This is a genomic window from Acidobacteriota bacterium (assembly GCA_012517875.1).
Taxonomy (GTDB): Bacteria; Acidobacteriota; JAAYUB01; order JAAYUB01; family JAAYUB01; genus JAAYUB01.
Map to the genome: position 1 here is coordinate 57672 of JAAYUB010000026.1, position 86104 is coordinate 143775.

Consider the following 86104-nt stretch of genomic DNA (forward strand, 5'->3'; position numbering starts at 1 on the left):
TCCTCCGGCGAGATGCCCAGCCGCTTCAGGTTGGATTTGTATTCCTCGGTGCCGATGAAATTGCCGTCGATGTTGAACCCCGGGCTGTTAACGATGGTGTTCATCACCTCTTCGTCCGACACGGTGAAGCCGTTCCGGGCCGCTTCCTGCGACAGCACCACCGTGCGGATCATCTGGCCCAGCACCATGTTGCCATACTGCCGGATCGCGTTTTCGTCGCGCCGGGCATCTGGTCCCATCATGTTGAGGACCGTCAGCAGGTTGGAGCGGTAGGCGTTGACGGAAATCTCGTGGTCGCCGACTTTGGCAATATAATTACCCATCTCCACCTCGCCGCCTCCGGACGGCGTGGTGACGAACATGAGCACCATGCCGGCGCCCAGTGCGATGATGACCAGCCAGAGGACCCATTTCAGTTTCGCTTTCTTGTCCCGGATGAAATTTAACATGCCTGCCTCCAACCAATGGCCAGAAATCCAAGTCCCGAAAAGACGGCATTATAACAAAACAGGCGCCGGATTCAACGAGGTTTTTTGCAGGGAAATACTGTCCGGGCTATGCTATATTCATCGGCATGATCAGGGAATTCCGTCGCTGGACCCCCTTACGTTCAGCCGCACCGATACCTGGCCGCCACAACGCCCGAAACCGCCCTGCTGCCGGGATGGCGACAGCATGCTGCGGCCTGTACTGGCTCCTGGTGGTCAGTGCGGCCGGGTCTGCCCCGGCACCGGTTGAACCCGGCCCGCCCCCGGACGCCGTCGTCATCAGCGCCCGGAAGCTGATGCCTCCGGCGCTGCGGGACATCATGGAACGCCGGCAGCATGTGCTGCTGGCCGCCTTCCGGAGCACCGCGCCGGCCGCCGACTTGCCCGGCGCCCGGGCCGAGCTTGTGAACGAGCTGACCGCGATGGACCGCCGCCTAGCCGGCACGCCCCTGTTCGACGAGGTGGTCGCGGGTTTCGGCGCCATCGCCCGGCGCGTCTGCGACCACAACACAATGGGGAAGTTTGCCGAATCCGCCGAGGAACACGCATATTTCACCGATTTCCATAATTTTGTTGATTGCAAGCATCATCGCTTCGTCGCGGTGTTCAACGATTACTCGCCCCTGCTGTTTGTGGACGACCGGTCGGATCTCTATCTGGAGGCGATGGCACAACGCAATCGGAACTATGCCCACCGGATCGCGGCACTGTACCGCGAAGGCGGCAGCTCCCGGACGTTCGATGACCGTTCTCCCGCGTTCGGACTGGCTTCCTTGCACTTTTCCCACACCATCACCGATATCGCCAACCTGTGGCTCTACTGCTGGCGCCGGGCCAACGGCGACTTGACCGGTACGCCGTTCTACTCATACTCAAAAAAAGTTCCGCAGGGCGAAAGGAGCTCGCCGTGATCCGTGTCCGGACCGCCTTCCTCAGCGTCCACGACAAGCGCGGCCTCCCGGAACTGGCCGCCGCTCTGGTGCGCCATGGGGCCGCCATCATCTCCACCGGCGGCACCGCCCGCCTGCTCCGAGGATGTGGCCTAAATGTGCGCGAGGTGTCTGATGTGACCGGGTTCCCCGAGCTGCTGGACGGACGGGTGAAAACCCTCCATCCGGCAGTGCACGCAGGAATTCTGGCCCGCCGCAATCGCCCGACCGACATGGACAGCCTCGACGAGCGCGGCATTGAGCCGATTGACCTGGTGGCCGTGAATTTGTACCCGTTTGCGGAGCGGATCGCCTGTGGCATCACCGTGCCAGAAGCGCTGGAAGAGATCGACATCGGCGGCGTCACCCTCATCCGGGCGGCTGCCAAGAATTATCCCGACGTGGCCGTGGTGGTGGACCCGGATGATTATCTCCGGGTGATCCGGGAGTTGGATGAGACGGGCGGCCTCGCCCTGGATTCCCGTCTGGCGCTGGCTCGGAAGGCGTTTGAGACCACGGCCGTGTACGACGCAGGCATCTGCCAATATCTGAATACCGCTGTCATCACGGACGGCACGGTACAACAGGCGGCACCTGCCGCCGGGCTGCCCGAGCTCATCTGCCACGTGCTGCGTCGGCAGCGCCCCCTGCGCTATGGTGAGAATCCCCACCAGAGCGCGGCTGTTTACGGAGTCAGCGGGCGACCGCTGGACGGCTGGCTGGCCGCGGAGCAGTTGCACGGCAAAGAACTCTCCTACAACAATTATCAGGACATGGACGCCGCCTGGCAGTTGGTGGTGGAATTCGAGACGTGCGCCTGCGCCATCATCAAGCATGCCAATCCGTGCGGCGTCGCGTTGGGCGATTCCGGCGCCCAGGCGTTCCGTCGGGCGTTTGAGACCGATCCCGACTCGGCCTATGGCTCCATCATCGCTTTCAACCGCCTCGTGGACGGGCCGACCGCCCGGGAGATCGGCAAGCTGTTCGTCGAGGTGATCATCGCACCCGATTTCGATCCTGAGGCGCTCGGCGTCTTCAGCCGCAAGAAGGACCTGCGGCTGATCCGCAAGCCGGCGCCCCGGCCCGGCCCGCCCGCTCTGCAATTCCGCAGCATTGAAGGTGCGGTCCTGGTCCAGGAGGCCGACACCGGTGCGCTCCGGCGTGAAGACCTCCGTGTCGTGACCGCCCGCGAGCCGGCCGAGGCGTTGTGGACGGATTTGCTCTTCGCCTGGTACTGCGTGAAGCACGTCAAATCCAACGGCATTGTTGTCGCCCGGGAGTGCCGACTGTTGGGCTCTGGCGCCGGCCAGACCAGCCGGGTGGATTCCACCCGGATCGCCATTTCCAAATCGCGTCAGCCTCTGGCCGGGGCGGTACTGGCATCGGACGCCTTCATCCCGTTCCGTGACACTCTGGATCTTGCCGCCGATGCGGGCATCGCCGCGGTGATTCAACCCGGCGGCTCCATCCGGGACGAAGAGGTCATCGCCGCGGCCGATGTCCGCGGGTTGGCCATGGTGTTCACCGGCCGGCGGCACTTCCGGCACTGACCCGGCGGCAACCCGCCGTACCCGTGGTCCGTATACCACCCGTTGCCGCCGTGATTCACTGTCGATTCAGCGGAGGAAACTATCATGATCAAGGCCGCGGTGATCGGTGTCGGATCCCTGGGGCAGCACCACGCCCGCATTCTGACCTCCACCGCCGATGTGCGCCTGGTGGGTGTCGCCGACATCAATCCCGACCAAGGTCGAGCCGTGGCGGAACGCTATGGGACCCGATTTTTTGAGGACTATCGGGAACTTGTCTCGCTGACTGACTGCGTCACCGTCGCCGCCCCCACCACCGACCACCACCGGATCTGCGTGCCGTTTCTCGACGCCGGCCGACACGTGCTGGTGGAAAAACCCATCGCCGCCGATCCCGCCGACGCACGGGACCTCATCCGGCGAGCCGCCCACGCCGGAGTGGTGCTGCAGGTCGGCCACCTGGAGCGGTTCAATCCGGCCTTCCTCGCCGTCCGCGGCTTGGCCCGGGATCCGCGGTTTTTCGAGGCCCATCGGCTGGGTGTGTTCGTCCCCCGCTGCCTCGATGTGGACGTTGTCTTGGACCTGATGATTCATGATCTGGACCTCGTGCTGCACCTGGTCCAGTCGGAAATCCGGGACATCCGGGCCTCCGGTGCGCCGGTCCTGACCGGCAAGATCGATATCGCCAGCGCCCGCATCGAGTTCGCCAACGGCGCGGTGGCCAATCTGACCGCCAGCCGGATCTCAGCGGAAAAACTCCGCAAGTTCCGCTGGTTCCAGGAGGGCCAATACTTCAGCGTTGACCTCGGCCGCCAGGCCGTCGTGTCGCGCCGGGTGCAGCCCGCCGACAATCCCGTGGGTCGGGAGATGGTGGCCCAGGAGATCTCTGTTCAGGCCGGTGAACCGCTTCGTCTCGAGCTGGTGTCTTTCATCCGAGCGGTTCGGGGAGAAGCCCCCAACGGCTGCCGCGGCGAGGAAGGGCTGGCCGCGCTAGATGCCGCGCACGCGGTCCTGGCTCGAATTGCCGCCGGTCGCTAGCCATCGACTGAGGAGAAACGTGCGGTGCGGTACGGGTTTTGGACAATCTGTCTGGCTGCTGCACTGACCGTGGCCGCCGCTGCCCAGGGAGTCGGAGATCCGCCGCCGGCACCCGAGGGAATCACCACCCACACGCTCGGCAACGGACTGCGACTCATCTACCAACCCCGCTACGAGCTGGAATTCACCTACGTCTCGGTCTATCTGCCCCTGCCAGCCGGTTGGCTGTCCCGCGGCCGGCAATGCGCGTCTTGGTTGGAAGCGCTGTATCTGGATACCGGTCGGCCCGATGAGGACACGCCACGCGAGGCCCTGGCCACGTTGGATGCCGTGCCGTCCGTCCGGTACGACGGCCGCCATGTGGTTTTCGATCTGGTCTGCCGGCCCGAGGGACTGCCTCGCGCCTTGTCAACGCTGATGGACACCCTGTTCACCGACCGGGTCCAAGACCCGTTTTGGGCCCAGGCAGCCGCCCGGATCCGCCTCCGGGCGGTCCGCGCCCGGACGTTGGGGTGGGAGGCCGTCCGGGATGATCTGACCACCGAAGTGCTGGCCGGCGGCCGGATGGAGCGCGTCCAATCCCTCCTGGACGCAACCGCGCCGGATCCGCTGGCCCTCGCCGCGCTGCGGGCGCACCTGGCGGATCCGGGTCAAATCCGCATTGTGGTCACCGGTCGGGGCGATGCCGCCGAAGCCGCCAACCTGCTGGCTCAACGCGCCAGCGGCTGGCCCAGCCCGCCGGCGGATCCGATCGCCGCGTCCACAGCCGCTGGCGCACCGCTCGCCTTTGCCCAATGGGACATCCCGGTGGATCCTCCGCGGGTGGTGGTGTGCTACCAAGGTCCCGGCTGGAACTCGGCCCGCCTGGGCGCGTTTCTGTTGTCCGCAAGCCTGCTGGCCGACGGATTCACCTCGGTGGCCGGCCGGCAATACCGTCAGGGATCAGCTTGGGTCCCGGTGCTGGTGTGGAGCGGATTCCGTGTGGGTCGGGACCGCTCGGTCTTCACGGTGGAACTGCAGTGCCCGACCGAATCGTTCGATGCCGTGGAAGGCGGATTCTTTGCTGCGGCTGAGCTGGTAGCCTCCGGCCGCTGGCTGGACGTAGACCAGGAGCGGGCACGACACCAGGCCTTCACCCACCTGGGTGCCGCCATCGCCGAGGTGCCTGTCTTTCACGAGGTCATCCTGGAGCGTGGCCAGCCGATTCGATCCGACTGGTACACCGATTGGCGACGTCGCTTGGCTGCGCCCAACCGCCGCGAAATCGCCGACGCCGCCAAGTCTCATCTGACTCTGAATCATGCGCTGGTGCTGGAACTGCCTGGCGGCGGCGGTCGTCAAATAATGACTCCGGCCGCCTTTCGCCAGGTTCTGTCAACCGTCTTGCCGAACAGGGTCGATGCCGCGGCGCGAGCGCTCAAAGACACCCCGGATATCCCGCTGGCTGTCCCGGAGTTCGATCCCGAACCGGAGTTTAACGCTGAAAAGATGGACCGGATCGTCACCTCCGGCATCCTGCGGGGACCATCGGCCTACCTTAAGGAGTTTCACCGTTTTCCGCTGGTCTGGGTGCGCGCCGGCTATCCCGGCGGCGTCCACACAGAACCGGCAGACAAGCCCGGTTTGAACCGGCTGGCCCTCTGGTCGCGCTTCCTGGCCTGCCGCGACAACCAAGATCGGCTCCTTTTGGAGCGGCTGGAGATGCTGGGCGCCCGCATCGGAATCGAAGCCGGACCCGAGCTGACCTTCGTCACCCTCGTCTGCCCGGCCTACTTCCGCCAACCTGCGCTCAGCGTGTTCTTCCGCATCCTGCATCGCCACAGCCCGTCGGACACCGATCTGACCCGTGCCGCCGCCTTGGCGCCGCTCTTCGTCGACCACCCCGACCGGATTCCTGCACAGGCGGTGCTGGCGGCTGCGCTCCGCGCGCTCTACGGCCCCGACAGCCCGTACGCCCGCTGGTCCGCCGGGACCGCTGCTGCAATAGACGGCCCCGCCCTGCGCGCGCATTATGACGCCTGCTTCTACCGCAATCCGCCTGTGATGGCGATGGTCGGTCGTTTTGCCGGTACCGAGCTGCTGTCGCCCATCACGGACCTGATCTCCACCTCGGAATTCGTCCCGTTCCGACCACCGGCCCAGGCCAGCGCGTTCGCGCTCGGTAAAATTCCGGACCAGCCATCGACCTCCTGCGCCGTGGTCAGCCTCCTGCTACCTGGCCCCTACGGGGGTGAGCGGGATATTCTTCGTTTGGAACTGCTGCGTCAACTGTACCTGAAGCGTTCCACCGGCGGTCCGCCGGTGGCCGTGGAGATGGAAAGCCAGCCTTTGTCCGGTCGTGGCTACATCCATCTCCAATTCGTCGCAGAATCGTCAGGCGGTTGGCAGCGGCAACTGGCCGCCTTGCGGGAGTGGTTGAACAGCCTGCCGGAACGTCCCCTCAATCTTTGGCAGCTGGCTTCCGCCATTAAACTGGCGGAGCTCGGCGAGAGCATCCGGCTGGCTTCGCCTGAGGCCTTGACCCGTTGGCTGGTGTTGAACGGGCTGTGGGAAACTCGCCTCTGGGACGGGGCAGAAATCGAGTCCGCCTTGCGGATCGGCCGCCGGGAGCAGGTCCGTGAGCTGGTCAGCCGCTTTTGGCTCAGTCCACATTACGCCGTCGCCGCCCGATCCCTCGATCCGCCGGCATCCGACCCTGTGATTGCGCCTGGCGTCCCGCCGCCTGGCGAGCGTTGACCGGCGCTTTGATACGGGTGTCAGCACCGTCTCGACACACGGCTTGCGTCCGCGGATTATCGCTGGCCTTGTGCTGGCGGCACGGGACTGCGGTCAGCCTGCGCGGCTGTCGCGGCTGACCGCGTGGTGTTTCTCAAACCTTGCCGGCCAGCGCGCGGACCACCGGAACACACCGTTCGCACACCGTCGGAAAATCGGCGAACGCGCCCACCTGCGTGGAGTAGTTCCAGCACCGCTCGCACTTGGCGCCAGCCGCCTTGTCCACTGTCACCTCGGGCTGGCCGTCCCCGACGCCGGGTTTTTCAACAAGATCTACGGCGGATACGATGAAGATGTAGCGCAGGTTATCGGCCATGCCATGGAGAAACGCAAAGTCTCCGGGACCGGAACAAACCGTGATGCGCGCCTCCAGGGAGTTGCCGATCCGGTTCTCCTGGCGCGCCGCCTCCAACGCTTTGCTGACCAGTTCGCGGATCGCCAGCAGCCGGTCCCATTTCGCCAGCAAGCCTTCATCCAGCCACATGGCCTGCGGAGTTGGAAAATCCGCCAGGTGCACAGACTCCGGCAGATCCGTTACGGGCCGCAGGTGTTGCCATACTTCTTCGGTAGTGAAAGGGATTAGCGGCGCCAGCAGACGGACGAGGTGATCGAGGATCGTCCAGAGTGCGCTCTGCGCCGAACGCCGTTCCGGGGAAGCGGCCGCAGACGTATAGAGCCTGTCCTTCAGTATGTCGAAATAGACCGCCGACAGGTCGATGGTGCAGAATTGATACACACTGTGGTAGATGATGTGAAAGTCGTAGCGGTCATACGCCTGACCGCAGCGTTCAAGCAACTGGTGGAGCCGCGCCAGCGCCCAACGGTCGATTTCATGGAGGGCCCCATAGTCGCACGTGTCCCGAGCGGGATCAAAGCCCGCCAGATTGCCCAAGAGAAAACGGAGCGTGTTGCGGATCTTGCGGTAAGCCTCGCGGAGCCGCGACAGGATTTCGTCGCTGATGCGCACGTCCTCGCGGTATTCCACCGAACCCACCCAGAGCCGGAGGATCTCGGCGCCCGACTGACTGATCACCGCTTCGGGCTCGATCACGTTGCCCCGGCTCTTGGACATCGCCAGTCCGTCCTTGTCCAGCACCCATCCATGGGTCAGCACTTCCCGGTATGGTGCGCTGTTGCGGCAGCCCAGCGACGCCAGCAGCGACGAGTGGAACCAACCACGGTATTGGTCGCCCCCTTCAAGGTACATATCGGACGGCCAGGGCATTTCCGGGCGGTTCCGGCTGATCACCTCATAGCTGACTCCGGAGTCGAACCAGACGTCGAGAATATCGAATTCCTTGTCGAACTCGGTGTGCCGACAGCTGGGGCAGGCCGTGCCCGGCGGCAGCAGTTCGGCGCTGCTGTACCGGTACCAGGCGTCGGCGCCTTCGCGTTCGAAAATCTCGGCCACATGCTCCACCACCGCGGTATCCATCAGCACATCACCGCATTGGCGGCAATAGAAGACGGTGATAGGAACGCCCCAGCTCCGCTGGCGTGAGATGCACCAGTCGGGCCGGTTGGCCACCATGTTTGTGATGCGGATCTCGCCCCACTCCGGATACCACTTCGCCCGCTTGATTTCCTCCAGCGCCCTGGCGCGCAGGCTGTTCTTGTCCAGCGCAATAAACCACTGCTTAGTGGAGCGAAAGACGATGGGTTTGTGGCAGCGCCAGCAATGGGGATAACTGTGTCTGATCGCCTTCGCCCGAATCAACGACCCGGTCCGCTGCATGTGTTCGACGATGGGTTCATTGGCCTCGAAGACCACCATCCCATTCCAATTGGGCACCTCGTCGGTAAACCGGCCCTCGTTGTCCACCGGGCACAGCACCGGCAGGCTATACCGCTGGCCCGTGACATAGTCTTCCTGCCCATGCCCTGGGGCGGTGTGGACGCAACCGGTTCCCTGTTCCAGGGTGACATAATCGGCCAGGACCAGCACGGAGTCTCGGTCGATGAAGGGGTGACGGCAGACCTGACCCTCGAGGACCGCACCCTTGACCCGGGCCAGCGCCGCACCCTGATCCAGGCCACAGTCCCGCAGGAAGTTGGGGAGGAGGCCTTCGGCCACCAGAAGCACCTCGCCGTTCACTTCCACAGCCACATAATCGTATTCCGGATGCAGCGCGATCGCCAGATTGGCCGGCAACGTCCACGGGGTTGTGGTCCAGATCACCACGCTCAGCGGCTTGCCGACAACCTCCGGGATCGCTCGACCGAAGTCCGACTTGGCGGGAAATTTAACATAAACCGATGGGCTTTCATGATCGCTGTATTCCACCTCGGCCTCGGCCAGGGCCGTCTGGCAGGAGATGCACCAAAACACCGGTTTGGCGCCCCGGTAGACGTTGCCCATGCCGACAAAGTTGCCAAAGACGCGGGCGATCGTTGACTCATATGAGTAACTCATTGTCAAGTAGGGGTTGGCCCAGTCGCCGAAAACTCCCAGCCGCTTGAACTGCTCCCGCTGAATGCCCACGTACTTCTCGGCATAGCGGCGGCAGTGCTGCCGAAACTCCAGGATATCCATCTGCTTGCTGCCGAATCCCAGCTCCGCCTCCATCCGTTTCTCGATGGGCAGGCCATGACAATCCCACCCGGGGATGTAGGGGCTGAAGAATCCCTTCATGGACTTGTACTTGACGACAAAATCCTTGAGGACTTTGTTCAGCGCGGTGCCCAGGTGAATGTTGCCGTTGGCGTACGGAGGTCCGTCGTGCAGGATGTAAGCGGGATGCCCCGCGTTTTTCCGCAGAATTTTCTCATACAATCCGATGGACTCCCAAAATTGGAGCATCTTCGGCTCGTTCTGCACCAGGTTGGCCTGCATCTTGAAATTTGTACGCGGCAGATTGACGGAATCCTTCACACTGAACGGCTTGTCCACGGGGACACTCTCCTGACGGTTTTCGTTAAGCGCGGCATTATAAGCACTTGATCCCGGAAAGTAAATGAGGATTTCCGTTCTGTGCTAGACTGGACGGCATGATTCATCCGCTCCTGGCAATCGCCGATGGCCTGACCACCCGGATTGATGGCCTGCGCTTCGGCCCTCCGGTGAGTTGTGCATACAATCCGCTGGTGTATGCCCGCCCGGCTTACGCCGCCTACGTCGGCCGCTACGGGGCCGCCCGCAAGGAATTTCTACTCCTGGGTATGAACCCGGGTCCGTGGGGCATGGTGCAGACCGGAATACCGTTCGGCGAAGTGTCCGCCGTTCGCAATTGGCTGGGTATCGAAGCTAGTGTGGGACGGCCGGCTATACAGCATCCGAGCCGGCCCGTGCTCGGTTTCGCCTGCCGGCGCAGCGAAGTGAGCGGCCGCCGTCTCTGGGGATGGATCCAGGGGCGCTGGGGAACCCCGGCGGCATTTTTCCAGCGCGGCTTTGTCGCCAATTATTGTCCCTTGGCGTTTTTCAGCGCCACGGGGGCCAACCTGACACCCGACAAGCTGCCGGTGCGCGATCGGGCCCCGCTGTTGTCCGCCTGCGACGAGGCTTTGCGCGCCACTGTCGCCTGGTTGCGCCCGCGATGGGTGATCGGCATCGGGCGATTCGCGGCGCAGCGCTCTGCGACAGCGCTGGTGGGTTTTTCTGTCCGCACGGGCTGCCTGCCGCACCCGAGTCCGGCGAGTCCCCTCGCCAACCGGGGGTGGGAAACGGTCGCCGACTCCGCCTGGTCGGCCCTCGGTATCTCCCGCACATCATGAGCCGACGGCGAACGCCGGCTCGTGCGCGTTGCACTGGCGACCATCCGGCGGGCTTCCAGGTAGTGCCGAAGGAAATTGCCCGGACGGCCCCTTTCTTTCCAGCAAACCCTGCGGGTATAATACTGTCCAAGCCACTTGTCGGAGAGAATACCATGCTGCAGATTCACAGAATCCTGGCGCCGGTAGAATTTGACGACTTGATCGACGACGTCGCCCGCACCGCCGTGCAGTTTGCCCACTTGTTCAAGGCGACGGTCTGCTTTCTGCACGTCGACGACCCACTGGCCGGTGCGCCGAGCCTGGTCGCCGGCTCCCTACACACACCTCGGCACACCAGCGATGAACTCCGCGAGCGGATTCTGGAATTCGTCCCGGCGGAATTTCTCTCATCGGTTTCGGCCTCATACCACACGGCCGCCGGAGATCCCGTCGAGGAAATCGTGCGCTTCACAAAAAAGCACGGCATTGATTTGATCATCCTGGGCAATTCAGCCAAGAGCGCGTTCGCCCGCCTGTTTTTCACATCCATCGAGGAAGCCGTGATTCACAAGGCCCCCTGTCACGTCCTGACCGTCGTGCAGAAGAAGCAGTAGACGCTTTTTATTTGATCCGAGCCGGCGATTGTGCTTAAATAGGGCACCTCGGCTGTTCACCGTATCGTCCAAAACAAACAATCCATGCCAGCCACGTGGAGTTGGACGAGGGGTTTTTCGGTCTGAAGGGACACCGTATGAATCAGTGGAAGCAGATTCTTCAGAAGGTCAAGGGCGAAGTTTCGTCCGAGTGCTACAAGACCTGGTTCGAATCCACGGAGGCCGCCCGGGTAACCGCCGACGAGATCCTCGTCCGCGTCCCGAACAAATACTACAAAGAATGGATCACGGAGAACTTTTCCGACCTGCTCCAGAGCATTCAGCAGTCGCTGGATCTCGACGGCTACCGTATCCGCTTCCTGGTGGACAACGACACGACCACCAACGGATATCTGCGTCCGGAAAAGACGTTGGCCACGGGCGAACAGGCACAGGCACTACTGGGCCAGGTGCGGTTGAATCCGAAGTACCGCTTCGATTCCTTTGTCGTTGGCTCCAGCAACCAGTTTGCCCATGCTGCCGCAATGGCTGTGGCGGAACAGCCGTCCACGGCTTACAACCCGTTGTACATCTATGGCGGGGTCGGGTTGGGCAAGACACACCTGATGCACGCGATCGGCCACTACATTCTGCTGAAACGACCCCAGGCCAAGCTGGTCTACATGTCTTCCGAACGGTTCATGAACGAGCTGATCAACTGTATCCGTTACGACAAGATGCTGTTGTTCCGCGAACGGTACCGAAACATCGACGTCTTGCTGGTGGACGATATTCAGTTCCTGTCTGGCAAGGATCGGACTCAGGAGGAGTTTTTCCACACCTTCAACGCCCTGTACGACTCCCAGAAGCAAATCGTCATCAGCAGTGATTGTCCGCCCAAAGAGATTCCCAACATCGAAGAACGTCTGCACTCACGGTTCGAGTGGGGCTTGATTGCCGACATCCAGCCGCCGGAGCTGGAGACCAAAATCGCCATTCTCCGCAAGAAGGCGGAGATCGAAGGCGTACCTATCCCCGACGATGTGATTTATTACATTGCCTCAAACATCAAATCGAATATCCGCGAGCTGGAAGGTTCGCTGATCCGACTCATCGCTTACTCGTCGTTGACCGGTGAGAAATTGGATCTCACCCTGGCCAAGCGGATTTTGACCAACATCAAGTCGCCGGAGCAGCGCATCGTCACCATCAACCGGGTCCAAAAGGTGGTGGCCGAGTTTTTCAAGATCAAGGTGTCTGACCTGATATCCAAAAACAACTCGCGCGCGATCGCCGAACCCCGTCAGATCGCCATGTACCTCTGCAAGCGTCACACAGATCACTCTCTTCCCCGAATCGGCAAGGAATTCGGGGGCAAACATCACACGACCGTCCTTTATGCCGTTGAGAAGATCGATCAGCGAAAAGAAAAAGATCCCGAACTCCGCGCGACCCTGAACCGGCTTCGTGCTCTACTTGACTAAACGATCCACATTTTCACAACCATTCTGTGGAAAAGTCTGTGATTTTTCTTTGGAAAATATTTCCGTCTGCTTCTGTTCACTGTTATTCACAGCTCGGCGATCGTTCCTAAACATTTTTTTCAACAAAACAACTGGTTCATGCTACAATCATTCCGTTGATTATCATCACTTTCCACAGGCACTATTACTACTACTGGTCCATCCGTTATAAATTTTACGATTGATCAGGAAATAGGACAGGAGTTGCCGATGAGATTCAAAGTCAAGCGACAGGACATCCTAACCGAACTGAGCTACATCACGCCCATCGTGGAAAAAAGCTCCAAGATGCCCATCCTCGCTCATGTCCTGGTGGAACCCCGCGCGGAGGCACAGAGTCTGACACTAGCCGGCAGTGACCTGACCGTGAGCATCAAGTCGACCTGTCCGGCCGCGGTCGAGGAGGAAGGCGCACTCGCGATGCCGGCTCGGGAACTGACCGACATCATCCGGTTCATGCCGGAGTCGGCTGAGATCGAAATTTATAGCGAGGATTCGGAACGGGTTATCATCAGCCACGGACGATCCAAGTCGCGGATGGTCTGCTTGCCGGTGGATACTTTTCCCATCATCTCCATGTTCCAAGGGGAGTTTCTCGACATACCGGGAGACATCCTGCGGCGGATGGTTCAGATGACCATTTTCTCGACAACCCAGGAGCAGTCGCGGTTTGCGCTGAACGGTTTGCTGCTGCTCATGAATAATAATTTTTTGAAAATGGTGTCCACCGACGGACACCGGATGGCTTATGTGGAAGCGCCGAAGGTTTTGGAAAACCTGGAAACCGATATCCGCATTCTGATTCCCAAGAAAACCGTGTTGGAATTGTCACGGATGTTGTCGAAAGAGCAACTGATTGTGCAGTTTGCTCACAACGAGAACAACCTCTTTTTCCGCATTGAGAACAGGCTTCTCGTCTCGCGGCTGCTGGCGGGGCAGTTTCCGAACTATGAAATGGTCATCCCACGCAGCCTGCACCACCGATTTGTCCTGAAAACCAACGAATTGCGGGCGGTCATCAACCGGCTCAACGTGCTCGCCGATGAAGTTTCGAAGCGGATCATCTTTCGGATGGAAAATGGACGAATTCTGCTGCGTTCAGAGGATGTCAACAAAGGCGAAGCCGAAGAGGTGCTCGAGGTGGAATATCAGGGGGATCCGGTGGAATTGGGGTTCAATTCTCAATATCTACTGGAATTTCTGAATGTAGTGGAGACGCCGCAGGTCAGTTTTGAATTCACCGATGAAAACATCGCTGGCATGTTCCGGCCGGCGGGAGACCTCGACTACACCTACAAGTACATTGTCATGCCGATGTCGATTTAACACCACACGCGAGATGACGTCCGACATCGGGCCGGGCCGGCCGAAGTTCGTTGTTCTGCAACGAGCGGTAAGCTACCCGCAGGGATCCGTCCAGCAATTCAAAAAAAAGGTCAGGCACTTGTGCCTGACCCTGTTTTTTTTCTGTTCTGGGATGAACTAGAAGCGATCTTTCAGCGCCTTGCCCGGCGTGAACTTCGGGACCTTGCGGGCCGCGATCTTCAGGGGCGCGCCGGTCTTGGGGTTGCGGCCGATGCGGGCTTTCCGGTGGCTGACAGAGAAGGTGCCGAAACCGACGATGGTCACCCGGCGGTTCTTGGACAGTTCCTTGGCAATGCCCTCAATGATCGCGTTGAAGGCCTTGGTTGCCTGGGTCTGGGTGATGTCTGCGTCGTTCGACATCTTCTTGATCAGATCTGCTTTGTTCATAGTACCTCCTAAAGGTTAGGTTTTGGGTTGATAATCCTCGTTAAACTTGTATCCAACACCCCACACGGTGACGACGATCTCCGGGTGTTCGGGATTGGATTCGACTTTAGCGCGCAGACGGTTGATGTGGGAGTCGATCGTCCGGTGATAACCGCGGTAGTTGTCGCCCCACACCTTCTCCAACAGATCCTCCCGACTGAACGCGCGGCCGGGATTGGACAAGAAGAGCCGCATCAGTTCAAACTCTTTCGGCGTGAGCTCGATTTTCTTCTTGCCAATCTTTAAAATCCGGTTCTTAAGGTCCATGGTGATATTGCCATGCTGCAGCAGATTGGCGGCAGCGGCGCTGTCCAGCGCCTTGGCTTGGAGGATCTGCCTGCGGAGGACGGCCTTGATCCTGGCTTCGAGCTCGCGCAGGCTGAACGGCTTGGGGACATAGTCGTCGGCACCGACCTCAAGGCCGACGATCTTGTCGACGACGTCACCCTTGGACGTCAGCATGATGATGGGGCAATACAGCGGCAGCCGGCGGACGGATCGGCATAATTCCACTCCGTCCACTTTTGGCATGATAATGTCCAGAATAATCAGATCCGGTTTGAACTCAAGGAAGGCATCCATGAACTGATCGGGGTCATTCAGGCCGCGTGGTTCGTAGCCGATCCGCTCGAGATAGGCGGCGATGGATCGAGTGACCTCGGGTTCGTCGTCAACGATCAAGATCTTCAATTGCTTTTCTGTCATGGTGCCCGTCTGATAAGGGTTTGCCCCCTTGACGGATTCATAAATAGATCAAAAACCCTTGCAGTTCAAGAAAAAAATGGCAGGGGGAAAAAGATTTTTTTTATTTTCGTTAACTTTTCTTCATAATGTCGGGATTCGGGAAATCGCCGAATTTCCGATTCCGTTCCCGCACAAGGAGCCTGCCGCGGCTTCTCCTGTGCGTTCCCTTGCGCACCGCTGCTCAGAAAGAAAGTGGTTGTCACCGTGATATGTTCAAGGAGTGGCGATGGCGAGGTTACTTTTTAAACAAGCCGCCGAAAAGGCCGCCTCGGGATTTGCGCACACCGGTGATCTCATCGATCTCCTGCAGCGCCACCTTGTTCTCCGGGTCCCAGCGCAGTGCTTCCTGGAAGGCGGCCACCGCCTTGTTGGCCAGATGCGCCTCTTTGTAAAGCCGGCCGAGATGGAGGTAGGTGTTGACGTTCATCGGGTTGATCTCGATCGAACGGAGGAAATGCTTTTCCGCTTCCTTGCGGAACTGGGGTACCTTCGACATGGCGTATCCCAAGTAGGCATTATACTCGGCGTTGTCTGGCTTGATCTGTACTGAGCGGCGCAGAAACGAGATGGCTTCCGCGTACTTCTGCAACTGGATCAGGTTCCGGCCCTGGTGAAAATTGTCGAGCGCGATCTGGTCCATCTCCTGCGGTCGGGGGCCGGCCTTGGCCATCGAAGCAACGGTCGGCTTCAATTCAGACGTGCTGCACTCGGTGTCGTAATTCTGCTTTCGCTGCGGATCCTTCAGGACATCGTAGGCGGTGTTGAATAGATTGAGTACGTCTTCCAGAATGCGATTAATGTCTTCAGACCCGTATTTCCGGTATTTATCCGGATGGTATTTTTTGGCGAGAGCGTAGTAGTTGGTTTTTAATCGTGACGCGGTGAAATCATCACGGGTCATGCTGAAGATTTCGTAGTAATCCTTGTTGTCCAGCTCCTCGCGGTACTCACGAATCTCCTTTAGGATGGCCGAAATATCGTTTTCGGTGATCATCACCTCGGCCGGCTGAGTGGGCAGCACGGGTGGCGGCGGCACCGCCGGCAAGCGGCTTTCCTCCTCGATGAAGCCCAGGGCGCGGAAGACAGCGACCAGTTCAAACACCTGCTCCGGCGGCAGCTGGCCCTCCCGCGCGATCGATTCGGGCGTGAGGCGACCCTTGATTCGGCTCAGAATATTGCCTTCTCGGGCATTGAGGGGCAGATGGCGAAGGACGGTCATCTTGCTGGAATCCAGCACAAACAGACGATCTTTTTTTTCCCGGATTTCACGGATCTGGTCGTCAGGTGGCGCGAGTCGGAGCAGGTGCAGTTTCAGTTCGGCGAGGGGCAGCGGTTTTTTGCCAGAGGGGCGGCTGCCAGAATCGCGGGTGCTGATCTTAAAACTGAGAGTCGGCCATTCGAGCAGCGCATGGATCATTCGGGAGAGCTGCAGTGAAAAAATCTTGCGTACCTGATTGGCGTCCAGTTTGAGCTCGGCGATGAGCGCGTCATCCATCTGCCAGGGTTTGGCGTCACTCGCCGTAGCCTTCTTGAGGTCAGACGGTGCGATCAGCTTGTTCATCAGCAGCAGGGCGCCGTACTTCTCGGTGATCTCCGTGCTGTCGAGGTGGAGGATCTCCTCACCGCTGATGTCGATGCTTTTCCAGGAATCACCATGGCTGAAGATGATCCGAACTTCGGCGGACTTTGCCGTCGCTTTCTGGATGACTTCAAGGATTTTCGCCGCCAGGACAGCCTTGCGGTCTTTCATCGGCACACCCCTTCACCGGACCTCAATGTAACACAACCGGCAGGCGAAAGGAAAAATTTTTCTCTAGAGGCGACGGAACGCGCCGTTCACGATACAATAAGGATTCGGTGACGGCACGTTATGGTGAAAAGGACACGCGGCATCATGCACCTTCGACCAAACTTCTGGGTTGTTCTGATTGTCGGCGCCTCCCTGATGGCTGGTGCACCCGGATTGCGGGCAGCCGACCGACCGATGGCCGACCGGCTGATTGTTGCGGACCATGTCGTGACCATGAACCCGGACATGGCCGTTTGGGAACCCGGAGCGGTTGCAATCCGCGGCGGCTCCATTGTTGCGGTCGGGGAGCCGGAAACGGTCCGCCGGCAGGTGCGGGCTCGCCGGACGGAGCAAATGGGCAACCGATGGATCATGCCCGGGCTGGTCAATCTGCACGCGCATATCGCCATGACTCCCATGCGGGGCGTGGCGGATGACATGGAGCTGATGACATGGCTCCGCCGGTACATCTTTCCGCTAGAAGCCCGGCTGGTCAACGCACGCTTCGTCTATGAAGCGAGCCTGCTCGGTTGCGCCGAAATGATCAGCCGCGGGACGACGACGGTCGTTGACATGTATTATTTTGAGGATGACGTCGCGCGGGCAGTCCGTGAGGCCGGCCTGCGGGGCTGGTTGGGCCAGACCATCATCGATTTCAAGGCGCCCGACTGCGACACGCCGGCCGAGGCGCTCCAGTACACGGAGGCGACAATACGGCGCTGGCAGGCTGATCCGCTGGTCCGGGTGATCCCCGCTCCCCACTCCTGCTACACCTGTTCGCCGGAAACGCTCCGCCTGGCCGGCGAACTGGCCGTGCGGTTCAACTCGCTGTTGACCTATCATCTGGCGGAGAGCGCCAACGAAGAGGCCGACATTCGGAAGCGCTACAATGCGCGCCCGGTGGAGCACGCCGCGCGGATGGGTTTGTTGGGAAAAGGCCGGCTGGCCGCCCATTGCGTGCACCTCACCTCGGCTGACCTGGATCTCATCCAGAGCAGCGGAACGGCGGTGGCGCACAATCCCGACAGTAATTTGAAACTGGCTTCCGGGATCGCTCCAATTCCCGAAATCCGCCGGCGCGGCATCCCCGTGGGTCTTGGCACCGATGGCGCCGCCAGCAACAACCGGTTGGACCTGTTCGCGGCGATGGATCTGACGGCGAAGATACACAAACAGAGGGAAAACGATCCAACGGTCATGCCGGCGCGGGACGTTGTCCGGATGGCGACCATCGAGGGTGCGGCGGCGATCAGCGCGGACAAACAGATCGGATCGCTGGAACCCGGCAAGCAGGCGGACCTGATCGTCCTGGATCTGAGCGGACCGCTGTACGAACCGGTACACAATATTTATTCCCACCTGGTTTACGTCGCCCACGGCGAGGCGGTCACCGGTACCATGGTGGCCGGTCGGTGGCTGATGAAAGACCGCCGACTGCTGACCCTCGAGCCGAAGCGGCTCGCTCGTCTGGCGGCCGGGCTCCGCAGGGAAATCCGGGGCATCACGGACGGGCAGCCATGAGATTCCGACGCATGATTCTGATCGTGGCCGATTCCGCGGGCATCGGGGCGATGCCCGACGCCGACCGATGGGGCGACGCCGGTTCGGACACCATCGGCCACACCCTGGCGGCCACCGGGGTTTACCTGCCGAACCTGCATCGCCTGGGTTTGGGCAACATCGCGTCGCTGGCGGGCCACCCCCCCTTGAACAACACCACGGCGCTTCACGGCAAGGCGGCTACGGCCTCACAGGGCAAAGACACGACGGTGGGTCACTGGGAGATGGCGGGCATCATAACCGAACAACCGTTTCCCACTTATCCCGACGGCTTTCCGCCGGAAGTGGTTGTCGCCTTTGAAGAGCGGGTGGGCCGGCGGGTGTTGGGCAACTATCCGGCATCGGGCACCGAGATCATCCAACAATTGGGAGCCGAACACCTGCGCACCGGCAACCCGATTCTGTACACGTCGGCCGACAGCGTGTTTCAACTGGCGGCTCATGAGGCCGTCATCCCGCTGGAACAACTGTATGACATGTGCCTTGCAGCCCGGGAATTGCTCCAGGGGCGACACAGGGTTGCACGGGTGATCGCCCGACCGTTCATCGGCGAGTCGGGGGCCTTCACCCGGACCACGAACCGGAAGGATTTCGCGGTTCCTCCGCCTGAACCCAACCTGCTGAGCGAATTGTCGTCGGCGGGGCGGTCGCTCATTTCCATCGGCAAGATCGCGTCGATTTTCGCCTGGCGTCACACGGGGCAGGAGATCAAAACGAAGACCAACGCCGAAGGAATTCGGATCACACGCGAGTTGATCGCCGCAGGCAGCGGGGAGGTGATCCTGACCAACCTGGTGGATTTTGACATGCTGTACGGCCACCGGAACGACGCCGCCGGTTATGCCGCCGCCTTGGTGGAGTTGGATCACGCCCTACCGGGTTGGATGGCCGCCATGGGGTCCGGCGATTGTCTGTTGCTTACGGCGGATCATGGTTGTGACCCGACTACGACGTCCACCGATCACAGCCGGGAGTATGTGCCCCTGCTGGGATGGTCCACCGGTCTGACGCACGGCTCGGATATCGGTCTGCGCTCCAGCCTGGCCGATGTGGGCCAGACCATCGCCGAGAATTTCGGCTTCACCCTGCCGGCGGGGCAGAGTTTCTTGAGTGCATTTGGCTCCGGGCAGGGCTAAAACGCGCTCTCGTTCCGGAGCTGTAGGTCCTGGATGCTGCCGTCGACTTTCTGAACCTGGAGCGAGACGCTCTGACCCGGCAGCATGTTCAGAAACCCGTATACCCGATCGAACACGATCTGCTCGCCGGGGTACCCCATCAGTTGGATGATGATATCTCCGGGTTCGATCCCGACTTTCGCCGCTGGCAAGCCCGGCACCACCCGCTGCACCACCAGTTTACCGCCCGATCTGACCGGATACAATCCGGCGGCATTGAATGTATCCGCCTCGCGGGAAGCGGTGGTGGGTTCGAAGTAAGCTGTTTGGCCGGGAATGTCGAGATGGATGGAGAAACGTCGAAGCAGGCCGCTGCCCAGCCAGCCGACCTGGCGGCGCCCACCGGGGTAGGTGTCGGGAAACTGGACCAGATGGGCGAGCGGCGCTTCGACCGTCTGGCCACCCAGGCTCAGTGCACCGAGGAGCACGACCGTTTCCGGGAAGCCGAATCCCAGACCAACGGTGAAGGCCTCGGCCGACGGACCCTGACGACGAAGGAGCCCGCGTGCAGTCTCGCTGGCAGCGCTGAAACCGACGGATTCGCCGCTGGATGTGGACAGCTCCATGGCTGTTTCCACCCCGTTGAGCGTGGCGATCACGGCCAGCGAGCCGCCGGTGGTGAGAAGCGGCACTCGCGCCCATTGCTGTTCCGGAGAAAACCCTCGCGTGGATGTAATCCGGAACGATTCGGTGGTCAAGTCCAGGCTGATGGTTTGCTGATGGAAGAAGTCGGCTCCGAGGATGCCGTGGACGGGCAACTGGATGTTGGTGCTGGCGGGGATCATGTTGGCGGCCAGAAACAGCTTGTTGCGGTACTCGACCTCGCGCAACAACACCGTGGGTAGGCGCACGAACGCCAGATCACCGAGCGGATACCGGACGGCGGCCGTGCGACGACCCTGCGGGGTAAAACCCAACTGGGTGGCGATGCTACGGTCGATGACCGAGAACGGCAGGGCGGTGTCGATCAGGAACGTGAGGGCTGGCGAGTTGCCAATCCAGCACTTGATCAGCGGCAGGCCGAAATAGCGCTGAAGAGGCAGCCGGACCGAGGACCGTTCAGGCAAATTGCTGTCCGGTGGAGCCGGCGCGATGTTGAAGAACGAGCCGTCCACACCCCGGTTGACCTCACACTGGGTGAATGTGTAAATCGCCGGATTGATCGATTCCTCGCGTAACCGCCCGGGCAGCAGCAGGCCATCCCACTGGCGGTACGATTCGATCTGCATAACCACACCCAGCCCGTCCGATCCGGTGAAGGCGAAGCTGCGAATAAGAAAGGTGGCGGCGTCGAAGACCACCCGGATCGGAACCCCTTCGGCAGTGAGCAAGGTGGCGCCCACTTCGCCTTCGACCTCACGGATGTCGGTGGGCTGGGCGACGCCAGGATTCAGGTACTGATAACCGAGGATGAACTGGAGGGCACGCAGGTGGAACAGGTCGCCCCTGACGGCGGTGCGATGCCAGCCGGTCATCTCGAGCAATTCCACATCCTTGCCGCGCGCAACCCAGCGCTCCGAGAACAGGGAAAATTCGTGGGCGACGGCGAAGCGGTCGGGAAAGGAGACAAAAACACCGACATCGCCCTGCAGGCCGTATTTCTCGAGCTGCCCCACCATCCGGATGGTGGACAAATTGAAGAGGAGTTCCTGATTCGTCGACAGCGCCTGCCGATGCCGCTGAACCAGCTCCTGGGGTGTTATTGCCAGGCCGGTCGCGAACAGACCGAGCGACAACAGGCAAACGAAGAACACTGTTCGTTTCATCATCGACTCCTTATTGGACGCCTCGCGGGTCAGGCGTTTGATGTTCAGATGGCTGGATCGGACGGCAGAGACCGCATGGTCTCCCGAGATCCTCGATTGGGAGATTGGATTTCCGTTCTGGCGAAAAGGTGCATCCGCATGTTGTTTTTTTTATATCAGAACGGCCCGGGAGATAGCAAGGCTTCTTTCCGTTACGCGGCTGCGCCAAGCGGTGGGAAGCGGGTGGGGCCGGATGGTCAGGGTGCGGGCGGGGCGGTAATTTCCATCTGAAGCTGTTCCGTTCCTCCCAGTATCTCGTCCAGGCGGAACGTGATCCCGGCGAATGAGTCCATTTCCCACGGCAGGTAAAAATACAACAGTCCAGTGGCGGTCTGGCCCGGTTTCAGATAAGAGGCACTGAATTCTTTTCCAAACAACGCCAGAATGAATTTCTGCAGGCTGATCGGAGAGGTTTTGTCCTTGGTTCCGCCTAGATCCACCATCACACCCGATGAGTGGGTCGGATTCACCACCACCTGGCCGTCTCGGTACACCGGACCAGGGGTGGCCGTATGGACTCGCGAATTCCGGCCGGGGTCAGAATCGGAGAAAATCTGCTGGGGAGAAATGTAAACCTGAGGGGCGAGTTCTTCCGCGTGCACGCGTCTGACCCGCTGGTCTTCCCCTTGCAGATGCAGCCAAACCTCGTCAAGGTAAAGACTTTGCGGTAGAGTACCGGTGTTGGTCACTGTCAGGTCAACCACCAGAATCCGCTTCTCCAGAGCGGGAAACGGCTGCAGGGTTTCGTGCCAGGTTTTACCCAGGTGGAAATCGGCTTTGATGGCCAACGTCGATAGACTGGCTTTGCGCGTCACCGCTGGGATCAGTTCGTGCGTCTCGCCCTGGGCCGATACGGGGGCAAGCCAAAGCCACACCGGCAGCAGGCTGATGACGGTGGAGCGTAAAATGCGTGTCAGTGCGATCATGAAATTCACAAGCTATTAGACGGTAGCAGCGGGTGAAAAGTTTTACGGAATCGTTCCGAGGTTCGGCTCCCAGGCGGGCGAGAATCCGGAAATCAATCGGCGGCTAAGCTGGATGGCGTTCACGACCGCCTTGCCCCGATAGTGATTGTTTGTCACGATATAGACGTGGTCCGCCTCGCTCCCCAAAGCTTCTGCTGTTGCCGCCAACGCGGCAACTTCGGCTTCGCTGTACAGATAGTTATAGCGCTGAGCAACACCGGCGTCAGGGCAGAACCAGTCCGCCTGGTTCCGGCCGTGCAGGCGCAGGTAGGCGCTCGAGGCCGTGACTCGGGCGGTCAGTCCAAGCGAGTCGCCGATGACTGGCTGGTCAATGTTGCAGAACATGACTGCCCGGGAGCGCAGATATTCAAAAAAAGCATCCTGATCCCAGCTTCCATGACGGACCTCCACCGCCAGCGGAAATCCTTCAAAGGCGTCCAGGACTCGACGGAGAAAGATTTTTTCCAGACGCCCGCAGCGAAAAGACCAGGGGAATTGGAGGAGCAATCCGCCCAAGCGGCCTTCGCTGTGCAACGGCGCCATGGCATTGCGGCAGTCAGCTACGACGTCCGGATCCAGCCGCCGTGCATGGGTGATGCCCTGGAACACTTTCGCGGTGAAACGGAATGCCGGGCGGTCACTTACAGCGCGCAGCCAGCGCGCCGTCATCGCCGGTGACGGGATGCGGTAAAAACTGGTGTTGATTTCCACCAAATCGAATTGACGGGCGAGCCAGGGTAACTGCTGCCGGCGCCGGACAATATCCGGCGGGTATACGGTTCCGGCCCAATCGGCATAACTCCAACCGGCCGGACCGATGAAAAAGCGGGCCGCCATGCAACCATTCTAACACGGGGTTCGGGACAAACTTGCAATTGGGAGGGTCGATGATATAATCCGGCCCTCATTTCAGCGGGGGATGCATTCATGGTAGCGAAGACACTGATCAAAATGGGCCGGATGCAGCCGGTCGTGGATTATGCGGCGATCATCTTCGGCTGTTTTTTGGTGGCCTTGGGCCTGGACCTGTTTCTGATTCCGAACCGGATCACCGCTGGAGGCGTCAGCGGGATCTCCACGATTCTTTTTCATTTGTTGGGTGTTCCGGTGGGCTTGTCCATGCTGGGATTTAACAGCTTGTTGTTCCTGATCGCCTTGATGACCCTGGGACGGGAGTTCGGGCTGCGCTCGGCCGTCGCTACCGTGGCGCTGTCGTTCATGGTGGACGGGATCTATTTTGTAGCGCCCTTGCTGGGTACGGCACCTGATCTGGCCGAGCGGGGCATCACTCAAAACGTCCTGCTGGCCACAATCTTCGGCGACATCTTGACCGGTGCGGGGATGGCGCTGGTCTTCCTGAAAAATTCCTCCACCGGCGGAACCGATATCCTGGCTCGCATCCTCAACAAATACACCGAAATTACAATCGGGCGCAGCCTCATGATGATCGATGCCCTGGTCACGGTGGGGGCGGGATTCGTATTCGGAGCGGAGATGGCCATGTTCGCCATCATTGCCATATTTGTCAACTCGAAGACCATCGACTTCCTGATCCAAGGCATGAACCAGGGGAAGAAGTTCCTCATCATCAGCCGGAAGTACCGTGAGATAGCCGATGATATTATCCGGGTGATGGGACGGGGCGCCACCCTGCTCAACGGCGTCGGGGCGTTTTCCGGCGAAGACCGGCCCATCATTCTCGTCGTGATCCGGCCACGCGAGCTACCCCGCCTGAAGAGTATCGTCCGTGATCACGACCCCGATGCGTTCGTGATGGTGAGCGAGGTGTACGAAATTATGGGTGAAGGATTCCGGCGGGCCTCACTCTAAAGTGCTTGGCGGGTCATCCACCCTCCATTACAATAAGCACAAACGGTCCCAAGGAGGGCGCAACATGGACATCCTCACGCTCCAACAGCTTGTCGGCGGCTTTGTCTATATTGGGTTTACGGAAAGTCTGGTGATCGCCGGTTATGAACCACCCGGCCCGACTCGTCTGATCTTCGTCAAACTAACCGGCGTCGATGATCACGGTATCTTTTTCGAGCACGACAAGTTTCCGCTGACCAACAAGCGGACGGGCGAGGTGGAGTTGTCCAAGACCCAGGTGTTCGTCCCGTTCACCAAAATCTCTCATCTGAGCGCGTTCCCGGACATTCCGGATTTCAGCGCCTACGAACCCACCACTGAGCCGGTCACGTTCCTAACTTAATGGAATTTCGAGAAAAAATGCCATTCCGCGCGGCGCCTTCTGCTCGATGCGCAGATTCCCGTGGTGGCTTTTGACTAGGTTGTGCACCGTGGTGAGGCCAAGCGCATGGATGGCATCAAGTTCGCTGGGATGTCCGGGGGATAAAAAAATGTTGTTCAGCTGGTGGGGCAGGCTGATGAACTCCTCACTGGAAAACACAGCTTGCAGGTACGGCTGATCGCCGGGAGGGAGAACTTCGATCCGGATCGTACCGCCGGGTCGAATGGAGTCGGCAATATAGTGCAGCAAGTTGAAAACGATCTTAGCCAGGACGCCGGGACTCATGCTCGGGTTGGGCCAGCGGTCCGGCAGATCCCAGGCGATGTGAATATCCTTGATGCGGAAAAACTCCTGAAAATACCCGGCGGCCCGGTTGAAAATAGTGGCCGCGTCGGCGGCGCTGCTATCTTCGGATTCCTCGGCGGACAGGGCGCGGATACGGTTGACGAACTCCCGGATCCGATTACACGCCCTGACCATTGTCCGAAAGTCCTGCCGGCGCTCCTCATCCATATCGTTCAACTGTGAATATTCCTGCAGCATCCCGCTGACAACAGTCAGCGGATTGTTGATTTCGTGGGCGAATCCGCCCGCCAGATGCAGCAGATACTGGCGGTTGGCATCTTGATAACGTTGCTCGTCACGCTGTTTCCATTGCGTGATGTCCTGCTGCACCACCAGATATCCGGCGTTCTCCCCCGATTGATCCCGGCGGGCCGAGATTGTCACATGAAAGACGGCTTCCCGATCGTCGGCATGCTCGTGATACTGCTGGCAGGCGCCTGGGCCCCCGGACACCGGCGGGCAACTGAGGACGCAATGACCATCCCTGGAACGGAGCATCCGGTAACAGTAGATGCCTTCCGCGTGGGGAACGTGCTGGAGGGGACACTCGTCCTCGGAATTCTTCCAAATCACACGAAAGTTTTTATCCAGTATAAATATGGAAATACCTGCCGACCGGTGCAGAAGGCCGCAGAGCAAGTCAGTGCTCATGGGAAACGCTGCTTGTGACATACGAGGACCGGAGGCCATTGTATGCGGATTGTAAAAAGTTTACAACGAATTTTTAATCGAGGGATTGTTGGGCAGGGAACCCGTCCGTCACACGGAACGGCCGGAAGCTGAATCTGCGGGCATCGCCTGAGAGGGGATCAGATATCGCTGAAAAAGTACCCGATCTTGATCCCCAAGGCCGAAGCGATTTTATACAGAGTGGATACGGATGCCGAGGTCTTGGCCAGCTCAATCTGGGAGATCAGGCTGACGGACAATCCGGTACGATTCGCCAACTTCTTAAGCGTCAGGTTCTTCTTTTTGCGCAGTGTCCTGATTTTATTGCCGATTTCCTGGTTCAGTCGCGCTTCCGGGGTGATAATCAAACCGCGTTCTTCAATGGCCTTGCGAATCACCGCGCGAAAATCATCGATGTTGAACGGCTTTTTGATATAGTCAAACACCTGCTGTTTCATGGTGTCGACAGCGGAATCCACCGTGGGGTAACCGGTATAAATGATGATGCAAATGTCTGAGTCAATGGCGCGAATGCGGCGTAGCAGTTCTTCGCCGGACATGCCGGGCATCTTCAGATCGAGAATGATGATCTGATACGGTTTGTTTTTCAGTTCGTCCAAAACCTGAGTGGGATTGGCGACTGCGGTGACGTCATAGCCGTCTTTGGAAAGAAATTTTTGGAGATACTCACAAACATCCGGGTCGTCATCCACAATCAAAATACGCACTTTCTTCAACATAAGACATCCTCGAAAGTTGAATAGCGTTTGCGGGATTATGATCTTGCAGTATTTTAATTTCTTTTAAGGTATATGGCAAATGCTTTTTTATATATGCTTCAATTCCGGTGTCCAAAACACATAACTGAATCAGAACAAGTTCAACAGTCGGAAGTCGCAGTTGGTTCACTCAGATGGAGCGGTCCGGACAACTCTGCTATGATAAGTGACCTCGACCCCAGGCTGGGAGGCGTCTGCACAGGTGGAGACTCTTAGAATATTTGCAGCCAGCGATATCCACGAGCGATTGGATCACCTAGGCCCGCTGAGCAAAACCATCGAGGCCGCACATTGGGTGCTCTTGCTGGGAGACCTGACGCAGTTCGGTCATGCCGCCCAGGCGGCGCGCGTGTTGGATGCGTTTCGGCGGATCAATCCGCAAGTTCTCGCCGTCCCTGGAAACGTGGACCATCCGGACGTGCTGGATCTGCTGGTGAGCGAGGGAGTCTCTCTGCACGGGAGCCACCGGATACTTGAGGATCAGGTGGGCGTCGCAGGCGTGGGCGCGTCGACGCCCACACCCTTCGGGACTCCAATGGAGCTTAGTGAAGAGGAAATTTACCGCCGATTGGAAGTTCCGCTCCGGGCCATCGGCTCATGCGATGTCCGGCTGGTGATCAGCCACACACCGCCGCGGGACACTCGCGTCGACCGCATCCGGTCGGGACTGCATGCCGGCAGCCGCTCGGTCCGCCGACTGATCGAGGAGCACAGCCCAGACCTGTTGCTGAGCGGTCATATCCATGAGGCAGTGGGCGAAGACACGGTGGGACGCACCCGGATCCTGAATCCAGGTCCATTCGGACGGGGTGGTTTCGTGTGGGTGGAGGTATCGGCGGACGGCGTGTCCGCCGCGTGCCGTTGCGTCTCCGCCCGTTGACAAGTCACAGGACCGCCGGCGTGAATTTGACTCGCGGGCGGCCTGCGAGGATCAGTGAATCAGGCCGTGGCCGTTGGCTCGCCGTTCCGTGCGCAGCCGGGCGGAAGACGCATGAGCCGGTAGTCTTTCGGCTTGGGCGAGACCTTCCGCCAGATGCACCAGCGCCGGCAGGCCGTCGGTGCGGACGCGCTGGCGAGTCAGTATCCGCAGGAAGGTTCCGACCCAAACCCCGCCGGTGAATCGCGCGGCGCCGCTGGTGGGCAGGATGTGATTGGTGCCCGAACCGTAATCGCCGAACACTTCGGCTGAAAGGGAGCCGATGAACAGACTGCCGTAATTGGTCAACTGGTCAGCTAGTGCCTCAGCTTCGGGTCCAGCGAGTTCCAAATGCTCCGGTGCCATCCGGTCAGCCAACTCCACCGCTTCCGTCCAGTCGGAAACCCGCACCAGCATGCCGTTGGACACACTGACCCGTGAGGGCGATGCGGCAGGCAGCGTCTCAAGCTGGACGACCAGCTCCTGCTGCACGCGCTCCAATAGGTTTCCATCCGGACTGGCCAGGACGGGCAGTGCGTCCGGATCATGCTCCGCCTGGGCCAGAAGGTCGGCCGCTAGGAGCACGGGGTCTGCAGTGCGATCGGCCAGGATGAGCAGCTCCGACGGTCCGGCTGGGAATTCAATGCCCACCTGGCCGTAGAGCGCCTGTTTGGCGGCCGTAACGAACCGGTTTCCGGGTCCGACAATCAGATCCACCCGAGGCAGGCCGGCCAAACCCCAGGCGGCGGCGGCCACACCCTGCACGCCGCCGATGTTGAACACCCGATCGGCGCCGGCGATCGCCGCGGCCGCCAGCGTCACAGGATGAATGCGCGGACTGAGCACGACAATCTCCTTCACTCCGGCTTCACGCGCCGGGATCACGCCCATGAGCACGGATGAGGGCAATGGATATCTCCCCCCCGGCGCGTAACACGCCACGCGCGTCACGGGCATCACTCGGTGGCCAAGGACCACACCGTCCAGTTCAAGCGAAAGGTCCGTGAACAGCTCTCGCTGGCATGCGGCGACGGTCCGAATCCTTCGGGCTGCGTCTTCCAACAGGGCGCGGGTTTCCCGGTCCAAGCCGTCGAGCGCGGCCTGCAACGATTTTCGTGACACTTCAAAGTCGTCACCGGGGTGGCCGTCGAGGCGGCGGGCCCAGCGGCGCACCGCATCATCGCCGACACTCCGAATATCATCCAGGATCTGCGCCACCTCCGGCGGCGGGACCGGCAGGCGGGGCTGCCGGGCCCACTCCAAAGCTTCGTATATGTCTACCATTCTTATCATGCGATTACCTCCTGCGTCGTTCCAGTTCGCTCATTACCTGGTCGAAGCTGATGCCCGAGGCCATCATCTGAACCATTAAAAAATAGAGCACATCAGCGCACTCCCAAATCAAGTCGTCCATCCGGCCGGTGGCCTCGATCACCTCATCCATTTCTTCGCGCAATTTGGCCGTCAGCAGATCCCGATCTCGCAGCAAACGGCAAGTGTAGCTGTTGTCGGACGGGCATCGGGCGCGCTGGCGCAACACCGCTTCCAGGTCTGCCGGCGCGAACCCCAGCAGACCAAAGCAACTGGCGGATCCGGTATGGCAGGCCGGACCCTCTTGCTCCACCGTGAACAGCACGGTGTCTCGATCACAATCAGGCACCACCCGGACCAGCCGCTGGATGTGACCGCTGGTTTCACCCTTTGTCCACAATTTTTGGCGACGCCGCGAAAAATACACGCCGCGCCCGGTACGAAATGCCTCACGCAGGCTCTCCGGAGTCTGCCAGGCGACCATGCGCACCCGGCCGGCGTCGTCTTGGACCACGCACGGCAGACGTCCGCCTTCTTTGCTGAAATCCAGACAGGCAAGGAACGCCTCGGTGGGGTCCAGCCGGCCGGTGTAAAGGGCCATGCCCACCTGGGCGTCGACACCCATCCGATCAAGTACCGCCACCTCGGCGGCTGCCGTCACGCCGCCGGCGTAAGTCACGGGTTGACCGACAGTTTCACGCAACTCCCGGATCTCATCCATGGCGAAGCCTTCCATCCGACCTTCATGGTGAATTCCCGTCACCAGGAAACCGCCGCAGAAAGGGGCCAACCGGCGGATGCGTGCGGCGGGTGACTCGCCGGTATCCTGACGCCAACCGTGACTCATCACGTGGCCGCGGTCATGGTCTACGGCCACCAGGACGCGGTCGCGAGGCAACCGGGTCAGGAGCGCTTCATCCGCAGCCGTACCGATGATCAGCCGGGCCGCTCCGGCACGGAGCAACTCGGCGGCGCGCCGCTCGTCCCGAATGCCGCCGCCGACACGGCAGCGGGCGATGCAGCACAGCCGCCGTACCAGCGCGCTGTTGTCGCCGCGGCCCAGCGACGCATCCAGGTCGATCACGGCGATCTCGCCGTACATGCCGAATCGGCGGGCCAGCTCCTCGACATCGTCCCGTTCCAACACCTTCTCTCTTCCCCCGACGAGTTGAACAGCCCGGCCGCCCATTAAGTCGATGCTCGGAATCAGCATGGGCGTACCTCCACGCCGCAGCGGCTCAATTCGGCCTTCAGGGAACGGACTGTGTACCGGCCGTAATGGAATACTGACGCGGCCAGGAGCGCATCCGCGCCGGCGGACAACGCATCGACCATGTGTGTGGCGGTACCCATGCCGCCCGAGGCGATGACGGGCACCCGACAAACGGAGCCAGCCAGCCGAAGCCCCGCCAGGTCATACCCTTCCTGCCGACCGTCTGTGTTGATGACGGTAAGCAGTATTTCGCCGACGCCCAATGCCTGGCCCCGGCGCAGCCAGTCGGACAGTTCAAGCCCGGTGACTGTCCGGCCGGCATCCACCACCACCCAGTATCCGGTCTCCGTCCGCAGGGCGTCCACGGCCAGAACCACACATTGACGACCGAAACGGTCCGCCAATTCCGACAGGAGCTGCGGCCGTCGCACAGCCGCCGTGTTAACCGCCACTTTGTCGCAGCCGGAGCGCAGCAGTCGCCAGGCATCATCCACACAGCAAATACCCCCGCCCACCGTGAGGGGCACGAACACCGTCCGGGCTGTCCGCTCCACCAAATCCCGCATGGTTTTCCTGCCCTCGAGGCCGGCGGTGATATCAAGAAACACCAACTCGTCGGCACCGTCGGCGTAATATCGCTGGGCCAGCTCCACGGGATCGCCGCCGTCTCGGAGACCCTGAAACTGGATGCCTTTCACCACCCGGCCGTCCATGACATCCAGGCAGGGGATGATCCGTCTCATCACCATGACAACACCTCCTTCAGGAAAGCCAGTCCTCGCGGTCCGCTTTTTTCCGGATGAAACTGGCAGCCGGTCAGCGGGCCGGATTGTCCGGCGGCCAAAAACTCGACGCCGTAGCGCGCCAGACCCCGCCAATTCCAGTGTGCGGGACCGGCGGCGGTGGGAATGAAATAGGAATGCACAAAATAGGCCACCGGTATTTCCGGCCCGGCTGTCATGTGCACAGGGCTCCACCCCATGTGGGGGACTTTCAGAAAGCGGGAGTCGAAGGACAGACACCGCCCCGGCCATACGCCCAGACCGGCGGCACCCGGGGCTTCGTCGGATGCCTCGAACAGGAGTTGCAGGCCCAAACATATCCCCAGCAACGGGCGGTTGGAGCTGACCCAGGCTCGCAAGGCGGTGGCCAGACCGCTTGACCGCAACATGGCTGCTGCGGCGCCGAAGTGTCCCACTCCCGGCAGCACCAGCCGGGAACATCGCCGAAGCTCGTCGGGTCGCGATACCCGCCGCGACGGCCGGCCCAGTGCAGCCAGCGCGTTCTCCAGACTCCGCAGGTTTCCGGCGCCGAAATCCACGATGCCGATCATCGGAGGCCTCCCTTGGTGCTTCGGGCCAAACCGACCCAGGGTTGCCGTGCTTCCTCAAGAGCCAAGCCGGTGGCTTTGAAGAGCGCCTCGACCATGTGGTGGACGTTTTGACCACTGACCTGCAGGTGCAACGTGAAGCGGGCGGTGTGGGCCAACGATCGGAAGAAATGCAGGATGTTCTCCACCGCCAGCCCCCCGACCGCTTCACGCCGGAAGCGCCCGCGAAACCAGAATCCGGGGCGGCCACCGATGTCCAGGGCAGCCAGCGCCAGGGCGTCATCCATGGGCAGCCAGTACTGCCCGAAACGTTGGCACCCGGTTCGGTCGCCGAACCAAGTGTTCAAGGCGTCACCAATGGCCAGGGCGGTGTCTTCCACCACATGATGGTCGTCGGCCGGCACCAGATCGCGCGCGTCCAGCTCGAGGCCAAGTCCGGCGTAGAACACCAGTTGATCCAGAAAATGGGAGAACACCGGGATCGGGGTGACGATCCGGCGGACCGTAGGCTCCCCGGTCAGGAATCCGGAGATCGATGTTTCCCGGGTCTGGCGATTGATGAGAATGCGGTCTGATTTCATGACAACCTCCAGGCAGCGGGAATGGGTTCCGGACGACGTTGAGTCAGCCACGGGGTGAACGCGGACAGAAAGACCGCGGTGTCTTCTGGTCCGGTAACACTGACCCGGATGAATCCCGACAGGTCGTCGCCCAGCAATCGGACGAGGATGCCCTGCTCGGCCAGAGCGGACGCTGCTGAACCGGCGGCGTCGCCCAGATAGAACACGCAGAAGTGGGTGACTGACGACCAGACCGGAACGCCCAGCCGTGCCAGCTCCCGCTGCAGTGTGGCCCGGGCAGTGGTGGCCGCGGCGAGCCGTTCCCGAAAATCTGTGTCGCCCGCCAGGAAAGCGGAACCGACCCAGGCCGCTGTGGCGGTCAGGTTGTAGGGTGAGCGGAGGGTATCCAGTGACGAGATCACCGCAGGGTGGCCGACGACGAAACCGCAGCGCAACCCTGGCAGGCCGCGTGCCTTGCTCAGCGTGCGCAAGATGATCAGATTGGAGAAGCGTTCAATCCAGGGAATGAAATTCTGGCCGCAGAATTCGGCATAGGTCTCATCTAGGAGGATCGGGCGCTCCGGTGCCAGTTGGAGCAAACGGGCCAGATCGCCGGGGCGGATGGGGCGGGCGGTGGGATTGTTCGGTGACGCCAGCACGACCAGCGCCGCCCCTCCGGCCGCCTCCAGTACCGCATTCAGGTCCAATTCGAAATCGGGGGCGAGCGTCACGGCGGTGACCGCGGCGCCGGCTAGTTGTGCGTAAAATGTGTACATGCTGAACGTGGGGCGCACTGTGACCATCCGGTCGCCGGGGCCGGCGAACGCCCCGATCACCAGCCGGAGACCTTCATCGGCGCCGCAGACCGGCATGATACCGCCCGCGGGAGCGCCGTAATGAACAGCGGCCAGCCGCCGCAGTTCGGTGTACTCGGGGTAGTAAGACAGCCGGGATGCCGCCTCAACCAACAACTCGCGCAACAGGCCGGGCGCGGGCGGGGGCCCTTCGTTGGCGTCGAGGCGGCGATACCGGTCGCGTCCGGTGGGAGTCGCATAGGGTGTGATGCCGCGCAGGGCCGGCCGGACAAGGGGGAGCACCTGGCCGACCATCACAGCACCACCTTGGAGAATGGGTACTCGAGAATATCGGTGGCCCCGGCTGCCTTCAGCTCCGGAATCAGCCGGACGACCTGAACCTTGGGCACCGCCGCCTTGACGGCAAAGCCGGTCCCATCTGACAGGCTGGACATGGTGGGCTTGCGCATGCAGGGGAGCACAGCCAAAACCGCGGGTAAACGGTCTCCGGCCACGTTCATTTCCAGCATGACCCGGCTTCGAGCGTCTAGGACGGCTTGTACCAGCATGGCCAGCTCCGCGATGGTTCGCCCCTTGGGGCCGTCCATGGCGATCGGGTTGGCGATGAGCCGGGTGGACGAACGCAGCAGGGTGTCGACAACGGTTAAGCCGTTCTCGCGCAGCGTCCGGCCGGAGGCGGTGTTATCCACGATCAGGTCGGCGTCTTCGGGCGGAAACACTTCGGTGGCGCCATAGCTGCGGACAAAGAGATAATCCGCGCCGCGGCCATCCAGGTAGCGTCGGGTGATGGATTCATACTCCGAGGCCACCAGCAGCCGGCGGCGGAAAAACGCCGGATCCTTGGCCATCTCCTGTGGCGCCGCAGCCACCAGGCAAACCGGATCGAGCGCGGTGTCCAGCAATTCCTGGACAGCCGCATCCAGCTCCACAACCCAGTCATAGCCGGCAAAAGCAACGTCGTGGGAACCGAGTTCCACCATGCGCACGATATTTTGGGGTTTCAGAATCTTCAGTTCAAACCGGTTATCGATACAGACCGGGCGGTAGTTGCGGCCGTTGCCCTGCACGGCCAGGCCGGCATCCCCCAGTAGGTGTTCCACCGCTGCGTACATATGCCCCTTGGGCAGCGCCAGTTGAATTCGGTCATCGTTGATCATGATAGCTCCTGAAATAAAAACCCGGGCACGGGAGCCCGGGTGAGGGAAACGTTGGACGATGTGCTGCATGCACCTTCACCCGGAAGGGAGGTGGAAATGGTGATGGTGATGGGCATGAAACGGTGCAATGAACAGTCCAAGACCAGACGCCAGGCGGCGGAATGCTGATCGTTGAGTGCTGATCGATTTTGTCTTGCTTAGTTTCATGTATTCATCCACCGACAAAGTGAACATTTTCTGCAAAGCGGCACAACAAACTAAAAACCCCCGGCCTTGGCCGGGGGTTGGTGTGATCTGTGCTGTGAAAGTAGATGATTAAACAGCGTGCGCACCAGTGCCCGGCCCGATAATCGGGTGATGGTGGTGATGAAGCCGGGAAAGCGTTGCTGTAACCATTTGTTGCCTCGCCGCACAAGATATACAGCCGCTGAGGCTGTGTCAAGCACATTTTGTCGGATCAGGTGCTGGCGGTACACGGCGCGGGCCGCGGACCGGATCGGAGGCGCAGCAACCGCAGAGCGCAAATCCGATGTTCCGAACTGAATTTGAGAATCGGCACGGGACACCGCGCATCTCAGAAAGCGTTTTCATGCTTACCGAGAACAACGACAGCCCGGAGTCGAGGATGGCAAAAGGTGATTTGTGTGTCGGAAGCCGCCCGCAGATTCGCCGGTGTGCGCTGGCGATCACACTGGTGCTGACCATGATCGCCGGGGTGGCCGGACAGGGACAGCCAAGAGGCGGGCCGTCGGTCCGGACGGCGGACCAGTGGTCGATGTTCGCCGAAGGAGCATTTCTGCATCAGTTCAACAGTGGGATCGATTCCGGCGGCTCGTTCGGCACCGGCCGGATGCTGTTTGAAGGAGGATTGACCTATGCGCCGGATTTCAGGCGGAGTGTCTCCATTGCGGTCGGATACGATCGGACCACCTACAATTTTGAGGGACAGCCCGGCATTGCGGCGGAGGCACTTTGGGGGACGATCCACACCATTAGCATCGGGGCCTTCATCCGCTACGGCATCAACCGGGAGTGGACGCTCTTCATGATTCCCACACTCCGCACGACGGCCGAGAGCGGCGCCGATTTCGGCGACGCAATCACCGGCGGGAGCCTGGCCGGTTTTTCCTATCGCTTCGGTGACCGTCTGACCCTGGGACCCGGCATCGGCGTCATCACCCAGCTGGAAGACGATCCGAGTGTCTTCCCGGTGCTGTTCGTCAACTGGCGGATCACCGAGCACCTGAGCATGGAAACCGGGGGCGGCCTCGGCGCCACCCGGGGACCCGGCCTGGTTTTGAACTGGGACTCCACGGGCAAATGGCGGTTGTTTGTGGGCGGCCGTTATGAAAAATCTGACTTCAGACTCCGCAGTGACGGCGTCGAGCTGGCCGGAATCGGAAGCAACCGGGAGTTCCCGCTGTACAGCGGAGTTGTTTGGCGGATTCGTCCTGACCTTCAGGTCAATCTGATCGGGGGCGTGGAACTGGGCGGACGAATGGCTCGTGCGTATTCCAGCGGGGACGTCGGTGAGGAGAGCAACTATCAAGCGGCTGGATTTGTGGGTGTCGGTTTCCGTTTCCGTTATTAATACGGATCTTGGTGTCATTCGGGAGCCATCACGGGGAAGGTCGTTGTTGCGGATTGTTTGTTTTAGGGTGATGTGTTGTCACAATTCACCGCGAGATCGCCCTCATCTTAGACCAGGTGCCAGAATATAACAGGTTGGCGGCCCGGCAAATCGCATTGTACTGGCAAGTGCTGCGACAGCCCATCGCCGATCTCTCAAGCCGATGAACCTGGCTCGAGCTCTTGCGCGACAATAGATAGGACCTCCGGTAAATTGCGGCGGCCCAAACCCACCCGGAAATACCCGCCCGGCCAGTCGAATAGCCGGCCGGGGACGGCCAGCACGCTCCGACGACGGAGCAGGCGTTCGCAGAATTCATCCACTTGCAACGGCGGCCGCAGGCGGGGGAACGCCGTGGAGCCGCCGTCTGGTTCCAGCCAGTCCACCCGAGAGGCCTGCTCCTGACAGAAAGTCCGGCAGGCTTCGAGATTCACGCCGATGATGCGCCGGTTCGCTGCAATGATCTCGTTTTTGCGGCGCAGGGCCATAATCGCCAGGACCTCCGCCGGCGCCGCGCTGCAGATGGTGGTGTAGTCCTTGAATGCGGCGCAGCGGTCCAGCAATCGGCGGTCACGGGTAGCCAGCCAACCGACGCGCAGACCCGGCAGGCCGAACGCTTTGGAGAGCCCGCCCAGGGCAACCACCCGCTCGTGGGCGCCAAGCAGGGAATTCGATCGGCACTCCGGGCGGTGCTCCAGGAACCGGTACATCTCGTCGGAAAATACGTAGAGGCCCCGTGATCCGGTCAGCTCCACCAGGCGGGCGATCACATCGGCGCTCGGAGTGTAACCCGTGGGATTGTGAGGAAAATTGACGATCACCAGTCGGGTTTGGGGCGTCAACGCCGCCACCAGATCGTCCGGGTCCAAGGTCCAACGGTTCCCCTCGGTACGGACCGCCCACCGGTCCACGGCACAGCCCAGCATCGTTGGCAGCTCGGCCAGCGATTGATAACACGGGGCCGTCACCACCACCCGGTCTCCGGGCTGGAGCAGGACATGCATCGCAATGAAAATGCCTTCCTCCGGCGCGCACACCAGAATGTCGTCGGAACTCGCCCCCGGGTACAACCGGGCGATCTCCGCGCGAAGGATGGGGTGGCCGGCTGTCTGGGTGTAACCGAGTTGCAACTGCCGCCATTGCTCTAGGCTGTCCGCATCCGCAAGCGCCAGCAGCTCCTCCAGCGACATGCTCTCGCAGTCTGACGGGCTGAGCAAACAGCGCGCTGTAAATTCGTGAGCGGCGAAAAACCGCTCCAGTTGAAAATCACGGATGCCCATTGCGGCAACCTCATGGAACAAGGGATGACCGTCAGCACGGACATGGGCCAAACCCGGCAGCGGGGGCATAGCCTGATCCCGGATTCCACGATGATACCTCCGTCGCCGGTTGGGCGCAATCCGCCCGCCGCCCACGCCGCGTTAAGAGTGGAATCACCAGTATCACCGAGTGAATCACAGCCTGTCGGATGTCAAACTGTCGGAAGGTGCACCCGGTTGAATCGCACTGTCTGGAGGACAACAAGAAACCGCTCGCCAGCTGTCTCTGTGGCGGCGTTCTGATTCTGCTGGCACTAGGCTGGCCTGCCTGGGCCCAGGAGCCGGCCGCGGCCAAGGACGATCCGATGCAGGCCATGATGGCCGCCTACGCCCGCTACGGAGAGATTGGTAAAGAGCATCGGCTGCTCCGTCAGCGGGCCGGCACCCGGGACGTCACCGTTCGAATGGGGGCGGCTCCCGGCTCCCCAGCGGAGGAATTGAAGAGGACCAGTGACTGCCGCCAGATTGTGGGTGGCCGCTTGATCCTAGAGAAATTTGAAAGCATGCTCATGGGCCAGCCGTTCAGCGGACTCGAGTTGATCGGTTTCGATAACATCAAGAAGAAGTATATCGTCATCTGAAGTGACAGGATGAGCACGGGCATCATGACCTCCGAGGGTGCACCGGCTGCGGATGGGAAGTTCATCGAGTATGTCGGCGATCTTTCGGTCCCGATTGTCAACAAGTACCGCCAGCAACGGGCGGTCGAACACGAGGAAGACGCGGATCACCGCCGGAAGAAAGCCTTCGATGTTGGTCCCGATGGCAAGCCGTTCCGGTCGATGGGATGGTGTTTATCCGGCGAAAGTGAGACGAGCTGACGACCATGGGTTGATTAGGTTATGTCCGTCGGGCCGGATGCTTCTAATTGCCTCCTACCTGTGGTAGATTGGGGCGCATGAAATCCATCGGCAAATACGAGGTAGTGGGCACGATCGGGGCCGGTGCCATGGGCACGGTCTACAAGGGTTACGACCGCCGGCTGGCCCGTTTTGTCGCCATCAAGGCGCTCTTTCCCCAATACATCGACGACGCGGAGAAGGCAGCCCGTTTTCTGAAGGAAGCCCGGGCGCTGGCCCAAATCCCGCATCCCAACATCGTCCAGGTTCACGATCTCTATGAGGAAAACGGGATACCTTACATCGTCATGGAGTATCTGGACGGCCGGAACCTGAAGCAGCTCCGGGATGACGGGGTGCGATTCTCCCTGGCCCAAACGCTGAACATCCTGTCCCAGGTGGCGCACGGGCTGGATTATGCCCACCAGAACAGTGTGATCCACCGGGATGTCAAGCCGGCCAATCTGATTATCACCCGGAGCGGCGCGGTGAAGATCGTCGACTTCGGCATCGCCCGACTGGCCGAATCCACCATCCACACCCGCGAAGGTATTACCGTAGGCACGTTGGCTTACATGAGCCCCGAACAGGCGCGGGGCGAACCGGTAGATGCCCGGGCAGACCAATATTCCCTCGGGGTCATTGCCTACGAGCTGCTGCAAGGCGATAATCCCTTCCAGGCTGAAAACGCCACCGGCGTACTGTACAGAATCCTCACCCATAATCCACCGCTGCTGGGCAGCACGCTGCCCGGATGTCCGCAGGTGCTGAGTGAGGCCGTGGCGCGCATGCTCAACAAGGAGCGCGGCAACCGTTTGGTCAATCTTTCGGATTTCGCCGCATTATGCGAAGAGATCCGACAGCAGGAGGGTCTGACCGACGGCGGTCTGGAGACGCTTTTCGATTCCATCACCCCCGCTGAGGATGCCGAGTCCACGCGGCTCGCGCAACCGGATGACACCACGAGGCGCCACGCCGCCGGCGACACCTTCACCCTGGACGAGGAGACCACGGGCCGGGTGCGCGCCGCCGGCTATGGGCCGCAGGCGCGGGCTGCTTGGTGGCAGGTGTTGACACGGCGGCCGCTCTATGCGGCACTGGGGCTGGTGATGCTGGTGCTGGTTGCCCTGACCGTGTATCCCGGTTGGGCCGCCATCGGATCCAGGCTGGGTCTGGCGCCGGCAGCGCCCCGGCATGTGGCCCCGCCGGGCGTCTACGGCGGCATCGAGGTGGGCGCATCCGGGATTCGGGCGGTCATCGCTCGGTTCAGCGAAGACGAGGCGGGCTTGGGTGACTATCAGGAATTGGATCGCCGCCATATCACCTCGTCGATGATTACCTACAGTACAGACGCCGTGACTGAATCCGTTCGGGACATCGCGGAGCTCTATCGCTGGGTCAGGGACGGACACCATTTGCCGGGGGACCGGATTGTCGTCGCCGTCAGCAGCGGAGTGGTGAACGCCGCGGAACTCAAGGGGCCCTGGGCCGTGGCCCGTCTCGAGACGCTCAGGCGGGAGGTCCTGCAGACCACCGGTTGTTCCATGCAACTCATCACCGCCGAACAGGAAGCCGAGCTTGGCGCACTGGGTATTCTCCCGCCGCGGGCGATTTACACCGCCCTAGCCCTGGATCTGGGCAGTGGGAACACGAAAGGCGGATATCTGGAGAAGAGCGTGGGTGGTGACCGATTCGTGCCCATGGACATTCCGGTGGGTTCCAAGTCACTGTCGCTGGAAATCGACCGGGAATGCGGTTCCGTGGATCACGCCCCGGCCTGCATCGATCGCACCATCCGACTGCACATTCTGCCGATCCTCGAGGAAAAGATCGAGCGCAAGCCCGGTTTGCTCAACCGACGGCAAGTCTATCTCAGCGGCGGAATCGTGTGGGCGCTGGTGACGTTAACCTATCCCGAGCGACGGGATCCCACCGTGATGTTCACCGCCGAGGATATCCGCGGTTTTTACAACCGAATCGTCAAGGATCCTGCCGCAGTGGTCGGCCCGGATCTTTCCAAGATCCAAGACGAGGCGGTGCAGCAGGAAGCCCTGCAGGAAATTCTCAACATCCGCGACATCTTTCATGTCAAACAACTCGTCGCCGGAGGCGCCCTGATGGTCCTGTTGGCCGACCGGCTCGAATTCGACCGGAAGCAGCTCTACTTCATCCGGTACGCCAACCAAGGCTGGTTCAAGGGATACCTGACTCGGTACGCCTCGCGGCAGCATGCGCGGGCTGCGTCCCGCTGACGGCAATCCGCCTTTGAGTAGGCCGCGTGATTACAACCGCCGGTCACTGGTTCAAGATCCAGCACCTGCATCCGCATTTGATGTGGATCACCGAACCGTTCTACTGGCAGTGGAATCGGGCGAACATATGGCTCATCCGCGGCCGGGATCGAGACGTGCTTCTGGATGCGGGCACGGGTGTCGCCGATTTGCGGGCGGCGCTGGCGGATCAGCTGGGCAAGCCGCTGTTGGCCGTGGCCTCCCATATTCATTTTGATCATGCCGGGGGCTTGGCGGTGTTTGACAACGTGGCGGTTCACGCGGCGGAAGCGGCGGCGCTGGCATGCGCCGATCCGACGCTGACCCTGAGCGATCCGGCCATGGGTTGGATTCTGGACGATCATTTCACCCGTCTGCCGGTGCCGGGATTCCGGGCTGCCGATTACCGCTTTCGGGCCGTGCCCCCCGTCCGCCTGTTAGCAGACGGGGATTATGTGGAATTGGGTGACCGGACACTGGAAGTGATCCACCTGCCAGGACACTCACCAGGAAGCATCGCCCTGTATGAACCCGTCAGCCAGGAACTCTATGCCGGTGATGTCGTGTACGACGGTGCACTCTTGGACACGCTGCCCGGTAGCGACCGCGAGGCATACGCCGCTTCCGCCCACCGCCTGTTGCACCTGCCCGTCCGAATCGTCTATCCCGGCCATCACAAGCCGTTCGATGGCGACTACCTGCGCGAGCTCCTCGCCGGCTATCTTTCCCGCCGCGTTCAATGACAGACCGCGATCGGCGAACCCGGCGCGTCGACCCGCCGCGGCGCCTGGCGTACCACCACAGACGTCAATTCAGCGGCCAGAGAATCCAGCAAGTCGAAGCACCGGCGCCGTGCCGGAAAGTCGAAGATTCGATGCGATCGGTTCAGAGATCGTCACCGGTGGACGTGGCCGGCGATTGGCCCCGGAAAAACTGCTCCAGGCGGACAGCCAGCTCTTCCTGCTGGCGCCAATGCCCACAAAGCCGTCCAGTGCCGGCCAGCTCGAGGGCCAGCTGGCGAGTTTCTAAATCCACCCGTCCCGGCTTGGCGCGATTGAGCGGCGTACCCGGCAGAGGTAAAAATGTGTGGCCGTGGACGATCGCACCCAGATCCGAAACACAGCGCATCAGCGAGCGGGTCAACCTCCGATCATCTTCCCGCTCACCGGGCAGAGCGAAGATAAAATCAACGTACACGCGGAAGCCGACCGCACGCAGGATCTCCACGGCCCGAACTACCTGGGCCACATTGTGACCGCGGCGCAGGCGCTCCAGCATGCGGTCGCTGCCGGATTGGGCGCCGATCACGACATTATCGTTGCCAGCCAGCCGGCGGACCATTACAGCAAGCTCGGGTGTGACGGAATCGGGTCGGACCTCGGAGGGAAAAGAACCGAAGTAGATGCGGCCTTTGTCAAAAATGCCACCCAGCGCCTTCAACAGAGCTTCGATACCCGCCGGATTGGGGGTGTGTCCGTCGGCTGAACCCCAAGCGAACGCATTGGTCGATACAAAACGCAGGTCGGTTAGACCGTGGCGGCGCATGACCTCGGCATGATGGACTATTTTATCGAGACTGCGGTGACGCATCCGCCGGCCGAGCAGCGCAGGCGTCTGACAGTATCCGCAGTGACAAGGACAACCGCGGCTGATTTCAATGGGCGCGAACAAGCCGTGACGGGCGGCAAACGGGGGATAATGATCCAGGTTGACGGGGCGCGGGCGGCGGTTCTGACGGTACTCGCCATTGTCCACCCAGGCTAGCCCCGGAGTACCCCGCAGTTCGCCGCCGGCGGCGTGCGCCGCCAGAAAGTGCGGCAAACCGGCCTCCGCCTCGCCGCGCAGCACGTAGTCGAAGCCCAGCCGCAACGTCCCGGCCGGATCGCCTGAAGGGTGTGCGCCGCCGGCGAGTCCGAGCAACGGCCAGCGGTTCGCCGCCGCCTGTTGACGAATGTCTCGGAAGGCCGGCGCTACCGATAGGACATCGGGTGTGTGGAATGACCAGGCCAGAACCACCCGGCGATGAATGGCGGCCGCTTGGCTCAGGCGTTCGATCACCTGACGCGGCCGGGCGAACCAGACCGTCAATCCGAGGCGATCTTCGACCGACTCCAGTGCGCCGGCCAGAGCAGCTACGCTGTGCTTGTTGTTCCGTTGCTGCAGAAACACCACCGCAAGTGGCTTCATGAGGCGGCTCCAGCCGCGCGGGGGAAATCGATACCCAGTCGAGGATGAAAATAGATGCGAAATGGGAGATAAACAGACGGCGCAGACAGCTGAGTATTTGCCAACCAACGATCAGCCTGGGAAAAGTCCCCATTCGTCAGCACCAGCAGGGCCATCGTATTGAAGCCCCACTCATCAAACGGACTCTTTCCCTGATTAGCCGCGACGATGGCCCAGATGTCGTGGGTAGCGCTCTTGAGCATGCAGAATATCGCGTTGACCGCATCCGGATCGTCGAGATGTCGATGCAGATATGGCACCAGATTCAAGGTGTATGTGTTTGCGGGAATCGCATCGATGGCGGTCTGGCGGGGAAACTGTTTCAAGGCTGCCTGCCGGGAAGGTTCAGGCAAGCAATGCCGAATCATCTCGCGGTGGTTGAAATCTTCCGCTGACGCGGGACTGTTCCTGAAGACGACAGAGAGAGAAAAATCTGGCCGGATGTCGGTGTCGCGGGAGGCCAGCCGTTTGGATCGGTCGTCGGTGAATGGGGGCGCCGCGCCGATCCAATCGCGCAGGCGGGTGCCGTCGGTGATGAAAGCGGCCCCCAATTGAGCGGGACCGTACAAGAGGAGAGCATCGAGTTTGGCTTTCATGACCGGATCCGCCCACAGTCTGTCGATGGCTTTTGTGGGGGTTGTGCGAAGCGGCGGTTTGATTCCGACCAGCATCCAGTCGAGACCGGCGCCGGTCCACAACGAGGCTTCGGGGAAGGCGTCCAAAAAGCCGGCCGAAATGGCCCGAGCTTTCAGAGCGGCGGCATTCCCGACGCCAAGGCCGTCCACGAAACCGGCCAGCACCAAGGCGGAGGCCCAGACACTGTTGCCGAAGGCCAGACTGGCCTGAACAAACCACAGCGTTTCGAACAGCAGGGCGGCGATACTGGACAGGAAGAAAAGTAAACAGATGGCGCCCACCATGGCGCTCATTTTAGCAGAGTGGTTTCGGTGATGATTTACTTTATCTGTCAAATACCGTCTAATAGGGGACAATGATGCCCATATCAAAGCGGGCGGAGGCCAGCGATGGGGGACAGCCGGTTGATCCAATTCACCCAAGGCCAGGTGAAACCGTGGGCCTGCCTGATCGAAGGTTGGGGGCTGGTCAGGGGGCGTTATTGGTTGTTTGTGGGCATCACTGCCTGCGGTATGCTCCTGGGTACAGTGGTACCCGTCATCTTGTTCGGCGCCATGATGTGTGGCATCTATTTGTGTTACTTGGAGCAGCTGAGAGGGGATCGGGTTGAATTCCGCCGCCTGTTCGATGGATTTCAATATTTCCATTCCAGCCTTGTGGCAACCGCGCTGCTGATGGCGGTCAGTCTGCTGGTTGCCTTGCCCGCGTCATTGTCGCTCAGCGGAGCCGTGATCATGCTACCGCTGTTCATCGACCGTGGCAGGTTGACGCTGGCCTTCGGACTCTATCTGGCCACGATCGGGGTGTTTGTCCTGATCATCATGATGGTGGTGATCATCTTGGGCGCATTTTTCTTGTACACGTTTCCGCTGATCGCCGAACACGGATTATCGGGTTCGGAGGCGGTCCGTTTGGGAGCCAGGGCCGCCCGGGCGAATCTGTGGGGTACGGTTGGTGTGATGGCGATCCAGGTGCTGCTCGGCATGGTGGGTGTCTGCTTGTGTTATGTAGGTGCGTTTTTGGTTTTGCCCGTTACCATGGGCGCGGTCGTGGCCGCTTACCGAAAAGTGTTCCCGGTGCAGGCGGCGTCCGGCGACGCCAGCCAACCATTACCCATGCGGTTTTGAGAAGGATGGAAACTTGGAGATGGCACGAGAGGCAAGAATCGCACAACCCATTTACTTGGATTACAACGCCACGACTCCTATCGCGCCGGAAGTGCGATCGGCCCTGCGGCCATATATGGAGGAATATTTCGGCAATCCCTCCTCAGCCCACCGCTTCGGTCAACTGGCGCGTGCTGGAGTTGAGACCGCCCGTGCACAGGTGGCCGGATTGCTGGGTGCAAAATCCACCGAAATCATCTTTACCGGAAGCGGCACGGAATCGGATAATCTGGCTATTTTTGGCATCATCCGAGGGTCGCGAAAAACAGCGGGCCACATGATCACCTCGTCGGTGGAACACCCGGCGGTCGACGTTGTGTGCCACCAGCTGGCCGCCGAAGGCTGGTCCATCACCCGGCTGCCGGTGGACGGGAACGGGCGCGTGGATCCCGACGACGTGCGGCGGGCTGTGCGTTCGGATACCGTCCTGGTTTCCATCATGCACGCCAACAACGAGGTGGGGTCGATCCAGCCGCTGCAGGCGATTTCGGTCATCCTCCGCGAGCGGGACATCCCTTTCCATACCGACGCCGCGCAGAGTGCAGGCAAGATTCCCTGCCGAGTGGATGAACTGGGCGTTGACCTGCTCACCATCGCCGGCCATAAACTGTACGCCCCGAAAGGAGTCGGGGCGCTATATGTTCGGGCGGGTGTCTCACTTGCTCCATTCATGCGAGGCGCCGGACAGGAAGGTGGCCGTCGGCCGGGGACAGAGAATGTCTCCGGGATAGTCGGATTGGGAGCCGCCTGTGAATTGGCGGCAGCCGAAGGAGAACAACGCACAGCTCATCTAGGTCGGACCCGTGATCTGCTCGGGGCGCTGCTGAATGCAGGCTTGGACGACATCCGCCGAAACGGGGACCAAGACTGGGTATTGCCCAACACGTTGAGTGTTGGGTTCGGCGGTATCTTGGTGGCTGATCTCGTAGACGCGCTGGACGGCGTGGCCGCTTCCGCCGGCGCCGCCTGCCACGGTAAGGGAGGTGGACTCTCGGCCACGCTCAAAGCCATGGCTGTTCCGGAGCGCTATGCATTGGGCACGCTGCGCCTGTCCACCGGCCGTCCCACCACCGAAGAAGACATTCGCACGGCGGCTGACCGGATCATCACGGCGGTGAAAAAACTGCGGCGTTGAGCGGACCCGGCGCCATCGATTCGCTGGTGGGATCCGTGAGCGGTGGTTCGTCGGGTTGATCCGGATCTGAGACTTGAGCCGTTGTCGTTCCCGTTTTTCCAAAGGGAGCACAGTTGTCGCCCGGTGGTATTTGAATCCGCGGACCCGGTCTGATAGTATGAGCCCTTCGATCCGGCCCGGGTGGTCTGGCGATGCGGCGCGGATGTCTATTAATCCTGGTGTGTTGGCTAACGGCGGCTGCTGCGCTCGCCGCCGGCGCAGTATTCCGGTTCGACGTGACTGCACAGCAAACCGAAGCTGATACGACGCCGGCTGTCGGCGATCCCGTTGTGCTGGAGCTGACATTCCGATACCCGTCCGGCGCCAGCCGGCCGGAACTGGTCCGCGATCTTCCCCCTGATGTGGCGGTGTTGGGCGAGGATCGGCTGAGTCAAAGACAGTCGGACGGATACGTTCATGAACGGCGCCGGTTACGCCTGGCGTTTTTTGATCTAGGCTCCCGGCGTTTAACGGCTCTTCGGTATACCAGCCGGATCGGGAAGCAGACGCTGGAAGCCCGGACAGGTCCGGTAACCGTGACCATCCGTGCACTGAGATCCGAAACAGACGAAGAGTGGGACAAACCAGAACCGCCCTGGATCATTCCGTTTCCGATTTGGCGTCTGGCCGTGGTCATCGGCGCGGTTCTGGTGATGTTGTCCGTGGTGGGCTGGCTGGTTTGGTGGTGGCGGCGACGCCGCGAGAAGCGGCAGGTACCGGCGATTCCGCCCGAGCTGGAGGCGCGTGATCGGCTGCACGACCTGGCTGGCCAGGATCTGCCTCGTCGGGGGCAGACACGGGAGTTCTTCTTTCGGGTCTCGGAGATCGTCAAAGACTACTTGGGGAAGGAACTGGACGTGGTGATGCTGGAGCGCACAACCGCTGAAATTGTGACGCAGCTACCAGGCGACATGCGATTGACGTCCGAAGTGGTGACACGCATCACGCAGTTTTTCCAGATGGCTGATCGGGTCAAGTTCGCCCGCTTTCCAACGACACCCAAGGACAGTGAGGCGGCATTGCGAGAAGCGTTCGAGATCATTCGCCTGGTGCATGACCAGGTGATCGCTGCGCCGGAGGCGGTTGCAACCGACGCTGCGAACGAGACAGGGGCGGCGTCATGAGCATGTTCCGCAACCCCGAGGCGCTATGGTTGCTTGCGGCGCTGCCGCTCTTGGTCTGGCGACACTGGCGGAACCTCCGGGCAGACGGTGCGGCCATCGGTCATCCGGCTGGTTTTGCCCTGCGGTCCGGCGGGGAGATCTGGCTGCACCTGCATTTCCTGCTCAAAATCGCCGCCATTGGGGTGTTGGTGGTTGCCTTGGCCCGGCCGCAGAAAGTCATCGCGGGAGAGGAGACTTCCACCGATGGCGTGGACATCATGATCGCCCTCGACACCTCAGGCAGCATGGATGCCCGCGATTTCAAACCGCGCAATCGGCTGACCGTGGCCAAACAAGTGGTGCGCGATTTCATCACTGGACGCATTTCCGATCGAATCGGTTTGGTGGTGTTTGCCGCGCGGGCGGTGACCCGTTGTCCGCTCACCGTCGACTACGACGTGCTGCTGCAGCTGGTGGACGCCACGGAGTTGGGCCAGTTGCCCGATGGCACGGCGATCGGCAATGCGTTGGCTACGGCGATCAGTCGACTGAAAGCGTCCAAAGCCCGGTCGCGCGTGATCATCCTAGTCACCGACGGCGTCAACAACACGGGCGAGATCGACCCGCACACCGCTGCCGAGATGGCCAGGATGCTGGAGCACAAAGTGTACACCGTGGGCGTGGGGCGGGAGGGAACGGCGCCGTTTCCGGTAACCAATCCGTACACAGGTCACAAAGAGCTTGTGGAGATGGACGTGCGGATTGATGAAGACGTGCTCACCGATGTGGCGCGGCGGACCGGCGGCCGTTATTTCCGCGCGATGGATCCGGCGGCATTGAAATCGATCTTTCAGCAGATCGACGCCCTTGAGCGGAGTAAAATACGTGTCCACCGCTGGTCGGACTATGTGGAACTGTACCCGCCCTATGTGGTGACAGGTTTGGTTTTGTTGAGCCTATGGACGGTGTTGGGCGGCACGATCTTCCGACGATTGCCTTGACCGGCGGCAGATAACGATCCGAGGAGCCTGACGCGTGCGTTTTGCTGATCCTTGGTGGCTCGATTGGTTGTGGGGCCTGATACCCCTGGCACTGGCATACGGCCTGCTCGGGGGCTGGCATCGGCGGCAACTGGCAAGCATCAGCCGCTCGCCCGAGATTCGGCGTCGGTTGCTCGCGGGAGTGAGTTATCCAAAAAAGATTGCGGCCGCCTGTTTGCTGCTGGCGGCGTATGCCGGCTGCCTGTTGGCGTTGGCCCGGCCGCAATGGGGCACCCGGATGGAGAGCATGATCCGCCGGGGTGTCGATGTGCTGATCGCGGTGGACACGTCCCTGAGCATGAACACTCCGGATGCACCGCCCAATCGGATCGGCAAAGCGAAACGGGAGTTGCAGGCGTTGCTGGAGGAAATGGGCGACGCGCGCGTGGGGATCATCTCGTTCGCCGGCAGTGCGTTTTTGCAGTGTCCGCTGACCGTGGATCGGTCGGCGGCGGCCTTGTTCCTTGAGCTCATGGAGACCGGACTGATTCCCGATCCAGGCACCGACATCGGATCGGCCATCCGTTTGGCACGGGACACCTTCCAGCGCCACCAGCAGAAGTACAAGGTGCTTGTCCTTTTGACTGACGGGGAGAACCTGACCGGCGACCCCGAGGCCGAAGCTCAACGGGCGGCTGAAGAAGGGGTTGTCATATTCACGGTTGGAGTGGGGACGCCGGACGGGCAACCGATTCCCATTTTCAACGAGCGGAACGAGGTAGTGGATTATAAGCGGGAGACGAATGGCACACCGGTCGTCAGTCGCTTGGACGAATCGACGCTGGCGGCCATAGCTCGCGCAGGCAACGGCCAATATTTCCGCGCGTCGGTGCTGGAAGACGAAGTGGATGTGCTGGTCGAGCGGATTGATGGCATGGAGAAGAAGGATCTTCAGTCCCGGATGACCCGCCGGTTTGTGGATCGTTTCCAGCTTCCACTTCTGTCGGCGGTTCTGTCTCTTCTCGTTATGGGGCTGATCTCCGACGGCCGACAGAGCATGCGTCGGCTGGCGGCCGATGCCGCCCGGTGGTGGGCGTACATCTGGCATCGCACAGGCGTCGGCCGGAGCACGAAGTTCTGATCGTGGTCGGTCGGGGCGCCGGGCGTGACGAGATCGGGAGTGACAGCAGGAGGAGCAAAACGATGCAGGGGCGCGGGCACGTCTGTTTCATGGTCATGCTGGCGATGTCCACAACCGGCGGGGTTCTGCGTGATCCGTTGCACGAGGCCACCCGGCAAGGGAAAGAATACTATGATCGCGCCCAATATCCCCAGGCACTGGAGGCGTTCGGTCGCGGCCGGGCCGAAAATCCAAATCATCCTGTGTTGGCGTTCAACATCGGCGATGTCCTGTTGGCCATGGGAAAATCAAAGGAGGCCCAGGCTGAATACCACAGAGCGATGATCACCTCGGACCGCAAGTTGAAAGCCCGCACGATTTACAATTTGGGCAACGCGCATGCCATCGAGAACGATTGGCCGGCGGCCGCGGCGGCGTATCGGGAAAGTCTGATTCTTGATCCCGCCCAGAAGGATGCCAAGCGAAATCTGGAGCTGGCGATCCGAAAATTGAAGGAACAGGAAAAGTCGCAACGTCAACAGCAGGGAAAGCGGCAAGACCAGGCAGGTAAACAATCTGCCGGGGAATCAGGTGCGAGCGGGCAAAATCGACAGGACAGTCAAAACGAGCGACAGCCGTCCAAACAATCCGAACGACAGATGGACGGATCACGCGACCCAGGAAAAGACGCAGTCCAAAACCGCCAATTTGCCGATTCACCGCCTGCAGGTTCTCTGTCCGGAGAAGACAAACATCAACAGCCACCCGACGGCCGATCGGCAGGAGGCAAAGACAAGAAGGATGCTGTGCCCATCATGAATCCAGCACAGGCGCTGCTATTGTTGCAGGCTTTGGAAAAGCAGGAGAAGACAGAACTGCTACGGATGCAGCAGGGACAAGCGCGCCAGCGCCCTAAATCGGGGCGCGACTGGTGATCCTGGTCAGACGCAACGCGCGCGGAGCAAACTGGCGGCATACATTCAGAGGGTGAGGCGCAATCGGTGACCATTGAGAATCTGCATCGTCGGTACTCGGTTGGCTTAGCTGGCCTGCTGACGGGCTTGGTCGTTTTGAACGCGATGGGCGGGCTGGCGCGGGGCGAAGGAGGGAAAGTCCGGGCTGCGGCGAGTGCCGACCGGATCGGTCTGGAGAATACGGTCACACTGGAGATTACCATCGACGGCTCGGACGCTGCCGGGGCGGAGATCGTGGAGAAGCCGTCTGCGCGGGATTTCCGGCTGATTGGCGGACCGAATGTCTCCACGCAATTCCGCTTCGTCAACGGCAGTGCGTCTTTCACCAAAGTGATCGCTTTCACGTTCATGCCACTCAAGACTGGCGGCCTGGAATTGCCGTCCGTGAAGATCCGGCTGGACGGGCAGGTGACCAGGACCGATCCGATACCCGTGGAAGTAGTGGCCGGCAGCGTGTTGCCATCCAGTCCGGGCACACGATCGCCTTTTGGCACGCTGGATCCATTCGACTCGGATGCCGAAGCCGGTGCACCGGTTGATCCGGGAGATGACCTGTTGCTCCGTTTGGAAAGCCCGGTCCGCACCGTCTGCGTCGGTCAGCCTGTTCCGCTGGATTTGGTGTTGTATTACCGGGTCCGAATCGGCGGCGCCGATCTGGAAAAAGAGGGCAAATTCGAGGGGTTTTGGGTGGAGACCGTTGAGCTTGACCCCCGAGATCCAAACCGCGTGGGCCGAAGGGAACACGACAGCCGGGTGTACAACACGCAGGTGCTCCGCCGCTGGGTGCTGTTTCCTTTGCGGCCGGGGCGGTTTGACGCGGACCCGTGGATCCTCAGAATTCTGGTGGAAACGCCGACGCAGTCATTTTTCGGAATGACCCGACGCCAGGTCGTACTCCGCCGCACGAACTCCATCACGATTGACGTGAGCGACTTTCCCCGGGCCGGCCGGCCGGCCACTTTTCACGGATTGTGTGGCCGGTACGAGATTCAGGCCGACTTGGACAAATCAGCGGTTGCAACGGGAGAGGCGGCCACCGTACGACTGACCGTGCAGGGGGAGGGCAACCTGCGCAACATCCCCGAGCAACGGTTGACGGAAACGCCGGGATGCAAAATCTATGCACCCAAAGTTCAAGACAACATCCGCCTGGAAGGCGGCACACTGCGTGGAAGCCGAACCTGGGAATTTGTGGTGATTCCTCTTGAATCCGGCGTCTTCGAGCTGTCTGTCCCTGCGCTGTCCTTCTTCGATCCGGAATCACGAACCTACCGGTCCGTGACCCCTCCAGCCATGCGGTTAAACGCCACAGGCGAACGAGTGACCGGGACTGGTGCGGGCAATACCGGTGGATTCACCATGCCAATTCAGATGAAGGGCCGGGATATCCGACATATTCATACAGGACCCGCACTCGAGCAAACCCCGCCGGGGCGGCTGTATCGCCGCCCTTGGTTTCTGGCGATATTCGGTGTTCTTACGATCGTGACACTGGGGGCTGTCGTCATCGATGAACGGCGCCGATATCTCAGTCGCGACCGGCGCAGCTGGGCGCGTTCCCGAGCAGCGGTACAGGCACGCCGGGATCTCCGCGCCTGTTCCGCACTTGGTCGGAAAGGGCTCTCCGCGGAGTTGTTTACCGGGGTCTATCGACTGCTCCAGAACTATCTTCAGGCCCGGTTCGGTGTCAACAGTCTTGAGTTGACGGGCGCCCGGCTTCGGCAGGTGCTGTCGGCACACCAGGTCAGTGAAGCCACCACCGCCGATCTGTTGGACATACTCCAACAGTGTGAATGCTATCGCTACGCTCCGGCAGTGGCAGAAACGTTCCGGCCCAAGGAACTCCTGGCGCGGCTCGAACGGCTGATACGGATTATGGAAGGAGGTCAGCCATGAAGCCGATTGTGGCGTTTGCGTGGCTGATCGTGGGGCTGCTGGTCGGATGGGTGGCGGCGACTGTGCCATCCGAAACACCCGCCAGCATGGGTGTTCATCTCTATGGCAGCGGTCAGTATGATGCCGCGGATCGTGCCTGGCGCCAGGCGGCGCACGCAACGCCGGGAAACGCTGAATTGTATTACAATCTTGGTTGCGCCGCTTTCCGACGACACCGCCTGGGTGAAGCCGTGTTGTATTTTCAACGGACCTTGTGGTTGAATCCCGGCCACGCCGACGCAAGCCATAATATCAGCTATATCAATAGTTTAACCATTGACAAGGTGCCGCAAAATCCGCCCGGGGTGCCCCAAATTATTCGTGACGTCCTGGTCTCGTGGTTGGGGGTTAACGGGGTAAGCGGTTTGATGTTGGGTGCGTTCGTTGCCATTTGCCTTGCGGGATGGTACGCACTTCGGGTACGCGATCTGCCGCATCGCCGTACCGCGTGCTGGATATTCGCCGCTTCGCTATTGCTCGGCATCGCATCGGCAATCCTCCTCTGGGGAGTTGTGGTGCGCGATTCGTCCGTTTCGGAGGGGGTGATTCTGGCCCGGCAACAAGACGTCCGGAGTGGTCCGTCGCAGGACAATCCGGTGCTTTTTACCGTTCACGAAGGATTGGTTGTTGAACTGGTCGCTCGGACAGAAGGCTGGTGGCAGGTGGTCTTGCCCAACGGCTGGAATGGTTGGGTGCCCGAAAATCGGTTGGGTGTAGTGCAGTCTAGTGACCTGCCGATTTCGGCGTCGCCATCGGGCACAGAGTGAGTTCCGGCAGGCACGTTGCCGTCGAGACGGAGGAATCAGCATGCACGCCACCGGTCAATGGAAATTGACAAATGCCTGTCGGGCTATTACATTATAAAACTACAACCAATAGCCGCGATACAGATGGCCACAATCCTAATTGTTGAAGACGAATTGGAAATGGCCCGCGGGCTCAAAGACCTGCTGGAATTTGAGAGTCATCGGGTCATCCTCGCCGAGGATGGAGCATCCGGACTGCGACTCATCAAGTCGCTGGAACCCAATCTGATCGTACTGGATCTCATGTTGCCCGACATGGACGGGTATGAAGTGTGCCGACAAGTCAGATCAGAGAACAGCCGTGTGCCAATCCTCATGCTCACAGCCCGCGGCCAGGAACATGATGTCATCCGGGGATTCGAAGCAGGTGTGGACGACTATGTAACCAAGCCCTTTTCGGTGGCACAATTGCTGGCGCGCGTCAAAGCGCTGCTCCGCCGCAGCCAGGCTCCGGAGACCGACACCCAGAAATTTCAAATCGGTTCCTATTGGGTGGACTGTAACACCTTCGATCTGCGATCCGGCCAGGAGCACATCCCGCTCACCTATTACGAAGTGGAAATACTCAAGCTCCTCCATCAACACCAAAACCAGCCGGTCTCCCGAGATGCGATTTTTCAGAAGGTCTGGGGTATGGCGGCCGATCCCACCAACCGGGCTGTCGATAATTTCATCGCCAAGCTTCGAAAAAAGATTGAAACAGATCAGAAAAATCCTCAACATTTGATCACCGTATACGGGACGGGTTACAAACTGATTCCTTAAGCCGGGATGCTTTGTGGGGAGGGTGTCTTGCGGCGCAACCCGATGCTGTCCAGCGGGCTGCGGCGGGCTGTCTGCGTGGTTCTCGTGTTCGGTGCGGGGTTTGCAGCGGGGCATCAGGTTTCACGTGAAACCTCGGGCCTCCGGATAGCTGAAGCCGCCGCGCTTGAGCATGCGCTTTGCGGTGAACACGCTGAGGCGATCCGCCTTCTGTCCACATGGATCCGCCATCCTGAAACGGCTCATCGGGCTAGTCGTCTGATGGCTGAATTGGAAGCCAGATCGGAAAAGGACCTGCGGGGAGAACTGAGTCCGGCAGACGCGACACTCGTTGGGTTGCACCGCGGACTGCTCTGTGCCGCTCCACGATCACCCGAAAGACTGGTGGCGTTTGCGACAACGACTCCGGAATTTTTCTACTGGGATTATGAGCTGGTCCGGCAGCTCACGCCGCCGGCATCGGAACAGGTGCGATTGCTCCTGCGGCATCTTGGGCCGACAGCGAATCCGTACGCCAGCCTGGCCCGCGACTATTTTGATGGCACGGCTGCGATGTCTCGTCTGCCGGCGATCACCCGACCGATATCAATCCGGCAGCTGGACGCGCTCGCAGCGCGTGCGGAGATCTTGCTCCAAAATGAGCGTTTAGGCGCGGCCCGACGCGCCGCTTGGCGGACGGTTGAGGTGGCGACAGCAATCGGCGACCAGTGGCGCGCGGCGGAAGGCAGGATCCTGTTGGCGCAGATTGCGCTGTCTGACGGTGATGATGAAGCAGCAGAGCACCAATTGGATGCGGCATCACGGAGTCTGGAGAAATTTCCCTTGCCGTCCGTACGCCGTCGACGGGACTGTGTGCGGGCCATGCTGCGGGTACGGCAAGGGCGTGTGGTGGAAGCGGCATCATTGTTCGGAGCGGCCCTCGCATCGGAACGGGACCTCCAAGATCGCATCCACGCCGCAGCCATGGTGAACCAGGGGTTCGTGCTGGACGAACTCGGCCGCTCCACTGAAGCGTTGCAATGTTATGAATCAGGCTTGGAGTACTACGAGTCGCGGCACGATCAGACATCCGCCGCTCTGGTGCGCTTGAATCGAGGTGCCTTGCGGGAGCGTTTGAACATTCTGGAAGGGGCCAGAGAGGATTATGAAACGGTTTTAAGGACAGAGACTAGCGGTTCGGCGCCGGCGCTGGTTGCTTTGGCACAAGGCAATTTGGGCAATATTTTCGCCCGAAAAAGACAGTGGGAGAAGGCGGAACAGTGCTACCGGCATGCCATCGCTGCAGCCAAAGAAGCGGGCGAATGGGCGCGGGCGGGGCAGATCGCCGGCAATCTGGCCATCGCCCAGCTGGCCAAACAGCACGTCGAGGCAGCGCGAATCTCCGTGCGGAATGCCCGCCGCTGGGAAGCCCGACAACCATCCCCGCTCGGGAATTATATGATCCGGGGAGTCACGGCCCATCTACTGTATGCCGAAGGCCGGCTGGCTGAAGCGGAGAACGCGTTCGGTTCTCTGGCTGCGGAGCTTCAGGACGCAGGCTACCGCGCCATGGCCTGGGAGATGTGTTTTTTTCAGGGTAAGGCACTGGCTGGACAAGGGCGGCACGAGGCGGCGCTGGAGTGCTTTCGACGCACCATGATCGAATTTGACCGCCTGGAGCAGAACTGTGGGGGTGCCGAGGTTCAGCTTCATTATCTGGAAAATTGTGACGAAGTCGTTGAGGCGTCTTTGGCGAGCCTGCTCGAGTTGATGCAGCGGACATCCCCGCCAGGCCGGAACGAAGCGGAGGTGTTCCGCCTGCTCGAGTCATACCGGGCTCGGGTGCTGTTTCGTGAGATGGTCGATCGGCATCCGACCCATACGCAATCAGCGTCAGGAATTTCACTGGCGACTGTCCAGACCTGGTTGAGAAAGCGATCGGCGCTGGCGCTGGTGATCTTTCAAGGGGTGGAGGCTGTCTACCGGCTGCAGCTCAACGGCCGCGATGCCCGTTTGGAGAAGATGGCACCAGCGGGCCGATTTCAAGAAATAGTGAAAGCCGCCGAAGGAGATCAACCTGAAGCCGAAGCGGCTCGCCGTTCATTGGCCGAGCTACTGTTTGTGCGGGATACTGTTCCCGAACTCCAGCGCTACCGAGAATTATTCATCTTGCCGGACGGTTGCCTGTACCGCCTACCGGTTGAATTATTGCCAGTCATCTTGCAGGACGGGCGCCGACTTCGAGTTGGGGAACAATGGCCGGTCACCTACCTGCCGGCGTGGCGTTTTCTGGCTGTAGGCGGCAGCACCGAAATTGATTGTTCTCCGGGCGGCGGTTTTCTAGGTATTCATGGATTTTCATCAGGAGCCGCTGGCCGACCGGGATTGCCTTGGGCAGAGCGGGAAGTACGCGACGCGGCACGAACGCTGCGATGGCCCCACTTCAGGTTGATTGCGGGGAGAGAATTCGCTCGCGGAATCGGCCAGAACAATCAGGCCGGACAGCCTTGGGACATCATTCATGTGGCAACCCACATCAAAACCGATGAAACGGTTCCGTGGGAAAGTCGCATCTATTTTTATGCTCAGGGGGAACAGACAGTCAGCATCTCCTTGTCGGAATTACAGGCGGCGCGATGGCAGGCCAATTTGGTGGTACTGTCGGGGTGCTCGTCCGGGCGAGGTCGGGTGTTTCCCGGGGATGGCAACGTCAGTCTGGGGCGGGCGCTGCTGGCGTCAGGAAGCCGGGCAGTTCTCCTGACTCTGTGGCCCGTGCACGACAGATCCGCGGCAGCCTTCATGGAGCGGTTTTATCTGGAACTGCCCCAACATTCAGGTCAGGTGGCCATCGCCCTTTGCGAAGCTCGCCGATGGATGCGTCGGGATCCCGTGTTCCAAAATCCCCGCCATTGGGGGGCTTATGTGTTGTTTGGTTTTCCCCGTCCGATCCGGGTAGCCGCGGTTGAGTCGGCGGGGCAGGATCTCGTCTGTTTGTTGTGTCTGGTGATTCTGATCTGCATCTTGGTCGTCCGGATGGTCTTGTCATCGATTGTGCGCTGATCACCATTCCCCAGCAAGATTGTATATGCGCACTCATTGATGATACACTGAACAGCTAGAGAACTCTGAGCATTGGAGACAGCGATGATGGATAATAAAGGGAAACCTGACGATTTCCAAGTTGTGGACAGACGCAAAGTCACCGAAGAGGGAGGCATCCGTGATGAGGCCGCGAGGAGGGACGGGGGGATCGATCCGTCCTCGGGCACCGCAGCAAAAGAAGATACGACATCCAGCAACCGACCGGCTGCGGATTTCAATTTTATCCTGAACAACCTGGCCATGCCGGCCCTCGCCTTTCTGGGTGACGTGCCGGATCCTTCCACCGGCCAGACACAACTCAACTTGCCGGTAGCCAAACTGTTTATCGACTCACTCGCTGTTCTGCGGGAGAAGACCCGCGGTAATCTGACCGCCGAGGAAGAACACCTGCTCAGCGGACTCCTTGCCGATTTGCAACTCCGTTTCGTCGAAAAAAGCGACAGCGGAACCAAGCGTTCATGAGGATCATCCGGGAAATCCACCAGATGACCGGGGCGTTTCGCCGCCCGGTTGTGACCATTGGAAACTTCGATGGGGTGCACGCGGGGCACCTGAACCTGCTTCGACTGATGCGCCAGGAGGCTGACCGCAGAAAGGTGGAGGCGGTTTTGGTGACCTTTCATCCGCACCCGCTGGCCGTACTGGCACCGGATCGTTGTCCGGCACTCATTCAGACACTGGAACAAAAACTGGAGGTATTTGCGACCGCCTGTTTGGACGGAGTCGTAGTCTATCCATTCAACCGCGAGCTGTCTGGTTTATCCGCTGAAGAATTCGTCAGGGATATCCTGGTCCGTCAATTAAGCATGTCCGCGGTGGTAATCGGCGCCCAATTCAGCTTTGGCCGCGACCGTCGGGGCAACACGAAGCTTCTTCGTAAGATGGGTGCTGACTTCGGTTTCGACGTGATCCCTGCGGTAGAAACGGAAGTGGCGGGTGAAGTGGTCTCCAGTACCCGGATCCGCAACTTGCTGATGGCCGGTGAGTTGGAGACAGCCAACCAGCTATTGGGACGCCCTTATGCCGTAGACGGCCAGGTGGTCTGTGGCTTACAAATCGGCAAAAAGATCGGCTTTCCGACCGCCAACGTGGAATCGCTGATCAATCTGCTTTTGCCGAGCGGGGTTTTCGCAACCACGTTGCTGACGGGCGGCAAGAAATGGGAAGGCGCGGCCAACCTGGGTATACGGCCCACCATTCAGACCGGCGCACCGTTGTCTTGTCGAAAGCGCGTCCTGGAGATCCACTTGTTTGATTATACGGACAATCTATACGGCTGCGCGGTCCGGGTGAATTTTCACCGAATGATCAGATTCGAAAGCAGCTTTCCGACGCTGACAGAGCTCATCACCCAAATCCGATGCGATGTCGACGCTTGCCGCTCCTACTTTCGCCAACAGTCGAACAACGGCTAGCGCTCGATCGTTCGTGATATATTGTCAGACATTGAAACGATCCGGGCATAATACGAATCCCTGATTGTGAGCATGATGAGGAGTGTGCGATGCCAAACAAAGCGTGGCTGTTCCTGTTGATGATTTTGATGTCGTCCGGAGTCTGGGGCCGGGTCGCCGATGATAACCGCGCGCAGGGAATGATTCAGCGAACCATTCAGGCGCTCGGTGGCGAAAAATTTCTGACCTGGAAAGATATGTATGGTCACGGGCGAATTTTCATCATAAAGCGTGACGGTCAATCGTGGACGAAATTTTGGGAATATTATCGCTGGGAAGGCAAATCCCGCACCGAGCTGGAAAAGCAGCACGAAGCTTTGGCGGACATCTTCAACCTGGAACTCGGTAAGGGCTGGACTTACGAATACGGACGAGTCAAACCCAAAACTGAAGAAGAAATGAGACGGTTCCGGCAGTCGGAAAAAAGGAACATCTATAACATTTTTCGACGCCGCTGGCAGGAAGACGGGATGAAGGTGCTGTACTACAGTTCCTCCGAAATTGAAACAGTCAAACCCATGGAAGCATTGGAATTCATCGACGCGGAGAATTACACGGTCACGGTTTTTTTTGAGGAAGGTGCCCCGCTACCGGTCAAAGTAGAATATCAGGACCGCAATGAGGATGGAATTGTCCTTCCCAAGTCGGAGATGTTCTTCCGCTGGTTCCGCTCCAGCGGGGTGATGGCACCCCATCGAGTCGAATTTTTTACCCGGGAAAGCAACACCGGACTGGTGGAGTACTCCGAGGTCAATTTCAACGTCGGCCTGGCCGAGGCGCTGTTTCAAGAACCGATTCCGCCAGTGAAAAAGAAGTAAACGGCGGTATCCCGTGGCGGTCGAGGCGGGCGTTTTCGATGTCATCGTGATCGGGGCGGGCCACGCCGGCTGTGAAGCGGCCCACGCGGCAGCACGTCTAGGCGCCCGAACCGCTTTGATTACGCCCAACCTCAACCTGATGGCGTCAATGTCCTGCAATCCGGCAATCGGGGGGGTTGCCAAGGGGCACCTGGTCCGTGAGATTGATGCATTGGGCGGATTACAGGGCATAATCGCCGACCGAACTGGCATCCAGTTTCGCCTGTTGAACCGGCGGCGGGGACCGGCAGTTCAGAGTCCCCGGACTCAATCGGACCGGGACGGCTATCGGCAGGAGATGAAACGTGCACTGGAGAGCGTGCCCGATCTTCACCTGATTCAGGGGGAAGTCGTCGAGATCACGGTTCGGGGCGACTGTGCCACGGGGGTTGTGCTCCATGACGAGCGGTGGTATCGGGCCAGGGCCGTGGTTCTCACAACCGGGACTTTTCTCAATGGTATCATTCACATCGGCCCGCGCCAGATCCCTGCAGGCCGGGCGGGCGAGCCGCCTTCGATAGCCCTTGCGGGCAGTCTGCGCCGGTTGGGCTATTCATGCGAACGGCTCAAGACCGGGACCCCTCCGCGCATTGATGGACGGACTGTTGATTACAGCCGGCTGACGATTCAGAGGGGGGATGAAACGCCGACCTTTCTGTCGTTTCAAACCTCATCCGTCATCTTGCCACAAACGTGTTGTCACATCGTCTATACCGATGACCGCGTCCACCGAATCATCCGTGAACAGATTCACCGCTCGCCGCTTTACTCCGGTCAGATCACGGGGATTGGTCCGCGCTACTGCCCGTCGATCGAAGACAAAGTGGTGAAATTCCCCGACAAGGACCGGCATCAGCTTTTCGTTGAACCGGAGGGTTTGAATACTCATGAGATATACCTGAACGGCTTTTCCTCCAGTATGCCGTTGGATGTCCAGATCAGCATGTTGCATGCTTTGCCAGGATTTGAACGGGCCGAAATCATCCGGCCAGCGTATGCCATAGAGTACGACTTTATCCAACCCACCGAGCTGTGGCCTTCACTGGAAAGCCGGAGGATCGGGGGGCTCTTTCATGCCGGCCAAATCAACGGCACGAGCGGGTATGAAGAAGCCGCGGCTCAGGGGCTTGTTGCCGGCATCAACGCCGCGCGGATGATCGATGGGAGCGAACCGTTTGTGGTCGAGCGGTCTTTGGGCTACCTAGGGATATTGATCCGGGATCTCACCGATCACGGGGTGGACGAGCCGTATCGCATGTTCACATCGCGGGCGGAGTTGCGCCTCCTGTTCCGCATCGATAACGCCGATGCGCGTCTCACCCCATTGGGCCGCCGTCTCGGTCTGGTGGACGATGTCCGCTGGGAGGCCTTTACCCGCAAGTACGCCACGCTCGAGTCGGTGGTGGATTATGTGCGGACCAAACACATCTCGCGCGCCAAGGATCCAGTGGAAGACCTACCCGAGCACACACAAAAAGCCATCGGGGCCGGCCGGGCGCTTGCCCAAATCATCAAGATGCCAGAAATCCGGTTCCGCGAACTGGCACCGCTGCTTGCGCACGACGGAATCGACGCGACGTTTGAGATCCTGGACCAGGCCGAACACGATTTCAAGTATGCCGGATACATTGATTTGCAGCGGAACGATTTGAAACGGCTCGAGAAAAAGCTGGGGCGGCGCATCCCGGCGGATTTCGATTACGACCGCGTTCCTTCGCTTTCGCGGGAAATGCGCGAACGGTTGAAACGGATGCGGCCCGACTCACTGCTCGCCGCCGAACACATGCGAGGGATTACGCCGGCCGCCTTGTCAGCGCTGAGCGTTTTCATGGACATGGAGACTCACGCAGCAGATCAGGATACTACTGGTGAATAACCCGGAACCCCAACCCCGGCCGCTGGACAAGTATGTGTCGCTGCTCTATCACTGGAACCGGCGCATCCGGCTGGTTGGCGAGAAAGATCCTGAGACTTTCCGACGCAAGCACCTGGGTGAGGTGGTTGCCGCCTTCGATGTCTTGGCGCCTGTCGACTGGCAGCTGGCGATCGACATCGGATCCGGCAATGGGTTGGTGGCCGTGCCGCTGGCGCTGGTCAACCCGACGCGTTGGGTTGTCGCCATGGAACCCCGGCAGAAGAAATGCGCGTTTTTAAGAATGGTCAAGCATGAGCTTGGCTTGACCAATCTCGAGGTGACGGCGACGCGGCTCGAGACGTTCGTTGCCCCGGCGGAAGCACGAATATTATGGATGGCCAGGGCGCTCGAGATCACCCCCGCGCTCCTGGTCTCGATTTTACGCCGGCACCCCGGCGCCCATCTGCTGCTGTTTTCTGGGGAGGCATCCCCGGCGACTCAGGTTCTCACCGCCGGCCGGGAGATCCTGTCGGTAGTCGATCGGCAGACATCGGCCGTAGATCCGCGACGGACGGTCACGCTAGCCCGGATTCTCGGCTGATGTTTCACGTGAAACGCGGGCTGGAGTTTTCGCTTTCCCTCGGTGGGGGGGGTGTGCTAAATTTGTGCATTCTGCGGACCGAATTATGGGCAAGATCATCGCAATCGCCAACCAAAAGGGCGGGGTCGGCAAAACGACCACAGCCATCAACCTGTCTGCATGCTTTTCCTTGGCGGGTTTGAAAGTGCTGGTGGTTGACTGTGATTCCCAAGCCAACTGCAGCAGCGGGCTCGGGTCCGCGCGACGCAATGGTCGCAAGAGCATGTACCATGTCTTGGTCATGGGAGAACCGGTCGAGAACATTGTCCAGGCCACAGAGCTGGACAATCTCTTCTTGGCTCCGGCTGACAAGAACCTGGCAGGGGCTCCTGTCGAACTCATTGACATGGACGAGCGGGAGTATCTGTTACGACGCCAGTTGGATCGCATCCGTGACCAGTACGATTACATCCTCATCGACTCACCGCCGGCGATCAACCTGTTGACCATTAACGGACTGGTGGCAGCGGACTCGGTATTGATACCCATTCAGTGTGAATATTTTGCCCTTGAAGGGGTGACGGAATTGTGGGACACGCTGATCCGAGTCCGGCGGAATTTCAATCCGAATCTGGCCATCGAAGGCATGTTGTTGACGATGTTTGATGAACGGACCAATCTGTCCACCCAAGTCCGTAACGATCTGCTCAATTTTTTCAGGGACCAGGTCTTCCGGACCATCATTCCGCGGAATGTCCGTCTCGCCGAAGCACCCAGTTTTGGCAAACCGATCATTTTATACGATGCCCGCTCACGCGGAGCCAACGCTTATATCTCTCTGGCAAAGGAAATACTGGAAAATGAAAAGACGCGTGCTCGGTAAGGGCATGGACGCCCTGCTCCCATCGGTGGAGTTGGATGGAGCGCCTTTGACCGTCGACATCGATCTTCTCTATCCTAACCCGAAACAGCCTCGCCTGAGCTTCGGCCAGGATTCCCTGGACGAGTTGGCGGCCTCCATCCGCGAAAACGGGATTGTCCAGCCCATCATTGCCCGCCGCCGGGGAGACCGGTATGAGATCATCGCGGGGGAGCGGCGGTGGCGTGCGGCCCAAACGGCCGCTTTGACCAAAGTTCCGGTTGTCGTCCGGGAAGTTCCCGACGATAAGATGTTGGAACTGGCGCTCTTGGAGAACATTCAGCGTGAGGATCTGAATCCCATCGAGGAGGCGCGGGCGTATCACCTGTTGATTCAAGACCAAAAACTCAAACAGGACGAGCTGGCTCGCCGATTGGGTAAGGCCAGGCCAACGATCACCAACGCCTTGCGGTTGCTGCAGCTTCCTCAGGGGGTTCAGGACATGTTGGAACACGGCCAACTGACCGCGGGTCAGGCGCGCCCCCTTCTCTCTCTGCCGGGAAATAAGCTGCAGGTGGAAATCGCTCGCGTGATCACCGAGAGGGATCTTTCCGCCAGAGAAGCGGAACGGTTGGTCAGCCGACTTCTCAAAACGCAGAAAGGGAGCCGGGTGAAAACAGCGGCGGACCCGCATGTTCTCGCCGCTGAAGAAAAACTCTGCCAGCGGTTGGGAACCCGGGTGCGCATCCATGCGGGCGGGAGAGGCGGTCAAATCGTGATCCATTACGGCTCGTCTGCTGAATTGGAACGATTATATACGGTCTTGAGCCGGGTTCAGGACTGAAGGTGCGAACATGAAAAACAAGAGCGAGCTGGACGGATACCTCGGCCCGAATGTCCACATCAAGGGTGACCTGCTCTCGGAGAACACGCTTCGTTTTGACGGTGTTCTAGAAGGCACGCTGGTAGCCAAGGACGAATTGATCATGGGCACGGAAGGCAAGGTTCGCGGTCAGGTGGTGGGCAGGAAACTGTCGCTTGCCGGCCATGTCGAGGGCGATGTCTATGCATCCGGCTCCCTCGAATTGCTCAATGGTGCTTCAGTCACCGGCCAGGTGTGCGGAGCGTCGGTTCATGTGCGCGAGGGGGCGGTGGTGGATGGTCGCTGCCTGATGGGAAAATGCGCCGAGACCGCTATGGGGCCCGTCCGCCAAAAATACAATCTCTGATGGTCAGAATGCGTTGACAAGGGGTATCGATCAGGCTAGCACTGCGTTTGCGCGCTTCGCAGCCGTCTGGTACGAATGTGAATCATGAGCGAAGAGCCCCGATCACCAAGCTTGTCGGAAGTCCAGACCAACCTCAGTCCATTCGAAATGCGTTTCGAGCGATACCGCCGCACGGCGGGACTTCTCCTCGGGCCGCTAGGCTTCATCCTCTTGGAAGTGTTTAGCCCCGCAGGTCTAAGCGTCGCATGCGCGCATCTGACTGCAGTTTTGGTCTGGGTGCTGATCTGGTGGATCTGTGAAGCGGTGCCGTTGCCGGTGACTGCGCTGCTCGGGCCCGTACTGGTGGTCCTGTTGGGTGTTGCATCTGTCCGCGAAGCCATGGCCCCATTTGCTGATCCGGTGATCTTTCTGTTCCTGGGCGGTTTTGTGATTGCGGAGGGGATGAGTGTCCACGGGCTGGACAGGCGGATCGCAAGATGGGTGCTCGGCAGCCGATGGACGGGGGCCGGACCACTGCGGGTGACCGCCGCGTTCGCCGTGATCGCAGCCGGTCTGTCCATGTGGCTTTCCAACAGCGTGACGACCGCGATGCTTTATCCAATGGCTATCGGAGTACTTGGAGCGATCAATCATAGAGGTCTAGGGACCGATCTTTTGGCAGTTAAACACCGCACACCCAAGTTGGCCAATGGCTTGTTGCTGAGTTGCGCCTATGCCGCGTCCATCGGAGGGGTCTGCACGCCGATCGGGACGCCGCCCAACCTCATCGCCATTGGCTATCTTGATAATCTTGCGAACAGGCGGATCGACTTCTTTTCCTGGATGGCCATCTGCCTGCCGATCACGCTGTTGATGCTCGTCGGCATGTTACTGATTATAAAGATTTTACATTCTCCAGGGTTGGCCGAGTCACCCTCGGTGGATGTGCATGTGACCGATGGCAGCTGTGGAGCAGGGCCTTGGAGCAAAGGTGAACGCAATGTGACCGTTGCGTTTGGACTAGCGGTTACCCTCTGGCTTCTGCCGGGCATCTGCGCGTTGTTCGTCGGTACCAGCCACCCGACCTACATCTGTCTTCAAAGCATGCTGCCCGAAGGGGGCGTTGCGATTGTCGCAGCCACCTTGCTGTTTGTCCTGCCGGTTGAATGGAGTCAGCGCACATTCACGTTGACTTGGGCTCAGGTGGCCCGTATAGATTGGGGAACCCTGATCCTGTTTGGAGGTGGATTGTCTCTGGGTGGAATGATGTTTAAAACCGGCTTGGCTGAAAAGATCGGCTTGGCCCTGGTGCAAGGCAGCGGTGCCACTTCTCTGGTGGCCCTGACCATCGTGTTCACGTCATTTGCTGTGTTTTTCACCGAGGTTGTTTCCAACACGGCAACCGCCACCATGCTGGTGCCGCTGGCCATCAGTGCTGCTCAAACCGCTGGTGTCAGCCCCGTGGAACCAGCCCTCGGCTGTGCGCTCGGATGCAGTATGGCGTTCATGTTTCCTGTGGCAACCCCACCCAACGCGATCATTTATGGATCAGGTGCTGTCCGGATCACCACGATGATCAAGACCGGGTGGTGGCTGAATCTATGGGCGTGTATCGTGATCTCGCTGTCAGTGCTGGTGATAGTACCGTTGGTGCTGGGGCGGTGAATCACAACGTCACGAGATAGATTTAAAACTCCACCATATTGTAATTATTCTGAAAATGCAAAGCCCGTTTCTGAAGGCTGCGGGGGATCAGTCGTCTACTGCGATCTTTATTGATTTGAGAAAAAGGTAGTCATCTTTTGACAAATTCAACGTGGATTTATCGTCGAGAGCGGCATCGGCATTGTCGGTGCGGGCTACGGCACCGGCCTCACCGCCCGTGCCGGAGTTGAATGAAATCTGAACGTTATAACCTTGAGCGTGAATGCTCCGGATGATCTCCTTGAGCTCCTTGTTTTCGCGGATGACCTGGTTGAGAATCTCGTTCAGCTCATGTACCAGTTTCTCAATGTTCTTGTTCATGGCCCACCTCAAGGCTTCCGACTCTATCATAGAAAATCAGCAGGGAACCTGTCAATACCAGCGGGAAAACATCGATCAGCAAATTCGTGTTCCCACCAGTTAAGATGAGCCCGACCGGCAAAGTTCTCAAATTTCATTCAGGCGGGCGCGGCATAACAGTCATGCGGTGCGACAAGCTCAGCTTCGCGTGGGCTGTTTCTTTAGAAAAGAGGCCAGCGACTGGAGCAGGCTCTTGATGAAGAACCTGAGCTCAGCTCTTGTCTTGCGGGTCTTCTCCATGCGGAAACGCATGGAAAAGCCGTACCACGCCATGAACAAGAGGGCATAAAACGGACCCAGCGGGAGTCGAATAAGAACCGGCAGCACTGGGCGTAACCAGGGGAACGATACGACGATTCCAAACAGTTTGTGCAGGCGCTCCACGTGTCGTTTTTCCCGAGGATCGGGGAAATTCAAAGCACTGTAACTGTTGGTACGCTCCGGAAGCCCGGTGGGCGAGTCGCCGATGAAACCTGCTGCCTCGGTGTACCGGGCGAGTTCAGTTCCTGGCAAAGGATAGAACAGATGCGCGACGGCGTACTGGGGCCGACAGGCGATGTTTAAATCCAGGGTCTGAAGATCCACCGCCAACGGATGAGGAACAGGCAGTGCCAAGATATTCTGTGTCATAAACCGAATCTTGTTGCGATGCAGAAGCCGGCTGAGCGTTAATAACTGCTCAGGTTTGATGTGGCGTTTCAGCAGGTCGCCGGCGACTCCAGAGTCGCCACACTCGATACCGAAGCAGATCACCGTACACCCTGCGTCTCGGAGCTGTTCGATCTGGTGCTCGTTGATATAATTGGCGTGAGTGTTCACCATGAACGGCACACCCACGCGGCGGGGATACTCGGTGGTAAATTCCGCCAACCACTCCGGGCTGCAGAAAGTGAAAATGTCATCGTCGATATATGCAAAGCGCATCCCGAATTCAGCCTTGACCGCTTCCATTTCGCGCAGTAAATGATCAACGCTCCGCCGACGGAACAGCTTGCCGCACGACCGGAACATGTGGTTGTAGGTGTGATTGAAACAGTAGGTGCAGGCGTTCGGGCAACCGCGACTGGCCATGAAAATGTGGGTGGGATTCGAGGCGAGAAGCGGATTCCCCTTGGCCATGATGCGACGATCAGCAAACGGCAGCGAATCAAGATCCTCGACCAGTGGCGCCGGGGCGTTGCGGATCGCCTGGCCCTTGGCGCGGAAGTGCATTCCGGCAGTCCTGGTATAGTCTTCGCCCCGTGAGAAACGGTCCAGGAAAGCGGGAAAACTGATGTCTCCCTCACCGAACGCTACGGCTTGGATGAACGGTTCTTCGATGATGTCCGGAAAAAAGGTGGCGTGCGGCCCGCCCACCAGGATGTACACGCCGGTGTCTGCATAGAGGCGTCGCGCAAGCTCCCGCATCTGCGGGTACTCAGGACTCATCACGCTCAGCGCCAGAACCGACGGGTTCATCCGTCTGACCGCGTTCAGTAATCGCTGATAATCCAAGCCGTCGGCGATTATCAGGTCAGTCTGCCACCCCTGAGTGAGCGCCAGGGCGGAAAGCTGCATGACGCCCAGTCGTTCCATGGTGTATAGATTTTTTACTAGAAAAACAACTTGCTGCGACATGATGCGGTTCCCGAAGGTGATGGTAACACTCCCGGCACGGCGTGTCAAAAAACGCCTATGAGAGACTCCATGGTCCACCGCGGGATTGATTTTTTCTGTTTTTGTGATAAAGTAAAATCAAAAGCGAGATAGTGTGCAGGAGGTGGGCATGAACCGCAAATTTCCTCAGCGTGGGGGTGCTCGCTAATCTGGCTGTTCCGGAAGCCAGGGGCCGAACCCGACCGGGTTGCCCGCACGCGAAAAGCGCAACACGGGAGCAGCCAGCCGGAAGAGCACCCTGAAAAGCGGCCGGATTTTCTTGGAGGAGTTCATCAGACAGCGAAAACTGAATAAGTGGTTTCACAGCAACGAATCCAAGTGATTCGAAAAATTCCGTAGGGAATGACGTAACGGCAGCGCGGGCTGCCGTTACCCTTTTAGTCCCCAACTTAAGGAATCAATATGAAGATCCATTACTTCGGTCATGCCGCTTTCTTACTGGAGGGGTCGCGTCGTGTTCTGATCGATCCATTTCTGAGCGCCAATCCGCTGTGCGATGTCACCGAAGACAACTTGCCGCATGCGGATGTGGTGATCGTGACTCACGACCATCCTGACCATCTTGGCGACGCATTCAGCATCTGCCGGGAGCACGGCGCCGTGTTGTTCAGTTTGCACGAAATCGCCGTGATGGCCGGCCAGCTCGGGATCCAGGCTGAAGGGATGAACGTTGGCGGGAAGGTCAGCGTCAATGGTCTGGTCATCCATCTGGTTCCAGCCTTCCACACGTCGCCCTCCGGCGGCGTGTGTGGTGCGGTCATCGAGAGCGATGGTCTGACCGTCTACCATGCGGGCGACACCGGCCTGTTCGGTGACATGCGGCTGATCGGCGAGATCTTCCGGCCCGATGTAATGCTGGTTCCCATCGGGGACCGCTATACGATGGGACCCGAAATGGCGGCCAGAGCGGTGGAGATGGTTCGACCGAAGCGCGTCGTGCCCATGCACTATGGCACCTGGCCGGTCATCGCAGCGGATCCGATGGTTTTCCAATCACTGGCCAAGGTGTACGCGTCGGTGGATATTTTGCCTCCTGGTTCCAGCATCGACTGTTGAGTCATCCGCTCTGAGGGAGAAACACAGACGGGGAACGTGTTCCCCGAACGCGGTACGATTGTGACCGCCAGTCTCACGTGGACCGGTACACTCAGGCGGGCTGTTCTTGGATCATCCCAACGGGTGTGCTAAGATCGGGCGCCATGAGCCGGTCCCATGACCGTCCCGCGCGGGCGGTATCCGCATCACTGAGCCTGTCGCCCCTGGTCGCGGCCTATCTGGTCACACTCAACGGTCTGGCTGAGGCGGGCGGATGGGCCGGACTGTTTGGCCGGGCAGCTCCGCTGGAACTGGAGATCGGATTCGGCTGGGATACGTTCTTGCTGGAACAGGCGAAAATCCGGACGACGACAGACTTTGTCGGCATCGAATATGATCGCCAACGGGTCCTGGCACTGGCCCGCAAGGCGGCGGCGGCCGGCGTCAACAACCTCCGGCTGGTTTGGGGAGACGCACTGTATCACCTGCCGCGGCTGTTCCCACCGGCGAGTCTCCGACGGGTGTATATCCGGTTTCCCGATCCATGGCCGAAAAAACGCCACCACAAACACCGCTTGCTGGGGCCGGAATTCCTGCGCAGCCTGTTTTGGCACATCGCGGAAGGTGGCGAACTCTTGGTGGCGACCGACGATGCGGAATACCGTGATTTCATTCACGACAGCCTGGGCGCGGTGGTTGGCTTGCACAACACGGCGGCCCCTCGACCGTGGTTGGATTCTGCCCCGGATCTTCCCATGTCGAAGTTTGAAATCCTCTTTCGGACACAGGGTAAAAACGTGTTTTTCTTCCGTTACGCAAGAGGCGCCGGTTTCGCATCGGCTCACGTGGTGGCTGCAACCGAGAAGCTGTCCCGAATCCCTCGGAGGGTGAGCGAAATGCCCCATGTCGTGTTTTCAAACGCCTTGGAACTGGATGCGCTCAACCGGGCATTCAAGCCGTTTTGTTGGCGCGAGGACGAAGTGTTGTTTAAGGTCAACGAGCTGTGGATGGCTTCCCGGGCGAGTGCCGTGCTGCTGGAATGCGTCATCGTGCACGACGGACATGACGAATGTTTCTATGTGGAAGTGGCCAACAAACAGGCAGGTGCTGTCATCCGAGTATCACCGATAAAGGAGGCGGAGCGGACCGAACTTGTCTTCCGTTGCCTTGCTGGCATAGCCCGCCGGTTCCTGTCCTCGTTTCCGGACCTCCGGGTGGCGCGCCACAACCTCGGCGCCTGGGCGCCGGTCGGTATCGACGGTCAGCATCGGCCTGATGTTTTCTGGATTGAGCGGAACCATGGATCCGAACCCACTTCCGTGGAATGATGTCGGTGGTTTTCTCCGCAGACGGTTCGGCGGTCGGGTGAGCAAAGTGCTCGTCAACACCGATCGGCCATGCCCGCATCGCGCGGTGGCGGGCGGTTGTGTGTTCTGTGACGAGGAGAGCGTTCTGCCGTCCTATCTGCACAGCTCGCTGCCGGTAGCCGAGCAGGTGCGTCAGGGGATGGAGGTCCGGAGGCGCCGGGGAGCGATCACGGGCTGCATTGTGTATTTTCAGCGCGGCACCTACACCGCTGCACCGGTCGATGTGCTGCGGCGGGAATTCGAGGAAGCCCTTGCCGTGGATGGTGTGGTGGCCTTGGCGGTGGGCACGCGGCCGGACTGTCTGCCGGTGCCCGTGATCGAACTGCTCGCCGGTCTGGCAATCCGTCGGCCGCTGTTTGTAGACGTGGGACTCCAGTCGGTGCATCCGGAGACCCTGAACCGTATCCGGCGGGGACACGATGCAGCCGAATTTGAATGGGCCATCAAGCGGCTGGCGGTGCTGCCGGGTGTGCTGCCCATCGCCCACATGATTTTGGGTTTGCCTGGCGAGGACGCTCCGATGATGCGGGCCAGTTTCCGCTGGCTCGCCCGCCTTCCGCTCCACGGTGTCAAGATTCACCACCTCCAAGTGGTGCGGGACACGCCGTTGGAGGCCGAATATCGAGCCGGTCGGATTCAGCCCATCGCTCAAGAGGATTATGTGCCGCTGCTGGCAGACGTGTTGGAGGAGCTGCCAGCGGAGTTCGTGATCCATCGCCTGGTGGGTGATCAGCCGGCGCCTGTTCTGCTGGCGCCCCGGTGGACGTGGTCCAAACATCAGGTGCGCCTTGCGCTGATGAACGAATTCAAACGCCGCGGCACCCGCCAGGGCGCACGGGCAGACGGCTGCCGCACGTCCGCTTCGTGAGCGGATCGGGACAATGAAGCGAAAATGAGCGACCTCCTGCTGCATATCGTACTGGTCCAGCCACTGATACCACCCAACACGGGGAATGTGGCGCGATTGTGTGCCGCCACCGGCTGTGCGCTCCACTTGGTGGAGCCGTTGGGATTCAGTCTGGAGGACCGCCAGCTGAAACGGGCAGGTCTGGATTACTGGGAGCACGTGACCGTGAGTGTCTGGCCGGATTTTCGGCACCTGCAACTCGCCATGGGTCCACGCCCGTTCCACCTGTTCAGCTCCCGGGTGAAACGTCCCTACACTCAGGCGCCATATGGCCCCGGAGACATGCTTGTATTCGGGAACGAGGAAAACGGTTTGCCCGATGACCTGTTGCTGGCTCATGCCGAGTGCACCTACACCATACCCATGTGGGGGGCGGTGCGCAGCCTCAACCTGTCCACCAGCGTGGGCATCGTCACGTATGAAGCGCTGCGGGTGATCCATGGCTTTTAACCGCTGACCATGGACCGTTCAGTGAAAAACGCCCTTTCGTGTTGAAAGGGCGGCAGAGAAGGGTTGCTGTTGTCTTGGGTTGCGTTCACTTATACGCAGCAGTCGGGCGATGGTTCCCGGTAAAAACGATCAGCGAACGCGGTCTTCACCGGAATGCTGACCGGTTGGGTCAGCTCGTAAGGGGAATTCTTTTGTGACGGATCGGTCTTTGTGGTGAAATAGTCCCGCGATCACCGGTGGAACGGTCTGGAGAACGGGATGAAGCCGCGGCTCAGCATTATCATCGTCAACTGGAATTCAGGCCCGCGTCTGCGCGCGAACGTGGAGAGCCTGCGGCGGGAAAACGATCCAACCGGTCTTGAGGTCATGATTGTGGACAACGCATCGACCGACGGCAGCGCCGACATGATCGCCGGTGACGCAACAGCCTGCCTGATCCGACTTCTTTCCAACCGCGGTTTCGCTGCCGCCGCCAACACGGCCGCCCGGGAGGCCCGCGGGAATTGGCTGCTGTTTTTAAATCCCGATATCATCCACACGCCGAACAACATCGGCCGTCTTCTCGCAGGTGTGACCGGCCGCACGGAGGCTGTCGGTGGCTGCGGATGCTTGGTGGACACGGAAGGGCGTCCCCAGCGGCATTTTCAACTCCGGCAATTGCCATCGCCGGCCTGGGCGCTGGCCGAACTACTCTTGCCGCAACAGGTAAGGATCAACGGATGGGGGCTGAGACGTCACTTTTACGCCCACTATCCGTGGGACCGCCCCTTCCGGGTGCAGCAACCGGCGGCCGCCTGTCTGTTGTTGCGGACGGACGCGTTTCGCGAACTGGGGGGGTTCGACGAGGCATTCAGTCCCGCCTGGTTTGAGGACGTGGATTTATGCCGGCGTTTGAGAGACCGCCGACTGGATCTCTGGTTTGTTCCAGACGCGCGGTTCATCCATGAAGGGGGATACAGTGCGTCGGCATTGTCTCCGGCGGAATTTCTATCCATCTATTGGGGAAACGCGTGCCGATATTACACGAAACACCATCCGGCGTTCGCGGTGCTTTACCGCCGCCTGGTACCGGTGGGGCTGTACATGCGGGCGGCGGTTGCGGCATCCGCCGACCGCCGCCAGGCTTTATGCGAAGCCGGACGCCGGTTGATGGATCGCATCCGCACAACCGGCACGGACAGGAGCTGAACCGTGGCCGCCAAACTTGCCGTGCAGCTGGTCACATTCAACTCGCGGGAGGATCTTCCCGGCTGCCTGACCAGTTTGGCGGCGCAGACGTTCCGGGATTTCGAGATTCATGTGCTGGACAACGCATCAGCCGACGGCACCCGCGCTTTTCTGAAAGAGCATCGGGCCGAGCTAACCGTGCTGGAATACGCGCCGTGCAATCTGGGCTTCGCCGCGGCGCACAACCGGCTGCTTGCCGGACATGCCGCCGAGTATGTCCTGTTTCTCAACCCGGATACGGAGCTGGCGCCCGACTGTCTCGAACGAGGTGTCGATCGTTTGTCGCGTCACCCCGAATGCGGCAGCCTGTCACCCAAACTCTGGCGACTCGTGGTGACAGATGCGGAGCGTGTGCGGACGCACGTGCTGGATTCCACGGGCATCTATTGGCTTCGCAACCAGCGACACCTGGATCGGGGCAGCGGCGAGCCCGATACCGGGCAATACGACCGGCCCGCGTATGTGTTCGGGGCAACCGGCGCAGCCTCTTTCTACCGCCGGACGTGTTTGGCTGACGTGGCTGTGGACGGAGAAATCCTGGATGAGGATTTCTTCGCCTATCGCGAGGACGCCGAACTTGCGTGGCGGGCCGCCTGGCGAGGTTGGCGCTGCGTGTTTGACCCGGCGGTCACCGCCTGGCATGTCCGCCGGGTGCTGCCTGAAAACCGCCGCCGCACGCACCCGGACATCAACCTGCACTCGGTGAAAAATCGGTGGCTCCTTCGGTTCAAAGACATGCCGTTCAGCATGTATCTTCGCTGGTTTGTCCCCATCAGCCTGCGCGACCTGGCGGTGGTGGTTTACGTTCCCCTGTGCGAACCCCGCTCCTTGATGGCTTTTGTTTCAATTGCCCGGCTGCTGCCCCGATTTTTATACAAACGACGGATGGTCTTTGCCCGGGCCACAGTCTCTCGGCAGGAGATTGAGCAGTGGTTTTACCGGCCGGAGATGCCTTTCGCGACGGGGGCTGAAAACCACGCGGAGTGAATATCACGGTGGGTGGGACAACGCGGATCATGTTTTGCAAACCCGAGTGATGCGAGCACCCAGGGCGCGGAGTTTGGAATCCACCTGGGCATACCCGCGCTCGATCTGGTGGATGTTCCGGATGACCGATTCTCCCTGAGCGGCCAGCGCAGCCAGGACCAAGGCCATGCCGGCGCGGATGTCGGGACTTTCCATGTTTTCGCCATACAGCTTGCTGGGTCCCTGCACGATGCATCGGTGGGGATCACAGAGCACGATCTGGGCTCCCATCGCAACCAGCTTGTCGGTGAAAAACATCCGGCTGGGATACATCCAGTCATGGAACAGCACGCTGCCGCGGCTCTGGGTGGCGGTGACAATGGCAATGCTCATCAGGTCAGTGGGAAACGCCGGCCACGGCATCACCCTGACCTCCGGAATGGCGCCGCCGAGCTCCGGTTCGACAACCAGGCGCTGATCGGCGGAAACCACCACATCGTCGCCGTCCACAGTCCAGTCAACACCGAATTTGTTGAAGGTCATGCGGATCATGCCCAAATATTGCGGCCCGGCGCGGCGGATCCGAACGGCGCCGCGAGTGACCGCGGCCGCGCCGATAAAACTGACAACTTCCATGTAGTCGGGGCCGATGGTGAATTCTGCACCTTTCAGCCGGGTCACACCCTCGATGCGCAACACGTTGGACCCGATGTGGTCAATCCGCGCGCCCATGCGGTTGAGAAGCAGACACAGTTCCTGGACATGGGGCTCGGAGGCCGCGTTGCGGAGGTATGTGGTGCCTCGGGCAGTCACCGCGCCCATGATGGCGTTTTCGGTGGCCGTGACTCCCGCTTCATCCAGCAAAATGTCGGCGCCGCTTAAGCCCTCGCTGTGAAACTGAAACTCCTTGCGGATTCGATCATAATCAGTTCGGGCGCCCAACGCCTGCAGAGCCTGCAAATGGGTGTCCAGGCGCCGCCGCCCGATGACATCACCGCCCGGTGGGGGCAGACGCAGGTTGCCGCAGCGGGCGGTCACCGGACCGGCCAGCAGGATGGAGGCGCGGATCTTCAGGCACAGTTCCGGATCGAGATCGGCGGGCCGGACTTGACTCGCCTGGATGCACCATGTGCCGCCCCCCACATCAGTCACGCTCACACCCAGGCTCTCCATCAAGGCGCGCATGGTGCGTACGTCACCAATGTCGGGGACGTTGAGAAGTGTGACCGGTTCCTCGGTGAGCAGGCAGGCGGCGAGCAGGGGTAGTGCGGCGTTTTTGTTCCCCGACGGTGTGACTTCGCCCTGCAACGGATGCCCGCCCTCGATGACGAACTGCTCCATCTGTTACCTCCGTGCCGCTGTCTGCCGGACTCTGGTCCGCTTATTGTAAACCAAACCAGCAATGATACACAGCCTCCCCTTTCGGTTGATTGTATGGGTTGTGGCGAAACAAGAAACATCTTCGATCGGGTGAGATACAGTTTGGGCAGCACAAACAAATTGACCGAATGATTGTACTGTAATATCATCTTAATATCTGATCGGCGGAGGTGTGGCATGGATGCGATATTTGAACGGCCCGCATGGCGGATCAACGGATTCCTGCTCCTGCTCATCAACTTGGTGATCTTTTTCTGGAGTGTGCTCGGAATCATCACCGCTGCCCGACTGGACGACACATCGGTGTTCGGTCCGCTTGGCTTCGGTATTGCCGGCATGATCGGGGGCAGCATCATGACGGGTGGTTTCTTCGTTGTGCATCCAAACGAATCGCGGGTTCTCATCTTCTTCGGCCGTTACGTGGGCAGTGTTCGCGAAAGCGGTTTCTGGTGGACCAACCCGTTCACGGTCAAAAAGCGGTTGTCCTTGCGGGTGCACAATTTTAACAGCGAAAAACTGAAGGTCAACGACGCGCAGGGCAACCCCATCGAGATTGCTGCGGTCATTGTCTGGCGGGTGGTGGATTCGGCCAAGGCGATGTTCGACGTGGAGAACTACGAGCAGTTCGTAGCCATCCAGAGCGAGACGGCTATCCGGGGATTGGCCAGCACCTATCCGTATGACAGCCACGAAGAGGGAGAAAGCTCGCTGCGGGGCAGCCCGTCCGAAGTGGCGGATAATCTGCGCAGCGAAGTACATAACCGGCTGGAGATTGCCGGTGTGGAAGTGCTTGACGCCCGCATCAGCCATCTGGCATACGCCCCGGAGATCGCTCAGGCGATGCTGCGCCGGCAGCAGGCTCAGGCAATCATCGCAGCCCGCCAGAAAATCGTGGAGGGCGCCGTGGGAATGGTCCAGATGGCGCTTCAAATGCTCAGTGAGCAAAAACTGGTGCAACTGGACGAGGAGCGCAAGGCCGCCATGGTGAACAATCTGCTGGTCGCCCTGGTTTCGGAGCAGGAAACACAGCCCATCATCAACACCGGGACACTGTTTGGATGAGCAAGAACAAACGGTTCTTGCTGCGCCTCGATGACCGCATGTATGCGGCCTTGGAAAAATGGGCCGCCGACGACCTGCGCAGCGTGAACAGCCAGATTGAATATGTCTTGCAGGAAGCGCTGCGCCGGGCCGGTCGACTCAAAACCGCCGGCGCGGCGCCGCCGGATTCGGACGGGACAGCGCCGCGTGGGCGATCCCGAAAGCAGACCTAGAGCAGGCGACGGATTCCACAGGTCATCACTTTGTGTTGCGATGGGCCCAAATGGCGGATATGACACAGGCGAACACGGCGCCCATCCGCAATTCCACATCCTCAGCGCACATCCGGTCATCAATTTGCCAGCGCGACCAGTCGTGGCTGTATGTTGCCGATACATGCATGGTGCCGGCGGGGCCGGATACGCTCCAGCGCTGCCAGTCGTTGCTGTAGATCATGGCGACGCGGAGTGTCCGCCCGCCGCGGGAAACTTCCCAGCGCTCGTAGCTGCCGGAGTAGACGGTTCGGATAGCGATGTCACCGCAATCCCATCGCTCCATGGAATTCGAGTAGGTGGCAGAGATGGAGGCGCTTCGATTTCCAATCTGGACGCTCCATCGGTCGACGGCGCCGGAATAGGTGGCGGACAGCGTGCCGCCTCCGTCCACCAGATCAATGTCCCAACGCTCCCATGATCCGGAATAGGTCGCGTTCAATCCGGTGAAGCAAGCTGAGGCGTCGCGGCGGTCTCCAGCGGGTAGCGCACCGGCACCCAGCAACAGCATCAGGACAAGAACCGGGCGGAACAAGGCTTCTCTCCGGCGACGGGTTGTCAGACATTCCATCTGATCCTCCTGACGAGTAAAAGGTTCAGGTGTATAATAACCGTGCGCAAAACAGGAGGTTGAAAGAGCGACCGAGATGAGCGACAAGATTGCGTTTACCAAGAATTATTCCGACCTGAGCACCAACCAGGGATTCCAGTTTGAATTCTACTGCGATCGCTGCGGATCAGGATTTCGAACCCGCTTCCAGGCATCGACTATCAGCCGGGTCACCGAGGCCTTGAACGCAGCCGGAAGCCTGTTCGGCGGGTTGTTCGGCCAAGCAGCGGACCTCGGCGAACGTGCCCGTTCCGCCAGCTGGGAGAAAGCGCACGACGATGCATTCACTGCCGCCATGGAAGAGTTGCGGCCTGATTTCATCCAGTGCCCGCGCTGCTCCGGTTGGGTGTGTCGGCAGAGCTGCTGGAACAGTCAGCGCGGCTTGTGTAAAAACTGCTCCCCAGACCTGGGTGTGGAAATGGCCGCTGCGCAATCCTCCCGCACGGTTGAGGAGATTTGGGCCCACTCCAAGATGGCGGAGGAAGACCGCGAGATGCTCAAGGAGAGCAGTTGGCGGGAAGGCGCGCGGGCCACCTGCCCCCACTGCGGCGTGCCGCTGGCCAAAAAGCAGAAATTCTGTCCGGAGTGCGGCGGGCCGCTCCAGCAGAAAACGGCCTGCCCCAAATGCGGCACCACTGTTCCCCCGGGAACCAAATTTTGCGGCGAGTGCGGCGCCAAAATCGGGGGGTGATCGTCCGTTACCAGGCGGGCGAATCGTCAGTCATCGAACCAACGGGCTGCCCGGCTTCCACCAATGCGCGGCAATTAAAACTCCGAATCGCCAAGTGAATTGGTTTGTACAAGCAGTCGTCGGATCGCGCGGTGGAGTTAGGATCGGACCGATCCCGGCTCAGCGTCGGCTTCAGCCGGTACGCCGCAATGTCACGCCTGCGGCGCCGATGGGCGTCATTTGATTGGTTACCGGGCTTGCGCCGCGGGAACCGGATTGCGGAGCAACGGATCGGGGCTTGCCCGGACCGCCTTTAGGTTGGGCGGCTTGGGCCACCGACGCGGGGACGCTGGATTGACTGATACTTCCGCTCGCTGTTGCCAAGTCCTTGTTGGTAAATGCCCGGGCGCCGGACTTGGCGGGCATTGCATTCTTCCTTTTCGATAATTCGGCCAAGGTTGTCGGAGAGGATGTGGCCGTGTTTTGGCCAGAGGTCGCCGTGGCGGGTTTTTGGGTAGCGCGGGATTTTTCCTTCCGGGACAGGCCGACTAGGCTCTGTCCAGCGACAGAAAGCGTCAAGACACCTAAAACAAGCCAAAACACCAAGCGTCGCACGGAAACCACCCTCCTCATGACATCAATTATTTTAACATATCAAGCACCCCATCGATATCAGTTCACGTCAACGGAGGCGTGGGTGCAATACCAAACGCCCGGCCCCCGGGTCCAGCTCCAGTCTCGCGACGGCGAGCAGATCGGCGCCGAGCACGCCGTCCAAAGGAGTCAGGGCATAACCGGAGACGGGCCAGACTGCCAATTCGCGCCAGACGAGTGATTGCCCGCCCAGCCGGACGGTCAGCTGCGGGACGAACCGGACCTCACGACTTTCGGTCCCGCCGGCTCCGGCGATCTTGGCGGTTCGTCGCGGCAGCGATTGGGTGCCCAACTTCTCTAAAAACGGCTGGCGCAGACTGGTTGCGGCGGCACCGGTGTCCAGCCCAAACACAAGGGGACGACCGTCGGCCATAGCGGCACAGGCACAGGGGTAACCCATCCAAAACAGGTTGCGCCGATTTTCGACAATCGGTTGTGAAGGTCCAAGCCGGCAGAAGCCGGCCGCCAGGTCCAGTTCAACACTCATGTGGCGCAATGCATTCCACCCGATCAGGCCATCAAGAGCAACAGGATGGCCCAGCGGTCCGGGCAGGCGAAGGTCCCGGTCGGACAGGACGATGGCGGGCAGATTGTAAAAAAAAACACCGCCAGCTTGAAGTTCCCGGATGATCGCACCTCGTACAGCGACCTTGTGCCGCGTGGTCGTGTCAGCGGTTGTCTTGGCCCCGGCGGGAAGGATGCCGCAGCGTCGGGCGGTTGATTCGGTGAGCACGGTCAGACCGGCGCCGGTGTCCAACCAGAGTCGGCTGCTTCGACCATTGACACTGACCATGAGGGCTGGCGTCCCGATTTGACTGGCAGTCAGCGGCAACGTGATGGGTTCGGCTGGTATGACCGAACGGAAGGGTGCTTGTCCCCTGAATGTTTGGGCCAAGATCCGATCGTCGAACAAGCCGGCGCTGTAGAATGGCGCGTAGCGCAGAAACCGATCCCAGTCGCCCAGAAGGAACAAGGTTTCCCCCAGCAGATCGGCCGTCACGCGGCGTTCATCGCCTGGCTCCAGACGGTTGAGAAAGGCAGCCAGACGATCGGCGGCGGTGGCGTAGTCTCCGCCCAGTAAGTCGGCGATGGAGTCAGTAAGAGCAGCTGATGCGAGGTGGAGAGGTGAAGAGCCCGGTAGCGCCAGCGGGAGTTCGGGCATTCGACCGGACAGATCAAAATCCGGCCTGGTCGGCGAATTCGCTGGCCCGTCGGGGGGCTGGATTTCCAGGCGCGGCGGCACGCACGCTGCCAACACACTGACCAGCACGATTGTCAACGGCAACAAGTCGAGTCGATTGGAGTGGGTCTCGTGGCGAATCATTGCACCGGCACCTTGATGTTGTACGCACGATCTGGCGCCATGTTCGGGAACACCGCGGCTGGCCTGCCGTCAGGATTGCCGGCGTGACGGCAAGATCCCCCGGCGCACAGCTACCAACTCGGCGGCGATGCACAGCGCGATCTCCGCGGGGGTCTCCGCGCCGATTCTCAATCCGATGGGACAACGAACCTGATCCAATTCAGCAGAAGTGAAGCCACTGGCCGCCAAAGAAGAAAAAATCGCCGACTTTTTGCGGACGCTACCAATCATACCGATGTACTGGGCGCCGGTTCTCAGCGCTTGCTCGAGCACCTCGCGGTCGTGCTGGTGTCCCCGGGTGACGATGACAATGAACGAGCGTTCGTCGATGGACAACCGGTCCATGCAGCCAACAAAACTGTCCAGGACCACGACCTCGTGGGCATCGGGCAGGCGGGCAGAGGCGGCGTAGTCGATCCGGTCGTCCAACACCACCGTCCGAAAACCGGCGCGCCGGCACAGGGGGACCAGCTCGACGCCGATATGTCCGGCTCCGAAAATGTACACCACTTCCGGTGGCAGGACCCACTCGATGTAAAGAGATCCGCTGTCTGAAGTCCGGTATTCGGGCAGTCCAGCCGTGGTCGGCGGCGTGACCCAGTCGGTTGACAGGTCGGCGAAATAGGACTTAGCCACCACAGAATGACCGCCAACGACCAAGTTCCAAATCGTCTGCAGGGACAAACCTTCACCGCATAAAGCAAGGACCAGAACGAAGGGCTGTCGCGAGGCTATGGCAACCGCTGCACCCGCGACCACAGCGTTGACGTGTGGATCATCTGGCCGGAGCCGGTCCACCAGGACTTCGACCCAACCGCCGCACATCATGCCGGCGGTGGCAGCGTCCTCGTTCTTCATCTCGAATTCCATTCGCTCGGGCCGGCCGGTGCGCAGGACACGCCGGGCGCACTTCATGACGCGAAGTTCAAGTTCGCCGCCACCTATGGTTCCCCAGACCCGTCCGTCGCTGTCCAGAGTCATCATGGTGCCCGGCTCCCTGGGTCCGGATCCGTGCCGACGGATGATTAAGGCGAGGGCTACAGTTCGCCCCTGCGTTAGTTCCCGGGAGATGTGTTGAAAAAAATCGACCGCGGACGCACTCATTGTTCATGTCCTCAGGATTGGCCGTCAGCGGCTTCGATGCGTCGGGCTTCCTGGATGATATTCCGGCCCATCTTGCGAAACACCAAGCCGTGGAACGGCAGCACGAGATACCAATAAAGGCGTCCCCACAATCCATTCGGATAATAGTATGCGGTTTGTATGAGTTCGCGGTCGGTCAGGAGGAACTCAAGCCAGGCGCGTCCGGGCAATTTCATCTGGGCCTGGAGGAGGAGACGGCGTTCGGGAACCAAGTGGGCGACGGTCCAGAAGTCGATGCTGTCACCGACGCGCAGCGCTTCCGGATCGCGACGTCCGCGATTCAGGCCGTATCCGCCGGCCAGCTTGTCGATCAGCCCGCGAAGCCGCCAGAGAATGTTGTACGAAAACCAGCCGTGTTCACCGCCAATGGAAGTGACAGCGCGGTAGACAGAGGCTTTGGTTGTTCCGTTCAAGGCGTAACTGCGTCGGTCTTGAAACACCGCCTGCTCCAGAGGGGCGTCAGGATCCTCGCGGATCTCCCCGCTGCTGTCACTCCAGCGGCTGATGACCTGGCGTTGTTCGATCTCGGCAATGGCGGTGCGCACGGACTGTGCAAACGGTTCGGTCTGAATTCCGGGGAAGAGCTGCTGCGCCCGGTCGTTCGTGACCACTGTTTCCGATCGCAATCCTTCGATCAAGGCGGCGGCCAGTCGGTATGGCACGGGGGTGAACAGGATCAACCAGTATGAGGACAGTTTCGGCGTAAGCACCGGCACGCGGATGATCCAGCGGCGCAGACCCATGGCTTGGCCGGTGGCCAGCATCATCTCGCCGAAGGTCATCGCTTCGCCACCGATATCAATTTCCGTTGTGACGTCCCCTGAAAAGTGTCGGGCGGCCTGCAAGTAGGTCAGCACATCGTTCACGCCGATAGGCTGGGTCCGGGTGGATACCCAGCGCGGCGTGACCATCACCGGCAGCTTCTGGACCAAATGCCGGATGATCTCGAAGCTGGTGGAGCCGGAGCCGATGATCACCCCCGCCCGGAAATGGATGGTCTGAACATGGTCGGGGCGTGATGAGAGGATTGCCCCGGTTTCCATCCGGCTACGCAGGTGCGGGCTGGCGCTTTCAGGCCGGCCCAAACCTCCCAGATACACGATCCGACGAACTCCCGCCGCGACGCAGGCATCGACAAAATTGCGCGCGCTGACCCGGTCCATTTCTTCGAAGTTCGCCCCCTGGCCCATGGAGTGAATCAGGTAATAGGCAAGGTCGATCCCCCGAACAGCGGCGGCGAGCACGTCCGGCTGGAACGTACTGCCCTCAACCACCTCGACGCAGTCCGGCAGTTGCGGCAGTTTGGCGCGCGTCCGAACCAGGACGCGCAGTGCAACCGCCGGGTCGCCGGCCAGCTGCAGCAGGAGGCGCCGGCCGATATAGCCGGTGGCACCGGTCAGCAGGATGTTTCGCATGGGAAGCATTTTCACCGCGAGTTCCGGCGTGAACCTGCAGGACATTATACCAGACACTAGTCCACTCCCGGTGAGGGTGGGGGCGGCGGATCTGTTGACGGACAGTAGCCATCTGATCCGTGGGTGATGTGAAATCCTGAGTATAATGGTATGTGGTGAGGATCAGAATGAGAGACCCGCAAGCGGTTCGCAAAGCATGTACGGTACTGGTCATGTGTATCGCCACTGTCTGGTGCGGAGCGCAGAGTATGGCCGAGTTGGCCTCCCGTTCCCGCGAGGCAGCCGCGAAGGAAACATCAGCCAAAGTCTACACGAACCGGGACCTGAAGAGTGCCAAGGGTCGCATTTCCCAATCCAGCCTGTCCCGGACTGATGCGGCGGAACCAGGTGTTCCGTCGACAGGAACAGCGATTCCGGCCAACCCCTCGTCCGTCGATCCCGACGAAGCGTTCTACGACCGGCTCTTGGACCAATATCAGTCGATCGAAGATGCCCGGAAAAACCTTGACCAGGCGGAAACGGATCTGATCCTGGCGGAGTCCGCTTACCAGCTTGCGCAGCCGTTCGACGTGTTCATGCCGGGCATGCCGGACAACGTCTGGACAATTGAGCGGGAGAGTCTCGCGACCATCGCTGTTCGCCGGGAGCGGCTGGAGGCGGCCCGGCTGGTCCACGCCGCTGCGCAACGGGAATTCGAATATGCCCAACGGGGGCGAGCTGCGCTGCTGCGTGAGGCGCACCAGAAAGGGATCCCGGCCGGAGTGATCCGCCGCGCCGAAAGCAACTGGGCGAAACGATCCAGGTCTGGAGAGTGAACCGAAGCGGCACTGGCCCGCTGGGGCACTCAGCGTGAGGCGCCGGCATCTGGTTCGCGGGATTCCACAGGTGGCAAATTCGTTGGATTTGCGCTCCTGTAGGTTCTGAACACAAACCATTCGCTAGCCGCGAAATTCAGCATATAGCACAGAGCAATGGACAGCAGATTGGCCGCTAGGTAATGGAGGCCGAAAGCGCCGACGAACAGTCGCATCAGGATCAGGTTCCCCAGGATGGACGTGAGGCCGGTGACCACGTTGAAGCGGACGAGCCGGACCAGGAGGTCGCCAGGGCGATGGCGGGTCCGGTCAGCCCAGGTCCAGCATGCGTGCCAGGCGAAATTGTGCAAGATTGCCGCTTCGACGGCGATGAGTGTGGCCCAGAGGTAGTTCAGGCCCAGACCGTCGATCAGTCCCGTCAGGACCAGTAACTGGACAACGATGCCCAACGCACCCACGGCATTGAAACGGAGCCAGTGCCGCGCCAGGTGGCGCCAGTTTTCGGCGTTGGGAGCCGAGGTCACCACTTGGTCTCCTCGCGGTAGAGCTGCCGGGTGTGTCTGATCGCGGTGACCACCAGGGTGGCGAAGATGCAGGCGGCGCCGATGACGCCGCCTACGTCGTAGACGAGCAGCGGCGGCCCAAAAATCTTGGTCATGGGGCGGAACATCAGGGCGCTGTTACCGGCGATGAGCAGGAGCCGCAGCTCGGTAGGACTCAATTTCCAGAACGACATGTGAAAGGCGCCGAGGGTGTAGGTGGCGAGATAGACCTCGATATTCAGCATCAGGTAAGTGATAAGAAGAGCGGCGGCCACCGGGGGCGACATGTAGCCCGACAGCGCCAGGCCGCCCAGCATGAAGCAGGTGCCGAAGGCATCACAGATGTGATCCACGTAAAAACCATAGCGGGGCCGCAGCTGGTTCCGCACCCGAGCCACGGTCCCGTCGAGACTGTCACCAAACCAGTTGACGACCAGCCAGACGCTTGCCAGCATCAGGCCGAGCCGGCTCTGGCTGGCATACCAGTAAGACAGGCCGACGCCGAGCATGGCCAAGAAGCCGAGTCCGGTGAGATGGTCGGGATTAATCCAGGCTGGCAGGCGTTCCGCCATCCAGACCAGCACCCTTTTTTCCAACGGGGCCAGAAAGCTTTGCTGGGACCTTTGCGCATCCTTGAACGACTGTGGTGTGCTCATTTCCGACCTCGGACCCTGAACGATTGGCGGCGGTCTGGCCCTGCGGACAACGGATTATCTGGCTTCGCTGTATGCCTGTTCCAGACCTCGCCGCGCTTGCTCGTGGGAATCGTAAACGTTCGGTATGGCCAGCACACGCCGGTAATGCTGGATGGCTGCATCGCGCCGCCCCAGGAGATCCGACATCTGGCCGGCCCGCAACGTGGCTCTGGCCTCGAGTTCGGAGGCGGCGTTGGGCGTGTTCGCCGCCGCCATAAAGTGGCGGCAAGCCTCGTCACGCCGTCCCTGGGCGGCCAACGCTTCGGCATACTGGTAATGAACCAAATCGGCCACGGACGATCTCGATGGATTGTCCAGCAGAGCTTCGAAGATCCGACGACTCTCCGCACCGCGGCCCAGTTCGATCAGCAATCCGGCCCGCTCCAACTGGAAAACATAATTTTGCGGATACTTTTGGGCGAGGACGCTCACAGTTTGCAGTGCGTCTGCAAGCCGTCGTTCCCGCACGTAGAAAGTCAGCAAGGCGACGCGCGCATCGTCATTGGCCCAGCGCCCGTGCTCGGCGACCGTACGAATAGCATCCAGTCCCCGTTCACGGGAGCCCCTGTGTCCGCCGAGGGCGGCCAGGATCTTCACATAGAGCGGCAAGCTGCCCATGATGTAATTATAGGTGCCGGTGGTCAGTCGGGCGTCCACGTACTCGGGATCCAGTTTCAACACCTGTTCGTGAAGACGGACCGAAGCGAGCCCGTTACGAAGGGCCGAGAAAAACGAGCGGGTCACCGTCGCCTCATAACTGGCAATCAATCCGTGAGCCATACCCTGTAAGTAAAGCGCGTCCGTGTCGTTCGGATGCGCAGCCAGTGCTTGCTGGCTGCGCCCTATGGCGGCGTTGGCGAAAGCGCGCAACCGTTTGTCGGTCGCCGGATCGACCTTCTCCTCGGTTTCGGCAAAAAAGGAATTCCCGCTGAACAGATTGGACCTCAACCGTCGCTGCCGGTTGAGTATTTCCAGCCAAAGCGTGGTTGCCTGGTACAACTGGGCAGCCGGATGTCGGGGCGCCAGTTTGCCCAGCGATTCGAATCGGTCGCGGGCGGCTGTGTAATCCATGTTGTAGAGAGCGTCGAACCCTTCCCGCCTCAGGCGGTCGAATTCATCTGTTTCCTGAGCGGCCAGCCGTGGTTGGGTAGGCTGGAGAACCACCGACGGACGAACAGCCCCGGTGCCGAGCAGCACGACGACCGCATATCGGATGAATGCCTGGTCAAGCAAACGGTGTCTCACGGTGCCCTCTTTGGACATTCGACGCATCCGGTTGGAAGAGGTTCAGGCGAAGCGGTAAGCCGGCAAGGTCCGCCCGGATTTGGAGCGGCCATAGACGAAAGCGCGCCATGAGCCGGAAACCGATTTTCGGGTAACAGCAGGGTATGATTTCGTGCTTGCACCAGGCTCGGAGTGCCGGTTATTTCCCGCCTGGAACTTCGAGAGCCTTGCCCTTTTCAAACATTTCCATGGCCTTGTCGGGTAGTCCCATCTGCTTGTAGATGAATCCTTTTTCCTTATACAGACGGGCCTGGCTTTCCTTCTCCCGAAGTGAGCCCAAACCCATGTCGGCCAACTGGAGCGCTACCTTGTGTTGATTCTTCTTTGAGAGGAGCTCAGAGAGGATGAGGATTTCGTCGACGACGTACTTTTCGTGCTTGTCGGTGAATTTGAGGTCTAGGATTTTCTGAAGTTCCGGTTGTACCTTGTCATACTGGCCTTTGTCGATCAGCAGCACCAGCAGCTCATGCTGGGTCACCGCAATGGATTTTTTGTCTTCCAGCGTCTGATCGGGAGATTCGACAGCCAGGAGCGAGGCGAAAAGCGCCAAGCCGGTGATTGCAATTAGCAGACAGGATTTACTCACCATTGTCCATCTCCATGAAAGGGTTGGCGAAGTGACCGCGCAAGTATGGCGAGAACGGGTTTTCAGGATCCCTCGCCCGAGTATCAGCCGGGGCACCGTGTGTCTGGAAAGGATTGCCCTGGGCGACCACCGCTGCGCGGTAGCGCACATGCGCCTCCATTTCGTGTTGCAGATTCATCGTACTGAAGACGCTGCGTTGAGCTTGCCAAATGAAAATTCCCACCCCGATGATGGCCAGGAGGGTTGCCGCGCTTCCCGCCAGCACCCAAGGGCGGCTGCGCAGATAATCCCACCACCGGTGCGGCTCCGGTGCGGACAGCGCGTCGGCGACCGCCGACCAGATACGCGGAGCGGGTTCCAATTGCGGCAGGTTGGCGACGAGGAGCCGCTGAGCCTCGAGCAGGGTGGCCACTTCGCGGCGGCATGCGGGACAGCTCCGAACGTGTGTGTCAAAACAGTCCCGTTCCCCGACGGGAAGTTCCCCGTCCAGGTATTCAGAAATCTTGCTGTTAAAGTCGCCGCAATTCATGCTTCTACAGATCCTTCGCGAATGTAGCGGGCCAGCCGTTCTCGAATCATCAACCGCGCCCGGTGAATGTCGGTTTTGACCGATTGGGGTTTGCGGCCCACCAGTTTGGCCACCTCCTGGTAGCTGAAGCCTTCCAGGACGGCTAGGACAAACACCTCCCTGTACTTGAGCGCCAGAGACTGGATAACCTGACGGGCCACCTGCTGCAATTCTCCCCGGAGCAACTGTTCCTCGGGGGTGCTGTCCGTGTCTTCCAGGTGGACGATTTCGCGGTTGTCTTCGTCGGTTTCATCGGTGGACACCGTGGGTAGCCGTTTCCGCCGGTACACCTGGTAAACGAAATTCCGGGCGATCATGAACAGCCAGGGTTCAAAACGGGAAGTGTCCTTGAGCGCCTTCATGTTTTTAAAGACCGAGATGAACGTTTCCTGGGTAACCTCCTCGGCGGTTTCTCGAGATCCGGTCAGGCGATAGCTGAAGTTGAGCACCCGTTTGGAATATTGATCGTATAATTGGTGGAACGCGTGGAGATCGCCATCACGGGTTCTACGGATCAGATTGTCAACGTCGGGACTCAACGTCAACGCAGAACACTCTCAAAATAAAATGATTCCAAAGCTCATGGGAAGTTTCAGCCGGTATTTAACTATACCCGCTTTCCACGTGTCAAGAAATTGATCCGTTATACCGCGATGCAACTTTTTGTCGGTGGCGGGATTTAATGTCTGACAATGGGGTTAAATCCCTCGCCTTCAGGCGAAAACTTGAGTTAGAGTACGATGTATGGAGCATTATCGAACATCGGCACACACCCGCTACGATGTGAAGTATCATTTTGTATGGATCACCAAGTACCGCA

General features: G+C 60.2%; 80 protein-coding genes (1 of these 80 running past the window's edge). 47 read left to right on the forward strand and 33 right to left on the reverse strand.

The genetic code is table 11. The features are described 5' to 3' along the window. A protein-coding gene (locus GX414_03730; protein ID NLI46195.1) for a hypothetical protein crosses the window boundary here: on the reverse strand, positions 1-449 show its 5' portion. Its footprint begins 1471 nt before the window's first position; 449 of the gene's 1920 nt are visible here — the first part of the coding sequence; its start codon is at positions 447-449; its stop codon lies beyond the left edge, outside the window. Positions 450-664: 215 nt separating this feature from the next. Here GX414_03730 and GX414_03735 point away from each other — a divergent pair, with 215 nt between their 5' ends. The 4 genes from GX414_03735 (at position 665) to GX414_03750 (ending at position 6720) form a co-directional block, all read left to right on the forward strand. Then, the gene (locus GX414_03735) at positions 665-1399 is read left to right on the forward strand and encodes a hypothetical protein (protein ID NLI46196.1); all 735 of its coding nucleotides are present in this window, start codon (positions 665-667) and stop codon (positions 1397-1399) included. Next, the gene (purH, locus tag GX414_03740) at positions 1399-2967 is read left to right on the forward strand and encodes a bifunctional phosphoribosylaminoimidazolecarboxamide formyltransferase/IMP cyclohydrolase (protein ID NLI46197.1); all 1569 of its coding nucleotides are present in this window, start codon (positions 1399-1401) and stop codon (positions 2965-2967) included. Before GX414_03735 ends, purH begins: the two co-directional genes overlap by 1 nt. An 84-nt stretch (positions 2968-3051) precedes the next feature. Further along, a complete protein-coding gene (locus GX414_03745; protein NLI46198.1) occupies positions 3052-3984 on the forward strand; it encodes a Gfo/Idh/MocA family oxidoreductase in 933 nt (310 codons plus the stop codon). A 24-nt stretch (positions 3985-4008) separates the two neighbouring features. Next, positions 4009-6720, forward strand: coding sequence for an insulinase family protein (locus tag GX414_03750; GenBank protein NLI46199.1), 2712 nt, complete (start codon positions 4009-4011; stop codon positions 6718-6720). A gap of 133 nt (positions 6721-6853) precedes the next feature. Here GX414_03750 and ileS read toward each other — a convergent pair whose 3' ends face one another. Next, positions 6854-9592, reverse strand: coding sequence for an isoleucine--tRNA ligase (gene ileS / locus GX414_03755; protein ID NLI46200.1), 2739 nt, complete (start codon positions 9590-9592; stop codon positions 6854-6856). Positions 9593-9750: 158 nt separating this feature from the next. On the opposite strand from ileS, the gene GX414_03760 reads away from it, so the two are divergent. The 4 genes from GX414_03760 to dnaN all read left to right on the forward strand — a co-directional run bounded on the left by GX414_03760 (position 9751) and on the right by dnaN (position 13891). After that, positions 9751-10470 (forward strand): single-stranded DNA-binding protein, encoded by a 720-nt coding sequence (locus tag GX414_03760; protein ID NLI46201.1) that lies wholly within the window; start codon positions 9751-9753, stop codon positions 10468-10470. Positions 10471-10622: 152 nt separating this feature from the next. After that, positions 10623-11063, forward strand: a complete 441-nt coding sequence (locus GX414_03765; GenBank protein ID NLI46202.1) for a universal stress protein — start codon at positions 10623-10625, stop codon at positions 11061-11063. 137 nt (positions 11064-11200) lie between these two features. Further along, the gene (dnaA, locus tag GX414_03770; GenBank protein ID NLI46203.1) at positions 11201-12526 is read left to right on the forward strand and encodes a chromosomal replication initiator protein DnaA; all 1326 of its coding nucleotides are present in this window, start codon (positions 11201-11203) and stop codon (positions 12524-12526) included. A 249-nt stretch (positions 12527-12775) separates the two neighbouring features. Further along, the gene (dnaN, locus tag GX414_03775; GenBank protein ID NLI46204.1) at positions 12776-13891 is read left to right on the forward strand and encodes a DNA polymerase III subunit beta; all 1116 of its coding nucleotides are present in this window, start codon (positions 12776-12778) and stop codon (positions 13889-13891) included. A 156-nt stretch (positions 13892-14047) separates the two neighbouring features. Here dnaN and GX414_03780 read toward each other — a convergent pair whose 3' ends face one another. From GX414_03780 to GX414_03790, 3 genes are all read right to left on the reverse strand, one after another. Next, the gene (locus GX414_03780) at positions 14048-14317 is read right to left on the reverse strand and encodes an HU family DNA-binding protein (GenBank protein ID NLI46205.1); all 270 of its coding nucleotides are present in this window, start codon (positions 14315-14317) and stop codon (positions 14048-14050) included. Positions 14318-14332: 15 nt separating this feature from the next. Further along, positions 14333-15061, reverse strand: coding sequence for a response regulator transcription factor (locus GX414_03785; GenBank protein ID NLI46206.1), 729 nt, complete (start codon positions 15059-15061; stop codon positions 14333-14335). Positions 15062-15335: 274 nt separating this feature from the next. Further along, positions 15336-16850, reverse strand: coding sequence for a DnaJ domain-containing protein (locus tag GX414_03790; GenBank protein ID NLI46207.1), 1515 nt, complete (start codon positions 16848-16850; stop codon positions 15336-15338). Positions 16851-17243: 393 nt separating this feature from the next. Between GX414_03790 and GX414_03795 the strand changes: the two genes are divergently transcribed. After that, the gene (locus tag GX414_03795; protein ID NLI46208.1) at positions 17244-18410 is read left to right on the forward strand and encodes an amidohydrolase; all 1167 of its coding nucleotides are present in this window, start codon (positions 17244-17246) and stop codon (positions 18408-18410) included. After that, on the forward strand, positions 18407-19585 hold the full coding sequence (locus tag GX414_03800) for a phosphopentomutase (GenBank protein ID NLI46209.1): 1179 nt from the start codon (positions 18407-18409) through the stop codon (positions 19583-19585). The genes GX414_03795 and GX414_03800 overlap by 4 nt, the downstream gene beginning before the upstream one ends. Here GX414_03800 and GX414_03805 read toward each other — a convergent pair. The 3 genes from GX414_03805 to GX414_03815 form a co-directional block, all read right to left on the reverse strand. Continuing rightward, complete coding sequence (locus GX414_03805; protein NLI46210.1) at positions 19582-21390, reverse strand: PDZ domain-containing protein; 1809 nt, start codon at positions 21388-21390, stop codon at positions 19582-19584. The genes GX414_03800 and GX414_03805 overlap by 4 nt on opposite strands. A 236-nt stretch (positions 21391-21626) precedes the next feature. Then, complete coding sequence (locus tag GX414_03810; protein ID NLI46211.1) at positions 21627-22355, reverse strand: hypothetical protein; 729 nt, start codon at positions 22353-22355, stop codon at positions 21627-21629. Positions 22356-22397: 42 nt separating this feature from the next. Then, the gene (locus GX414_03815) at positions 22398-23231 is read right to left on the reverse strand and encodes a DUF72 domain-containing protein (protein ID NLI46212.1); all 834 of its coding nucleotides are present in this window, start codon (positions 23229-23231) and stop codon (positions 22398-22400) included. A gap of 90 nt (positions 23232-23321) precedes the next feature. Here GX414_03815 and GX414_03820 point away from each other — a divergent pair, with 90 nt between their 5' ends. Both GX414_03820 and GX414_03825 read left to right on the forward strand, forming a co-directional pair. Then, a complete protein-coding gene (locus GX414_03820) occupies positions 23322-24224 on the forward strand; it encodes a YitT family protein (GenBank protein NLI46213.1) in 903 nt (300 codons plus the stop codon). A 64-nt stretch (positions 24225-24288) separates the two neighbouring features. Next, positions 24289-24606 (forward strand): hypothetical protein, encoded by a 318-nt coding sequence (locus GX414_03825; protein NLI46214.1) that lies wholly within the window; start codon positions 24289-24291, stop codon positions 24604-24606. Here the strand turns inward: GX414_03825 and GX414_03830 are convergent. After that, positions 24598-25641, reverse strand: a complete 1044-nt coding sequence (locus GX414_03830) for a HAMP domain-containing histidine kinase (GenBank protein ID NLI46215.1) — start codon at positions 25639-25641, stop codon at positions 24598-24600. The genes GX414_03825 and GX414_03830 overlap by 9 nt on opposite strands. Before the next feature lie 158 nt (positions 25642-25799). Then, complete coding sequence (locus GX414_03835) at positions 25800-26399, reverse strand: response regulator (protein NLI46216.1); 600 nt, start codon at positions 26397-26399, stop codon at positions 25800-25802. A 286-nt stretch (positions 26400-26685) separates the two neighbouring features. On the opposite strand from GX414_03835, the gene GX414_03840 reads away from it, so the two are divergent. Beyond that, positions 26686-27318: a serine/threonine protein phosphatase gene (locus GX414_03840; protein ID NLI46217.1), complete on the forward strand. Its 633-nt coding sequence runs from the start codon at positions 26686-26688 to the stop codon at positions 27316-27318. Positions 27319-27369: 51 nt separating this feature from the next. Here GX414_03840 and hisD read toward each other — a convergent pair whose 3' ends face one another. The 7 genes from hisD to hisG are packed head-to-tail and all read right to left on the reverse strand — an operon-like array spanning position 27370 to position 33740. Further along, positions 27370-28638, reverse strand: coding sequence for a histidinol dehydrogenase (gene hisD, locus GX414_03845; GenBank protein ID NLI46218.1), 1269 nt, complete (start codon positions 28636-28638; stop codon positions 27370-27372). Positions 28639-28651: 13 nt separating this feature from the next. Further along, entirely contained in the window at positions 28652-29878 is a 1227-nt protein-coding gene (gene hisE / locus GX414_03850) for a phosphoribosyl-ATP diphosphatase (protein NLI46219.1), read from the reverse strand. Beyond that, complete coding sequence (gene hisF, locus GX414_03855; protein ID NLI46220.1) at positions 29872-30627, reverse strand: imidazole glycerol phosphate synthase subunit HisF; 756 nt, start codon at positions 30625-30627, stop codon at positions 29872-29874. The genes hisE and hisF overlap by 7 nt, the downstream gene beginning before the upstream one ends. Next, positions 30621-31211, reverse strand: a complete 591-nt coding sequence (hisH, locus tag GX414_03860; protein NLI46221.1) for an imidazole glycerol phosphate synthase subunit HisH — start codon at positions 31209-31211, stop codon at positions 30621-30623. The genes hisF and hisH overlap by 7 nt, the downstream gene beginning before the upstream one ends. After that, entirely contained in the window at positions 31208-31789 is a 582-nt protein-coding gene (gene hisB / locus GX414_03865) for an imidazoleglycerol-phosphate dehydratase (protein NLI46222.1), read from the reverse strand. The genes hisH and hisB overlap by 4 nt, the downstream gene beginning before the upstream one ends. After that, entirely contained in the window at positions 31786-32877 is a 1092-nt protein-coding gene (locus GX414_03870; protein NLI46223.1) for a histidinol-phosphate aminotransferase family protein, read from the reverse strand. The genes hisB and GX414_03870 overlap by 4 nt, the downstream gene beginning before the upstream one ends. Then, a complete protein-coding gene (gene hisG / locus GX414_03875) occupies positions 32877-33740 on the reverse strand; it encodes an ATP phosphoribosyltransferase (protein NLI46224.1) in 864 nt (287 codons plus the stop codon). Before hisG ends, GX414_03870 begins: the two co-directional genes overlap by 1 nt. Before the next feature lie 625 nt (positions 33741-34365). Here hisG and GX414_03880 point away from each other — a divergent pair. After that, positions 34366-35331: a hypothetical protein gene (locus GX414_03880; protein NLI46225.1), complete on the forward strand. Its 966-nt coding sequence runs from the start codon at positions 34366-34368 to the stop codon at positions 35329-35331. Positions 35332-35525: 194 nt separating this feature from the next. Here GX414_03880 and GX414_03885 read toward each other — a convergent pair whose 3' ends face one another. Then, positions 35526-36650, reverse strand: coding sequence for an aminotransferase class I/II-fold pyridoxal phosphate-dependent enzyme (locus tag GX414_03885; protein NLI46226.1), 1125 nt, complete (start codon positions 36648-36650; stop codon positions 35526-35528). A 188-nt stretch (positions 36651-36838) separates the two neighbouring features. Between GX414_03885 and GX414_03890 the strand changes: the two genes are divergently transcribed. The 4 genes from GX414_03890 to GX414_03905 all read left to right on the forward strand — a co-directional run bounded on the left by GX414_03890 (position 36839) and on the right by GX414_03905 (position 40541). Continuing rightward, complete coding sequence (locus tag GX414_03890; protein ID NLI46227.1) at positions 36839-37270, forward strand: DUF1579 domain-containing protein; 432 nt, start codon at positions 36839-36841, stop codon at positions 37268-37270. Between the two features lie 9 nt (positions 37271-37279). Then, on the forward strand, positions 37280-37510 hold the full coding sequence (locus GX414_03895; protein ID NLI46228.1) for a DUF1579 domain-containing protein: 231 nt from the start codon (positions 37280-37282) through the stop codon (positions 37508-37510). A 77-nt stretch (positions 37511-37587) separates the two neighbouring features. Continuing rightward, entirely contained in the window at positions 37588-39780 is a 2193-nt protein-coding gene (locus GX414_03900; GenBank protein ID NLI46229.1) for a protein kinase, read from the forward strand. Between the two features lie 80 nt (positions 39781-39860). After that, the gene (locus tag GX414_03905; GenBank protein ID NLI46230.1) at positions 39861-40541 is read left to right on the forward strand and encodes an MBL fold metallo-hydrolase; all 681 of its coding nucleotides are present in this window, start codon (positions 39861-39863) and stop codon (positions 40539-40541) included. A gap of 142 nt (positions 40542-40683) precedes the next feature. On the opposite strand, the gene GX414_03910 is transcribed toward GX414_03905, so the two are convergent. Together GX414_03910 and GX414_03915 are read right to left on the reverse strand one after the other, a co-directional pair. Then, a complete protein-coding gene (locus GX414_03910; GenBank protein NLI46231.1) occupies positions 40684-42093 on the reverse strand; it encodes a TIGR04013 family B12-binding domain/radical SAM domain-containing protein in 1410 nt (469 codons plus the stop codon). After that, a complete protein-coding gene (locus GX414_03915; GenBank protein ID NLI46232.1) occupies positions 41982-42944 on the reverse strand; it encodes a hypothetical protein in 963 nt (320 codons plus the stop codon). Before GX414_03915 ends, GX414_03910 begins: the two co-directional genes overlap by 112 nt. Before the next feature lie 105 nt (positions 42945-43049). Between GX414_03915 and GX414_03920 the strand changes: the two genes are divergently transcribed. The 19 genes from GX414_03920 to GX414_04010 all read left to right on the forward strand — a co-directional run bounded on the left by GX414_03920 (position 43050) and on the right by GX414_04010 (position 64239). Further along, a complete protein-coding gene (locus tag GX414_03920; GenBank protein NLI46233.1) occupies positions 43050-43787 on the forward strand; it encodes a hypothetical protein in 738 nt (245 codons plus the stop codon). A 19-nt stretch (positions 43788-43806) separates the two neighbouring features. After that, a complete protein-coding gene (locus GX414_03925) occupies positions 43807-44961 on the forward strand; it encodes a cysteine desulfurase (GenBank protein NLI46234.1) in 1155 nt (384 codons plus the stop codon). A gap of 191 nt (positions 44962-45152) precedes the next feature. After that, a complete protein-coding gene (locus GX414_03930) occupies positions 45153-46124 on the forward strand; it encodes a hypothetical protein (GenBank protein ID NLI46235.1) in 972 nt (323 codons plus the stop codon). Positions 46125-46126: 2 nt separating this feature from the next. Further along, positions 46127-47104: a VWA domain-containing protein gene (locus tag GX414_03935; protein ID NLI46236.1), complete on the forward strand. Its 978-nt coding sequence runs from the start codon at positions 46127-46129 to the stop codon at positions 47102-47104. 34 nt (positions 47105-47138) lie between these two features. Further along, positions 47139-48224: a VWA domain-containing protein gene (locus GX414_03940; protein NLI46237.1), complete on the forward strand. Its 1086-nt coding sequence runs from the start codon at positions 47139-47141 to the stop codon at positions 48222-48224. A gap of 62 nt (positions 48225-48286) precedes the next feature. Further along, positions 48287-49138 carry a hypothetical protein gene (locus GX414_03945; GenBank protein NLI46238.1) on the forward strand — a complete coding sequence of 284 codons (852 nt, stop codon included), beginning with the start codon at positions 48287-48289 and terminating at the stop codon, positions 49136-49138. A 66-nt stretch (positions 49139-49204) separates the two neighbouring features. Continuing rightward, positions 49205-51073 carry a protein BatD gene (locus GX414_03950; protein NLI46239.1) on the forward strand — a complete coding sequence of 623 codons (1869 nt, stop codon included), beginning with the start codon at positions 49205-49207 and terminating at the stop codon, positions 51071-51073. Further along, positions 51070-51879: an SH3 domain-containing protein gene (locus GX414_03955; protein ID NLI46240.1), complete on the forward strand. Its 810-nt coding sequence runs from the start codon at positions 51070-51072 to the stop codon at positions 51877-51879. Before GX414_03950 ends, GX414_03955 begins: the two co-directional genes overlap by 4 nt. Positions 51880-52002: 123 nt before the next feature. Further along, positions 52003-52683 (forward strand): response regulator transcription factor, encoded by a 681-nt coding sequence (locus tag GX414_03960; GenBank protein ID NLI46241.1) that lies wholly within the window; start codon positions 52003-52005, stop codon positions 52681-52683. A 27-nt stretch (positions 52684-52710) separates the two neighbouring features. Next, positions 52711-55719: a CHAT domain-containing protein gene (locus GX414_03965; GenBank protein NLI46242.1), complete on the forward strand. Its 3009-nt coding sequence runs from the start codon at positions 52711-52713 to the stop codon at positions 55717-55719. Positions 55720-55806: 87 nt separating this feature from the next. Continuing rightward, the gene (locus GX414_03970) at positions 55807-56223 is read left to right on the forward strand and encodes a DUF1844 domain-containing protein (GenBank protein NLI46243.1); all 417 of its coding nucleotides are present in this window, start codon (positions 55807-55809) and stop codon (positions 56221-56223) included. Next, positions 56220-57176 (forward strand): bifunctional riboflavin kinase/FAD synthetase, encoded by a 957-nt coding sequence (locus GX414_03975; protein ID NLI46244.1) that lies wholly within the window; start codon positions 56220-56222, stop codon positions 57174-57176. Before GX414_03970 ends, GX414_03975 begins: the two co-directional genes overlap by 4 nt. 89 nt (positions 57177-57265) lie before the next feature. Then, positions 57266-58033, forward strand: a complete 768-nt coding sequence (locus tag GX414_03980; GenBank protein ID NLI46245.1) for a hypothetical protein — start codon at positions 57266-57268, stop codon at positions 58031-58033. 13 nt (positions 58034-58046) lie between these two features. After that, entirely contained in the window at positions 58047-59948 is a 1902-nt protein-coding gene (mnmG, locus tag GX414_03985) for a tRNA uridine-5-carboxymethylaminomethyl(34) synthesis enzyme MnmG (GenBank protein NLI46246.1), read from the forward strand. Beyond that, on the forward strand, positions 59941-60528 hold the full coding sequence (locus GX414_03990) for a hypothetical protein (GenBank protein ID NLI46247.1): 588 nt from the start codon (positions 59941-59943) through the stop codon (positions 60526-60528). The genes mnmG and GX414_03990 overlap by 8 nt, the downstream gene beginning before the upstream one ends. A gap of 85 nt (positions 60529-60613) precedes the next feature. Then, positions 60614-61390, forward strand: coding sequence for a ParA family protein (locus GX414_03995; protein ID NLI46248.1), 777 nt, complete (start codon positions 60614-60616; stop codon positions 61388-61390). Further along, a complete protein-coding gene (locus tag GX414_04000) occupies positions 61368-62210 on the forward strand; it encodes a ParB/RepB/Spo0J family partition protein (GenBank protein NLI46249.1) in 843 nt (280 codons plus the stop codon). The genes GX414_03995 and GX414_04000 overlap by 23 nt, the downstream gene beginning before the upstream one ends. Positions 62211-62220: 10 nt before the next feature. Beyond that, complete coding sequence (locus GX414_04005) at positions 62221-62595, forward strand: polymer-forming cytoskeletal protein (GenBank protein ID NLI46250.1); 375 nt, start codon at positions 62221-62223, stop codon at positions 62593-62595. Positions 62596-62679: 84 nt separating this feature from the next. Continuing rightward, on the forward strand, positions 62680-64239 hold the full coding sequence (locus GX414_04010) for an SLC13/DASS family transporter (protein NLI46251.1): 1560 nt from the start codon (positions 62680-62682) through the stop codon (positions 64237-64239). 87 nt (positions 64240-64326) lie between these two features. Here GX414_04010 and GX414_04015 read toward each other — a convergent pair whose 3' ends face one another. Together GX414_04015 and GX414_04020 are read right to left on the reverse strand one after the other, a co-directional pair. Beyond that, complete coding sequence (locus GX414_04015) at positions 64327-64599, reverse strand: hypothetical protein (GenBank protein ID NLI46252.1); 273 nt, start codon at positions 64597-64599, stop codon at positions 64327-64329. A gap of 177 nt (positions 64600-64776) precedes the next feature. Further along, a complete protein-coding gene (locus GX414_04020) occupies positions 64777-66255 on the reverse strand; it encodes a radical SAM protein (protein NLI46253.1) in 1479 nt (492 codons plus the stop codon). 441 nt (positions 66256-66696) lie between these two features. On the opposite strand from GX414_04020, the gene GX414_04025 reads away from it, so the two are divergent. The 6 genes from GX414_04025 (at position 66697) to GX414_04050 (ending at position 72267) form a co-directional block, all read left to right on the forward strand. After that, positions 66697-67350, forward strand: coding sequence for a metal-dependent hydrolase (locus GX414_04025; GenBank protein ID NLI46254.1), 654 nt, complete (start codon positions 66697-66699; stop codon positions 67348-67350). Positions 67351-67493: 143 nt separating this feature from the next. Next, complete coding sequence (gene trmB, locus GX414_04030; protein ID NLI46255.1) at positions 67494-68657, forward strand: tRNA (guanosine(46)-N7)-methyltransferase TrmB; 1164 nt, start codon at positions 67494-67496, stop codon at positions 68655-68657. A 37-nt stretch (positions 68658-68694) separates the two neighbouring features. Then, positions 68695-69564 carry a TIGR01212 family radical SAM protein gene (locus tag GX414_04035; protein ID NLI46256.1) on the forward strand — a complete coding sequence of 290 codons (870 nt, stop codon included), beginning with the start codon at positions 68695-68697 and terminating at the stop codon, positions 69562-69564. Between the two features lie 24 nt (positions 69565-69588). Next, positions 69589-70053: a tRNA (cytidine(34)-2'-O)-methyltransferase gene (locus GX414_04040; protein NLI46257.1), complete on the forward strand. Its 465-nt coding sequence runs from the start codon at positions 69589-69591 to the stop codon at positions 70051-70053. A gap of 258 nt (positions 70054-70311) precedes the next feature. After that, entirely contained in the window at positions 70312-71241 is a 930-nt protein-coding gene (locus GX414_04045) for a glycosyltransferase family 2 protein (protein NLI46258.1), read from the forward strand. Positions 71242-71244: 3 nt separating this feature from the next. Further along, complete coding sequence (locus tag GX414_04050; protein ID NLI46259.1) at positions 71245-72267, forward strand: glycosyltransferase family 2 protein; 1023 nt, start codon at positions 71245-71247, stop codon at positions 72265-72267. A gap of 27 nt (positions 72268-72294) precedes the next feature. Here GX414_04050 and murA read toward each other — a convergent pair whose 3' ends face one another. Further along, complete coding sequence (gene murA, locus GX414_04055) at positions 72295-73587, reverse strand: UDP-N-acetylglucosamine 1-carboxyvinyltransferase (GenBank protein NLI46260.1); 1293 nt, start codon at positions 73585-73587, stop codon at positions 72295-72297. Positions 73588-73803: 216 nt separating this feature from the next. Between murA and GX414_04060 the strand changes: the two genes are divergently transcribed. Beyond that, entirely contained in the window at positions 73804-74688 is an 885-nt protein-coding gene (locus GX414_04060) for an SPFH domain-containing protein (protein NLI46261.1), read from the forward strand. Then, positions 74685-74900 carry an Arc family DNA-binding protein gene (locus GX414_04065; GenBank protein ID NLI46262.1) on the forward strand — a complete coding sequence of 72 codons (216 nt, stop codon included), beginning with the start codon at positions 74685-74687 and terminating at the stop codon, positions 74898-74900. The genes GX414_04060 and GX414_04065 overlap by 4 nt, the downstream gene beginning before the upstream one ends. 25 nt (positions 74901-74925) lie before the next feature. On the opposite strand, the gene GX414_04070 is transcribed toward GX414_04065, so the two are convergent. Further along, positions 74926-75510 (reverse strand): hypothetical protein, encoded by a 585-nt coding sequence (locus tag GX414_04070; protein ID NLI46263.1) that lies wholly within the window; start codon positions 75508-75510, stop codon positions 74926-74928. 76 nt (positions 75511-75586) lie between these two features. On the opposite strand from GX414_04070, the gene GX414_04075 reads away from it, so the two are divergent. Then, entirely contained in the window at positions 75587-76240 is a 654-nt protein-coding gene (locus GX414_04075; protein NLI46264.1) for a zinc ribbon domain-containing protein, read from the forward strand. Between the two features lie 661 nt (positions 76241-76901). On the opposite strand, the gene GX414_04080 is transcribed toward GX414_04075, so the two are convergent. The 3 genes from GX414_04080 to GX414_04090 all read right to left on the reverse strand — a co-directional run bounded on the left by GX414_04080 (position 76902) and on the right by GX414_04090 (position 80794). After that, positions 76902-78197 carry a hypothetical protein gene (locus GX414_04080; GenBank protein NLI46265.1) on the reverse strand — a complete coding sequence of 432 codons (1296 nt, stop codon included), beginning with the start codon at positions 78195-78197 and terminating at the stop codon, positions 76902-76904. Between the two features lie 69 nt (positions 78198-78266). Then, positions 78267-79340, reverse strand: a complete 1074-nt coding sequence (locus GX414_04085) for an XdhC family protein (protein ID NLI46266.1) — start codon at positions 79338-79340, stop codon at positions 78267-78269. A gap of 11 nt (positions 79341-79351) precedes the next feature. Further along, positions 79352-80794: an SDR family oxidoreductase gene (locus GX414_04090; GenBank protein NLI46267.1), complete on the reverse strand. Its 1443-nt coding sequence runs from the start codon at positions 80792-80794 to the stop codon at positions 79352-79354. 248 nt (positions 80795-81042) lie between these two features. Between GX414_04090 and GX414_04095 the strand changes: the two genes are divergently transcribed. Continuing rightward, the gene (locus GX414_04095; GenBank protein ID NLI46268.1) at positions 81043-81609 is read left to right on the forward strand and encodes a hypothetical protein; all 567 of its coding nucleotides are present in this window, start codon (positions 81043-81045) and stop codon (positions 81607-81609) included. Between the two features lie 29 nt (positions 81610-81638). On the opposite strand, the gene GX414_04100 is transcribed toward GX414_04095, so the two are convergent. The 6 genes from GX414_04100 to GX414_04125 form a co-directional block, all read right to left on the reverse strand. Then, the gene (locus GX414_04100) at positions 81639-82136 is read right to left on the reverse strand and encodes a GtrA family protein (protein NLI46269.1); all 498 of its coding nucleotides are present in this window, start codon (positions 82134-82136) and stop codon (positions 81639-81641) included. Further along, complete coding sequence (locus tag GX414_04105; GenBank protein ID NLI46270.1) at positions 82130-82807, reverse strand: hypothetical protein; 678 nt, start codon at positions 82805-82807, stop codon at positions 82130-82132. The genes GX414_04100 and GX414_04105 overlap by 7 nt, the downstream gene beginning before the upstream one ends. Before the next feature lie 54 nt (positions 82808-82861). Next, positions 82862-84109, reverse strand: a complete 1248-nt coding sequence (locus GX414_04110) for a hypothetical protein (GenBank protein NLI46271.1) — start codon at positions 84107-84109, stop codon at positions 82862-82864. A 160-nt stretch (positions 84110-84269) separates the two neighbouring features. After that, complete coding sequence (locus GX414_04115) at positions 84270-84719, reverse strand: hypothetical protein (protein NLI46272.1); 450 nt, start codon at positions 84717-84719, stop codon at positions 84270-84272. After that, positions 84709-85245, reverse strand: coding sequence for a hypothetical protein (locus GX414_04120; GenBank protein NLI46273.1), 537 nt, complete (start codon positions 85243-85245; stop codon positions 84709-84711). The genes GX414_04115 and GX414_04120 overlap by 11 nt, the downstream gene beginning before the upstream one ends. After that, a complete protein-coding gene (locus GX414_04125; protein ID NLI46274.1) occupies positions 85242-85823 on the reverse strand; it encodes a sigma-70 family RNA polymerase sigma factor in 582 nt (193 codons plus the stop codon). The genes GX414_04120 and GX414_04125 overlap by 4 nt, the downstream gene beginning before the upstream one ends. Positions 85824-86104: the final 281 nt, after the last annotated feature.

Excerpts from the sequence above, each read along its gene's own strand:
- GX414_03960 (NLI46241.1), top strand. The coding sequence starts at position 52,003 with ATGGCCACAATCCTAATTGTTGAAGACGAATTGGAAATGGCCCGCGGG.
- GX414_03745 (NLI46198.1), top strand. The coding sequence starts at position 3,052 with ATGATCAAGGCCGCGGTGATCGGTGTCGGATCCCTGGGGCAGCACCAC.
- GX414_03925 (NLI46234.1), top strand. The coding sequence starts at position 43,807 with ATGGCACGAGAGGCAAGAATCGCACAACCCATTTACTTGGATTACAAC.
- GX414_04105 (NLI46270.1), bottom strand. The coding sequence starts at position 82,807 with ATGAGCACACCACAGTCGTTCAAGGATGCGCAAAGGTCCCAGCAAAGC.
- GX414_03835 (NLI46216.1), bottom strand. The coding sequence starts at position 26,399 with ATGTTGAAGAAAGTGCGTATTTTGATTGTGGATGACGACCCGGATGTT.
- GX414_04080 (NLI46265.1), bottom strand. The coding sequence starts at position 78,197 with ATGATTCGCCACGAGACCCACTCCAATCGACTCGACTTGTTGCCGTTG.
- GX414_04065 (NLI46262.1), top strand. The coding sequence starts at position 74,685 with ATGAGCAAGAACAAACGGTTCTTGCTGCGCCTCGATGACCGCATGTAT.
- GX414_04045 (NLI46258.1), top strand. The coding sequence starts at position 70,312 with ATGAAGCCGCGGCTCAGCATTATCATCGTCAACTGGAATTCAGGCCCG.
- hisD (NLI46218.1), bottom strand. The coding sequence starts at position 28,638 with ATGGTAGACATATACGAAGCTTTGGAGTGGGCCCGGCAGCCCCGCCTG.
- GX414_04115 (NLI46272.1), bottom strand. The coding sequence starts at position 84,719 with ATGGTGAGTAAATCCTGTCTGCTAATTGCAATCACCGGCTTGGCGCTT.
- hisF (NLI46220.1), bottom strand. The coding sequence starts at position 30,627 with ATGGTGATGAGACGGATCATCCCCTGCCTGGATGTCATGGACGGCCGG.
- GX414_03885 (NLI46226.1), bottom strand. The coding sequence starts at position 36,650 with ATGGGCATCCGTGATTTTCAACTGGAGCGGTTTTTCGCCGCTCACGAA.
- GX414_03975 (NLI46244.1), top strand. The coding sequence starts at position 56,220 with ATGAGGATCATCCGGGAAATCCACCAGATGACCGGGGCGTTTCGCCGC.
- murA (NLI46260.1), bottom strand. The coding sequence starts at position 73,587 with ATGGAGCAGTTCGTCATCGAGGGCGGGCATCCGTTGCAGGGCGAAGTC.
- dnaA (NLI46203.1), top strand. The coding sequence starts at position 11,201 with ATGAATCAGTGGAAGCAGATTCTTCAGAAGGTCAAGGGCGAAGTTTCG.
- GX414_03825 (NLI46214.1), top strand. The coding sequence starts at position 24,289 with ATGGACATCCTCACGCTCCAACAGCTTGTCGGCGGCTTTGTCTATATT.
- GX414_04075 (NLI46264.1), top strand. The coding sequence starts at position 75,587 with ATGAGCGACAAGATTGCGTTTACCAAGAATTATTCCGACCTGAGCACC.
- GX414_04020 (NLI46253.1), bottom strand. The coding sequence starts at position 66,255 with ATGTCGCAGCAAGTTGTTTTTCTAGTAAAAAATCTATACACCATGGAA.
- GX414_03980 (NLI46245.1), top strand. The coding sequence starts at position 57,266 with ATGCCAAACAAAGCGTGGCTGTTCCTGTTGATGATTTTGATGTCGTCC.
- trmB (NLI46255.1), top strand. The coding sequence starts at position 67,494 with ATGAGCCGGTCCCATGACCGTCCCGCGCGGGCGGTATCCGCATCACTG.
- hisG (NLI46224.1), bottom strand. The coding sequence starts at position 33,740 with ATGATCAACGATGACCGAATTCAACTGGCGCTGCCCAAGGGGCATATG.
- GX414_04095 (NLI46268.1), top strand. The coding sequence starts at position 81,043 with ATGGCCGAGTTGGCCTCCCGTTCCCGCGAGGCAGCCGCGAAGGAAACA.
- GX414_03930 (NLI46235.1), top strand. The coding sequence starts at position 45,153 with ATGCGGCGCGGATGTCTATTAATCCTGGTGTGTTGGCTAACGGCGGCT.
- GX414_04005 (NLI46250.1), top strand. The coding sequence starts at position 62,221 with ATGAAAAACAAGAGCGAGCTGGACGGATACCTCGGCCCGAATGTCCAC.
- GX414_03790 (NLI46207.1), bottom strand. The coding sequence starts at position 16,850 with ATGAAAGACCGCAAGGCTGTCCTGGCGGCGAAAATCCTTGAAGTCATC.
- GX414_03890 (NLI46227.1), top strand. The coding sequence starts at position 36,839 with ATGTCAAACTGTCGGAAGGTGCACCCGGTTGAATCGCACTGTCTGGAG.
- GX414_04070 (NLI46263.1), bottom strand. The coding sequence starts at position 75,510 with ATGGAATGTCTGACAACCCGTCGCCGGAGAGAAGCCTTGTTCCGCCCG.
- GX414_04040 (NLI46257.1), top strand. The coding sequence starts at position 69,589 with ATGAGCGACCTCCTGCTGCATATCGTACTGGTCCAGCCACTGATACCA.
- GX414_04120 (NLI46273.1), bottom strand. The coding sequence starts at position 85,245 with ATGAATTGCGGCGACTTTAACAGCAAGATTTCTGAATACCTGGACGGG.
- GX414_03810 (NLI46211.1), bottom strand. The coding sequence starts at position 22,355 with ATGATCGCACTGACACGCATTTTACGCTCCACCGTCATCAGCCTGCTG.
- GX414_03880 (NLI46225.1), top strand. The coding sequence starts at position 34,366 with ATGGCAAAAGGTGATTTGTGTGTCGGAAGCCGCCCGCAGATTCGCCGG.
- ileS (NLI46200.1), bottom strand. The coding sequence starts at position 9,592 with ATGCAGGCCAACCTGGTGCAGAACGAGCCGAAGATGCTCCAATTTTGG.
- GX414_03920 (NLI46233.1), top strand. The coding sequence starts at position 43,050 with ATGGGGGACAGCCGGTTGATCCAATTCACCCAAGGCCAGGTGAAACCG.
- GX414_04090 (NLI46267.1), bottom strand. The coding sequence starts at position 80,794 with ATGCGAAACATCCTGCTGACCGGTGCCACCGGCTATATCGGCCGGCGC.
- GX414_03955 (NLI46240.1), top strand. The coding sequence starts at position 51,070 with ATGAAGCCGATTGTGGCGTTTGCGTGGCTGATCGTGGGGCTGCTGGTC.
- GX414_03765 (NLI46202.1), top strand. The coding sequence starts at position 10,623 with ATGCTGCAGATTCACAGAATCCTGGCGCCGGTAGAATTTGACGACTTG.
- GX414_04015 (NLI46252.1), bottom strand. The coding sequence starts at position 64,599 with ATGAACAAGAACATTGAGAAACTGGTACATGAGCTGAACGAGATTCTC.
- GX414_03815 (NLI46212.1), bottom strand. The coding sequence starts at position 23,231 with ATGGCGGCCCGCTTTTTCATCGGTCCGGCCGGTTGGAGTTATGCCGAT.
- GX414_04010 (NLI46251.1), top strand. The coding sequence starts at position 62,680 with ATGAGCGAAGAGCCCCGATCACCAAGCTTGTCGGAAGTCCAGACCAAC.
- GX414_03970 (NLI46243.1), top strand. The coding sequence starts at position 55,807 with ATGGATAATAAAGGGAAACCTGACGATTTCCAAGTTGTGGACAGACGC.
- GX414_03935 (NLI46236.1), top strand. The coding sequence starts at position 46,127 with ATGTTCCGCAACCCCGAGGCGCTATGGTTGCTTGCGGCGCTGCCGCTC.
- GX414_03945 (NLI46238.1), top strand. The coding sequence starts at position 48,287 with ATGCAGGGGCGCGGGCACGTCTGTTTCATGGTCATGCTGGCGATGTCC.
- GX414_03735 (NLI46196.1), top strand. The coding sequence starts at position 665 with ATGGCGACAGCATGCTGCGGCCTGTACTGGCTCCTGGTGGTCAGTGCG.
- GX414_03905 (NLI46230.1), top strand. The coding sequence starts at position 39,861 with ATGTGGATCACCGAACCGTTCTACTGGCAGTGGAATCGGGCGAACATA.
- GX414_04000 (NLI46249.1), top strand. The coding sequence starts at position 61,368 with ATGAAAAGACGCGTGCTCGGTAAGGGCATGGACGCCCTGCTCCCATCG.
- GX414_03915 (NLI46232.1), bottom strand. The coding sequence starts at position 42,944 with ATGGTGGGCGCCATCTGTTTACTTTTCTTCCTGTCCAGTATCGCCGCC.
- GX414_03785 (NLI46206.1), bottom strand. The coding sequence starts at position 15,061 with ATGACAGAAAAGCAATTGAAGATCTTGATCGTTGACGACGAACCCGAG.
- hisB (NLI46222.1), bottom strand. The coding sequence starts at position 31,789 with ATGAAATCAGACCGCATTCTCATCAATCGCCAGACCCGGGAAACATCG.
- GX414_04060 (NLI46261.1), top strand. The coding sequence starts at position 73,804 with ATGGATGCGATATTTGAACGGCCCGCATGGCGGATCAACGGATTCCTG.
- GX414_03795 (NLI46208.1), top strand. The coding sequence starts at position 17,244 with ATGGGCAACCGATGGATCATGCCCGGGCTGGTCAATCTGCACGCGCAT.
- GX414_03900 (NLI46229.1), top strand. The coding sequence starts at position 37,588 with ATGAAATCCATCGGCAAATACGAGGTAGTGGGCACGATCGGGGCCGGT.
- GX414_04085 (NLI46266.1), bottom strand. The coding sequence starts at position 79,340 with ATGAGTGCGTCCGCGGTCGATTTTTTTCAACACATCTCCCGGGAACTA.
- GX414_03995 (NLI46248.1), top strand. The coding sequence starts at position 60,614 with ATGGGCAAGATCATCGCAATCGCCAACCAAAAGGGCGGGGTCGGCAAA.
- GX414_03780 (NLI46205.1), bottom strand. The coding sequence starts at position 14,317 with ATGAACAAAGCAGATCTGATCAAGAAGATGTCGAACGACGCAGACATC.
- dnaN (NLI46204.1), top strand. The coding sequence starts at position 12,776 with ATGAGATTCAAAGTCAAGCGACAGGACATCCTAACCGAACTGAGCTAC.
- hisE (NLI46219.1), bottom strand. The coding sequence starts at position 29,878 with ATGCTGATTCCGAGCATCGACTTAATGGGCGGCCGGGCTGTTCAACTC.
- GX414_03870 (NLI46223.1), bottom strand. The coding sequence starts at position 32,877 with ATGGTCGGCCAGGTGCTCCCCCTTGTCCGGCCGGCCCTGCGCGGCATC.
- GX414_03830 (NLI46215.1), bottom strand. The coding sequence starts at position 25,641 with ATGAGCACTGACTTGCTCTGCGGCCTTCTGCACCGGTCGGCAGGTATT.
- GX414_04025 (NLI46254.1), top strand. The coding sequence starts at position 66,697 with ATGAAGATCCATTACTTCGGTCATGCCGCTTTCTTACTGGAGGGGTCG.
- GX414_03895 (NLI46228.1), top strand. The coding sequence starts at position 37,280 with ATGAGCACGGGCATCATGACCTCCGAGGGTGCACCGGCTGCGGATGGG.
- GX414_03800 (NLI46209.1), top strand. The coding sequence starts at position 18,407 with ATGAGATTCCGACGCATGATTCTGATCGTGGCCGATTCCGCGGGCATC.
- GX414_03820 (NLI46213.1), top strand. The coding sequence starts at position 23,322 with ATGGTAGCGAAGACACTGATCAAAATGGGCCGGATGCAGCCGGTCGTG.
- hisH (NLI46221.1), bottom strand. The coding sequence starts at position 31,211 with ATGATCGGCATCGTGGATTTCGGCGCCGGAAACCTGCGGAGTCTGGAG.
- GX414_03805 (NLI46210.1), bottom strand. The coding sequence starts at position 21,390 with ATGAAACGAACAGTGTTCTTCGTTTGCCTGTTGTCGCTCGGTCTGTTC.
- GX414_04110 (NLI46271.1), bottom strand. The coding sequence starts at position 84,109 with ATGTCCAAAGAGGGCACCGTGAGACACCGTTTGCTTGACCAGGCATTC.